Annotated in this window: 101 protein-coding genes (2 of these 101 only partly in view); 45 read left to right on the top strand and 56 right to left on the bottom strand. The window is 62.1% G+C overall.

Going from position 1 to position 115,343, the window contains the following annotated elements; genetic code table 11:
• From uvrC to ACNAOT_RS11035, 6 genes are all read right to left on the bottom strand, one after another.
• Nucleotides 1-1,374, bottom strand: partial view of an excinuclease ABC subunit UvrC gene (uvrC, locus tag ACNAOT_RS11060; RefSeq protein ID WP_420181076.1) — the 5' portion only. It extends 657 nt beyond the left edge of the window; 1,374 of the gene's 2,031 nt are visible here — the first part of the coding sequence; the start codon lies at nt 1,372-1,374; the stop codon falls past the left edge of the window.
• A gap of 60 nt (nt 1,375-1,434) precedes the next feature.
• Nucleotides 1,435-2,103, bottom strand: a complete 669-nt coding sequence (locus ACNAOT_RS11055; RefSeq protein ID WP_091467339.1) for a lysophospholipid acyltransferase family protein — start codon at nt 2,101-2,103, stop codon at nt 1,435-1,437.
• Nucleotides 2,090-2,806, bottom strand: coding sequence for an HAD hydrolase-like protein (locus tag ACNAOT_RS11050; protein ID WP_091467337.1), 717 nt, complete (start codon nt 2,804-2,806; stop codon nt 2,090-2,092). The genes ACNAOT_RS11055 and ACNAOT_RS11050 overlap by 14 nt, the downstream gene beginning before the upstream one ends.
• A 112-nt stretch (nt 2,807-2,918) precedes the next feature.
• On the bottom strand, nt 2,919-5,846 hold the full coding sequence (uvrA, locus tag ACNAOT_RS11045; RefSeq protein ID WP_364305057.1) for an excinuclease ABC subunit UvrA: 2,928 nt from the start codon (nt 5,844-5,846) through the stop codon (nt 2,919-2,921).
• A 65-nt stretch (nt 5,847-5,911) separates the two neighbouring features.
• Nucleotides 5,912-6,292 carry a GntR family transcriptional regulator gene (locus ACNAOT_RS11040; RefSeq protein WP_420181075.1) on the bottom strand — a complete coding sequence of 127 codons (381 nt, stop codon included), beginning with the start codon at nt 6,290-6,292 and terminating at the stop codon, nt 5,912-5,914.
• A gap of 154 nt (nt 6,293-6,446) precedes the next feature.
• Nucleotides 6,447-7,241 carry a trans-aconitate 2-methyltransferase gene (locus tag ACNAOT_RS11035; RefSeq protein WP_420181074.1) on the bottom strand — a complete coding sequence of 265 codons (795 nt, stop codon included), beginning with the start codon at nt 7,239-7,241 and terminating at the stop codon, nt 6,447-6,449.
• A gap of 70 nt (nt 7,242-7,311) precedes the next feature.
• On the opposite strand from ACNAOT_RS11035, the gene ACNAOT_RS11030 reads away from it, so the two are divergent.
• Genes ACNAOT_RS11030 through ACNAOT_RS11015 form a run of 4 tightly spaced genes read left to right on the top strand, consistent with a single transcriptional unit; the run spans nt 7,312 to nt 13,127 of the window.
• Nucleotides 7,312-9,846, top strand: coding sequence for a DEAD/DEAH box helicase (locus tag ACNAOT_RS11030; protein WP_091467332.1), 2,535 nt, complete (start codon nt 7,312-7,314; stop codon nt 9,844-9,846).
• 11 nt (nt 9,847-9,857) lie between these two features.
• A complete protein-coding gene (locus tag ACNAOT_RS11025; RefSeq protein WP_420181073.1) occupies nt 9,858-11,246 on the top strand; it encodes a CoA transferase in 1,389 nt (462 codons plus the stop codon).
• A 32-nt stretch (nt 11,247-11,278) separates the two neighbouring features.
• Nucleotides 11,279-11,791, top strand: coding sequence for a GNAT family N-acetyltransferase (locus ACNAOT_RS11020; RefSeq protein ID WP_420181072.1), 513 nt, complete (start codon nt 11,279-11,281; stop codon nt 11,789-11,791).
• On the top strand, nt 11,784-13,127 hold the full coding sequence (locus ACNAOT_RS11015; RefSeq protein ID WP_420181071.1) for an alpha/beta fold hydrolase: 1,344 nt from the start codon (nt 11,784-11,786) through the stop codon (nt 13,125-13,127). Before ACNAOT_RS11020 ends, ACNAOT_RS11015 begins: the two co-directional genes overlap by 8 nt.
• Here ACNAOT_RS11015 and ACNAOT_RS11010 read toward each other — a convergent pair.
• From ACNAOT_RS11010 to coaE, 4 genes are all read right to left on the bottom strand, one after another.
• A complete protein-coding gene (locus ACNAOT_RS11010; protein WP_420181070.1) occupies nt 13,124-14,473 on the bottom strand; it encodes an MFS transporter in 1,350 nt (449 codons plus the stop codon). The genes ACNAOT_RS11015 and ACNAOT_RS11010 overlap by 4 nt on opposite strands.
• Before the next feature lie 29 nt (nt 14,474-14,502).
• Nucleotides 14,503-15,531 carry a TerC family protein gene (locus ACNAOT_RS11005; protein ID WP_420181069.1) on the bottom strand — a complete coding sequence of 343 codons (1,029 nt, stop codon included), beginning with the start codon at nt 15,529-15,531 and terminating at the stop codon, nt 14,503-14,505.
• 168 nt (nt 15,532-15,699) lie between these two features.
• Nucleotides 15,700-17,796, bottom strand: coding sequence for an excinuclease ABC subunit UvrB (gene uvrB, locus ACNAOT_RS11000; RefSeq protein ID WP_420181068.1), 2,097 nt, complete (start codon nt 17,794-17,796; stop codon nt 15,700-15,702).
• A gap of 29 nt (nt 17,797-17,825) precedes the next feature.
• The gene (gene coaE, locus ACNAOT_RS10995; protein ID WP_420181067.1) at nt 17,826-19,064 is read right to left on the bottom strand and encodes a dephospho-CoA kinase; all 1,239 of its coding nucleotides are present in this window, start codon (nt 19,062-19,064) and stop codon (nt 17,826-17,828) included.
• 22 nt (nt 19,065-19,086) lie between these two features.
• On the opposite strand from coaE, the gene ACNAOT_RS10990 reads away from it, so the two are divergent.
• Nucleotides 19,087-19,776, top strand: coding sequence for an IMPACT family protein (locus ACNAOT_RS10990; RefSeq protein WP_420181066.1), 690 nt, complete (start codon nt 19,087-19,089; stop codon nt 19,774-19,776).
• A gap of 94 nt (nt 19,777-19,870) precedes the next feature.
• Here the strand turns inward: ACNAOT_RS10990 and rpsA are convergent, their stop codons facing one another.
• The 4 genes from rpsA to polA all read right to left on the bottom strand — a co-directional run bounded on the left by rpsA (nt 19,871) and on the right by polA (nt 26,586).
• On the bottom strand, nt 19,871-21,346 hold the full coding sequence (rpsA, locus tag ACNAOT_RS10985; protein WP_011774756.1) for a 30S ribosomal protein S1: 1,476 nt from the start codon (nt 21,344-21,346) through the stop codon (nt 19,871-19,873).
• Between the two features lie 183 nt (nt 21,347-21,529).
• Nucleotides 21,530-22,132 carry a polysaccharide deacetylase family protein gene (locus ACNAOT_RS10980; RefSeq protein WP_420181065.1) on the bottom strand — a complete coding sequence of 201 codons (603 nt, stop codon included), beginning with the start codon at nt 22,130-22,132 and terminating at the stop codon, nt 21,530-21,532.
• A gap of 414 nt (nt 22,133-22,546) precedes the next feature.
• A complete protein-coding gene (locus ACNAOT_RS10975) occupies nt 22,547-23,860 on the bottom strand; it encodes a GNAT family N-acetyltransferase (protein WP_420181064.1) in 1,314 nt (437 codons plus the stop codon).
• Between the two features lie 83 nt (nt 23,861-23,943).
• Nucleotides 23,944-26,586: a DNA polymerase I gene (polA, locus tag ACNAOT_RS10970; protein ID WP_420181159.1), complete on the bottom strand. Its 2,643-nt coding sequence runs from the start codon at nt 26,584-26,586 to the stop codon at nt 23,944-23,946.
• 160 nt (nt 26,587-26,746) lie between these two features.
• On the opposite strand from polA, the gene ACNAOT_RS10965 reads away from it, so the two are divergent.
• Nucleotides 26,747-27,211: a hotdog fold thioesterase gene (locus ACNAOT_RS10965; RefSeq protein WP_243836761.1), complete on the top strand. Its 465-nt coding sequence runs from the start codon at nt 26,747-26,749 to the stop codon at nt 27,209-27,211.
• Between the two features lie 26 nt (nt 27,212-27,237).
• Here ACNAOT_RS10965 and ACNAOT_RS10960 read toward each other — a convergent pair whose 3' ends face one another.
• The 5 genes from ACNAOT_RS10960 to ACNAOT_RS10940 form a co-directional block, all read right to left on the bottom strand.
• Entirely contained in the window at nt 27,238-27,777 is a 540-nt protein-coding gene (locus tag ACNAOT_RS10960; protein WP_420181063.1) for a dihydrofolate reductase family protein, read from the bottom strand.
• Between the two features lie 27 nt (nt 27,778-27,804).
• Nucleotides 27,805-28,554, bottom strand: coding sequence for a hypothetical protein (locus ACNAOT_RS10955; RefSeq protein ID WP_420181062.1), 750 nt, complete (start codon nt 28,552-28,554; stop codon nt 27,805-27,807).
• Nucleotides 28,555-29,028: 474 nt separating this feature from the next.
• A complete protein-coding gene (locus tag ACNAOT_RS10950; RefSeq protein ID WP_091467309.1) occupies nt 29,029-29,250 on the bottom strand; it encodes a hypothetical protein in 222 nt (73 codons plus the stop codon).
• Nucleotides 29,247-30,452 (bottom strand): inorganic phosphate transporter, encoded by a 1,206-nt coding sequence (locus tag ACNAOT_RS10945; protein ID WP_091467307.1) that lies wholly within the window; start codon nt 30,450-30,452, stop codon nt 29,247-29,249. The genes ACNAOT_RS10950 and ACNAOT_RS10945 overlap by 4 nt, the downstream gene beginning before the upstream one ends.
• Nucleotides 30,453-30,633: 181 nt before the next feature.
• Nucleotides 30,634-31,152, bottom strand: a complete 519-nt coding sequence (locus ACNAOT_RS10940; protein WP_420181061.1) for an HAD domain-containing protein — start codon at nt 31,150-31,152, stop codon at nt 30,634-30,636.
• A 143-nt stretch (nt 31,153-31,295) separates the two neighbouring features.
• Here ACNAOT_RS10940 and kynA point away from each other — a divergent pair, with 143 nt between their 5' ends.
• The 3 genes from kynA to ACNAOT_RS10925 are packed head-to-tail and all read left to right on the top strand — an operon-like array spanning nt 31,296 to nt 34,366.
• Nucleotides 31,296-32,165 carry a tryptophan 2,3-dioxygenase gene (kynA, locus tag ACNAOT_RS10935; protein ID WP_420181060.1) on the top strand — a complete coding sequence of 290 codons (870 nt, stop codon included), beginning with the start codon at nt 31,296-31,298 and terminating at the stop codon, nt 32,163-32,165.
• Between the two features lie 46 nt (nt 32,166-32,211).
• The gene (gene kynU, locus ACNAOT_RS10930; protein ID WP_420181059.1) at nt 32,212-33,450 is read left to right on the top strand and encodes a kynureninase; all 1,239 of its coding nucleotides are present in this window, start codon (nt 32,212-32,214) and stop codon (nt 33,448-33,450) included.
• A gap of 7 nt (nt 33,451-33,457) precedes the next feature.
• Nucleotides 33,458-34,366: a PaaX family transcriptional regulator C-terminal domain-containing protein gene (locus ACNAOT_RS10925; protein WP_420181158.1), complete on the top strand. Its 909-nt coding sequence runs from the start codon at nt 33,458-33,460 to the stop codon at nt 34,364-34,366.
• An 8-nt stretch (nt 34,367-34,374) separates the two neighbouring features.
• Here ACNAOT_RS10925 and ACNAOT_RS10920 read toward each other — a convergent pair whose 3' ends face one another.
• Complete coding sequence (locus tag ACNAOT_RS10920; RefSeq protein ID WP_420181058.1) at nt 34,375-35,097, bottom strand: GntR family transcriptional regulator; 723 nt, start codon at nt 35,095-35,097, stop codon at nt 34,375-34,377.
• Between the two features lie 150 nt (nt 35,098-35,247).
• On the opposite strand from ACNAOT_RS10920, the gene ACNAOT_RS10915 reads away from it, so the two are divergent.
• The 5 genes from ACNAOT_RS10915 (at nt 35,248) to ACNAOT_RS10895 (ending at nt 39,913) form a co-directional block, all read left to right on the top strand.
• Nucleotides 35,248-36,186 (top strand): N-acetylglucosamine kinase, encoded by a 939-nt coding sequence (locus ACNAOT_RS10915; RefSeq protein ID WP_420181057.1) that lies wholly within the window; start codon nt 35,248-35,250, stop codon nt 36,184-36,186.
• A gap of 92 nt (nt 36,187-36,278) precedes the next feature.
• Complete coding sequence (locus ACNAOT_RS10910; RefSeq protein WP_420181157.1) at nt 36,279-37,403, top strand: LolA family protein; 1,125 nt, start codon at nt 36,279-36,281, stop codon at nt 37,401-37,403.
• A complete protein-coding gene (locus ACNAOT_RS10905) occupies nt 37,400-38,416 on the top strand; it encodes an ABC transporter ATP-binding protein (protein WP_420181056.1) in 1,017 nt (338 codons plus the stop codon). The genes ACNAOT_RS10910 and ACNAOT_RS10905 overlap by 4 nt, the downstream gene beginning before the upstream one ends.
• Complete coding sequence (locus tag ACNAOT_RS10900) at nt 38,406-39,272, top strand: ABC transporter permease (protein WP_420181055.1); 867 nt, start codon at nt 38,406-38,408, stop codon at nt 39,270-39,272. The genes ACNAOT_RS10905 and ACNAOT_RS10900 overlap by 11 nt, the downstream gene beginning before the upstream one ends.
• A 20-nt stretch (nt 39,273-39,292) precedes the next feature.
• Nucleotides 39,293-39,913: an L-threonylcarbamoyladenylate synthase gene (locus ACNAOT_RS10895; protein WP_091467290.1), complete on the top strand. Its 621-nt coding sequence runs from the start codon at nt 39,293-39,295 to the stop codon at nt 39,911-39,913.
• Between the two features lie 21 nt (nt 39,914-39,934).
• Here the strand turns inward: ACNAOT_RS10895 and ACNAOT_RS10890 are convergent, their stop codons facing one another.
• Both ACNAOT_RS10890 and ligD (ACNAOT_RS10885) read right to left on the bottom strand, forming a co-directional pair.
• Entirely contained in the window at nt 39,935-41,122 is a 1,188-nt protein-coding gene (locus ACNAOT_RS10890) for a serine hydrolase domain-containing protein (protein WP_420181054.1), read from the bottom strand.
• 27 nt (nt 41,123-41,149) lie between these two features.
• Nucleotides 41,150-42,175 (bottom strand): non-homologous end-joining DNA ligase, encoded by a 1,026-nt coding sequence (ligD, locus tag ACNAOT_RS10885; RefSeq protein ID WP_420181053.1) that lies wholly within the window; start codon nt 42,173-42,175, stop codon nt 41,150-41,152.
• 75 nt (nt 42,176-42,250) lie between these two features.
• Here ligD (ACNAOT_RS10885) and ACNAOT_RS10880 point away from each other — a divergent pair, with 75 nt between their 5' ends.
• Nucleotides 42,251-42,916, top strand: coding sequence for an alpha/beta family hydrolase (locus tag ACNAOT_RS10880; protein ID WP_420181052.1), 666 nt, complete (start codon nt 42,251-42,253; stop codon nt 42,914-42,916).
• Here the strand turns inward: ACNAOT_RS10880 and ACNAOT_RS10875 are convergent.
• The 3 genes from ACNAOT_RS10875 to ACNAOT_RS10865 form a co-directional block, all read right to left on the bottom strand.
• Complete coding sequence (locus ACNAOT_RS10875) at nt 42,913-45,042, bottom strand: elongation factor G-like protein EF-G2 (RefSeq protein WP_420181051.1); 2,130 nt, start codon at nt 45,040-45,042, stop codon at nt 42,913-42,915. The genes ACNAOT_RS10880 and ACNAOT_RS10875 overlap by 4 nt on opposite strands.
• Nucleotides 45,043-45,202: 160 nt before the next feature.
• Nucleotides 45,203-45,937: a M50 family metallopeptidase gene (locus ACNAOT_RS10870; RefSeq protein WP_420181050.1), complete on the bottom strand. Its 735-nt coding sequence runs from the start codon at nt 45,935-45,937 to the stop codon at nt 45,203-45,205.
• The gene (locus ACNAOT_RS10865; RefSeq protein ID WP_364305015.1) at nt 45,934-46,551 is read right to left on the bottom strand and encodes a TetR/AcrR family transcriptional regulator C-terminal domain-containing protein; all 618 of its coding nucleotides are present in this window, start codon (nt 46,549-46,551) and stop codon (nt 45,934-45,936) included. Before ACNAOT_RS10865 ends, ACNAOT_RS10870 begins: the two co-directional genes overlap by 4 nt.
• A gap of 160 nt (nt 46,552-46,711) precedes the next feature.
• Between ACNAOT_RS10865 and ACNAOT_RS10860 the strand changes: the two genes are divergently transcribed.
• Both ACNAOT_RS10860 and ACNAOT_RS10855 read left to right on the top strand, forming a co-directional pair.
• Nucleotides 46,712-48,169, top strand: coding sequence for an APC family permease (locus ACNAOT_RS10860; protein WP_420181049.1), 1,458 nt, complete (start codon nt 46,712-46,714; stop codon nt 48,167-48,169).
• Complete coding sequence (locus tag ACNAOT_RS10855; RefSeq protein ID WP_420181048.1) at nt 48,159-49,793, top strand: amidohydrolase; 1,635 nt, start codon at nt 48,159-48,161, stop codon at nt 49,791-49,793. Before ACNAOT_RS10860 ends, ACNAOT_RS10855 begins: the two co-directional genes overlap by 11 nt.
• A gap of 23 nt (nt 49,794-49,816) precedes the next feature.
• On the opposite strand, the gene hrpB is transcribed toward ACNAOT_RS10855, so the two are convergent.
• On the bottom strand, nt 49,817-52,459 hold the full coding sequence (gene hrpB / locus ACNAOT_RS10850) for an ATP-dependent helicase HrpB (RefSeq protein ID WP_420181047.1): 2,643 nt from the start codon (nt 52,457-52,459) through the stop codon (nt 49,817-49,819).
• Nucleotides 52,460-52,555: 96 nt separating this feature from the next.
• Nucleotides 52,556-53,599: an NAD(P)-dependent alcohol dehydrogenase gene (locus tag ACNAOT_RS10845; RefSeq protein WP_091467277.1), complete on the bottom strand. Its 1,044-nt coding sequence runs from the start codon at nt 53,597-53,599 to the stop codon at nt 52,556-52,558.
• A 129-nt stretch (nt 53,600-53,728) separates the two neighbouring features.
• On the opposite strand from ACNAOT_RS10845, the gene ACNAOT_RS10840 reads away from it, so the two are divergent.
• Complete coding sequence (locus ACNAOT_RS10840) at nt 53,729-54,625, top strand: helix-turn-helix transcriptional regulator (protein WP_091467276.1); 897 nt, start codon at nt 53,729-53,731, stop codon at nt 54,623-54,625.
• Nucleotides 54,626-54,640: 15 nt separating this feature from the next.
• On the opposite strand, the gene ACNAOT_RS10835 is transcribed toward ACNAOT_RS10840, so the two are convergent.
• Nucleotides 54,641-54,772, bottom strand: a complete 132-nt coding sequence (locus tag ACNAOT_RS10835) for a hypothetical protein (protein WP_420181046.1) — start codon at nt 54,770-54,772, stop codon at nt 54,641-54,643.
• Nucleotides 54,773-54,996: 224 nt separating this feature from the next.
• On the opposite strand from ACNAOT_RS10835, the gene ACNAOT_RS10830 reads away from it, so the two are divergent.
• Nucleotides 54,997-56,919, top strand: coding sequence for a DUF222 domain-containing protein (locus tag ACNAOT_RS10830; protein ID WP_420181045.1), 1,923 nt, complete (start codon nt 54,997-54,999; stop codon nt 56,917-56,919).
• Nucleotides 56,920-56,934: 15 nt separating this feature from the next.
• On the opposite strand, the gene ACNAOT_RS10825 is transcribed toward ACNAOT_RS10830, so the two are convergent.
• Nucleotides 56,935-58,194, bottom strand: coding sequence for an RNA polymerase sigma factor (locus ACNAOT_RS10825; protein ID WP_420181044.1), 1,260 nt, complete (start codon nt 58,192-58,194; stop codon nt 56,935-56,937).
• A gap of 36 nt (nt 58,195-58,230) precedes the next feature.
• Nucleotides 58,231-58,650 carry a YciI family protein gene (locus ACNAOT_RS10820; protein WP_091467271.1) on the bottom strand — a complete coding sequence of 140 codons (420 nt, stop codon included), beginning with the start codon at nt 58,648-58,650 and terminating at the stop codon, nt 58,231-58,233.
• Nucleotides 58,651-58,837: 187 nt separating this feature from the next.
• Between ACNAOT_RS10820 and ACNAOT_RS10815 the strand changes: the two genes are divergently transcribed.
• Nucleotides 58,838-59,923, top strand: coding sequence for a fatty acid desaturase family protein (locus ACNAOT_RS10815; RefSeq protein WP_420181043.1), 1,086 nt, complete (start codon nt 58,838-58,840; stop codon nt 59,921-59,923).
• Between the two features lie 80 nt (nt 59,924-60,003).
• Here ACNAOT_RS10815 and ACNAOT_RS10810 read toward each other — a convergent pair whose 3' ends face one another.
• Entirely contained in the window at nt 60,004-60,573 is a 570-nt protein-coding gene (locus ACNAOT_RS10810) for a Clp protease N-terminal domain-containing protein (protein WP_420181042.1), read from the bottom strand.
• A 170-nt stretch (nt 60,574-60,743) separates the two neighbouring features.
• On the bottom strand, nt 60,744-61,694 hold the full coding sequence (locus ACNAOT_RS10805; RefSeq protein ID WP_420181156.1) for a 5'-3' exonuclease: 951 nt from the start codon (nt 61,692-61,694) through the stop codon (nt 60,744-60,746).
• Between the two features lie 167 nt (nt 61,695-61,861).
• Between ACNAOT_RS10805 and ACNAOT_RS10800 the strand changes: the two genes are divergently transcribed.
• The 9 genes from ACNAOT_RS10800 (at nt 61,862) to ACNAOT_RS10760 (ending at nt 74,429) form a co-directional block, all read left to right on the top strand.
• On the top strand, nt 61,862-63,796 hold the full coding sequence (locus ACNAOT_RS10800; RefSeq protein ID WP_420181041.1) for an FAD-binding monooxygenase: 1,935 nt from the start codon (nt 61,862-61,864) through the stop codon (nt 63,794-63,796).
• Nucleotides 63,797-63,846: 50 nt separating this feature from the next.
• A complete protein-coding gene (locus tag ACNAOT_RS10795; protein ID WP_420181040.1) occupies nt 63,847-65,016 on the top strand; it encodes a serine hydrolase domain-containing protein in 1,170 nt (389 codons plus the stop codon).
• An 87-nt stretch (nt 65,017-65,103) separates the two neighbouring features.
• Nucleotides 65,104-66,402 carry an SWIM zinc finger family protein gene (locus ACNAOT_RS10790; RefSeq protein ID WP_420181039.1) on the top strand — a complete coding sequence of 433 codons (1,299 nt, stop codon included), beginning with the start codon at nt 65,104-65,106 and terminating at the stop codon, nt 66,400-66,402.
• Nucleotides 66,399-67,841, top strand: coding sequence for a DUF5691 domain-containing protein (locus tag ACNAOT_RS10785; protein WP_420181038.1), 1,443 nt, complete (start codon nt 66,399-66,401; stop codon nt 67,839-67,841). Before ACNAOT_RS10790 ends, ACNAOT_RS10785 begins: the two co-directional genes overlap by 4 nt.
• Nucleotides 67,838-68,944, top strand: a complete 1,107-nt coding sequence (locus ACNAOT_RS10780; RefSeq protein WP_420181037.1) for an ATP-binding protein — start codon at nt 67,838-67,840, stop codon at nt 68,942-68,944. The genes ACNAOT_RS10785 and ACNAOT_RS10780 overlap by 4 nt, the downstream gene beginning before the upstream one ends.
• 3 nt (nt 68,945-68,947) lie before the next feature.
• Nucleotides 68,948-71,269, top strand: coding sequence for a DUF5682 family protein (locus tag ACNAOT_RS10775; protein ID WP_420181036.1), 2,322 nt, complete (start codon nt 68,948-68,950; stop codon nt 71,267-71,269).
• Nucleotides 71,266-72,504: a VWA domain-containing protein gene (locus ACNAOT_RS10770; protein WP_420181035.1), complete on the top strand. Its 1,239-nt coding sequence runs from the start codon at nt 71,266-71,268 to the stop codon at nt 72,502-72,504. Before ACNAOT_RS10775 ends, ACNAOT_RS10770 begins: the two co-directional genes overlap by 4 nt.
• Before the next feature lie 54 nt (nt 72,505-72,558).
• Nucleotides 72,559-73,866 carry an MFS transporter gene (locus ACNAOT_RS10765; protein WP_420181034.1) on the top strand — a complete coding sequence of 436 codons (1,308 nt, stop codon included), beginning with the start codon at nt 72,559-72,561 and terminating at the stop codon, nt 73,864-73,866.
• Between the two features lie 17 nt (nt 73,867-73,883).
• Nucleotides 73,884-74,429, top strand: a complete 546-nt coding sequence (locus ACNAOT_RS10760; RefSeq protein ID WP_420181033.1) for a dihydrofolate reductase family protein — start codon at nt 73,884-73,886, stop codon at nt 74,427-74,429.
• On the opposite strand, the gene ACNAOT_RS10755 is transcribed toward ACNAOT_RS10760, so the two are convergent.
• The 4 genes from ACNAOT_RS10755 to ACNAOT_RS10740 all read right to left on the bottom strand — a co-directional run bounded on the left by ACNAOT_RS10755 (nt 74,412) and on the right by ACNAOT_RS10740 (nt 78,106).
• Nucleotides 74,412-75,173, bottom strand: a complete 762-nt coding sequence (locus tag ACNAOT_RS10755) for an SDR family NAD(P)-dependent oxidoreductase (protein WP_420181155.1) — start codon at nt 75,171-75,173, stop codon at nt 74,412-74,414. The genes ACNAOT_RS10760 and ACNAOT_RS10755 overlap by 18 nt on opposite strands.
• A 39-nt stretch (nt 75,174-75,212) precedes the next feature.
• On the bottom strand, nt 75,213-75,824 hold the full coding sequence (locus tag ACNAOT_RS10750) for an SDR family NAD(P)-dependent oxidoreductase (protein ID WP_420181032.1): 612 nt from the start codon (nt 75,822-75,824) through the stop codon (nt 75,213-75,215).
• Between the two features lie 81 nt (nt 75,825-75,905).
• Nucleotides 75,906-76,862 (bottom strand): LysR family transcriptional regulator, encoded by a 957-nt coding sequence (locus ACNAOT_RS10745; RefSeq protein WP_420181031.1) that lies wholly within the window; start codon nt 76,860-76,862, stop codon nt 75,906-75,908.
• Between the two features lie 29 nt (nt 76,863-76,891).
• Nucleotides 76,892-78,106, bottom strand: a complete 1,215-nt coding sequence (locus tag ACNAOT_RS10740; protein ID WP_420181030.1) for an MFS transporter — start codon at nt 78,104-78,106, stop codon at nt 76,892-76,894.
• Between the two features lie 276 nt (nt 78,107-78,382).
• On the opposite strand from ACNAOT_RS10740, the gene ACNAOT_RS10735 reads away from it, so the two are divergent.
• Genes ACNAOT_RS10735 through ACNAOT_RS10705 form a run of 7 tightly spaced genes read left to right on the top strand, consistent with a single transcriptional unit; the run spans nt 78,383 to nt 84,902 of the window.
• The gene (locus ACNAOT_RS10735) at nt 78,383-79,402 is read left to right on the top strand and encodes a VOC family protein (protein ID WP_420181029.1); all 1,020 of its coding nucleotides are present in this window, start codon (nt 78,383-78,385) and stop codon (nt 79,400-79,402) included.
• A 4-nt stretch (nt 79,403-79,406) separates the two neighbouring features.
• Entirely contained in the window at nt 79,407-80,348 is a 942-nt protein-coding gene (locus ACNAOT_RS10730; RefSeq protein WP_420181028.1) for a fumarylacetoacetate hydrolase family protein, read from the top strand.
• Between the two features lie 44 nt (nt 80,349-80,392).
• The gene (locus ACNAOT_RS10725) at nt 80,393-81,352 is read left to right on the top strand and encodes a cyclase family protein (RefSeq protein ID WP_420181154.1); all 960 of its coding nucleotides are present in this window, start codon (nt 80,393-80,395) and stop codon (nt 81,350-81,352) included.
• Nucleotides 81,353-81,411: 59 nt separating this feature from the next.
• The gene (locus tag ACNAOT_RS10720) at nt 81,412-82,536 is read left to right on the top strand and encodes an FAD-dependent monooxygenase (RefSeq protein WP_420181027.1); all 1,125 of its coding nucleotides are present in this window, start codon (nt 81,412-81,414) and stop codon (nt 82,534-82,536) included.
• Nucleotides 82,533-83,609 (top strand): amidohydrolase family protein, encoded by a 1,077-nt coding sequence (locus tag ACNAOT_RS10715; RefSeq protein ID WP_420181026.1) that lies wholly within the window; start codon nt 82,533-82,535, stop codon nt 83,607-83,609. Before ACNAOT_RS10720 ends, ACNAOT_RS10715 begins: the two co-directional genes overlap by 4 nt.
• Nucleotides 83,610-83,618: 9 nt before the next feature.
• Nucleotides 83,619-84,614 (top strand): fumarylacetoacetate hydrolase family protein, encoded by a 996-nt coding sequence (locus ACNAOT_RS10710; RefSeq protein ID WP_420181025.1) that lies wholly within the window; start codon nt 83,619-83,621, stop codon nt 84,612-84,614.
• Nucleotides 84,615-84,641: 27 nt separating this feature from the next.
• The gene (locus ACNAOT_RS10705) at nt 84,642-84,902 is read left to right on the top strand and encodes a hypothetical protein (RefSeq protein ID WP_420181024.1); all 261 of its coding nucleotides are present in this window, start codon (nt 84,642-84,644) and stop codon (nt 84,900-84,902) included.
• Nucleotide 84,903: 1 nt separating this feature from the next.
• Here the strand turns inward: ACNAOT_RS10705 and ACNAOT_RS10700 are convergent, their stop codons facing one another.
• Both ACNAOT_RS10700 and ACNAOT_RS10695 read right to left on the bottom strand, forming a co-directional pair.
• A complete protein-coding gene (locus ACNAOT_RS10700; protein ID WP_420181023.1) occupies nt 84,904-85,257 on the bottom strand; it encodes a TraR/DksA family transcriptional regulator in 354 nt (117 codons plus the stop codon).
• Between the two features lie 6 nt (nt 85,258-85,263).
• Nucleotides 85,264-85,746: a pyridoxamine 5'-phosphate oxidase family protein gene (locus ACNAOT_RS10695; RefSeq protein ID WP_420181022.1), complete on the bottom strand. Its 483-nt coding sequence runs from the start codon at nt 85,744-85,746 to the stop codon at nt 85,264-85,266.
• A 228-nt stretch (nt 85,747-85,974) separates the two neighbouring features.
• Here ACNAOT_RS10695 and ACNAOT_RS10690 point away from each other — a divergent pair, with 228 nt between their 5' ends.
• Nucleotides 85,975-86,415, top strand: a complete 441-nt coding sequence (locus tag ACNAOT_RS10690) for a hypothetical protein (protein WP_420181021.1) — start codon at nt 85,975-85,977, stop codon at nt 86,413-86,415.
• Here ACNAOT_RS10690 and ACNAOT_RS10685 read toward each other — a convergent pair.
• The 7 genes from ACNAOT_RS10685 to ACNAOT_RS10655 all read right to left on the bottom strand — a co-directional run bounded on the left by ACNAOT_RS10685 (nt 86,408) and on the right by ACNAOT_RS10655 (nt 92,855).
• Nucleotides 86,408-86,587 carry an MBL fold metallo-hydrolase gene (locus ACNAOT_RS10685; protein ID WP_420181153.1) on the bottom strand — a complete coding sequence of 60 codons (180 nt, stop codon included), beginning with the start codon at nt 86,585-86,587 and terminating at the stop codon, nt 86,408-86,410. The genes ACNAOT_RS10690 and ACNAOT_RS10685 overlap by 8 nt on opposite strands.
• Before the next feature lie 171 nt (nt 86,588-86,758).
• Nucleotides 86,759-87,379: a dihydrofolate reductase family protein gene (locus tag ACNAOT_RS10680; RefSeq protein ID WP_420181020.1), complete on the bottom strand. Its 621-nt coding sequence runs from the start codon at nt 87,377-87,379 to the stop codon at nt 86,759-86,761.
• 83 nt (nt 87,380-87,462) lie between these two features.
• Complete coding sequence (locus ACNAOT_RS10675; RefSeq protein WP_420181019.1) at nt 87,463-87,858, bottom strand: hypothetical protein; 396 nt, start codon at nt 87,856-87,858, stop codon at nt 87,463-87,465.
• Nucleotides 87,859-87,875: 17 nt separating this feature from the next.
• Nucleotides 87,876-88,751: an NAD(P)H-binding protein gene (locus ACNAOT_RS10670; RefSeq protein WP_420181018.1), complete on the bottom strand. Its 876-nt coding sequence runs from the start codon at nt 88,749-88,751 to the stop codon at nt 87,876-87,878.
• Nucleotides 88,752-88,854: 103 nt separating this feature from the next.
• Nucleotides 88,855-90,993: an iron ABC transporter permease gene (locus ACNAOT_RS10665; RefSeq protein ID WP_420181017.1), complete on the bottom strand. Its 2,139-nt coding sequence runs from the start codon at nt 90,991-90,993 to the stop codon at nt 88,855-88,857.
• A gap of 10 nt (nt 90,994-91,003) precedes the next feature.
• Nucleotides 91,004-91,984 carry an iron-siderophore ABC transporter substrate-binding protein gene (locus ACNAOT_RS10660; protein ID WP_420181016.1) on the bottom strand — a complete coding sequence of 327 codons (981 nt, stop codon included), beginning with the start codon at nt 91,982-91,984 and terminating at the stop codon, nt 91,004-91,006.
• A 46-nt stretch (nt 91,985-92,030) separates the two neighbouring features.
• A complete protein-coding gene (locus ACNAOT_RS10655) occupies nt 92,031-92,855 on the bottom strand; it encodes an ABC transporter ATP-binding protein (RefSeq protein ID WP_420181015.1) in 825 nt (274 codons plus the stop codon).
• Nucleotides 92,856-92,960: 105 nt separating this feature from the next.
• Between ACNAOT_RS10655 and arfB the strand changes: the two genes are divergently transcribed.
• Nucleotides 92,961-93,380 (top strand): alternative ribosome rescue aminoacyl-tRNA hydrolase ArfB, encoded by a 420-nt coding sequence (gene arfB, locus ACNAOT_RS10650; RefSeq protein ID WP_420181014.1) that lies wholly within the window; start codon nt 92,961-92,963, stop codon nt 93,378-93,380.
• A gap of 28 nt (nt 93,381-93,408) precedes the next feature.
• On the opposite strand, the gene ACNAOT_RS10645 is transcribed toward arfB, so the two are convergent.
• The 4 genes from ACNAOT_RS10645 to ACNAOT_RS10630 all read right to left on the bottom strand — a co-directional run bounded on the left by ACNAOT_RS10645 (nt 93,409) and on the right by ACNAOT_RS10630 (nt 97,934).
• A complete protein-coding gene (locus tag ACNAOT_RS10645) occupies nt 93,409-93,825 on the bottom strand; it encodes a nuclear transport factor 2 family protein (RefSeq protein WP_420181013.1) in 417 nt (138 codons plus the stop codon).
• A 68-nt stretch (nt 93,826-93,893) separates the two neighbouring features.
• Nucleotides 93,894-95,174 (bottom strand): ArgE/DapE family deacylase, encoded by a 1,281-nt coding sequence (locus ACNAOT_RS10640; protein ID WP_420181012.1) that lies wholly within the window; start codon nt 95,172-95,174, stop codon nt 93,894-93,896.
• Between the two features lie 41 nt (nt 95,175-95,215).
• Nucleotides 95,216-96,547, bottom strand: a complete 1,332-nt coding sequence (locus ACNAOT_RS10635; RefSeq protein ID WP_091467228.1) for an MFS transporter — start codon at nt 96,545-96,547, stop codon at nt 95,216-95,218.
• Between the two features lie 154 nt (nt 96,548-96,701).
• The gene (locus ACNAOT_RS10630; protein ID WP_420181011.1) at nt 96,702-97,934 is read right to left on the bottom strand and encodes a helix-turn-helix domain-containing protein; all 1,233 of its coding nucleotides are present in this window, start codon (nt 97,932-97,934) and stop codon (nt 96,702-96,704) included.
• Nucleotides 97,935-98,071: 137 nt separating this feature from the next.
• On the opposite strand from ACNAOT_RS10630, the gene ACNAOT_RS10625 reads away from it, so the two are divergent.
• The gene (locus ACNAOT_RS10625) at nt 98,072-99,775 is read left to right on the top strand and encodes an amidohydrolase (RefSeq protein WP_420181010.1); all 1,704 of its coding nucleotides are present in this window, start codon (nt 98,072-98,074) and stop codon (nt 99,773-99,775) included.
• A gap of 9 nt (nt 99,776-99,784) precedes the next feature.
• Entirely contained in the window at nt 99,785-101,032 is a 1,248-nt protein-coding gene (locus ACNAOT_RS10620; RefSeq protein WP_420181009.1) for a M20 family metallo-hydrolase, read from the top strand.
• Here the strand turns inward: ACNAOT_RS10620 and ACNAOT_RS10615 are convergent.
• Nucleotides 101,029-102,567 (bottom strand): hypothetical protein, encoded by a 1,539-nt coding sequence (locus ACNAOT_RS10615; RefSeq protein WP_420181008.1) that lies wholly within the window; start codon nt 102,565-102,567, stop codon nt 101,029-101,031. The genes ACNAOT_RS10620 and ACNAOT_RS10615 overlap by 4 nt on opposite strands.
• A gap of 159 nt (nt 102,568-102,726) precedes the next feature.
• On the opposite strand from ACNAOT_RS10615, the gene uvrA (ACNAOT_RS10610) reads away from it, so the two are divergent.
• Nucleotides 102,727-105,264, top strand: coding sequence for an excinuclease ABC subunit UvrA (gene uvrA, locus ACNAOT_RS10610; RefSeq protein WP_420181007.1), 2,538 nt, complete (start codon nt 102,727-102,729; stop codon nt 105,262-105,264).
• Here the strand turns inward: uvrA (ACNAOT_RS10610) and ACNAOT_RS10605 are convergent, their stop codons facing one another.
• Nucleotides 105,265-107,013, bottom strand: coding sequence for a pyruvate dehydrogenase (locus ACNAOT_RS10605; protein WP_364304938.1), 1,749 nt, complete (start codon nt 107,011-107,013; stop codon nt 105,265-105,267).
• Between the two features lie 87 nt (nt 107,014-107,100).
• Nucleotides 107,101-107,451 carry a DUF3846 domain-containing protein gene (locus tag ACNAOT_RS10600; RefSeq protein WP_420181006.1) on the bottom strand — a complete coding sequence of 117 codons (351 nt, stop codon included), beginning with the start codon at nt 107,449-107,451 and terminating at the stop codon, nt 107,101-107,103.
• Between the two features lie 325 nt (nt 107,452-107,776).
• Here ACNAOT_RS10600 and ligD (ACNAOT_RS10595) point away from each other — a divergent pair, with 325 nt between their 5' ends.
• Nucleotides 107,777-109,021 (top strand): non-homologous end-joining DNA ligase, encoded by a 1,245-nt coding sequence (ligD, locus tag ACNAOT_RS10595; RefSeq protein WP_364304934.1) that lies wholly within the window; start codon nt 107,777-107,779, stop codon nt 109,019-109,021.
• Nucleotides 109,022-109,048: 27 nt separating this feature from the next.
• Here ligD (ACNAOT_RS10595) and ACNAOT_RS10590 read toward each other — a convergent pair whose 3' ends face one another.
• Complete coding sequence (locus ACNAOT_RS10590; protein WP_178993865.1) at nt 109,049-109,657, bottom strand: dihydrofolate reductase family protein; 609 nt, start codon at nt 109,655-109,657, stop codon at nt 109,049-109,051.
• A gap of 210 nt (nt 109,658-109,867) precedes the next feature.
• Here ACNAOT_RS10590 and ACNAOT_RS10585 point away from each other — a divergent pair, with 210 nt between their 5' ends.
• Together ACNAOT_RS10585 and ACNAOT_RS10580 are read left to right on the top strand one after the other, a co-directional pair.
• A complete protein-coding gene (locus ACNAOT_RS10585) occupies nt 109,868-111,070 on the top strand; it encodes a cation:proton antiporter (RefSeq protein ID WP_420181005.1) in 1,203 nt (400 codons plus the stop codon).
• Between the two features lie 211 nt (nt 111,071-111,281).
• Nucleotides 111,282-111,485: a cold-shock protein gene (locus ACNAOT_RS10580; protein WP_014921815.1), complete on the top strand. Its 204-nt coding sequence runs from the start codon at nt 111,282-111,284 to the stop codon at nt 111,483-111,485.
• 67 nt (nt 111,486-111,552) lie between these two features.
• On the opposite strand, the gene ACNAOT_RS10575 is transcribed toward ACNAOT_RS10580, so the two are convergent.
• Both ACNAOT_RS10575 and ACNAOT_RS10570 read right to left on the bottom strand, forming a co-directional pair.
• Entirely contained in the window at nt 111,553-112,749 is a 1,197-nt protein-coding gene (locus ACNAOT_RS10575; RefSeq protein WP_420181004.1) for an NAD(P)/FAD-dependent oxidoreductase, read from the bottom strand.
• Nucleotides 112,750-112,753: 4 nt separating this feature from the next.
• Complete coding sequence (locus tag ACNAOT_RS10570; protein ID WP_420181003.1) at nt 112,754-112,960, bottom strand: DUF2945 domain-containing protein; 207 nt, start codon at nt 112,958-112,960, stop codon at nt 112,754-112,756.
• Nucleotides 112,961-113,080: 120 nt separating this feature from the next.
• Between ACNAOT_RS10570 and ACNAOT_RS10565 the strand changes: the two genes are divergently transcribed.
• Nucleotides 113,081-113,893: an MBL fold metallo-hydrolase gene (locus ACNAOT_RS10565; RefSeq protein ID WP_420181002.1), complete on the top strand. Its 813-nt coding sequence runs from the start codon at nt 113,081-113,083 to the stop codon at nt 113,891-113,893.
• Nucleotides 113,894-113,900: 7 nt separating this feature from the next.
• Here ACNAOT_RS10565 and ACNAOT_RS10560 read toward each other — a convergent pair whose 3' ends face one another.
• Nucleotides 113,901-115,343: the 3' portion of an APC family permease gene (locus ACNAOT_RS10560; RefSeq protein WP_420181001.1), read on the bottom strand. 30 nt of this gene lie beyond the right edge of the window; 1,443 of the gene's 1,473 nt are visible here — the last part of the coding sequence; its start codon lies beyond the right edge, outside the window — the gene reads right to left on this strand; it ends in the stop codon at nt 113,901-113,903.

Genomic DNA, 115,343 nt, shown 5'->3' with positions numbered 1-115,343 from the left:
ACGGGTCAGGACGTCGTGCATGGCCGCAGTATCGTCGGCGGCTGCAGCGCCCGTAATGGAGAATTTCCGGTAGTCGGACTTCTTGGGCAGCCCATCTTCCACCACCACCATGGAAGCCACCACGTTTGTTCCTTGAACGTGGGAAATATCGAAACACTCGATCCGCAGCAGGGGAACCGGAATCTCCAAGGCCTCCTGCAGTTCCTGGAGGGCAACGGAGCGGACAGTAATGTCTCCTGCACGGCGTGTCTTATGCAGTTTCAAAGCTTGCTCTGCATTCTCGCGCACGGTGGACATCAGGGCGGCCTTGTCACCGCGCTGTGGTACGCGGATGTCTACCTTGGCACCTCGCAAGCCTCCCAGCCATTCCATGAGTTCAGCATGGTTACTGGGGTTCTCCGGAACCAGGACTTCACGTGGAATTCGACCCTGCACTTCACTGTCCTCACCGTAGACCTGCTGCAGCAGGTGCTCGATGAGTTCCGGCGTCGTAGCATCCTCGACTTTTTCTACGACCCAACCGCGCTGTCCGCGGACACGTCCGCCGCGAACGTGGAACACCTGCACGGAAGCTTCGAGTTCGTCCTCGTGAAGCGCGAAAACGTCCGCGTCGGTATCCTCCGCGAGGACCACTGCGTTGCGTTCAAAGACCTTGCGGAGCGCGATGATGTCGTCCCTGAGCCCGGCCGCGCGCTCGTAGTCCAATTCGGCTACGGCGGCAGACATGTCTTTCTCCAGCCGGTTGATGAAGCGCTTGGCTTCGCCGCCCATGAAGGAACAGAAGTCTTCTGCCAGACCACGGTGTTCGTCGGGGGTGACCCGGCCGACACAGGGAGCGGAACATTTGTCGATATAACCCAGGAGGCAGGGGCGTCCGCTGGACTCGGCCCGTTTAAAGACGCCTGCGCTGCAGCTCCGCACAGGGAAGACCCGTAGGAGTGTGTCCATGGTTTCCCGGATGGCACCGGCTGTGTAGGGACCGAAGTACCTGGTGCCCTTCCTTCTTTCACCGCGCATGACCTGCACCCTGGGGTACTTCTCCCCCATGGTGACGGCGAGGTAGGGATACGTCTTGTCATCCCGGAATACGACGTTAAACCGAGGCTTGAATTCCTTGATCCAGGTGTATTCCAATTGCAGCGATTCCAGCTCGCTGCCCACCACGGTCCATTCAACACTGCTGGCCGCGTGGACCATTGCATGGGTCTTTGGGAGGAGTCCTGCAGGATTCGCGAAGTACGAATTCAGCCGGGAACGAAGGTTTTTTGCCTTGCCCACATAGATGACCCGGCCATGGGGGTCACGGAAACGGTAGACGCCCGGAGTGGTGGGGATTTCACCTGTTTGGGGCCGGTAACTTGCTGGATCTGCCACGTTTCCAGTCTAGTGAACCGGAACGACACTCATTGCCACGGTGGCGCGGCCACCAAGGCGTCAGTCGACCGCCTTGCTTTGGTTGTAGCTGGTGGACCGCTCCTGGCCGCTAAGCAGTGCAATGGCATCCATGATTTTGTCAGTGACTTCGCGGCGGGCGGGCAGGGAGTGGTCCGGGCCTGTCTTGTCGAAGTAGAGGGGCTCGCCAACCTTCATGGTGAAGTGCTGCGGCCGAACGGCGTTCTTGTCCGCAGGCTGCAGCTGCTCCGTGCCGATCAGCCCCACCGGGATCACGGGAGCGCCCGTGGTCAAGGCAAGCCATCCCACGCCCGTCCTGCCGCGGTAAAGAATACCGTCGCGGGATCGTGTGCCTTCCGGGTAGATGCCGATGCCCTTCCCGGATTCCAGGATGTCCAGCAGGGTCTTGAGCGCCTGGACACTGGCCGCTTGTTCACCGCGCTCGACGGGAATGGAACCTACTGCCTCGAAGAATGACTTCATCACGGCGCCTTTGACGCCTTTGGTGGTGAAGTATTCCGCTTTGGCGAAGAAGGCAACAGGGCGGGGCATCAATGCCTGAACGATGACGCTGTCCAGGAAGGAGAGGTGGTTGGGGGCTACGATAAATGGCCCATCCTTGGGAACGTTCTCGAGCCCAATGACCGTAGGACGGCAAGTGGAGGAAATCAGGCCTCGGGTTGTCCAGCGGATCGCATCAAAGACTGCCATCGTTTTGTACCTCGCTCAGGGCTGCCGCGCGGACAGCGTCAAGTTCTTCAATTTTGGTGCGCAGTTCGAGGGCAGTGTTTACCACCGCGACTGCTCCGGCTTGCTCAAGTTCACCGTCCGGTGCAAATCCCCAACTGACTCCGATGCAGTCCAATCCATTGGCCAGAGCGCCTGCGACGTCTTGATGCCTGTCCCCCACCATGACGGCCGGCTGGGAGTGGAGATCATTTAACGCCGCGGCGACGATTTCCACCTTGCCGGACGCTGTATTGGCCTTCAGGGATTCGTCATCCGCAGCCCCGCGGATGGAAACGAAGAAGTCAGCAATTCCATGGTGCTCCAGCACGAGGCGCGCAATTGACTGCGGCTTCTGGGTGGCCACCGCGACGGGCCGGCCAGTCTCAGCGAAGAATTCGAGGAGATCGAAGATTCCCGGGTACAACTTGCTTTGGCCAATGCCGGTTTCTTTGTAGTGGCCCCGGTACCGCTCAATGGTTTCATCCACCAATTCGCTGGGGACGTTCGCCAAGTGGAGGAGGGAATCGCTGAGTTTGGGACCCACCATGGAATTCAGCACGGCTTGTTCGGGAACAGGGAGGTCCATTTCCCGGAGGGCAGCAGAAATGCCTCCCGTGATACCGCCGGCAGGATCGACAAGGGTGCCGTCCAGATCGAATATTACGGGCACCGTTGTTTGAGTCACCGGGTTAGTTTCTCACGAGTAGCGGCATGCCTGAAACTCGCATGCCGCTACTGGAATACTTCCAAGGTCCCGAGGATTTTCCTTTGGTGGCCTCAAAGCCGTCCGTGAGTAACTAACCGAGAATCTCGGCCAGGAACGTCGCTGTGTGGCTATCCGTGGATTTTGCCACCTGCTCCGGCGTTCCTGTGGCCACGATCTTTCCTCCGCCCGAACCCCCATTCGGACCAAGGTCCACAATCCAGTCCGCAGACTTGATCACGTCCAAGTTGTGCTCAATGGTGATCACGGTATTGCCTTTGTCCACCAAGCCCTGAAGAACCATGAGCAGCTTGCGGATGTCCTCAAAGTGCAGGCCAGTGGTGGGCTCATCGAGGACGTAGATGCTGCGACCGTTGGAACGCTTCTGGAGCTCGGCAGCCAGCTTTACGCGCTGGGCCTCCCCACCTGACAAAGTGGTTGCCGGCTGGCCAAGCCTGACGTAACCAAGGCCCACGTCCACCAAGGTGTTCAAATGCCGTGCGATCGGAGTGAAGGCCGCGAAAAATTCTGCACCTTCCTCTATTGGCATGTTGAGGACGTCGGCAATGGTCTTGCCCTTGTAGTGAACTTCAAGGGTTTCCCGGTTGTACCTGGCGCCGTGGCACACTTCGCAAGGGACGTAGACGTCCGGCAGGAAGTTCATCTCGATCTTCAACGTACCGTCGCCGGAACACGCCTCGCAGCGCCCACCCTTGACGTTGAACGAGAACCGTCCCGGCTGGTAACCACGTACCTTGGCTTCAGTGGTCTCAGCGAAGAGTTTCCGGATGTTGTCAAAGACGCCGGTGTAGGTAGCCGGGTTGGACCGGGGTGTCCGGCCGATGGGGCTTTGGTCGACGTGGACCACCTTGTCCAGGTGCTCCAGCCCGGCAATCGTGCGGTGCCGTCCCGCAACCTGCTTGGCGCCGTTGAGCTTGTTGGCGAGGACCTTATACAGGATCTCGTTCACCAAGGTGGATTTGCCGGAACCACTGACGCCCGTCACCGCGGTGAAAAGTCCCAAGGGGAACGTGGCGTCTACGTTGTTGAGATTGTTCTCCCTGGCGCCCACTACCTTGAGCTCACGCTTTTTGTCGTACTTTCGGCGTTTGGCCGGGATATCAATCTTGCGGCGTCCGGACAAGTAGGCGCCCGTCAGCGAGTCAGGGTTCTCCAGGAGTTCCTTGTAGGTTCCGGAGTGCACCACTTGGCCGCCGTGTTCACCGGCACCGGGTCCGATGTCAACAACCCAGTCTGCTTCGTGGATGGTGTCTTCGTCATGTTCCACCACGATCAGGGTGTTACCGAGATCCCGGAGTCGGGTGAGCGTCTCGATCAGTCGCCGGTTGTCACGCTGGTGCAACCCAATGGATGGTTCGTCCAAAACGTAGAGGACACCCACCAGGCCGGAGCCGATTTGGGTGGCCAGCCGGATGCGTTGGGCCTCGCCACCGGACAAGGTACCCGAGGGTCGCTCCAGGTTGAGGTATTCCAAGCCGACGTCCAGGAGGAAGGTCAGGCGGGCCTGGATTTCCTTCAGCACCTGGTTGGCGATCTGGGCTTCCCTGTTGGTCAGGGTAAGGCTTCCCAGGAACTCCGCGCACTCGCGCATCGGCAGGGCAGCGACCTCGGCGATCGACTTTCCGTTGATGAGCACGGACAGCGACGCCGGGTTGAGGCGCGCACCGTTGCACTCAGGGCAGGGAATTTGCCGCATGTACTCTTCGTACCGGTCGCGTGCCCAGTCGGAATCCGTTTCTCCGTGCTTGCGGTGGACGTACTGAATGGCACCTTCAAACCCAGTGCTGTACTTGCGCTCACGACCAAAGCGGTTCTTGTACTGGACAACAACCTTGTGATCCTTGCCGTGAAGGACGGTGTTGCGGACCTCCTTGGGCAGCTTCTCCCACGATGTCTTCATGGAGAAGCCCAGTTCGTGTGCCAGGCCCTCGAGGAGCCGGTTCCAATACTCCGTTGTCGCTGTGCCCAGGGCCCAAGGAGCAATGGCGCCCTCACCCAGGGAGAGCTCCGGATTGGGAACGATGAGCTCTTCATCCACTTCCAGCCGCGTTCCGATGCCACTGCAGGCAGAGCAGGCACCGAAGGGGTTGTTGAAGGAGAATGAGCGCGGTTCAATTTCGTCAATGGCCAACGGGTGCTCGTTGGGACACGCCAGGTTCTCCGAGAAGGCGCGGATACGCTCGGGATCCTCGGCATCGAGGTCCACGAACTCCACCAGCACGCGGCCTTCTGCAAGGCCCAGGGCTGTCTCGACGGAGTCAGTAAGACGTTGGCTGATCTCTTCCTTGACCACCAGGCGATCCACCACAACCTCGATGGTGTGCTTGAACTGTTTGCCGAGCTTGGGAGGATCGCTCAGCTGGACAAGTTCGCCGTCCACACGGGCACGGGAATAGCCCTTTGCGGTCAGCTCCTTGAAGAGATCGACAAACTCACCCTTGCGGCCGCGTACAACCGGGGCAAGTACCTGGAACCGTGTGCCAGGATCCAGTTCCAGGAGCTGGTCCACGATCTGTTGCGGCGTCTGCCGGGCGATGGGCTCGCCACAAACAGGGCAGTGTGGCCGGCCTACGCGCGCCCAGAGCAACCGCATGTAGTCGTAGATCTCGGTGATGGTGCCCACCGTGGAACGCGGATTCTTGCTGGTGGACTTCTGGTCGATGGATACAGCAGGAGACAAACCCTCGATGAAATCGACATCAGGCTTATCCACCTGCCCAAGGAATTGACGCGCGTACGCGGACAACGACTCCACGTAGCGACGCTGGCCCTCTGCGAAGATCGTGTCAAAAGCCAGGGACGACTTCCCGGAACCGGAGAGTCCCGTGAACACGATCATGGCGTCACGGGGGAGATCGAGGTCCACGTTTCGCAAATTGTGTTCCCGGGCACCCTTGACCACCAAACGGGAAAGATCCGGCTTGGCGGGTTTGGTATCGGGAAGGACGGAGACGCCGTTCACGGCATCCATGGCGGTATCTTCAGCTAAGGCTTTGGGCACCTACCAATGCTAATCGAAAACTTCTTCGAATTTCCATGTCGTGCCTCACATGCTACTGATCGGTATCAGTCGGCATCATATGCAGCAGCAAGAAGCTGGACTGCCTCAGCGAACGAAGCTCCTTGGGCCTTGGCGGCGCCGGCATATTCTGCGGCAACACCGGCTAGTGCTCCCCAACGATCATCCCGCGGGCAGACCACAGTGCCATTGCGCCCACGTGTTGCCACTACCCCGGCTGCTTCCAGTTCCTTATATGCACGGGCCACGGTGTGCGGAGCGACATCCAGCACCCCGGCCAGATTGCGAACAGGAGGAAGCTTGGCACCAACGGCAAGGATTCCGGCATCCACCAGTTCAATGATGCGCAGTCTCAATTGTTCAAAGAGCGCTACGGCGCTGCCGGTGTTGGGGCGCCAGCTTCCCGGAAAATCCCCGGTGGGAGTCACGATGAGATCCGGCCTGGCGCCGGCTCCACGCGGGGCATCTCTTGTACGAAGCGTCCTTGGTCCATGCCGAGAATTAGACCAGCGACGCCGGTCAGGAACAAGCTGTCACGGCGGAGGAAACTGAATGCTACGTGCGTCGAAGCGTGCTGCAGGGTCATGCGGCCTTTTGGGCTACGGCGAAAACGCGACGGAAAGGGTAGACCGTTCCGTGGATCGTCGAAGGGTAGGCCTCACGCAGCAGGGCCGAGTATTCCGCTTCGAATTCAGATGCCTCCACGGGAGTCAAGGCTGCCAATATTGGACGAAGTCCAGTGCCCCGGACCCACTCCAATACCGGGTCTTCACCTTGCAGAACCTGCTGGTAGGTGGTCTCCCAAGCGTCTGCTGCACATCCGGCGTCGAGCATGATGCCCAGGTAGTCCGCAGGACTGCCCACAGCGCCATCGTGCCGAAGCACGCCACCCAGCCGGGTAGACCACCTTGGCGATTCGGCCAGTTGCCGCATCAGGGTGTGGGACGGCGACGTGAAGTTTCCCGGTACCTGCATGGCAAACCATGCCCCCGGTTTGAGGACACGAAGCCAACCGGCCAACATCTCCTGATGTCCGGGAATCCATTGGAGAACGGCATTCGTGACCACGACGTCAGTATCCGCATCGGGGACCCACTGCGTGATATCGCCCAGCTGGAAGGTCAGCCGGCCGGACTGCTCCTGGGGGGACTGCTCCCGGAGGGACTGTGCTTTGAGGAGCATTTCCTCCGAGGAGTCCAGACCCACAACGCGCGCCTCCGGCCAGCGATCAACCAGCGTAGCGGTCAGGTTCCCGGGACCGCAGCCGAGGTCAATGACTGTCCTTGGTTCGTCAGCCCGGACCCTCGCGACGAGGTCATGGAATGGCCGGTCGCGATGGTTGCCGAATTCCACATACTTGGATGGATCCCACTTCACAAAAGCCTCCTCGCGTCTGCCATGCCTGCTGGGCCGAGCCTAAACCGTCCGGGCACTAAGCTGGAAACCAATGAAACTTCTTGAGCAGCTCCCCGGTTCCACGGCCACCGGTCCTTTGGACCCGGACGAAATCTACACCCGGTTCGTGGCGTGGACTGAGAGCCGTGGATTGCAGCTATACCCGGCGCAGGACGAAGCGATCATGGAGCTTGCCTCCGGCGCGAACGTTATCCTGGCCACGCCCACGGGCTCCGGTAAATCCCTGGTAGCAATTGCGGCGCACTTTGAGGCAATGGCACGCGGCCAGCGGAGCTATTACACAGCCCCGATCAAAGCACTGGTTTCCGAGAAGTTCTTCGCACTCTGCGAGATCTTCGGTGCCGAAAATGTTGGCATGATCACCGGTGATTCCGGCGTGAACCAGGATGCCCCCATCATCTGCTGCACGGCGGAAATCCTGGCCAATATCGCCCTGCGCGAAGGCTCTGCGGCCGAGCTGGGCTCCGTGATCATGGACGAGTTCCACTTTTACTCCGACCCGCAGCGCGGTTGGGCGTGGCAGGTACCGCTCCTGGAACTCCCCCAGGCCCAGTTCCTCCTGATGTCCGCCACCCTGGGCGACGTCTCCCGATTCGAAACCGGTTTGTCTGAGCTGACGGGCCGGACCACCACGACTGTCAGCTCTGCGGAACGTCCCATTCCGCTGCATTACTACTACCACCTGACCCCGGTTCACGAGACGCTGGAAGAACTGCTCTCCACCAAGCAGGTTCCCGTCTATGTGGTGCATTTCAGCCAGGCGGAAGCTATCGAGCGGGCCCAAAACCTCATGAGCATCAACATGTGCAGCCGTGCTGAAAAGGACCGCATTGCAGAGTTGATTGCGGGATTCAGGTTTGCCGCCGGCTTCGGAAAAACGCTCAACAGGCTGGTCCGGCACGGGATCGGGGTACATCACGCCGGTATGTTGCCCAAGTACCGCCGCTTGGTGGAACAGCTCGCCCAAGCAGGCCTCCTCAAGGTGATCTGCGGAACCGATACTTTGGGTGTGGGCATCAACGTGCCGATCCGGACGGTGCTGTTGACGGCTCTTAGCAAGTACGACGGCGTACGCACCAGATCGCTTAACTCACGTGAGTTCCACCAGATTGCCGGCCGCGCAGGCCGCGCCGGCTATGACACCGCCGGGACGGTGGTGGTTCAGGCTCCGGACCACGTGGTGGAGAACACCAAGGCCATGGCCAAAGCCACCGCCAAGTTTGGCGATGACCAGAAGAAACTGCGCCAAGTGGTCAAGAAAAAACCTCCGGAAGGGTTCGTTTCCTGGGGGGAGCCGACGTTCAAGCGTCTCGTGGAGTCTGTGCCCGAGCCTTTGACTTCCAGCTTTACGGTGACCCACGCGATGCTGTTGAACCTTATGGAACGGCCGGGCGATCCCTTCCAGGCAACCCGGCGCCTGCTCAGTGAGAACCATGAGAGCCGCCCGGCGCAGCTCAAGTTGATGAAGAAGGCCTTGGGAATCTACAGGGAATTGCTGGCCGCGGGTGTGGTGGAACGCATCCCGGAGGAGGAACAGGAGGCTGAAGGGCGCTCAGTCCGGCTGACTGTTCACCTGCAGGCAAACTTTGCCCTTAACCAGCCGCTCTCCCCCTTTGCGCTTGCCGCGTTGGAGCTCCTTGATCCTGAGTCTCCCTCCTACGCCTTGGATGTTGTCTCCGTCATTGAGTCCACGCTGGAGAAGCCGCGCCAGATTCTCTCTGCCCAGCAGAAGAAGGCTCGAGGCGAGGCTGTTGCCGCCATGAAGGCTGACGGCATTGAGTATGACCAGCGCATGGCCATGCTGGACGAAGTTACCTATCCCATGCCCTTGGCGGAGATTCTCGGCGAGGCCTTCGAGGTCTACCGGAAGGCGGCCCCCTGGGTGGGCGACTTCGAGCTCGCTCCGAAATCGATTATCCGGGACATGTATGAGCGTGCCATGAACTTTGGCGAGTTCGTGCAGTTCTATGGCCTTGCCCGGTCGGAGGGCATCGTCCTGCGTTACCTGGCGGACGGCTTCCGCGCGCTCAGGCAGACGGTTCCCCAGGATTCGCTCCGCGAGGACCTTGAAGACCTCATCGCGTGGCTGGGTGAGCTGGTGCGCCAAGTGGATTCCAGCCTCCTGGACGAGTGGGAAGAGCTCACGTCCGGGCTTGCCCCCACACCCCATGACGCTCCCCCGCCCCCGCCGCCGCTGCTGACCACCAACATCCGGGCTTTCCGGGTCATGGTGCGGAATGAGATGTTCCGCAGGGTTGAACTTTTTGCGGACGAGGACTCCGCAGCCTTGGGCGAACTCGACGCCGATGCCGGCTGGGACGCCGAGCGGTGGGAAGAAGTCCTGGACGACTACTTCGACGAACATGACGACATCGGCACCGGTCCTGATGCGCGGGGTCCCGGGTTGCTCATCATCACCGAAGAACCAGGGACGTGGAAGGTCCGGCAGATCTTCGACGACCCTGCGGGCAACCACGATTGGGGAATTTCGGCCGAGGTGGACTTGGCAGCATCCGATGAGACTGGAACCGCCGTGGTCCGGGTGACAGACGTCAACAGGCTCTAGGTCCACGTGCGATGAAACCCGGCGCCGTTGAATCCGTCCCGGATCTGACCGCGGGCTTGCGGGAGATGGAAGCCTTACGCGGGGAGCAGCGGGCGGCCTGCACTGGTTCGCGTCGATGGTGGGGTGGCGGCCTGGACGTGGAGGGTTTGGCGCTGGGTTCGGTTCAAGCCGCCGCTACAGCGCTCAACGCGCTGACTGGCCACCCAGGCAGATACTCGATTGACTCAGGCCTGACTGCAGCGTCTTTCGATTCACTGGGGCACCTTCGGGTTGAGGGGCGGAAACCCCAAGGCTTCGCTCCCACGTCGGGATTCCGGCGCACGGCCGACGGCTGGATCCGCCTCCACGCCAACTACCCTCATCACGCAGCACGGCTGATGGAAGCGTTGTCGGCCAAAGTGCCGCAGGACGTTGACCGGGCGCTGTTGGCTATGACGTCCTTGGATGCCGAGAATGTGATCGCGGCTCACAAGGGGGTGGCTGCCGCTGTCCGGAGCCGCGAGGAATGGGTGGCCTCGCCGATGCATGGCGCGGCAACCTCGGGTCCGTGGATCAGCCTCTCGCGTTCTGATATTCGGTCCGTGGGTTCGGATTCCACGCCATGGATGCCGGCGGAGAACCCGTTTCAGCCGTTGGATGGGTTGAGAGTGCTCGACCTGACACGCGTCATCGCCGGCCCTACTGCCACGCGCCTGCTGGGTGCCCTGGGCGCAGACGTCCTGCGCATCGACCCACCCGTCCTTCCGGAGCTGATCGATGCTTTTATCGACGCCGGGTTCGACAAGCGCAGCGCCGAAGCTGATTTCAGGAAGAATGAAGACATTGCAACTGTGCATGCTCTCGTCGCCTCAGCAGATGTGGTGGTCACCGGATACCGGGGCGGGGGCTTGGACAAATTCGGATTGAGCCAGGACGCGCTGCTCGCTACCAAGCCCGGGCTGGTGGTTGTCGCACTTACCGCATGGGGCAGCAGCGGGCCGTGGAAGGGGCGGCGGGGCTTTGACAGCCTCGTCCAGGCAGCCTGCGGAATCGCTGAGCGGTATGGACGGCATCACGACGACGGATGGACACCTGGTGCGCTTCCGGTTCAGGCACTGGACCACGCCACAGGATACGGACTCGCGGCGGCAGTGCTGGCCCTGCTGGCCGAGCGACTCATGACCGGAACCGGTGGAGCAGCGAAACTCTCCCTGGCGCGGACGGCCGAGGAGCTCTTCGCCCTGCCTTCCGGCCACCAAGGCAGCCCGGTGAGCCAACTCCATGAACCGGAGTACCTTGAAGCGGACAGCCCCTACGGCGAGCTCAGGTTCGTAGGGCCGCCCCTTGTGGTGGCGGGCACACCGCTCACGTACCGGGAACCGCCCGTACGTTATGGAACGTCAACGCTCGCCTGGCGGTAGGAGTCCGGCAAGCCCCTAGTAAGCTCGAATGCATGAGTGTAATCCGCCCCGCCACCGTTGACGACGTTCCCGCCATCCTGCGTATGATCCACGACCTCGCGATCTACGAGAAGGAACCGGACGCAGTTAAGAACACCCCGGCCATGCTCACCGAAGTACTCTTTGGCGAGAACCCCCGGGTATACGCCACCATTGCCGAAAACAGCTCCGGCACAGTTCAAGGTTTCGCGCTCTGGTTCCTGAACTACTCCACATGGGAAGGCGTCCACGGCATCTACCTTGAGGACCTCTACGTAGCGCCGGATGCCCGTGGCGAGGGCCACGGAAAGGCGCTCCTGCAATATCTGGCCGCCACCGCCGTCGAACGCGGTTACGCCCGGGTGGAATGGAGCGTCCTGAACTGGAACGAACCCTCCATCAACTTCTACAAGAACCTTGGTGCTTTCCCCATGGAGGAATGGTCGACGTTCAGGCTGACAGGCGACGCACTCCAGGCCTTCGGAGCGAACGTCAGTGAGGCGAAAGAGGCGCTGACCCGTGGCTGAACCGTACGTAGCTGACGAGCGGTCCGCCACCGGCAGGCACATCATCCAAGCCCGCCACGAATTCCGTGGACTACGGACGGCGGAGCACTACTTCACTGTTCCCTTGACGCATCAGGCAGACGTACCCGACGAGACGATCACGGTCTTCGCCCGGGAATACTCGTCCACTGACCATTCGGCGGACGAAGCCGCCAAGCTGCCGTGGCTCTTGTTCCTCCAAGGGGGGCCCGGCGGCAGGGGCAACCGTGTAACGTCGCTGTCCGGCTGGATGAAGGCGGCAGCGAAGGACTTCCGCATCCTCATGCTTGACCAACGCGGCACCGGACTGTCCACCCCGATTGAGCGTCAGTCATTGGAGCTCCGGGGTGACGCCGCGTCGCAGGCAGAATACCTGACCCACTTCCGTGCCGATTCCATTGTGGCCGACGCCGAGTACATCAGAGGTGTCCTGGGCTCCGGACCCTGGTCAGTGCTGGGACAGAGCTTTGGCGGGTTCTGTGCACTGACGTACCTGTCCTACGCGCCGGAAGGACTGCGCGAAGTGCTCATAACGGGCGGCCTGGCACCGCTCCACGGTTCAGCGGAGCGCGTGTATCAAGCAACGTTCCGTCGGGTTGCCGCCAGGAACGCCGAGTATTTCTCGTGGTACCCGGAGGACCGGAAAAAGGTCACGCGGATTGCCCGTCATTTGGAGCAGCACCCTGAATTCCTCGCCAGTGGCGAACGGCTAACGCCGGAGCGTTTCCAAATGGTGGGATCGTTCCTGGGCGGCAACACCCGGGTTGATGCGCTTCACTATCTTTTGGAAGACGCGTTCATCGACACACCCTCCGGCGAGCGGTTGTCCGAATCATTCCTTGAACAAGTACGGGGACTGGTGAGTCGGGCGGCCAATCCGCTCTACGCCGTCCTGCACGAATCAATCTACGCTCAGGGAGAGGCAACCAACTGGGCCGCCTGGCGCGTTCTGGAGGACTACCCGGAGTTCAAACCGGAAGCCGGGGATCCGCTGCTCACAGGCGAAATGGTGTATCCGTGGTATTTCGAACAGGATCCCGCGCTGGTTCCCCTACGCGAAGTGGCCGAACAACTGGCCGCCCGCCAGGACTGGAAACCGTTATATGACCCCACCCGGTTGGCCTCCAACACGGTCCCCGTCGCAGCCGCCGTGTACAAGGACGACATCTACGTGGATCACGATCTATCGCTTGAGACCGCGGCCGCGGTGCGCGGACTTCAAACCTGGGTTACGTCGGACTTCCATCATGACGGCATCGGCGAAGACGGTGGGGGCATCTTCGGGAGACTCTTCGGTATGGTGCGCGCCAACCGTTAGGTGGAGGTGCCATCGGTGCGGCCATCTATCGAGGTGGCCGCCCGCTGCCGGGTTGCCGTGACGGCTGTCAGGGCCAGCACGGCTGCGGCGAGAAGGCTGGAAGCGATATTGAGCCCTTGATAGCCGATCCACGCAAGAAGCAGGCCTGAGGTTGCGCCTCCGAGCGCCCCCGCGGCACCCATCAGGGTGTCGGAGACACCCTGCACAGTAACCCGTTGGTCAGGTACGACGCTCTCGGCCAACAGCGTTGATCCAGCAATGGTTGCCGCCGACCAGCCCAGTCCCAGGAGAATCAACCCCGCTGTCACCAACACAGGCTCCTGCTGGCCGAACCCGGCGATGAACACCGCCACCAGAAGAAGTCCGTGGCCCATGGCAATGGTCTGAAATCGGCCGGCCTTGTCCGTTAGCCAACCCCAGAGCGGAGACAGGGCGAACATTCCAGCAATGTGGAGGGAAATCGTAAGCCCGATAACCACCAGGGCATCCGTGCTGTCGGTGGTTCCGTGGTGTCCCTCATGGGATCCGCCCACCAGCTGTTGAAGATGCAGTGGGGTCATGGACATGACCGCCACCATGACGCCGTGCGCAGCCACGACGGCTGCCAGGGCCAGTATCGCCTGCGGTGATGACCGGACGGCTCGAAGACCGGACCGGATGGTTCCCCGGACAGGCTGAGGTCCCGGCTCGCCGCTAACGTCAGCCTGACGGGCCAAGCGGCGGGACAGCAGCAGAGGATCTGGCCGTAGTCCCGCGTACAGTAGCCCGGCCGCCAGGAACAATCCCACGGCCGAGAACACAAAGGGGCCTGCGATGGGCGGCAGGCCCAGTGCCGCACCTACGGCGGCTCCTGGCTGTATCAGGTTGGGCCCTGCCACAGCCCCGATGGTGATGGCCCAGACCACCGTGGACAATGATCGTCCGCGGTGCTCCGGTTCGGCGAGGTCGACGGCGGCGAAACGAGCCTGCAGGTTCGCGGCTGTGCCAAGGCCGAGAAAAGCTGCGCCAAGCAGAAGCAGGACGAACGACTTGCTCATCACTGCGGCGATGATGAGCAAGGCACCCACCATCGCAGCTGCCAGGCCGGTGACGAGTCCTACGCGCCGGCCCCGTGCCTCAGCCAACCTTGCCAGCGGCAGTGCTGCGATTGCTGCAGCCAGTGTCAGGACGGTGGTGATGGAGCCGGCCCAGGCTTCGGAACCTGATAAGTCCACGGCCAGCAGGGACCCGATGGAAAGAGTCGCCCCATTGCCAACGCCGCTGAGCAGCTGTGCGGAGCTGAGCAGGAAAACAGTACGGCGCTGAACCCGTTGTGGGTCCAGCGCCGTAGTTGAAGTGGTAGTCACTTCACGAGACTACAACCTTTGGAGGTCAGTTACTCGGCCTCGCTCATGCTCTTCTTGGCATCTGCCTCGAGTCGGGCATCCAGCTTGGCTTGCCGTGCCTGCGGGCTCATCAAGCTGGCTACGACAGCAACGATGATGGTACCGACGATGACAGCCAACGACACATAGGTGGGGATCTCAGGAGCCCACTCGATGTGGTGTCCGCCGTTGATGAACGGAAGCTCGTTCACGTGCATTGCATGGAGGACAAGCTTGACCCCGATGAAGGCCAGGATGACGGACAGGGCGTGCTTCAAGTACACCAGGCGTGTCATGAGTCCGCCGAGGAGGAAGTACAGCTGGCGCAAGCCCATCAAGGCGAAGATGTTGGCAGTGAAGACGATGAACGCGCTTTGGGTCAGGCCGAAGATCGCGGGGATGGAGTCCACGGCGAACAGGAGGTCCGTGAGGCCGATGGTGATGAAGACGATCAGCATGGGCGTGAAGACCTTCTTGCCGTCCACCACGGTGCGGATCTTGTTGCCGTCGAACTTCTCGGACATCGGCAAGACCTTGCGCAGGCGGGCGATCAGAGGGTTTTCGGCGCCTTCTTCTTCGTCTTCGCCGGAGTCCTTGGCCTGCTTCCAGGCCGTCCAGAGAAGGAACGCGCCGAAGATGTAGAAGACCCAGCTGAACTGCTCGATGACCACTGCGCCCAAAGCGATGAAGATACCGCGAAGGATCAGCGCGATGATGATGCCCACCATCAGCACTTCCTGCTGGTACTTACGGGGCACCGAGAAGCGGGCCATGATGATGATGAACACAAAGAGGTTGTCGATGCTCAGGCTGTACTCAGTGACCCAGCCTGCGACGAATTGGCCGCCATATTCGGGGCCTGCAAAGACGAACATTGCAACTGCAAAGAGCAGGGCAAGCGCGACGTAGAAGCCGACCCACAGGCCGGCTTCCTTCATGGAAGGTTCATGGGGACGCTTGACGACCAACAGGAGGTCGATCAGCAGGATGATTCCGAGAACGACAAAGGAGCCGATCTCAAACCAGACGGGAAGCTGCATTAAAGGTGCCTTTCGCAGGGTACGGGAAAGCGGTGTAAGTCTCTCCGGCCTGCCAGGGTGCGGTGAATGCAAATTTTGGCGGCCCGCTAGATCCGGCGAGGCATCTGTGCCTTGCGTGCTGACGGATGTAGCGCTTGGGATACTCCCCTACGTGACCTCAACCTTACCTTAGGCGTGCCCGGCGGACTGCATCTGGCGTAATTCGCGCTTCAATTCCTTGACTTCATCGCGGATGCGGGCAGCGACCTCGAACTGCAGCTCAGCAGCCGCCCCGTGCATCTGTTCGGTCAGTTGCTCAATGAGGCCTACAAGGTCTTCAGCGGGAGCTGCGGCAAGGCCATCCTGCCGAACTGTGGCCGCACCCTTGGCGGCCGCCTTGCGGTTGCCGCCCTTGGCCAGCCTGTTGTTGTTGAGCAGTTCCTGGGTGTCCGCGTCTTCCTTGGCCAGCTGATCGGTGATGTCCGCAATCTTCTTGCGCAACGGCTGCGGGTCTATGCCGTGATCCGTGTTGTACTGCACCTGGATAGCTCGGCGCCGGTTGGTCTCCTCAATGGCATGGGCCATGGAGTCGGTAATCCGGTCCGCATACATATGTACCTGACCCGAAACGTTACGGGCGGCACGGCCGATGGTCTGGATCAGGGAGGTGGAGGAACGCAGGAAACCTTCCTTGTCGGCATCCAGAATGCTGACGAGGGAAACCTCGGGAAGGTCCAAACCTTCGCGGAGCAGGTTGATGCCCACCAGGACGTCGAAGACGCCCATTCGAAGTTCGCGGAGCAGTTCCACTCGACGCAGGGTATCGACGTCGGAGTGAAGATACTCCACCTTGACGCCGTGACCCACGAGGTAGTCCGTAAGGTCTTCTGCCATGCGCTTGGTCAAGGTGGTAACCAGGACGCGTTCATTCTTTTCCGTGCGGGTCCTGATTTCACCCAGCAGGTCGTCAATCTGTCCCTTGGTGGGCTTGACCACTACCTCTGGGTCGATAAGGCCGGTGGGGCGAATGATTTGCTGCACATAGCCGTCGGCTTTACCGAGCTCGTACTTACCCGGGGTTGCGGACAGATACACGGTCTGGCCGATGCGTTGCAGGAATTCATCCCATTTGAGGGGCCGGTTGTCCATCGCCGACGGCAGGCGGAAGCCGAAGTCCACGAGGTTGCGCTTACGGGACATATCGCCCTCGTACATGGCACCGATCTGCGGAATGGTGACGTGGGATTCATCAACCACCAGCAGGAAGTCATCCGGGAAGTAGTCGATCAGGCAGTGTGGTGCTGTTCCGGGCTCGCGGCCATCGATGTGCACGGAGTAGTTCTCAATGCCGTTGCAGAACCCCATCTGCTGCATCATTTCGAGGTCGTACGTAGTGCGCATCCGGAGTCTCTGGGCTTCCACAAGCTTGTTCTGGCCTTCGAGGACCTTTAAGCGATCAGCAAGTTCGTCCTCGATCCGCTTGATGGCGCGGGCCATGCGCTCAGGGCCCGCCACATAGTGCGAGGCCGGGAACACGTACATCTCTTCCTCGTCCCGGAGAACCTCACCGGTGAGGGGATGGAGTGTCTGGATGTTCTCGATTTCATCACCGAAGAACTCGATCCGAATGGCGAGTTCCTCGTACATGGGGATGATCTCAACGGTATCGCCACGGACCCGGAAGGTGCCCCGATGGAAGTCCATGTCATTGCGTGCGTACTGCATGGAGACGAACTTCCGGAGGAGATGGTCGCGGTTCATTTCTGCGCCCTTGCGCAGCGTCACCATGCCGGCGATGTACTCTTCAGGCGTACCCAGGCCGTAGATGCAGGACACCGTGGCCACCACGATGACGTCGCGGCGGGTCAGGAGGGCGTTAGTGGCAGAGTGCCGAAGCCGTTCCACTTCCTCATTGATGGAGGAGTCTTTTTCGATGAAGGTGTCCGTCTGCGCTACGTAGGCCTCTGGCTGGTAATAGTCGTAGTAGGAGACGAAGTATTCCACCGCATTATTAGGCAGCAGCTCCCGGAATTCATTGGCCAGCTGGGCTGCAAGGGTCTTGTTCTGGACCATCACCAGGGTGGGCCGCTGGACCTGTTCGATGAGCCATGCCGTGGTGGCGCTCTTGCCCGTACCAGTGGCGCCGAGCAGGACAACGTCCTTTTCACCGTTGTTGATTCGTTCGGTCAGTTCTGCGATGGCAGTCGGCTGATCACCCGCGGGTTTAAACTCACTGATCACTTCGAAAGGCGCGACGACACGGTTGATTTCCTGGGCAAGGCTCATGAAACCAATCTACCCCCGCCCTAGGACAGCTACTGTCCGCGTTTGCCTTCAGCTGAAGACATATACGACGGCGGCATCCAGCCTGTGCGCTCGGCCCAGGCATTCATGAGCGGCCAGGCAACCTCGGTGAACCACGGCTCCTTTGCGTCAGCGTAGTCCCCCGTGCCGTGATCCGCCGCGTGCGCGGCCGCCAATTCCTGCTTGTGCGCCTGGTAATGGGTCAGGGCAGACTGGTCTGCCCGCAACCAGTCGCGGAAAAGCAGCGCATAGCGCCATCCGGGCGAGCCGGCCACCCGGACATGAAGGTTCACCGGCCGACCTGGATCTGCGTTGGCATGGAGTCTCTTCTGCCACTCTGCGGGATCGGGTTGGGAGGGCTTTGGGGTGTCTTGGTTAGCCTCCGGCACGGCGGGGAAGCCGGCAGCGGCAAGGAGCGGCGCGATCCTGTCCGCCGTCGCAAGATCGGCCACAGCGAGTTGGAGGTCAATCACGTCCTTTGCCGCCAGGCCCGGTACCGACGTGGAGCCGATATGGTCCACTGCAAGGATGTCGTGGGGAGCGGCAACGAGAACCCGCTCCGCGAGCCGCTCGGCCTGGACCCCCCACTCCCCCTTCGACCGGCTCATGACGGGGCCATCTTTACGGGAGGCCCTGGTGCCCCGGCTGAGGTTCTCCGCGAAGGGGATCAGGCGCCGCTCCCACAAAGCCTCGACGGCGGCGAGCAACTCTTCCCGGCTTCCGGAGTTGGTCAGGACAACGTCGGCAGCAGCATTGCGCTCCGCACGCGTGGCCTGTGAAGCCATACGGGCCAAGGCGTCATCCCTGGACATCCGGCGGAACTCCACCATGCGCTGAATGCGCACTTCATCGGGAGCATCCACCACCAGTACCAAATGGAAGCTACTGCCCTGCCCGGTCTCGACGAGGAGCGGAATGTCCTGGACCACGATGTCACCAGGGCCGGCACCTGACACAATCGCCGCAGCAGCCTCGCGGACCAGCGGATGGATGATGCCGTTGAGTACTTCGCGTTGAGCAGGGTCCTGAAACACGATGGAACCAAGTTTGGGCCGGTCGAGCCTTCCCGTTTCGTCAAGGATTCCAGGACCGAATGCGTCCACGACGCCAGCCAGTCCTGGAGTTCCAGGCTCCACTACTTCCCGCGCAATGAGGTCCGCGTCCACAAGGATGGCACCCAATTCCTGCAGTTTGGATGCCACCAGTGATTTCCCTGAGGCGATGCCGCCCGTCAGCCCGATCTTCAGCACCCTCCAACACTAGACTGAAGCGGTGGAAAATGAGGATGACAGCCGCGCGACAACGTATACGACACTCGCTGTGGGTTCGGATTTCCGCCACGAACTGGAGATCCGGCGGTCCCGTTTCATTACCGTTCTTCGGCGCTCACCAGACGAGGAAACCGCCCGCTCACTGGTTAGCGACCTGCGGCGTGAATTCGACGACGCCCGTCACTATTGCTCGGCCTTCGTCATAGGTCCTGATCGGATGATTCAACGGTCCAGCGACGACGGCGAACCCTCGGGCACGGCAGGCAGTCCCATGCTGGAGGCCCTGATCAAACGCGAGACCGCGCCGGGGGTGACGGACCTCAGCGACGTAAGTGCCGTCGTCGTGCGCTATTTCGGTGGAATCCTCCTGGGTGCGGGCGGCCTGGTCCGTGCGTACTCCGAATCGGTGTCGGCAGCCCTGGAGCGGGCACCGTTGGTTCATCGGCGAAGGCTGCGCCTGTGCGTCATTGACGTCCCCCATGCCGAGGCCGGCCGTTTGGAGAACGAACTTCGCAGCGCCGGGTACGTCATGGCGGAGACCGGATACGAACCCCGGCACACCGTACTGCGAGTGGCTTTGCCGGATGATGCGGCAGCAATTTCGGCGGCCCGCTCAAGGCTGGCTTCGCTGACAGCCGGCAACTTGGAGCTCAGGCCACAGGGAACCGATTGGGTTGACGTCCCCCGCTAAACATGGCCGGCTACGCGGAATACGCAAAAGGACCCCTGCCCGGAGGCAGGGGTCCTTTTTTGGCTATTCAGCACATCCCGTGAGGGAGGCGGAATTAGTTGCCGGTCAGCTTCTCACGCAGTGCGGCGAGTGCTTCGTCAGACGCCAGGGTACCAGCGTTGGACTCGGCAGCAGCCGGCTCCGAGGAGTAGCTGGTGGTGCCGGAATCGCTCTCACCGGACGTTGCAGCAGCAGCGTCGTCAGCAGCGTGCTGGGCAACCTGCTTCTTGTGGGCTTCCCAGCGGGTCTGGGCGTCAGCGTACTGCTGCTCCCAAGCGGCGCGCTGGGTCTCGTAGCCTTCGAGCCATTCGTTCGACTCGGGGTCGAAGCCCTCAGGGTACTTGTAGTTGCCCTCTTCGTCGTACTCAGCGGCCATGCCGTACAGAGCGGGATCGAACTCGGTGCTGTCAGCGTCAACGCCCTCGTTAGCCTGCTTGAGGGAGAGGGAGATACGGCGACGCTCGAGGTCGATGTCGATGACCTTGACGAACAGTTCGTCGCCAACGGAGACAACCTGCTCTGCAAGCTCCACGTGGCGGACAGCCAGCTCGGAGATGTGCACGAGGCCTTCGATGCCGTCTTCGACGCGAACGAACGCACCGAACGGAACCAGCTTGGTGACCTTACCCGGAACAACCTGGCCGAGGGCGTGGGTGCGGGCAAAGGTCTGCCACGGATCTTCCTGCGTAGCCTTGAGCGACAGGGAGACACGCTCGCGGTCCAGATCCACTTCGAGGACCTCGACGGTGACTTCCTGGCCAACCTCGACAACCTCGGACGGGTGGTCGATGTGCTTCCAGGACAGCTCGGAAACGTGAACGAGACCGTCTACGCCGCCCAGGTCCACGAATGCACCGAAGTTGACGATGGAGGAAACGACGCCCGGACGAACCTGGCCCTTTTCCAGCTTGTTGAGGAACGTGGAGCGAACCTCGGACTGAGTCTGCTCGAGCCATGCACGGCGGGACAGCACAACGTTGTTGCGGTTCTTGTCCAGCTCGATGATCTTGGCTTCGATCTGCTGACCGATGTACGGAGCGAGGTCGCGGACACGACGCATCTCCACGAGCGATGCGGGCAGGAAGCCGCGCAGGCCGATGTCCAGGATGAGGCCACCCTTGACAACCTCGATGACGGTACCGGTAACGACACCGTCTTCTTCCTTGACCTTCTCGATGTCGCCCCAGGCACGCTCGTACTGAGCACGCTTCTTGGAGAGGATCAGACGGCCTTCTTTGTCTTCCTTGGTGAGAACCAAAGCTTCGACCTGATCGCCAACGGCGACGACGTCACCGGGATCAACATCGTGCTTGATGGAAAGCTCGCGGGAAGGGATGACACCTTCGGTCTTGTAACCGATGTCGAGCAGAACTTCGTCGCGGTCGACCTTGACGACGGTACCTTCGACGAGGTCTCCGTCGTTGAAGTACTTGATGGTGGCGTCGACAGCTGCGAGGAAGTCCTCAGCGGTACCGATGTCGTTAATGGCGACTACGGGGGTACCGGGCTTCTCGGTGGAGGTGATGGTCATGTAGTAGGGGCTCCGTTGTGGATAGTTGGTCGGTCAGGCAAACCGCTGCCGCCCGGGTCCGGACGGCAGAACACGGCAAAATACCGGGTCATCCTGATTTGTGGATTAGTACAAATGGATGCATGCACGTAGTACACGCCCGTTTATTCTAGTCGCATTGGCAAAGCAGGGTCAAAAGGAGTGTCACGGCGACAGGACGTCTCCCAGTCGCGTAAATGTGACTCCGCGGTCCAGTAGCTGGGGCAGGGCGCGCGAATAGCCGCTGGCAGTGCCTGCGGCCGGTCTGTTGAAGTGCGAAATGACGATGTCTCCGGGCACTACCCGTCCCACTTCGGCGGCAACGGTGGCCGCCGAAAACGTTGCTCCGCCGTCGCCGTTGACCGTGAAGTTGACCGGCAGCATGCCGAGCCTCCGAGTCACCTCAACTGCGACGTCGTCGTAGAACGCAGTACCGGGACGGAAAAACTGTGGGACCTTGCCGCTGATTTCCTGCAGTATCGCTTGGTTACCCATGAGTTCGTCGTAGGCAGCGGCAACGGTGGCGGTTCCATGGATGCCATACGCTGCCCTGCCGTTCACCGACAGCGGGAGGTGGGCGGTGCCGTGATTGGCGAGTTCGAACAGCGGGTCGAGCGCCAGTTCAGCCGAAAGCGAGGGGTTGGCGTGGAGCCATCGGCTGTTGACGAACAGGGTTGCAGGGACCTTGTGCCGGCGAAGAGTGTTCAGCAGTGCGTGGTCGCACCCTGTGCCGCCGGGCCCGCCGCAAGCGTCGAATGTCAACGCCACGTGACGCGACCGCGAATTGTTCACGACCCCCGTCACATGCAGTCCCCATTCCTTGGGCTGCCTCCCCGCGAACTCCGCCACGATTTGTTGCTTGTCAGGTATCGACTTGGGAGGAACGGCCGGTGCGAGGGCAGCGGCCGCCTGTTCACTGGACCTGGTGGCTATGGAGGGTGGCGGTACGGCCGGTCCCGTTCGCTGAGACATCGGAGCGGGCGGGCTTGTGCTTGACGTGGAAGGCTGCGTCGTACCGCCCCTGTCCGCACACGCCGTCAGGGCGGCGGAAGCAAGGCCCGCCATTCCAAGCAGCACTGATCGCCGGCCGGCCAATGGCCGCCGCTTGGAATCCCCCATGGATGTCCCTATCTGGTTTGTAGCTATGTGGTTGTAAAGACGTGCTTGCGAAAGACGAGGTTGCTAGAAGTGCGTCAGACAGTGAGCGGAACGTTCGACGGCAAACAACTGCTGGGCCAAGAATGCAGCTCCCGCTGTTTTCTCGCTGATACGACCTGCAGCGGCCAACGTTACCGGCGACACGGCACCAAGGTAGATGGATGCGAGATCTGTGACGTCCAGGATGATGTCCGGCGCCTCGCCGGACGCTTCATTCACGACGGCGGCAGCACCGCCGTCGGACTCCAGAACCCAGGTGCCACCCGCCAGACCCAAAGAATCCGACACCTCCAGCACCAGCCTGCCGGCAACCTGGAAGCTGCGGGCGCGCAGGGCAGCAGGAGTATCGAGGATCCTAAGCCACAGCATGTCGCGGATCTCAGAGGCCTCAATGCACCTTGGATCTTCCAAGGCCCATGCGAGGGGGTCGTCCACAGGCGCTTCTGCCCAGGTCACTTGGTCAATGAGGTCGATGCTGCCCAGGAATCGCCACAGGTCCAGGTAGGCCGCGTTGCTTGCCGCGACGAGGTCCACGATTTCCATGGTGTAAGGCTTGTGGTCCCACCCTTTGAAGCGGTACGAAACGTAACCATCCAATGATCCGGAAGGGTCATAGTGAAGGGCGCAGCGGACGGAGGTGTCGGGCTTGCCGTCATGGCCGATGGAACCGGAGGCGAGCAGCCGGTAGTACTCTTGCCTGTCGATGGAACCCGGCGAGAGTCGCTGGACGCGTTCAAAAACCTGCGGCGCGATGTCCAGCAAAACAGAGGGATCGGCGACTTCCACGGTGCCCAGCGGCTGGCCCCTGAGGCGGAATCTTGGCCCGGTATCAACCTTGATGCTTCGCTCAAAAGTGGCAACACCGAAGCCGAAGCGGCCATAAATGGACGCCTCTGACGCGGTGAGGGCGGCCATGGCCAGGCCGTCATCCTTGGCAGCTTCCAAGTCGGCGGTGATCATGCCGCGAAGAATCCCGTTCCGCCGGTGGGTGCCGCGGACTGTCACGGCGGTGACGAGGTTGGATTCAAGCTGGCGGCCAAAACCTATGTTCAGGGCCTTGCGCATAGTCGCGTACGTTGCCACTGGAACGTCGGAGCCAAGCGAATGCACAGGCACGGTGCCATTGGCATAGACGCCTGTCAGTTCGCGCTTGTCCGTTTGGTAGGCCGCCAGGGTTTTGGCCAGGTATTCATCATCGCGCCGCTGTTGATGGAATCCGTGGGAGACGGCCTGCACCCAGGTGGTGCAGCGGCCATAGCCGGCGTCTTCAGGATCGGCTACGGCTGGGAAACGTTGGACGGTGTATTTTCCGGACATCTTTTCATTGGGATCGGCCACGCCTTCGAGCCTAGCCAGACGCCGGAGGGCGCGCCACCATCAAGGCGGCGCGCCCTCCGGCGTTCCTCTGAAAGCTTCCAGGACTAGTGTCCGGCCTCGTACCAGCTGGAACCGACGCCAATCTGGACATCAAGCGGGACGGACAACTCAGCGGCCGAACCCATCTGGTCGATGACCAACTTCTCCACGGCTTCGCGTTCGCCCGGGGCCACCTCCAGGACAAGTTCGTCGTGGACCTGCAGCAGCAGGCGCGATTTAAGGCCCTGGCTGGCGAGCTCCGCCGAGACACCCAGCATGGCGCGCTTGATGAGGTCCGCAGCCGAGCCCTGGATGGGCGAGTTCAGGGCGATGCGTTCTGCTGCTTCCCTTGCCTGCCGGTTCGTGCTGGTCAGGTCCGGCAGGTAGCGGCGACGACCCTCAATGGTGGCTGTATAACCGTCCGTCCTGGCCTGATCCACTACACCGCGCAGGTAGTCACGCACCCCGCCGAAGCGGTCGAAGTAGTCCTTCATGAGCGTGCGTGCCTCATCCACGGAGATTTCCAGCTGCTTGGACAAGCCGAAGGACGTCAGGCCGTACGCCAGGCCATAGGACATCGCTTTCACCTTGGAGCGCATGGCACTGGTAACTTCGGCCGGTGCCACGTTGAAGATCCGCGATCCTACGAAGCGGTGCAGGTCCTCGCCGTCACGGTATGCCTGGATCAGCGCTTCGTCGCCTGAAAGGTGAGCCATGATGCGCATTTCGATCTGTGAGTAGTCGGCCGACAACAGGCACTCGTAGCCTTCGCTGACGACGAAGATGCCGCGGACGCGACGTCCTTCCTCGCTGCGGACCGGGATGTTCTGCAGGTTGGGGTTGTTGGACGAGATGCGGCCGGTGGCTGCAATGTTTTGCGCATACGTTGTGTGGATGCGTGCATCATCAGCAACGGACTTTTTGAGGGTCTCCACCATCTGAGCCAGCTTGGAAGACTCACGGTGCGCCATGAGCTGGACCAGGAATTCGTGGCCGGTCTTCTCCAGCAGCCCCTTCAGGGAGGCGGCGTCCGTGGTGTACCCGGACTTGATCTTCTTGGTCTTGGGCAGGCCGAGTTCCTCGAAAAGGACCGTCTGCAACTGCTTGGGCGATCCGAGGTTCACCTCGTGGCCGATCGCCGCGAATGCCTGTTCCTGGGCATTCTCGATCACCTTGGTGAGGTCCGCGAGTTGCTCGTCCATACGGTCCGTGGACACAAAGATGCCGGTCAGTTCCATCTGTGCCAGCACACGTGCCACAGGAAGCTCCAGCGTGGTCAGCAGGGCGTCAGCCTTGATGTCGGCAAGTTCCGTTTCGAAGTGCTTGCTGAGGGCATGCACGACGGCGGCATGCTGGACGAGCGCTGCTGCTGCAGCCTGGTCTGTTCCACCCGAGAGGTCGAGTTCCAGCTGCCCGGACTGTGTGGCGGCCGTGGCAAGGGAGATCTTCAAGTGGACTTGGGCGAGCTCGGCGAGGTCGTAACTACGGCGGTCCGGCTGGATCAGGTAGCCGGAGATGGAGGTGTCATCCACTACGCCTTCCAAGCCGAGGCCACGGTTGTGAAGAGCCTTGAGGGCCGACTTGAACTCGTGAAGCACCTTGGCTTCCTCGGGGTCCTTGAGCCACCGGGCCAGGACGGTCTCAGCTGCAGCGTCCAGGCCCGTCAATTCGATGTACGCAGCTCCGTTGCTCCTGACAACAGCCAAGGCACTCGCGTCATCGCCGATGCGTCCAGGGACCAGCTGCACTGCCAATGCTGAACGCACACCGGATCCGGCTGCGAAGAAGGCCTCAAGTCCCGCGGCGTCCGTGAGTACCGAGTATTCAGGGGCATCGATGGTGTCGGGGGCCGCTCCGGCAGTGTCATCACCGTAGAGATCGAACAACCGCGTACGGAGCGTCCGGAATTCGAGTTCCTCGAAAAGATCCTCTATGGCCTGGCGATCCGGACGTGGCTCATGCAAGTCAGCCAAGGTGAGGGGAAGGTCGAGGTCGGTCAGCAGCCGGTTGAGCCTGCGGTTGCGCTTGACGTTTTCAATGTTCTCCTTCAGGGCCCCTCCCACCTTGCCGCCGATGGAGTCAAGGTTGTCAAGGATGCCTTCCAGGCCACCGTAGAGATTAATCCACTTGGCCGCGGTCTTGGGGCCAACGCCCGGAACGCCGGGAAGGTTGTCCGCAGTTTCGCCCACGAGCGCGGCGAGGTCTGAGTACAAGCCGGGCTTGACGAAGTACTTCTCCTCGATGGCCGCAGCGTCCATCCTGGGGATGTTGCTGACACCCTGCTTGGGGTACAGCACAAAGACGTTGTCGTTGATCAGCTGGAACGCGTCCCTGTCGCCTGAGACAAGAAGGACTTCGAAGCCTGCAGCGTCACCTTGTGCTGCCAGCGTGGCCAGGACATCATCGGCTTCGTAGCCGGGCATGGCAATGGTCCTGATGCCCCAGGCTTCCATGACCTTGGCAATGAGGCCGATCTGGCCGGCAAACTCCGCAGGAGTGGCGTTCCTGCCACCTTTGTATTCGCTGTACTCCGCTTTGCGGAACGTCGTGTCGTCCGAGACGTCGAAAGCGACGGCAACGTGGGTGGGCTTCTGGTCCTTGATCAGGTTGATCAGCATGGACGTAAACCCGTGCACTGCGTTGGTGTACTGACCCCTGGCCGTGGAGAAATTCTCTGCGGGAAGGGCGTAGAAAGCCCGGAAAGCCATGGAGTGGCCGTCCAGGACCAGCAGCCTGGGCCGGCCCTCCCCCATGGAGCTGGTGGAAGCTGTGGCAGAGGGGGTGGGTGCTGTAGCGATGGCAGCAGCTTGGGCCGTTGGAACCTGGTCCGGTTTGGTTGTTTCACTCACAGGTGCCAGCCTAGTTGGCATGATGGACAATTTCACGCCGAACCGGTTTGTCGACGAACTCAATGAGGCAGGTGTTCCCGAAGAGTTCCACGATTGGCTTTCAGCGCATGGCGTTGGCGCCCTTGTGGTGAAACTGGGCATCCGGTTCACGGAAATGAGCGCCGAGCGCACGGTGGCCACGATGCCGGTGGAAGGAAACACCCAGGTGGCCGGCATCCTCCACGGCGGCGCGCATGTTGTCCTGGCGGAGACTTTGGGTTCGTTCGCCGCATCCCTCCACGCCGGCAGGGGTCGCCATGCGGTGGGTATCGAGGTGGGCGCAACCCATCACCGTTCCGTTGCCAGCGGCATAGTGACAGGCACGTGCACGGCCATCCACCTTGGCGGGACCTTGGCCACCCACGAGATCGTCATCACGGATGACAAAGGGCGCAGGCTCTCAACTGCCCGGATCACCAACATGATCCGGGACAACCGTCACTGAACCGGACCGTCACTGAGCCTGAAGCGTCACGGCAACCGGTAGTGCAGCTCGGCCGCGGCCCCACCCAGGATCTTCGACGAAACCAACTCAAATGGCGCCGTCGGGCCGTTGAGGGGCAGTAGTCGCTTCCCTGCGCCCAGCACCACGGGAATGATGGTGACGATCATCTCGTGAAGCAGGCCGGCATTGGCGAATTGGGCCACAAGGTCGCCTCCGCCCACCAGCCAGACGTTCTTGTCGCCGGCATCCTTCAGCAGGTCCGGGGCGAACTCCCGGACGTCTCCCCGGACAAAGGTGATATCCGAACCGGCCGGAGCGGAGTATTCGTGATGGGTGAACACCCAGCAGGGCGTGTCCGGATACGGCCATTTGCCGGGTTCGTGTTCCATGAGCCAGCGATAGGTATCGCCGCCCATGGCGATACAGCCGACGCCGGCCATGAAGGACCCGATGCTCTCGCTAACGCCCTCAACTTGGTCGAACTGCAGGAGCCAGCCAAGGTCGTCGTCCGGCGAAGCGATGAAGCCGTCAATGGTTGAAGCCACGTAGTACTGGAAAATCGACATGGCCCCAGACTAAGACATGACCCCGGACTAGTCAGTGGCAGACTTATTGCTCCCCTTAACGGCGGGTGCTTCACCGGGTCGTTTGGAATCCGGTGGCGTTGCAGCGTCATCCGGCGGACTTGGGGTGTTGCCGGAATCGTCGTAGAAGAAGGTCACCGTTCCGGCGACATCCGCCGTGTCCGTGATGGAGATCCGGATGGCGTCCCTGCCGTCGGCCGGGGGCATCCGCAAGTACAACGCCTGGTAGTCCCCTCCCCCGGACACGACGTCCGGGGCTGTGGGGACACCGTCGAACAGGACCTCGCCTACCCGCACGTAGTAGCCGTCCAAGCGGACAATCGTGCCACCGGTCCTGGGACCTGAGGCGCGGGTCGACCCGGTGACGGGCCGCAAGTCCCCGTCCACCACGGTCAGCCCGAGCAATTGCCGGGGGCATGCTTCTCCCGGCGACGGCTCCGCTTTGAAGATGCCGCCGGGATTGCTGCGGTACTGCGCCACCACAGATGCTGACGTGGCGGCAACCCTGAACTCAAGGCACTGCCGTTGCGGAATCCGTGGGGTGATGGCGACGGCGGCGGTCGCCCGCTGCCAGTCCTCTTGGCTTCCGGTCTGAAGGGCTCGGCAGACGGCGGCACCCGCCAGCCAGACGGCCGCGTCTGCTGCCCCTGCCACGCTTTGGGCCAAGGCATCGCACTGGAATTGCTGGAGCAGGAGATACCGCTGGCCCGGGGCTGGATCATTCGGACCGATGGGTCCCGTGGGCACCCAACTCACCACGGTGGGACTCTGGGAAGGGACCTGGGGGCCTGGGGTCTCCTGCTGTTGAGTAGTGGTGCTGGAGCCGTGTGTAGGGTCGACGGCGGTGGGTTCGGGCGTTGCGGTCGTGGCGTCGGCAGAGTTGTCGCCTGACGGGGAGGCTTCTGCGGAGGCGTCCGATGACGGGGTGCCCTCTGCCTGGGTCGCTTGGGTCGTACCCGATTGTGACGTGCCGGCCTGAGCCGTGCTGGCCTGCGATGGAGTGGTCGCCGGTGGCGAGGCGGAGGTCGAGACAGGCGGTAGACCGTCGTTTTCAAGAGGAAGGCACGCCGAAAGTCCAAGCATCAAGACCGGAACCAGCGCCAGTCTGATGCGATGCTCCCGGGATCGGCACGTCATCACAGCCCCACATCTGCCGGATCAAAACAACGCAGCTATGTGCATATCTACACTGCTGATTATTCTCCCGAACGGACCTGACCGCTAGAAAGGTGCTTACTTCCCGAAGTAGGGCACGATCAAGTAGATGCCGAAAAGAACGGCCAGCGCACAGAAGCCAAAGCAAACGAATGCCAGGGAGCGCACCAGCGCGGGAGACTTCTGCCGGGCGTCACCGGCGATGGCCGTCAGGCGAACGCCCAATGAGTAGAGCACGACCAAAGTCACTGCGGCCACGAGGGTTACGCCGCCCACCTGCAGCAATTCCAACCATTTCATCGCTGCACATCCTCGCTGGGGGTGGTCTTTCGGGACTTCTTCTTCTTACGGAACCGCACGGCGTGGCCGGCTTCTTCAACCTCGACGGCGTTGTGGTGGCCAACGTGCGACCTGCGGGAAACGACGAACATGAACAGGACCGCGGCAGTTCCCACCACTGCGGCGATGACGACGCCTACGACGCCGATGCTCACCAGGAGAGCTGTGAGGGCGCCGACGATGGCCGAGGCCGGGAGGGTGAACAACCATCCCAGGGCGATCTTTCCAGCGGTGCCCCAGCGGACGGATGTGCCCTTGCGGCCGAGGCCTGAGCCGATGACCGAGCCTGAGGCAACCTGTGTAGTGGAGAGGGCAAAGCCCAAGTGGGAAGAGGCCAGGATGGCCGAGGCGGTGCTGGTTTCAGCGGAAAAACCCTGAGCCGGCTTTACTTCGGTGAGGCCCGAGCCCATGGTGCGGATGATGCGCCAGCCACCAGCGTAGGTTCCGATGGCGATGGCGAACGCGCAGGCGGCGATGACCCAGAACTGCGGACCGCTTCCCGGTGCCTGTGTGCCTCCGGCGATGAGGACCAAGGTGATGATGCCCATGGTCTTCTGGGCGTCATTGGTACCGTGCGCGAGGGCCACCAGGCTAGAGGTGAAGATCTGCCCGGTGCGGAAGCCGCCACGTTTCTGCGTGAGCTTGTCACCGGTTTCGGGATCATGCCGCGAAGTCAGGGCATATGCGAGGCGGGTACAGATGTACGCCACAAGGCCTGCGATGAGCGGCGCGAAGATAGCGGGCAGGATCACCTTCTGAAGCACGGTCTCGAAGTTGATGGAATGCAGGCCGATGCCCACCACTGCTGCGCCGATGAGACCGCCGAAAAGAGCGTGCGAGGAACTCGACGGCAGGCCCTTGAGCCAGGTAATCATGTTCCAGAGGACGGCCCCCATGAGGCCGGCAAAGATAATGTCCGGCGTGATGTGGATTCCGTCCGAGCCTTCCCGGATCAGTCCGCCGGAAATGGTCTTGGCCACTTCCGTGGAGAGGAACGCGCCTACGAGGTTGAGCACAGCGGCCAGGGCGACTGCCGTCTTGGGCTTGATCGCCCCTGTAGCGATAGGCGTAGCCATCGCATTGGCGGTGTCGTGGAACCCGTTGGTGAAATCAAAGAATAGGGCCAACGCTATTACCAGCGCGACCATGAAGGTGATATCCACCTGTTGCCCAATCTGCAGAGTCGTCGACGTTCAGCAGTTTCACTTCCCCATACCTGCCATCCACAGCATAGTTCAGCAATTGTTCAACTGACTTGGCTTGCGGGATTCACTCTGGCGGGCTTGAAACCTTAAGAATCCTACGTGGCATCCGGTGAGCGGACAAACGTGCAGATGCTCCGCCTCAGCCCAGGTAAGCCCGTACGGACGCGAGGTCGCGACGGGACAGGCCCTTGCGGGGATCCGGTGAGATGCAAAGCACACGGTCCTGCTGGTATTCGGCCCAAGACCGGGCATCGGACTCCTGGCTGAGTTGGTCGTCAAGCCAAATGATCCGCTCGCTGCCGATGGCGGCCAGATCCTTTTGGAGGGCCGTCAGCTTCCACCACTCCGGGCCCTCATCCCAACCCTGACTGGACAGCACGGGCCAGTCATGGCCATTCAAGCCAATGGCAGGGCACAAAAACTCCGGGGCCAGGCGTTCCCACGTAGTAAGCCAGACAAAGCGCGCAGCTGGATGGTCCGCCAAATCATTGAGTTCGGCAACAACTTCCGGCGCATAGGCGACATCAAGAACCCCTGCGTCAGCGATGCTCCATTCGCCACCCCAATCAGTGGTTCCGACCGGACTGAAGGGGTTCACCACGCCGTCGACGTCCAGATACACGGACACTGACGCAGCGGCACCTTGGCTGGCATCCATGGCCACTCCCCCTTCCCCAACGGTTGTGAATCAGACTACGGGAGAGCGGGGCAGGAGAAGCGGATCGCCGGAAACGGATGAGCGACGTGAGACTGGATAAATCATTCTCTTGACGTGCGTCATGGAAGTGATAATCTCGAAATATGGAAAAGCCCACAGTCCATTCCGCCCAAAGCGTCCGGGATATCGAGGACACAGTCCGTACGGATTTCCGGCATGCAATGTCGTACGGCGGATATCTGGACCTTGACCGCCTGCTCAGCTCCCAGCACCCCCTCAGCGAACCCGAACACCACGATGAGTTGCTGTTCATCATCCAGCACCAGACCAGTGAGCTCTGGCTGAAGCTGGTCCTGCACGAGTTGCTGGAAGCCCGGCGGCTTTTCGATGCCGACAACCTTGGCAAGGCACTCAAGTGCATCGCCCGGGTAAAGGCAATCCAACGCACCATGACCGAGCAATGGTCGGTGCTTGGGACGCTCACACCCCGTGAGTACGCTCAGTTCCGCGGTTTCCTGGGGAGCTCGTCCGGCTTCCAGTCGTACCAATACCGCGGCGTTGAATTCCTGCTCGGCAACAAGAACCGTGGCATGCTGCGCGTCTTCCAAAGTGAACCCGAGGCTCACGCATTGCTCGGAAAGCTCCTTGAGGAGCCCACGCTGTATGACGCCTTCCTCAGGGTCCTTGCGCGCGCCGGCTACGACATTCCGGCCGACATTCTTGACCGGGACACCAGCGAGCCGTGGACGTTCCGCAAAGACCTCGTCCCCATCTTCCAGAAGATCTACGAATCGGACGACACCCCGTGGGGCCTCTATGAAGCCTGCGAGGACCTGGTGGATATTGAGGACAACTTCCAGGCTTGGCGCTTCCGCCACCTTCGGACGGTCCAACGCACCATCGGTTTCAAGGTAGGTACCGGCGGATCGTCAGGCGTGGACTTCCTTAAGCGGGCCTTGGACCTGACGTTCTTCCCCGAGCTCTACGCCGTCCGAACAGAAATCGGCAACTAGCAACTCCGCCCGGCCAGGGCCGCCCAATACTTCCGCAGGAGGAACCATGACCACAGCGCAGCAGACCCAAAAGCCGACGTCGGCCGAGCTGGACGCCGCTGATCCCCTCGCCGCCCAGCGTGAGGCTTTTTACACGCCCGACGCCGATCAGCTCGTCTCATATCTGGACGGCAACTCACTCGGACGCCCGCTGAAGGTCACCTCCGCGAATCTGGCTACCTTCGTTCACGACGCCTGGGGCAGCCGCCTCATCCGCGGCTGGGACGAACAATGGATGGACGAGCCCACCGTCGTGGGTGACCGCATCGGCGAAGTGGCCTTGGGCGCTGCTCCGGGACAGACCACGGTGGGTGACTCAACCTCGGTGATGCTGTACAAGATGATCCGCGCGGCAGTCGACGCGCAGCCGGGCCGCAACGAAATCATCATCGACCGCGACAACTTCCCAACGGACCGGTTCATCATCGAGGGCATCGCCAAGGAGCGCGGGGCGAGCATCAAATGGATCGCCGCGAACCCTGCCAGTGGTGTGCGGGCGGAAGACCTGGACGGGTTGCTGGGCGAGCGGACCGCCGTGGTTGTCCTCAGCCATGTGGCCTACCGCTCCGGATTCCTGGCCGATGCCAAGGGAATCACCGCCAAGGTGCACCAAGCCGGCGCCTTGATGCTGTGGGACCTGTGCCACTCCGTTGGCTCCGTGCCTCTGAACCTGGACGAATGGGGTGTTGACCTTGCCGTCGGATGCACCTACAAGTACCTCAACGGCGGACCGGGCTCACCGGCCTTTGCCTACGTCAATGCGTCACAGCAGGATCGTTTGCAGCAGCCCATCTGGGGTTGGATGGGTGCGGACAACCCGTTCGGGATGACGGAGTCGTACAAGCCCGCGCAGGGCATGCGCAGGTTCATCACGGGAACGCCTCCGGTGTTGGCCATGCAGCCCCTCAAGGACATGGTGGAATTGGTCGCCACCGTGGGAATGGATGCCGTCCGTGAGAAGTCGATCAAACTGACCGAGTACGCGATCGCGCTTTCCGAGGAACTCCTGGTCCCGCTTGGTGCGGAAATCGTGAGTCCCCGCAATCCCGCCGAACGTGGCTCGCACATCACAGTGGACCACCCGCTCTTCGCCGATGTCACCGCCAAGCTGTGGGAAAAGGGTGTCATCCCCGACTTCCGTCCCCCTCACGGCCTGCGCATCGGCCTGTCACCGTTGAGTACAAGCTACGCCGAGGTTGAGCTGGGAATCGCAGCCATCCGCGATGTCCTCTCGGACCTTCTGTGAGCCGGAAATGAGTGCCGTCCTGGACGACATGGACTCCCGCCCCGGGAGTACGACGTCGCTTCTGCGCACCGTCATAGGCCTGTATCTGCGAGATGCCGGCGGGTGGATGTCAGCCAAGGACATGGTGACCCTCATGGAAGCCCTGGGCACCTCCGGAACAGTGACCCGGACGGCCCTGGGACGGCTCCGAAAGAAGGACGTGGTGGTGCAGGAGAACCGCGATGGTGTCCCCGGGTTCACCCTCACCGAGGGCGCTGCAACCATGCTTGCCCGCGGGGATCGCCGGATCTACAACCCGCGCAGCATGTCAGTGTCGGATCCCTGGTGCCTGATCTCCTTCTCCATCCCCGAGACGGAGCGCGAGAAGCGGCATCAGCTACGGCGCAGGCTCCACTGGATCGGCTGCGGTACGGTGGCCGCCGGACTGTGGATTTGCCCTGATTCGCTTCGGGTGGAAGTGGAAGAAATTCTTGCCGACCTTGATCTCCGGAGCATGGCCACGATCTTTGTGGCGGCAACTCCACTGGTGGGTGGCAGCCTTCAGGATGCTGCGTCCAAATGGTGGGACCTGGAAGCGGTAGCTGAGCTACATAGGGACTTCATTCGTCAGCACACTGACAGCAACAGCAACAGCAACAGCAACAGCAACAGCACCGGCAACAGCGAGCTTCCGCGGCATGCCGGTCAAGCCATGGAGCCCTCCCCCGAGGCGTTTGCTACCTATGTCCAGTGCATCGACCGATGGCGGATCATCCCCTACCTTGACCCGGGCCTGCCGTCGGCCTTCCTGCCTGCGGACTGGCCCGGAGCAGAGGGCACTGCCTTGTTCGGCCGGCTCGTCGCCGCCTATGCGGAACCGAGCGCGGAGTTTGTGCGCAACACCTTGCGGGAAACTGCCGGGGCTGCCATTTCCTGATGGCGCACTTAGCCCCCTGACTTCACGCGGGACACGAACCGGAACCTGTCGCCGCGAAATGCACTGCGGGTCCACTCCACCGGCGCGCCGGCCGCATCACGGGCCAGGCGGTGGACCACCAGCAATGGTGTTCCCATTTCGATTCCCAGCAGCCTGACGTCGGCCGGACCGGCGAGGGATGTCTCCACCGTGTCCTCAACGTCGGCCACCTTCACCCCGTAGACGTCCGCCAGAGCGGAATACAGCGAGCCCGTTCTGGCCAGGTTGGACTTGAACCGCGGCAGTTTCCCGGGAAGCCAGGCGATCTCATGTGCCAACGGCTCCCCCTCAATTAATCGGATGCGCTCCAGCCGGGTCACCGGGTCACCTTGGTCTACTCCCAGATGGGCGGCTACCTCCGCATCAGATCGAAGGACGTCGAGGGCAACCAACGTGGAATCCGGCCGCAGGCCCTGGCTCCGGGCGTCTTCCGAAAAAGAGGTCAGCTGGCGGACGTGCGTCACCTTTGGGGGCGCCACGAAGGTGCCGTGTCCTTGGATGCGCCCCAGCTTCCCTTCCGCCACAAGCTCGCTGATGGCCTGCCTGACAGTGGTCCGGGAGGTGGTGTACTTTTCGGCAAGGGCGCGCTCGGTGGGAATCAGCGTGCCCGGTTGGAGTCCGGCTATCAGCCCGAGTACCTCGGTTTTCAACAGGTAGTATTTGGGCGTTGCGTGCTCGACTTCGCTGGACATATTGGCATCCTACTTATGGACAACACCATTGGTCTATGCCAATGTAGATCGAGTTGATCTGTACCCGCTCCGGAACCGCTTCCGAAGACCGTCACTTATCCGAAAGTTCGCACCCGAAACGAAGGGACGTCAGTTGGAGGAAATACAGCAGTGGAACACCACCAAGTCGGCGGAGATCCTGTGACTCCCGCTGTTCTTGGCCTCCACATAGGCGGCTCCAAGACGCACGCTGTCAGGTCCGATACTGCACACGGCGACGTGGACTCCCAAGGTGGCTCCGGCGTCGAAATCACCGAAGCCAGCGCCAATCTGTCCTCTGTCGGGCACCAAGGCGCTGATGCCGTGCTGCGCCGGATCGCCGCAAGTGTGGGTGGCGGTATCGAGGCTGTATGTGCCGGAGCAGCCGGAGCGGACACCCCGGCAAGTCGTGCAGTTCTCTCCGCCTTGCTCACGGAACACTTCCCCGGCGCCAGGATCGACGTGGTGCATGACACCCGCATTGTGCTGGCGGCAGCAGGCCTCGACGCCGGAGCCGTGGTTGTCGCGGGCACCGGATCGGTGGCGTGGGGCCGGAATCGCGAGGGCCGGGAAGCCCGCAGCGGTGGTTACGGGTACTTGCTGGGCGATGAAGGCGGAGGCTACTCGGTGGTGCGCGACGCAGTCCGCGAGGCACTTCGCGAGTACTATGCGGGGCTGGAACCGGGCACCCTGGTCAGATCACTTATGGCGGCTACTGCCAATGTGGATGCTTTGCAGCTCATGGACTCCTTCTACGCCAAGCCCGAACCTGACCATTGGGCCGGTTTGGCCCCGCTGGTCCTGGACCTGGCAGCGGAGGGCGATCCTGCGGCGTTGCGTATCCAGGCAGAGGCCGCGCACTCGCTGGCTACGCTTGCCCGACAAGTCATGGGTGAGCTCGGATTGGACCTGCCGTTGGTCATGGCCGGCGCCCTGTTAGTGAATCAGAGCCAGCTCGCCGCGGCCGTGGCGCGCAAGATGTCCTTGGAAGATCCGTCCTTGATCCGGATCCTGGCTCAGCCCCCGGTCCATGGTGCAGTGGAATTGGCCCGGCAGCTGGTCCTGGAGTAAGTCCACTGAACCGGGAGTAATCGGGCAGGTGATCGGCGCCGCCAACCGGAGTAGTCTGGATTCATGCCTCTCACGATCGGTGGTTGGTAGCATTGGCGCGGACCAGGCAGCGGTGGCTGCCGGCTCTGTTGATTCCCTTTGCCTTGGCCATTGCAGTGCTGCTTGGCTCGGTCCAAGCCGGCGCCACCGTTTCCCTTCCGCCGAAGACCGCTGAAGAAATCCTGGCCATGATCGCGCGCACCGAGGTGCGGGCGTTTTCCGGCACTGTGGAGCAAACCGCCGAGCTGGGGTTGCCGGAAGTTCCCACATCAGGTCCGGGCATCGCCCCGGGCGCCGTCTCTGCCTTGGAGTTCCTGACCGGGTCCCATACGGCCAGGGTCTATGTGGATGGACCTTTGCGGGCACGGTTGCAAGTTCTGGACCAGATGGCAGAACGTGACGTGGTCATCAATGGCGGAGATGCCTGGTTCTACAACTCGAGGGACAACAGCGCTACCCATCTGACCGCACCCGCCAAACCGACCGCGCCGGAGAAGTACGAGCCACGCATGCTCCCGCCGGACATGCCTGCGCCGGAAATGCCGACGCCGGAGGCAATGGCCAGCCGTTTCCTGGCAGCGGTCGATGCCAGTACGGAGGTGACCGTTTCTGAGTCTTCAACAGTGGCGGGACGCAGCGCCTACTCTCTGGTCCTTAATCCACGCAGTACCGAAACCCTGGTTGATTCGGTGACCATCGACGTGGATTCCGAGACCGGTTTGCCTCTGGGTGTCGAGGTGCGGGCCAACGGACAGGCCGAACCAGCCTATTCACTCGCGTACACCCAGTTGGACCTTTCCACGCCGGATGCTGAGTTGTTCAATTTCACCCCGCCGCCGGGTGCCACCGTCACTGAGAAGGTATTGCCTGTGAAGCCAGTGCCTTCCATGGCCATGCCGTCCACGCCGGTACCCGATCCTGCTGTGGTGGAACCAGAGGTGCGCGGTCCCGGAGCGTCCGTCACCGGCAAAGGTTGGGATTCCGTGATCTCCCTGCCCCCGGGTTCTGCTCCTGCTGAACTCACCTCCAATCCCCAGCTATCCCAAGCCCTGCAGCCTGTTGGCGGCGGCCGGGCCCTGACGACGTCGCTGCTGAGCGTGTTGATTCTCGACGACGGTCGCGTCTATGCGGGCATGGTGCCTTTGGAACGGCTCCAGTCAGCCGCTGCCGCCCAGTGAACAAACCCCCGACACCCGCCTCTGTTGGTGCAACCGGGCGCGCGACTCCCGTCCGCTCGTCGGATCCCGCCATAGAAACGCACGGACTCGTAAAGCGGTTCGGTCACCGGTCGGCTGTGGATGGCATTGACCTTGAGGTACCCCGCGGCTCGGTGTTCGGCTTCCTGGGACCGAATGGATCGGGGAAGACCACCACCATCCGGGTGCTGCTGGGCCTGGCCTCGGCAAGCAGTGGTGACATCCGTGTCCTTGGCAAGGAGATGCCTCAAGCTTTGGCTACCGTCCTGCCGGACGTCGGCGCTTTGGTGGAAGGTCCCGGCTTCTACCCTTTCCTTTCGGGGACGGGAAACTTGATGCGCTTGGATGCGGCCGACCGTCATGGGTCGTGGTCAACCAGACGGCAACGTGTGCACGATGCGCTTGAAAGGGTAGGGCTGGGCCACGCCGCCGGCAAGAAGGTCCGCGCTTACTCTTTGGGCATGAAGCAGCGCCTCGGCTTGGCGAACGCAATGCTCAGGCCACGGGAGCTCCTGGTTCTGGATGAACCAACCAATGGCCTGGACCCCCAAGGCACCCGTGAAGTCCGTAACCTGGTTCGCTCCCTCGCTGCGGGCGGGGCCACGGTGTTCGTGTCCAGCCACTTGCTTGCCGAGGTGGAACAGATGTGTACCCATGTGGGCGTGATGAGCGCCGGGCGCTTGGTGGCACAGGGGCCCCTGGAGGAGCTGCGAGCGGCCGGGCAGGCACATGTGGTGGTGCAAACGCCCGACGTCGAATTGGCGTCCCGAGTGCTGACGCGCCTCGGCCTGGTTCCCGGTGAAGCGCCGGGAACCGGGAGTCCGTGGGGAACCACCGCAGTGTTGGGCACCGGGATCAATGGGCGCGAACCGGAGACGATCGTGGCTGCTTTGGTGGCTGAGGGTGTCCGGGTCCGTGGCTTCACAGTGGAGAACGCGAGCCTGGAAGAGCGTTTTGTTTCCCTCACCGGGGAGGGGTTCGACGTTGTCGGCTGAAACTGCTGGTCCTCCCCAAGAGACTGCCGTGCGCCCCGGCATCGGAGGGGCGCTCCTGGGCTCTGAATTGTCCGTGCTGTTCAGGCGGCTCCGGACGTGGGCCATGCTGATCGCCCTCGCCGCCGTACCTGTTTTGATCGCAGTTGCCGTCAAGTTGTCGTCCCGGCCCACAGCTCCTGGCCGCGGGCCACTGTTCCTTGACCGCATCACCCAGAACGGCCTGTTCGTCGCAGTCACTGCCCTGGTGGTGTGCGTTCCTTTGTTCCTTCCCCTCACCGTCGGCGTGGTGGCCGGGGATACCATCGCCGGGGAGGCGAACCTGGGCACCTTGCGATACCTGCTCCTTGCCCCGGCAGGGCGGATTCGCCTGCTGCTGGTGAAGTATGCAGGGGCCGTCGCTTTCTGTTTCGCCGCTACGGCCACCGTGGCAGCGTCCGGCGCCTTGGCCGGCGTCGTACTTTTTCCTGTGGGTCCGGTGACTTTGCTGTCAGGTGACACCATCAGCGTGGGCGAGTCGGCGTTAAGATCGTTGCTGATCGCTGCCTACATCACGGTGTCCCTCCTGGGACTCTCCGCAATCGGTCTCCTGATCTCCACCTTCACGGACGTGCCGGTGGGCGCCATGGCTGCCACCATCGTGCTCTCTGTGGTGTCCCAGGTGCTCGACAACCTGCCCCAGCTTGAATGGCTGCACCCGTGGCTGTTCAGCCATCACTGGCTGGGGTTCGCGGATCTGCTGCGGCAGCCCATTTCGTGGACGTCGTTCGGTGAAAACGCCCTCCTCCAATCCGGGTACATCGCCGTTTGCGGCGCGCTGGCGTACGCAAAATTCTCCAAGAAGGACGTCTTGTCATAGCTTTGTCGTAGGCTCTTTCCATGGCCAGATTCTTTGATGTGCACCCGGAAGATCCCCAACCACGCGCCATCGGCCAAGTGGTGAACATGCTCCAAGGAGGCGGCTTGATCGCCTACCCTACCGACTCCTGTTACGCGCTTGGCGCACAGATCGGCAACAGGGAAGCGTTGGACCGCATCAGGACCATCAGGCAGTTGGACGACAAACACCACTTCACCCTGGTGTGCAAGGACTTCGCCCAGATGGGGCAGTTCGTGATGTTGGACAACGATATCTTCAGGAGTATCAAGGCCGTCACGCCCGGCAGCTACACGTTCATCCTCCCGGCAACCCGTGAGGTTCCCAAGCGGCTCCTGCATCCCAAGAAGAAAACCGTGGGTGTGCGCATTCCGGATCATCGAGTTGTCCAGGCGCTCTTGGCCGAGCTGGGCGAGCCCTTGCTCTCCAGCACGCTCCTGCTGCCGGATGAGGAAGAACCGTTGACCCAGGGATGGGAAATCAAGGAGCGCTTGGACAACCAGGTGGATGGCGTCATCGATGCTGGCGACACCGGCTCAGAACCAACCACCGTGATCGACTTTTCCAGCGGCGTGGCCGAGGTTGTGCGGTACGGAACCGGCGACCCCTCGCGCTTCGAATAGGCGCCTTACCGTCATTGGCAGTCACCTGAATTGAAAGCGGCACCCGGAATTCAGTGCGACTTGTGCAACGCCAGTCATTTCCAGTGCCAGGGCTGACGGCTGGGGCGACACAGGCTGTGGAGGGTAGGCCATGAAAATGGACAGTTGGCGGTTGCCATCGGCGCTGCTGATGGCAATGCTTCCGTACCCTGGAATGTCGCCTGCATGGCCGTAGTAGAAGCCGTTGGTGCAGCGGTCATCCCAGTGGTCCAGGCCGAGGCCATAGTCGGCAAACACCGTGCCCTTCATGGCAATGAGGCTCGCCGGGGACAACAACTGTCCCCTTAGCAGCGCAGCTTGGAAGACCAGGATGTCCTCCACTGTGGATACCAGGCCTCCGTTGGTGATCCCGTCCGGGAGCCCGGTGCCGGTAACGTCCACGGTTTCTCCCTCCAACTGGACATATCCGTGGATGACGTCATCGGGGACAGAGGAGTCGGCATTCAGGAACTCCGTGGATTTGAGATTCAAGGGCGTCAGGACGTCCGTTCGCAACACAGCCCCCAGCGGCGCACCTCGAAGCTGCTCCACTACCCGGCCCAGCAGGGCATCAGCATTGAGTGCCGCGGCGGGCAGGTCAGCGGCAGGTACGGCAGCGGCGTCGCCAAGAAGCTGGCGGATCGTCACGGGACTATTTGCCGTGAGGGCTCCGGGAAGGTACGCGGTGACGGGGTCGTCCAAACCCAGCCGGCCCTCTTCCACGAGCTTCATCACGGAGACAGCCAAGAAGGTCCGGAACTGTTCACCCACAGGGAAACGGTCACCCGACTGTACAACGGCCTGTCGCTCCCGGCTCAAGACTCCTTCCGCGAGCGTCCATTCCTGCTGGCCTACCTTGGCTTTGATGAGAACGGCAGACGCCCCTTCTTCGAGCTTCTCCCGCGAGAAGAGCTCCAGAGTGGCGCGGAGCTCCTGGAACGCAGGGGTGGTTGCAACGCTTTCCGTGGGCGCCGGAGAAGTGGTGAGCGTGGGTGCGGCAGGAGGGGCCGGCGTCGAAGCTTGAGCAGTTGTTGCCGGCGGGGGCGCCATGGCGGTGGTGGGCTGAACCGGCTGCGGTTCGGGGGTTTCGGTGCACGCGCTGAGGAAGAAACCGCTGAGCACCAATGCGCTGGCAGGCCAGCCGCATGTGAGGGCGGCAGTCAGTAACCCTCTCGCTGGACGTCGCGGCATACGTACTCCCGCTACTGTTTCTGCGGCCTACTCCTCCGGTGTGCGTGCCCGGCTCGGCTGCACGCGCATGGGTTCGCCCGGCATCTTGGGAAATTCCGGTGGGAAGGGCATTTCGCCCTGACCGTTCTTGACGTCGCGCTCCCACCACTTGAGCAGAACGTCGATGTCACCGGGGTGATGGTGCATGGATTCCCAAGGGTCGCCTACTTTAGCCAATCGATCCGGAACTGTCTTGATGGTGTATTTCGCAGGATCGGCGCTCTCCAGTTCGTCCCACGTCAACGGGCAGGACACCTGGGCCGTAGGTACGGCACGTGGACTGTATGCCCCGGCAATGGTCCGATCCCTGTTGGCTTGATTGAAGTCCACGAAAATCCTGGTCCCGCGTTCTTCTTTCCACCAGGCCGTAGTGACCTTCTCCGGCATTCGCCGCTCCAACTCGCGTCCAGCGGCGATCACGGCGTGGCGTACGTCGAGGAATTCATGCTTGGGATGGATAGGTGCATACACGTGGAGTCCCCGGTTGCCGGAGGTTTTGATGAACGCCGTGAGTCCGGCTTCTTCCAGCACGGAGCGCAGTTCCAGCGCAGCCGGGATGGCGTCGTCGAAGTCTGTGCCGGGTTGGGGATCCAAGTCGATCCGGAGCTGGTCGGGATTGTCGGGATCGTTGGCCCGGGACGCCCAGGGGTGGAACACCACAGTGTTCATTTGCGCGGCCCACACGGCAACGGCCGGCTCGTCGATCACCAGCTGGGGGTGTGAACGTGCGCTGGGGTAGGTCACGGGCACTGAACGGACGTACTCCGGGGCGCCTTTGGGCGGATTCTTGGAGAAGAACATCTCGCCCTCGATGTTCCCCGAGTAGCGCTGGAGGCTGATCGGCCGGTTCCCGTTTGCCGTCACGAAAGCCTCGCCGACGTCGATGAGGTAGTTGGCAAGGTCCAGCTTGGTCAGTCCGGCTTCAGGCCACATCACCCGGCTTGGACTCGAAATCCTGACCTCGCGGGGGCCGTCAGGACCAGGGACAGTCACGGTGGTTGCTTCGCTCGCCATGGCCACAAGCTACCGCGTTTAAGCCTTGCGCGTCAGCACCCGATGCGTTTTGGTGTCGTGGGCAATGATGGATGCATGCCAAACATTGAAACATCCGTGACCATCGCCGTCGGTGAAACCGAAGTGTCAGCCCTTCACATTCGGCCCCCGATGCCCTTCGCTACCCTTGTTGTGGCACACGGGGCGGGAGCCGGAATGGAACACCCGTTCCTGGAGGGTTTCGCTGGGGCAATGGCCGACGAAGGCGTGTCCACGTTGCGGTTTAACTTTCCTTACCGGGAGGCTGGCCGGCGTTTTCCGGACCGCCCGCCGCTGGCCATCGCTACATGGCGGGCAGTGATGGACAAAGCAGCTGAGCTAGGCCAAGGCGAACCCCTTTGGGCAGCGGGTAAATCCTTTGGTGGACGTATGGCTTCCATGGCAGTGGCCGAGGGCATGCCCGCAGGGGGTTTGGTGTACCTCGGTTATCCGCTCCACGCACCCGGCAAGCCGGAGAAACTGCGGGATGAACACCTCTACGGCGTCACTGTGCCCATGCTCTTCCTCCAAGGAACACGCGATACGTTCGCTACGCCGGAACTGCTGGAGGCAGTGGTGGCGAAGATAGGCCCGACGGCGACACTCCAGTGGAGTAAGGGCGGTGACCATTCGTTCGCGGTCAAGGGCCTGAAACGTGAGGCGGCCGAGGTTGGGGCGTCGCTTGCACCGGCGGTTGCTGCTTTCCTGCGGGCAAACGCCTAGGCCTGCTTCGGCAGAGGTTCGTGGCGAAGGAAGGACCGGCGAAAACGGCCCGTGCCTGCAGTGAGGGCACGGAGTTCTATCGCGTACCGCAGGAGCTCCTGGTCCGGCACTTCGGCGCTGATTTCCGTTCCTTCACCCTCAGCGGCGGTAGTGCCGGTCACACGACCCCGCCGTCCGGACATATCACTCATCACCGCGCCCACGAATTCGTCGGGAACGCTGATGACAACGGATGAAACGGGTTCCAGCAGCTGGATCCTGGCGCTGGCCGCAGCTTCCCTCAGGGCCAACGCCCCGGCCGACTGGAAGGCTGCGTCGGAGGAGTCCACGCTATGGGTTTTTCCACCTACCAGCGTCACCTTGATGTCCACCACCGGGAATCCGGCTGAGACACCCTTCAGCATTTGTGAGCGGACCCCCTTCTCGACGGAGGTGACAAACGTCCCGGGGATTGCCCCGCCCACGATCTTGTCGGTGAATTCGAAACCCTCACCGCGGGCCAGTGGCTCAACCTCAATGTCACAGATGGCGAATTGTCCGTGGCCGCCGGATTGCTTGACGTGGCGCCCATGTCCGGTTGCCTTGGTGGCAAAGGTTTCCCTGAGGGGCGTGATGACGTCCACGGTCTGGAGTTTGACGCCCTGGCTCCGCAGCCTGTCCAGGACAACCTCGGCGTGGGCCTCCCCCATGCACCACAGGATGAGCTGGTGCGTGTCCTGGTTGCGTTCCAAACGAAGCGTCGGATCGGCAGCTGCCACCTTTCCGATGCTCTTGGCCAGGGCGTCCTCATCACTGCGCGATGCCCCTTCAATCGCTACAGGCATCAAAGGCTCGGGCATGTTCCAGGTTTCGATGAGCAGCGGCGCCTCACGGTCCGAGACCGTGTCGCCCGTCTCCGCGCTTGCCAGCTTGCTGATGGCGCAGATGTCACCGGCAATGCACTCCGGAATGGCTTTAAGGCTCGAACCCACAGGCGTGTAGAGATGGGTGATGCGCTCATCGGCATCGTGGTCCTCGTGCCCCCGGTCCGCCAAGCCCCTGCCACCGATATGGATCGAAGAGTCTTCCCGCAGTGTCCCGGAAAAGACGCGCACCAAGCAGACACGGCCGAGGAATGGATCCACGGTGGTTCGCACTACTTCTGCGGCGAGCCGTCCGGCCGGGTCACACGGCAAGGGCTTCAGTGAGGAGCCGTCCAGTTTCATGACCGCAGGGGTGCTGCGTTCCAGCGGCGATGGCAAAGCATCCGTCAACAGTGCCATCAGTTCCGGAAGTCCCAGGCCTGTTTCGGACGACGTCGGCATCACCGGGAAGAAGCTGCCCCGTGCCACTGCAGTTTCAAGATCGTCGATGAGGTCCGCGAGGGGCAGTTCCTCACCGCCAAGGTACCGGTCCATGAGCGTTTCGTCTTCGCTCTCAGCGATGATTCCCTCGATCAGGGGTCCCCTTGCTGCTTCGACATCCGAAGCCGGGTCCAGGTTCCCCATCTCAGTGCTGTGGAGATTATCTGTGCCGTGGAGTACGCCGATGAGTCCGGCGTTGCCCACGGCCGGTAGATACAGCGGGAGAACAGATTCACCGAACGCTTCCTGGCAACGCACGACGGCGGCACTGAAGTCAGCGCGCGGATGGTCCAGTTTGCTGACTACCACCGCACGCGGCATTCGGATCTTCTCGCACTCGCCCCACAACGCAACAGTGGCACCGTCAATGCCATCAACAGCCGACACAACGAAAAGGGCCGCGTCCGCGGCCCTCAACCCAGCGCGCAGTTCGCCGGTGAAGTCGGTGTAGCCGGGGGTGTCGATCAGGTTGACCTTGATGTCCCCCACAAGAATCGGCGCTACGGACAACGTGACTGAGCGTTGCTGATGGATCGCGGAGGGGTCCGAATCACTGACAGTGGTGCCTTCGCTGATGGAGCCCATGCGGGTGATGGCACCTGTTGCGGCCAATAAGGCCTCCACCAGCATCGATTTGCCCGCACCCGAATGTCCCACGAGTGCCACGTTCCGGATTTTTGCTGGATCGCTCACCGCCAAGGCAGCTCCATTGTCACCGCGCCTGGTGTCGGTTGCGCCAGGTCCGGTTCCCTTTGCTGTTTCTCGCGTGCCCTTCGCGGACATGGGTACCTCCTGGTGTTTGTATCCCGGCACCGTGTCCGAACGCATCCAGTTCGAACGTTAAAGAGGATTGGACACCCTGAGGCGACCACAGGGCAAGGCCTCGCGGCGACGAAAGCCGGACAATCGCCGTCGGGCCCTGGAGCGACGGTCAACCACCGCGTTAAACGGTCAGCATCCCCCACAGCAACCACACCGACGCTACGGCGCATCCGGTGATCACCGCCGTGAATCCGGTCAGCCAGACGAACGCCGGGACGCCCGTGGTGCGGCCAAGAATGAAGGCATCAGAGGCAGCCAAGCGGTCGCGGCGCCGGGTGTGCACGCCGGCAAGCTTGAGTAGATCCCGAACACCGCCCACGGACAGGGCGACGCCGAGCGCCAGGACTACATAGTTGACTACTGCGGGCGTCGCAAACAGAACCAGGAGCTGCGCGATGGCAGCGCTCAACACAGCCACCAGGATTCCGGTGAGGTTTCTGAGGAAGATGAGCGAAACCAGCAGGATCAAAGCACCGATGGACATGGCTGCGCCCGACCGGCCACAGGCGAAGGCTGCGATCAGGCACAACCCGACGACCGCCGGTGCGGGATAGCCCCAAAACCCGGACCACGCTGCCCCGAACGCGCTCCGGCCACTGCTGACAAGGCGCCCCGAATGGTCGAGGCCGATCCGGAGCCCATGGACGAAGCGCCCAGTCATGAGTGCGGCGTAGGCATGCCCCAGCTCATGGACGAAAGTGACGTAGAGGCCGAACCACCTCCAGGTTGCGCGAGGGATGCTCAGGACGACGGCGCATGCGAGGATGCCCAGCAGGGCCGGTAGGGGCACGGCGGTGGTGTGCGTGTCGGTGAAGCCGCGGACCACCGCTTCCCACCAGTTTTGCGCGAAATTCACAGCACTGACGGCTGAAGACGGGAATGCAGGCCGGCGATGAGTATCTCGAGTCCGAAGTCGAAAGCTGCCTCGCCTCGCTCACTGGTGGGTCCTGCGTGAGCCAAGGCGCTGGTGAGGGCGGGGTACCCCTGCGCCGGTGGCGCCCAGACGACGTCGGGAGCTGCCAGGTCCAGCGCGAAGCCCAGGGCGAAGCTGTCTATGGTGGAAATTGCCGACATCACGTCCCGCCCGCGGAATCCCGCGGCTTCGAGGGCCACTGCCAGGTTCTCGTAGAGGGCCATGACCTGTGCGTCCTGAACGGTTTGGAGGACCAGCAGGGGCGCGAGTTTTGGATGGCGGGCAAAGGCGTCTCGATAACTCCGGACAATCGCGCGAAGTGACGCCTCCCAATCTTGCTCGTCCTCCAGGACGTAGGGGCTCTCGGAGATGATCCGGCCACGCATGAGCTCGAGGATCTCCTCCCGCCCGCTGACGTGGTTGTAGATGGAGGACTGGCTCACGCCGATCCGCTTGGCAAGTTTTGGCAGGCTGAAGTCCCCTGCCTCGTCCACCAGTTCAAGGGCAGCGGTGACGAGTGCATCAATCGATATCAGCGGGACCAGCGGGCGTGCCATACGGGTGTCTCCATTCAAGGTTGTTGTTACGACTCTAGCCAGAAGTTTGCGTCGAGGTATTGTGCGCGGGGTCACAAGGACATACGATAAACGAAAGCCTTTCGCTTAATGTTCGGCTTCTCCTGAAAACTCCCCTCCCCAAACACCCCAGAGGATCCCCATGTCTGACCTCGAAACCCGACCTCCGGCAGCAGACGCCGGGAATGGGCTCAAGCGCAACGCCATAGGCACCGGCGGCATCGCCTTCCTGGTGATCTCCGCGGCAGCCCCTCTCACCGTTATGGCCGGCGTGGCACCTGTAGCCATCGGCGTTGGGGGCATAGGCGCCCCCATGGGCTACGCCATTGCCGGAGCGGTCCTGCTGGTCTTCGCCGTCTCCTTCATGGCCATGACCAAACACGTCAAAGCCGCTGGCGGCTTCTACACCTACATCACCTTGGCCATGGGCAAAACCGTGGGCCTGGCCTCAGCCATCCTGGCGATCGTTTCCTATAACTGCCTGCAAATCGGCGTCTACGGACTGTTCGCCGTCCAGACCCAAGCCATGCTCCTCGCACTCTTCGGCTGGGACGTGCCCTGGCCTGCCGTCGCTTTGGTAGCAATCGCGGCCGTTTGGTTCCTGGGATACCGGGGCATCGATGTTGGCGCGAAAGTCCTCGGCGTCCTGCTTATCGCCGAGACTGCGATCCTGGCCATCATGGGATTCGGAATTCTTGCACGTGGCGGCGCTGAAGGCATCAGTTTCGCCTCGTTCTCCCCCGAGCATGCCTTCACTCCGGGTGTCCTGGCCATCCTGGCTGTCTGCTTTGCTGCCTTCATGGGCTTCGAGTCCACCGTGCTGTACCGCCGCGAAGCGCGTAATCCGGACAAGTCCGTTCCCCGGGCAACCTACATCGCAGTGGGTTTCATGTCCGTGTTCTACGCCTTCATTGTGTGGACCGTCATCCAGGCCTACGGCGATGGAAACGTGGTTGTTGCCGCCGGGGAGCTGGCCGATGGAATGTTCTTTGCCACCATCAACCAGTACGTGGGCCCATGGGCGGAAGTCGTCATGTACGTGCTGATCGTGACCAGCGTTTACGCCTCCCAACTGGCTTTCCACAACGCCATCAACCGCTACGTGTACATGCTCGCCAAAGACGGCGTGCTCCCCGCGTTCCTCGGCAGGACGCACCCCAAGTACAAATCACCGCACCGTGCAGGGCAGATCCAGACCATTCTCGCCGCCGTCGTCATCAGCATTTGTGCCATCGCCGGTGCGGATCCCTACAAGCAGCTGCTCATCTGGGTCAACACGCCGGGCATCTTCGGGATCGTGGCCCTGCAGGGACTGGTGTCGGTAGCTGCATTCATCTACTTGCGGCGTAACCCTGCCGCGGCCACGCACCGTTTCCTCATCCCCCTGAGCGTGACCTCGGCCATCCTGCTGTTCGGCGTGGTGGCACTGATCGCCATCAACATCGAACTCCTCACCTTTGCCGATGCGCTGACCAACACCATCTTGCTCCTGGTCGCGCCCGTTGTTTTCCTTGCCGGCCTACTGGTTGCCCGCAGGCTTCGCACCACCCGCCCCGACGTCTTTGCCCGGATTGGAAGCTTTGAAACCCATGACTCCTGACCTCATTGTCCTTGCCGACACCATTCACACGATGGATGAGCGACACCAGGACCAGTCGGTCCAGGCCGTCGCCGTCAGCGGCGGGTTGATCACCGCCGTCGGCAGCCGCCAAGACGCCAGGGACTGGCAACAGGCGGACACACGGGTGGTGGACCTCGGTAACGCGACGCTCACGCCCGGGTTGGTGGACTGCCATATGCACCCGGTGTTCGGCTTGGACCTGACAATCGGCGTCGACCTTGCCGGCGCTACGTCGCTGGATGAAGTCCTCACATTCCTGCGCGGAGAAGCAGCAGACGACGGCGGCTGGTTGCGCGGATGGGGACTAAACCCGAACGCTTTCGGAACTGTACCGTTGCACCGCAGTGTGCTGGACACCGTCACCGGGGACCAGCCCGCGCTTATTCGCTTGTTCGATGGTCATTCGGCATTGGCAAACAGCCGCGCCCTGGAACTGGCCGGAGTCCATGGCCGATTCGAATTCGACCAAGCCTCTGAGGTGGTCTGCGACGCGGACGGCGTTCCCACGGGGCTCCTGCTCGAAGCTGCGGCCATGGAATTGGTGCAGCGACACATCCCGCAAGAGTCCTTCGCCCAACGTAAAACGCGACTCGCCGAGCTCCTGGGGGACTTCGCCCGCTCGGGCCTGACGGGCGGCCACATCATGGACCACAGCGAGGAATCCACCGCACTCTTCCAGGCATTGGAGGCGGACGGCGAACTCCCGCTGCGGCTTCGGACCGCGCCGTGGTGCATGCCGGGCAGTGGTGAGGCCGAATGGAAAGAGCTGGCCCGCAGCATCGGCACCGGGGGCCGGCGCTGGTCCATTGAGGCCATTAAGCTCTTCGTCGATGGCACCGTGGACAACGGAACAGCCTGGCTCTACGAAGCTGATATTCACGGCCAATCCACCGCACCGTTCTGGCCGCGGCCCGAGGAATACTCCGCCGCCGTCCGGTACTTTGCCTCCCGCGGAATTCCCACAGCCACACACGCTATCGGCGATGCCGGGGTGGACCATGTATTGGAGGCCTTGGAATCGCTGCGAAACAACGTTCCTGCCGACATCCTGCACCGAACCGTCCACAGGATCGAGCACATTGAAACAGTGCCCGATGAGCTGGTGGCACGCTTCAAGGGCGCAGGCGTGGTGGCCAGCATGCAGCCGACCCATTGCACCCACTACTCACTTGCCGATCACAGCGACAACTGGTCTACGCGCCTTGGCTCGGAGCGGGCGGACCGGGCATGGCGCTGCCGTGATCTTCGCGACGCCGGAGTGACTCTGGGTATCGGCTCTGACTGGCCGATCGCGCCCTACGAGCCGCTTCCAATCATCGCGGACGCCCAGTTGCGCCGTCGTTCGGGGAATCCGGAGCAGGAGCCCATCGCACCGTCCCAGGCCCTCACAGCGCTCCAAGCTCTGGAGGGATACACCTGCCACGCAGCGAAAGCTGCAGGCCAGTGGGACGTTTCGGGCTCCATCACCGTGGGCAAGCGCGCCGATTTCACGGCGTTCGAGCTCGATCCCCTGACCACTGCCCCGGACGAATTCGCAGCAGGCAGCGTGCTGGGGACGTTTGTGGACGGGGAAATCCAATTCATGTTGGAGCGGCAGGCTTAGCCGGCCTTTCCGGGGACGAGCGGCTACATCCTGTTCTTCGTCTTGGCCGTGGCCGGTGCGGTCCACGGGTCTTCGGGCCAGGGATGCCTGGGGTAACGCCCATGCATCTCGGCCCGAACCTGGGAGTAGGGACCGGACCAAAAAGAGGCGAGATCGTCCGTGACGGCCAGCGGCCTTCCTGCCGGGGATAGCAAGTGAAACAGCACGGGGACCCTACCCTCCACGAGACGCGGCGTGCGGTCCCAACCGAAGCATTCCTGAAGCTTGACCGCCACAACGGGGCGGCCGTCGTCGTGACCACCGCCGCTGCTGTCCGAAACCTCGGGGTATTCGATCCGGACACGCGAACCACTCGGCACCGCCAAGCGCTCCGGCACGAGGTCTTCGAGCCGGGCAGCCTCCGGCCATGGGAGCAGGCGCCTCAAAGGGTCGACGAGGTTGATGGAACTTACCGAGGCGCCGGCGGCAATCGCTTCCAGCTCCGGGCCCAGCCAGTCCTCCAGCGTGGACAGCAGCGCGGCTTCGCGGACGTCGGGCCAGGGACTTCCGAGCTCACGGTGCAGCAACGCAAGGCGGCGGCGCAGGGCATCAGCTGCGGTCGACCAGCCGATCATGGACAAACCTGCCTTCGCCAACGCCTCGGAAACGGCATGACGCCCGGACTCGGCGCTGGGACGGATGGGCGTCGAGGACAAGACGATGGCTCCCATGCGGCGCTCCAGCCTGGCCATTACCCGGCCTTGGTCAAACTTCGCCCGCACCGTCTCCGTGAGGAGATCCGGCGCGGCAGCTTCCGCCATTTCAAGCGACAAGGGCGCGGCGGAACGGATGACCGCACCGGTGCCGGCGGCATCACGTCCCTGGGCGCGCGACACCTCGGCAACCGCGAGCCAATCGTGCCCGGACAGTGAACTGCCAGTGGGGAGCCCGGCCCGCGTCCCTGACGAGAGCAAGTACGTGGATGATCCATCGCCGGGTACACGCCTGGCCACGCGGTCAGGGAAAGCCAACGCCACCACAAAACCGGGCGCTTCCTTCGCCGTGACACCGGCAGGCGGTGTGGGATGCACGACGGCGGCAACCTCCTGCCGTACCCGCGTCTCCTTCTGTATCAACGACTCCATCCGCCTGACGTCTTCCGCGAAACGTCGGGCGCCCGGATCTGATCCGGAACGCAGCGCCGTAAGCAGCTTCGTGAGGTCAGCGCCGGGTGCCCTTTGATCGCCGGCAACGAGTGCTACTGTTTCAGCCGCTGCGCGTTGGCCCACAACAGCCGATCCATCCAACAAGGCACGGGCGAGCCGGGGGTCGGCTGGGATGCGCGCCAGGGTCTTACCCGCGGCAGTGACTGTTCCGTCGCGTGTAACAGCACCCAGTTCGCGGAGGACCTCCACGGCATCCTTTATGGCCGCGGCTGGTGGTGCGTCCGGCAGCTGCAATCCTGAACCGCCGGGCGCGCCCCAGCAGGCAAGGACCAAGGCAGCGCTGGTGAGGTCTGCAACGGAGATTTCGGGGGTCTGATGTGCCGGAGCTGCAGCATAGGCTTGCTGGTCATAGCAGCGAACCACCGTGCCCGGTCCTTGTCTCGCTGCGCGACCGGCGCGTTGATCTGCCGAAGCACGCGAACAGGAGACGGTCACGAGGCCGGACATTCCGCGCCCGGCGTCCCGTCGTGGTTCCCTTGACAGACCGGAATCGATGACCAACCGTACGCCGGGAACGGTCAGGGACGATTCAGCCAACGACGTGGACACAATGATCCGGGGCGGCCCGCCGGGTTCACGGCCGGATACTGCCCGGTCCTGGGCTTCCGGACCTATCTGTCCGTGCAGCTCGAGCACCTCCACACCTTGTGGCAGCTGACCGCGAAGACGAGTGGCGACGTCGGAAACTTCCCGGGCTCCCGGGAGGAAAACCAGTGCGTCTACCTCGGGATTCCGGCTCAGGGCCGCTGCGTAGGATGTCGCGGCCGTGTGGGCCACATGATCAAGGAAACCTCGGGAGACGCCGCGGGTATCCAGTCGATGCTCCCGGGCCGGAGCCCACAGAACCTCCAGCGGGTACAGCGCGGAAGGGCAGTCGACGACGGGAGCCGGCCCACCGCCGTCGAGCCCTGTCCCAAGCAGCTCTGCGAAACGCGGGGCGTCGAGGGTTGCCGACATGGCCACCAGCGTGAGGTCACCGCGCAACTCACGAACCTCCGCGAGCATGCCGACCAGGAGATCCGTTTCGAGTCCACGTTCGTGGACCTCATCCAGGACCACGGCGTGGACGTCTTCAAGGCCGGGGTCAGTCAGAAGACGTCGAAGGAGAATGCCTGGCGTGACGAATTCGACCACGGTGTCCTGGCTGACTTTGCTTTCACCTCGGACGGTATAGCCCACCCTGCCACCCAGGCGGCTTCCGTCCAACGTGGCCAGGCGGCGTGCGGCTGAGCGGGCGGCCACACGCCGTGGTTGAGTAACGACGACGCGTGGTTGGCCAGGGTTCTGTTCGGACACGAGATTGGCGAGCAGCGGCGGAACCAGTGTGGTTTTTCCTGTGCCGGGCGGCGCCTGGACTACTGCCGTTCCGCCGTCGCCTTGGTCTTGCAAGGCGTTAGCAAGCTTGGCGAGGGATTCCGCAAAGACCAGTCCCGTACCGATGGCGTCCAGTCTGAAAGTCACCAGACCATTGTCCCTGCTGCGTGGTGCAGAAAAGGCCACGCCCCATAGACGGGGGCGTGGCCTTTCTCATGATGCTGCTCTAGGAGTGCTGTGCATCTAGCCGATAGTGGAGGCGTCGATGACAAAGCGGTAGCGGACATCGGAGGCAAGAACGCGTTCGTAGGCGTCGTTGATCTTGCTGGCCGGAATGACCTCGATCTCGGCGCCAAGGCCGTGCTCCGCGCAGAAGTTCAGCATTTCCTGGGTTTCGCGGATACCGCCGATCGCGGAACCGGCGAAGCGGCGGCGACCCATAATCAGCGAGAACACGTTGACCGGCAGCGGCTCGGCGGGCGCGCCAACGTTGACCAGCGTGCCGTCGAGCGTGAGCAGCTGCAAGTAGGCGCTGATGTCGATGGAAGCGCTGACAGTGTTGATGATGAGGTCGAAGGTGCCGGCGAGCTGTTCGAACGTGGCGGGGTCGCTTGTGGCGTAATAGTGGTCCGCGCCCAACTTGAGACCGTCCTCCATCTTCTTCAGCGACTGCGAGAGCACTGTTACCTCGGCACCCATGGCGTCGGCGATCTTGACGGCCATGTGGCCGAGCCCGCCAAGGCCGACGACGGCAACCTTCTTACCGGGACCGGCGCCCCAGTGGTGCAAAGGCGAGTAGGTGGTGATGCCGGCGCACAGCAACGGTGCGGCGACGTCGAGGTCCAAACCTTCCGGGATGGTGACGACGAAGTCCTCATTCACCACGACGCTGCTGGAGTACCCGCCCTGCGTGATGGTGCCGTCACGGTCAACGGCGCCATAGGTACCCACGTTTCCCTGAAGGCAGTACTGTTCCTCACCGGCAAGGCAGTTCTTGCACTCCTTGCAGGAGTTCACCATGCAGCCGACGCCGACACGGTCGCCCACCTTGTGCTTGGTGACATCCGAGCCAACCTCGGTGACGATGCCGGCGATTTCGTGGCCCGGGGCCAAGGGGTACTGTTGCGGGCCCCAGTCACCGCGAACAGTGTGGATGTCCGAATGGCAGATGCCGGCGAACTTGATATCGATGTGGACGTCGTTCGGACCGACCTCGCGACGTTCGATGGTGGTCAGGGTCAGGTCGCCCGTGGCCGAGGGGGCAGCGTAAGCGTTAGCGGTAGGCATGTTTCTCCTGCGTGGTGAACGTTGTTGGATGTTTCCATCTAACCTCCTTTCCCTGAGTGAAAGGAGTTACTGCTGTTAGGGGTAATGACAGGGACTCCCTTAGCGGGCCAAAGGTCATACCGTTGAAGCATGGACAACCGGACAGAGACGCGCGATTTCCTCTCCACGCGACGGGCGAAGATCACGCCTGAGCAAGCGGGACTGGCCGCCTATGGCGGCAACCGCCGCGTACCGGGCCTCCGCCGCGGCGAAGTTGCCATACTGGCCGGAGTCAGCGTGGAGTACTACACGCGCCTGGAGCGGGGAAATCTCGCAGGCGTCTCGGAAAGCGTCTTGGAATCCCTGGCGAACGCCCTGCAGCTCGACGACGCCGAACGCGCCCACTTGTACGACCTTGCCCGCGCTGCAAGTGAAGGTGGCAGGTCACGACGCCGGCCGGTACGGAAACAGGTCATCCGGCCTGGCGTGCAACTCACCCTCGATGCGATCAGCGGTTCCCCTGCCTTTATCCGCAACGGTCGCCTGGATCTGCTGGCAACAAACGCCCTGGGGCGTGCTTTGTACTCAGATATTTACGACAGTCCGGCCGGGCCGCCCAATCATGCCCGTTTCCTCTTTCTCGATCCTCGCAGCCGGGATTTCTATACGGATTGGGAACGGGCGGCTAACGACACGGTGGCCATTATGCGGACCGAGGCGGGCCGCGATCCCTACGACCGGGGCCTCAGCGACCTTGTGGGTGAGCTGTCCACGCGCAGCGAGGAATTCCGGGTTCGTTGGGCATCCCATAACGTTCGCCAGCATTACACCGGTAAGAAGCACTTCCGGCATCGGATAGTTGGCGATCTGCATTTGTTGTACGAAGCCCTTGAGCTGTCCGCCGATGCCGGTTTGACCCTAACGGTCTACAACGCGGAACCCGGCACGGGTACGGCGGATGCCCTGCAGCTGCTCGCAAGCTGGGCCGCGACGACCCTCGCCATTCCTGAGGATGCCGGGGACCTCCGAAACATTCACAACAAGTAATCCAGCCATCAACTTCTACTCATTCGTCAACTTCACGCCGGAGGGCAAACGCTTCACGTCACCGACGGGGTCTGCTTGGTGCAGGCGCGCGGTGGTGAGGTCCAAGTGGTCCAGCATGGCGTCGTCTCGGAGCCGTCTGTGAGGCACGCGGTTTCCCACATGGCCAGGTGACTCATGAAGTGGTCCGGAGCCGCGCCGTGCCAATCCCATTCGCCGGGCGGCGTGTAGACGGTTTGGCGATGCCCACGCTGTAGGCATCCGACGCCAGCATTTTCCGTTGGTTACCGCCGAATGCCCCCTTCTTTGCCGTCATACAGAAGGGTCATTGCAGAGGAGCTAATAATGTCAGAGCTCCATGACAGGGTTGGTTTATGGGAGCAATCGGGCAGGTCGTGGCACGGCGGGCGGGTTCGCCGCGCGCCGATGCGCTGCTGCGTCAGCGATCCCTGGGCGTCCCTGTCCGGACGGCCACATTGAGGGGTTCGACGGCGGCCGACACTTTCGCGGGTAGCCCTCGAGGCGCTGGGCTGCTTCCCGGATTGGAGTCTTTGAGCGGCTTACCGGATTTCAGCACCGGTGACGGCGTGAACTCCTTGGACGCTGCGCCTGGTTTGCCTTTAGTCTTGGCGGCCGACATCAAGCGCAGAGCAAGTCTGATCGAAGCCAGCCGGCCTTCACCCTGTGCTGTGGGCCAGCCGCTTGAGCAGGCGAGCGAAGCCCTGGGGTTGCTTCGTGAATCCGTAGTCGATGAGGCGGGGTTGTTTGGTTTTGTTGAGGCTGCCGATTTCGCGGGTAGGGTCGAGGAGATCTCCCGGTCGTTGGAGTACTTGCAGGTCGTCGCGGCGCAGGCGGTGGAACGGACTCGGAAAGAAGCACAGCAAGCGTCGCCGGGGGCGTCCGGGTTCGGGGCCGGGCCGGGATGGCGGACGGGGTGGACTGAACCGGAGCCAGCATCCGAGGTGGCGCCAGGAAACGATGTGGGGCCAGGACCCGAGGTGGCGCGGGTTTCCGTTGGTGAAGCACGCTCCATAAGCGCAGGAGCTTCCGTGGCTGGGGCCAGTTCCGGAGTCGGGGCGGGTTCCGGAGGGCGGGCCGCCGTTTCAACAGTGAGTCCTTTGGATGACGGGTACCGGAATGCCGCTGAGTTCCTTCGGGCCCGGTTGCGGATCAGCATCGGGGAAGCCCGGCGCAGGCTCGCCCTCGCGGCCGATGTCCTGCCCCAGACGGGAATCGCAGGGCAACAGATCCCGGCCCGCCGCGAAGTGTTGGCCGACGCCCTGGCCTCAGCCCTGGTACCGTCCCGTTCGGCGACGATCATCAGCGCCGCCCTGGACACCGTCCGGCAACTCACCGATGAGGACACCATCACCCGGATGGAACACGCCCTCACCACCACCGCGATGGAATCCGACCCGGACTTCGTCACCAAAATGACCAAACGCTGGACCGACAGGATCGACCAGGACGGTACCGAACCATCCGAAGAAGTCCTCCGCCAACTCCAAGGCGCGTTCCTCCGCCGCCGACGCCGCCACGGACTCCACCACCTCGAAATCTTCGCCACCGCCGAACAATACGAAACCCTCACCACCGCCATGAACACCGCCACCAACCCACGACTCACCACCGGCAACCATCCCACCGGCAACCATCCCACCGGCACCAATCCCATCGGCAGCAAGCCCAGCGGCCCGGACCTGGACCGCCGCAGCCGGGCCCGGAAACTCCTCGACGGCCTCGTCGGTGCCTGCGCCCTGGCGATGACCACCGGGAAACTGCCCTCCAACGGCGGACTCCGACCCCAACTCACCGTCACCATCGACGAACGCGACCTCTTCGAACAAGTCAACGACCACCAACGACTCAGCACCGGCACAGCAACCTTCACCGGCCCGATCCACCCGAACACCATCCGCAAAATCGCCTGCGACGCCGACATCATCCCCGTCCTCCTCGGAACCGACTCCCGCGTCCTGGACATCGGCCGCACCACCCGGATCTTCCCACCCCACATCCGCAAAGCCATCACCGCCCGCGACGGCGGCTGCGCCTTCCCCGACTGCACCATCCCAGCACCCTGGTGCGAAGCCCACCACACCACCTACTGGTCCCACGGCGGCACCACTTCAACCAACAACGGCACCCTGCTCTGCAGCCACCACCACCACCTCATCCACAAAGAACAATGGCGCATCGACATCACCACCGGAGTCCCCTGGTTCATCCCCCCACCCCACCTCGACCCCCAACAAACACCACGACGCAACCACCACCACACACCCCAGAGAACATAGAAATGTCGTGATTTGTCAGCTCTGCTGGTCTGCCAATTCTGCGATCTTCCGCTCCAGCGCGCTCCGTTCGGCGGCGTTCGAACACAGGCTGAGTGCTTCGACGAGGGCTGCCTTGGCCTCCACGAGACGGCCCAGCCGGGCAAGGAGTTCGCCTCGCACTGTCTGCACGAGGTGTGAGCCATGCAGCCCACCCCTCTCTGCAAGGGCTTCCACGAGGTGAAGCCCTACGGCCGGACCCGCAGCCATGGCAACCGCGACTGCATGATTCAGTTCAATGACGGGCGATGGAACCAAACGTCCCAGTGCCTCGTACAGGATGACAATTCGTTGCCAATCCGTGTCCTCTGCTGCCCGCGCCACCGCGTGGCATTCCGCAATGGAAGCCTGCAATCCGTAGGCGCCAAGACCGCGGCCGGCCGCCACCGCCGTCGAAAGTGCCGCCCGGCCCCGGCGTATCGCAGACTGGTCCCACCGGCGCCGATCCTGGTCTTCGAGAAGGACAGGTTGACCGGCTGCGTCGAGCCTGGCCGGGAAACGTGCGGACGTCAGTTCCATCAGGGCCAAGAGGCCAAAGACTTCGGGCTCAGGGGCCAGCCGAACCAAAACCCGTCCCAGACGACGTGCTTCGCTGGCCAGTTCCGTGCGCATCCAGGAGTCGCCGCCGGACGCAAAGGCACCTTCCGAGAAAATCAGGTAGAGCACCTGCAGCACTGATCCCAGCCGCTCCGGTATATCAGTTTTCTCGGGCACCACGAACGGCACGTGCGCCGCTGTCAGGGTCTTCTTGGCTCGTGTAATGCGGGCTTGGACGGTGGGAACGGGGACCAGGAACGACTTGGCAATCTCCTCCGTGCCCATACCGCCCACGACTCGAAGAGTCAGCGCAATTCGCGACTCTTTGGACAACACGGGATGGCAGGAGACGAACATCAATGCGAGGACGTCGTCATCGATGGCATCCGGATTGAACAAAACGTCCATGCCCGGTTCCTCCTCTGACAGGTCACGGGCCAACAATGCGTACTTTTCGTCGCGAACAGCACGACGCCGGAACGAATCGATCGCCCGGCGCCGGCCGGCCGTAAGGAGCCAACCCGCCGGCTCTGCGGGGATGCCATTGACGGACCAGGACACGAGAGCTTCTGCCAGCGCTTCCTGTGCCAGGTCCTCTGCCAAAGTAAAGTCGCCGGTATAGCGGGCAAGGGCGCCGACGATGCGGGCGGATTCGCTCCGCCACACCGCTTCGACGGCGGCCCTTGCCTCATTGCTGCTCACGACGGTCGTTGATGACCGGGGTTCCGGCGGCGAATCTCAGAGCTGGCCGGTCTGCTCGCGCCATGCGCGTTCCTTTTGAATCCATTCGTTGTCCTGAGGGAACTCGTCAATGCTGGTGACGCGACGGATTTCGGTCTTGGTACCTGCAGTCATTGGCGCACGCTTCGCCCATTCGATCGCTTCTTGCTTGGAAGCTACGTCCAGGATGTAATAGCCGCCGAAGAGTTCTTTCGTTTCACCGTAGGGGCCGTCACTGACCACCGGGGTTTCACCGGTGAAGTCCACCACCACTCCGTCCTTGGCATCGTCCAGGCCTTCGGCGGCCAAGAGGACTCCGGCGCGGATCAGCTCGTCATTGAATTTGCCCATTGCCTCGAGGATCTCGTTGAAATCGATGTTCTCGAACTTGGCGTAGGAAGCGTCGTCTGCCCGCATGATCAACATGTATTTCGCCATTTGACTCAATCTCCTGTGTCGTGGAAAGCCGCCCTTCGACCTTCTCATCCATAGGTCGAACCGCGCGAGCAGAAATCGACAACTGGTTGAAACAAATTCCTGGTTCTTTGTTGGCGTCACCGGCGTACCCTGAAGGGACGGTGGGAAACGATTCTGTTGAGTCCACCGGTAAGTGGTTCGAGGCATCATGGCACCGGAACGTTCGTCCGATGGAATTCAGCCGGACCGGGGTGCCGCCCGGACGGTCCTTTCGTACTCCGCACTCCTGAAGTCTGTACGTAGTGCCGGATTGCTGAAGCGCCGCAGAGGGTTTTACATCACGGTCTTTGTGATCCTGATGGTGGCTTGGGCGGGAACCTGGAGTGGGTTGATTTTGCTGCGGGACACTTGGTTCCAGCTTCTTATTGCGGCCGGAATGGGCGTGGTCCTCACCCAGTTCGCGTTCCTGGCCCATGAAGCCGCGCATCGGCAGGTGTTCAAGTCCAAGGGCTTGAATGAGTGGTCCGCGCGGCTTGTTGGTACAGGCCTGGTGGGTATCAGCTATTCAATGTGGGCGCAGAAACACACCCGTCACCACAACTTTCCCAATGTGATCGACAAGGACCCGGATATCCATACCGGCGCAATCGCGTTTCATCCCGAAGCGGCAAGCTCGCGCCGGGGGGTGATGGTTCATGTCACCCGCAAGCAAGGCTGGTTGTTGTTTCCCTTGCTGTTCTTCCTGGGCGTCAGCCTGCACATTGATTCCCTGAAGTATCTGCTGCACCAGAGACAAGTCGATCACCGCTGGGTGGAGATCCCTGTCATCATGCTTCGACTCCTCGTGGTTCCGTTCCTGGTTTTCGCGTTGCTGCCGTTAGGTATGGCGTTCGCTTTCCTCGGAGTTCAGTTGGGTGTCTTCGGTTTTTATATGGGTGCGTCTTTCGCCCCAAACCACAAAGGCATGCCAATACTGCCCGGTTCAACCAGGGCAGACTTCCTCAACCGTCAGGTGCTCACTGCCCGGAACATCTCCGGTGGCCGATTCATGGACACGCTGATGGGCGGACTGAACCGGCAGATTGAACACCACCTCTTCCCGGACATGCCTCGCCCCTACCTGCACCGCGCGTCCGGCATCGTGAAGGAGTGCTGCGGCGAACTGGGCATTCCTTATACCGAAACCAGTTTGTTGGCGTCTTACACGGCGGTAGTGAAGTACTTGGATGACGTCGGACTCTTCGCGGGTGAACCTTTCGAGTGCCCGGTCATGGACCAGTTCCGGCCGCGATAAGGGCATCCCGGGGCGCCGCAACAAGGATCCCCCGGATACGTCCGGGGGATCCTTATGCGGACGGGTTTCGCGCAGTGGTCTTAGCGCCCGCCTCCTCCGATGACACCGGCTTCAACGGCTTTGGTCACGGCATCAGCTTCGGCTTGTGTGAGCTTGCCGTCCGTGACCGCCTTGTCCAGCTTGGTCTTCAGGGCCGCGGAACGTTCAACTTGGCCCGCGGCTCGAATTTCTTCCAGTGCAGCGGTGACCTTGGCTTCGTCTACGCCCAATGCTTCAGCGAGCGACTTCGCCAGGGCGGCATCCTGTGCCGTACGGTCCGGCTTGGTTCCTTCCGCTCCTTCGGCGGGCGGCGTGGTGGGTTTGTTTGCCTCACGGAACGCCTTCAAGGCTTCGGTGACCTTGGCCTCGTCCACACCGAGCTTGGTGGCCAATTCAGCTGCTATTTGTCCCCGATCGCGTCCGTGCCCGCCAGGCTTTCCGCCACGATCTGAGGGGGTGGTTGCATCCCCGGACGACGTGGTGCCAGGGGTCGACGTAGTGCTCGGCGACGGCGTGGTGGCCGCCGTCGCGATGCTGGTTGCACCAAGTCCTGCGCCTAGTGCCAGAGCTCCGGCTGCCATGCCCAGGCTGATTCTCTTGATTTTCAACATATGCCTCTCCTCAATGAGCCGCTAGTACGGCTGGTGTCTGAGGGACGGTCAATGGTTCCGTCCTCTTAACACCATGAGAGACCCACCACAGCCCCGGCTGTTTCGAACCTGTCATTGGGCTGTGAAAATGAACCGGTTTCTGTGAGGGCTGTCCTCAGCGGACGGCGGGCTCAGCGGCCGCGGTCCAGCGCGTCCAGCAACCTCTTAACCGATCCGCCCAGATTCCAGTCCTTGGCCAGTTGCTCAAGTTCAGTGCGAGCCTCTCCTGTGACGGGGCGCAGTTCAGCGCCTGCTTCTTCCAGCGTCGGCACCTTCAAGTCGCGCACGACATTCACGACGGCGGGCGCCACCTTAAGATAGTCAGCCGCCGCGGACAGCTTGGCCCGGACGGAAGCCGACAACCCGCCGTCGGGGACTTCCGCCGCCTCAAGAAGTCCCTGCAATGAACCGTGCGTGCCAAGCAACGACGCCGCCGTCTTTTCGCCGATGCCGGCGACTCCGGGCAGCCCGTCGGAGGCATCGCCCCGGAGTGTTGCGTAGTCGGCGTATTGCTGGGGCAGGACACGGTACTTGCCCACCACGACGACGTCCGTGAGGACTTCCAGGTTCTTCATGCCGCGCGCCGTGTAAATGATGCGGATCCCACGGTCGTCATCCACGAGCTGGAAAAGGTCGCGGTCACCGGTAACCACGTCCGTCGGGAAGGTCGCCAGGCTCGCATAGGTCCCAATAACGTCATCAGCCTCATGCTCGTCAACTCCCACCACAGCGATCCCGGCAAGGTCCAGTACTCGGCGGATCATGGGAATCTGCGCCTCAAGCGGGTCAGGGACAACCTCTACATCCGGACCATTCGCAACGATCTCCGCGACCCTGTGCGATTTATAGCTGGGAATCAGGTCAACGCGCCATTGCGGGCGCCAATCGTTGTCCCAGCAGGCGACCAAGTGCGTGGCTTCGTAGTCGGTGGTGAGGCGGGCGATCATGTCCATCAGTCCCCGCACAGCGTTCACGGGCGTTCCGTCGGAACGGCGGATTGAGTCGGGTACACCGTAGAAGGCGCGGAAATACAAGGAGGCAGTGTCCAAGAGCATCAGTCGCGGCATACCTGATCCTGACATGCCCATGGTTCAATCCGCCGGAAGCTACACAAGGTTCCGTCATAAGACTCTTCAAGGACTTGAACACGGGTGTGAGCCGCATTACGATTATCTGAGCGATAATAGAATACGTTGTTCTATTATCGAACATCGTAACGAGATAGCCCACAAAGAAGTGAGGAAAGCCTGTGCAGTTCCACCACCACGGTTACGTATCCGGTGACCCTCGAGTCGAGCCGGCCGACGGCGTCGGAATTAACCGCCCAGCCGAGCTTCCCGACGAAGTTGACGTCCTTATCGTGGGCACGGGCCCGGCCGGCATGCTGACCGCGGCACAGCTTTCCCAGTTCCCTGACGTCACCACACGAATCATTGAGCGCCGCCCCGGGCGGTTGGCCATCGGCCAAGCCGACGGCATCCAAGCCCGCAGTGTCGAGACTTTCCAAGCCTTCGGTTTTGCAGAGCGGATCACTGCCGAGGCGTACCGCATCACGGAAATGGCGTTCTGGAAGCCGGACCCGGCCGACCACTCCCGGATCGTCCGGGCCGCTCGGGCAGTGGATGATCCCGCCGGGATCAGCGAGTTCCCTCACCTGATCGTCAACCAGGCCCGGGTCCTGGACTACTTCGCAGAATTCATGGCCAACTCCCCCACACGCATGACACCGGACTACGGCTACGAGTTCCACAGCCTCAACGTCACCGGCGAGGGCGACTACCCGGTGGAGGTGACCCTTGGCCACACATCCGGGTCCAACGAGGGCCAGGAACGGGTCATTCGCGCCAAGTATGTGGTGGGCGCAGACGGAGCGCGCAGCAAGGTCCGCGAGTCCATCGGATGCCACCTGGCCGGCGACCAAGCCAACCACGCATGGGGTGTCATGGACGTCCTTGCCGTCACCGACTTCCCTGACATCCGCACCAAGTGCGCCATTCAGTCCGGCGCTGGCGGCAGCATCCTGCTGATCCCCCGCGAAGGCGGCCACCTGTTCCGCATGTACGTCGACTTGGGCGAAGTCAACCCAAATGACAAAGGCGCCGTGCGCAAAACCACTATCGAACAGATCATCCAGAAAGCCAACGACATCCTTCACCCGTACACCCTGGACGTGCGCAACGTGGCCTGGCACAGCGTTTACGAGGTAGGCCACCGGCTCACGGACAGGTTCGACGACGTTCTGCCGGAGGAGCGCGGTACGCGCACCCCGCGGGTGTTCATCACCGGCGATGCGTGCCACACCCACAGCGCCAAAGCCGGACAGGGCATGAACGTGTCCATGCAGGACGGCTTCAACATCGGCTGGAAACTCGGCCACGTCCTCGAGGGCCGCAGCCCCGAAAGCCTGCTGGACACCTACTCGGCTGAACGCCAGGTAGTGGCGAAGAACCTCATCGACTTCGACAAGCAGTGGTCCACACTGATGGCCAAGAAGCCCGAAGAATTCGAAGACCCCGCAGAACTGGAGACTTTCTACACCAGTACCGCCGAGTTCCCGGCAGGTTTTATGACCCAGTACGCGCCCTCAATGCTGGTAGCGGAGGCACGGCATCAGGAGCTCGCCACGGGCTTCCCTGTGGGTAAACGCTTCAAATCGGCCCCCGTCCTGCGGGTCTGCGATACCAACCCCATGCACCTTGGGCACCACGCCAAAGCGGACGGCCGCTGGCGCATCTATGTCTTCGCTGACGCGGCGCAGGCTGGATCCCAAGGACCTGTGGCGGACTTCGCCGAGTGGATCGCGAACTCGCCGGACTCACCGCTGGCCGCGACGCCGTCGGACGCTGACCGTGACGCTTGGTTCGACGTGAAGGTTATCTACCAGCAGGACCACACCAACATTGATATCAACGCTGTACCTGCAGCGTTCAAACCCACCGTAGGGCCGTTCAAGCTCACCTACCTTGAGAAGGTCTTCGGCACAGACCCCAACAACGACATCTTTGAGCTCCGCGGCCTCAGCCGCGATGGCGTGGTTGTAGTCGTTCGGCCGGACCAGTACGTCGCCCACGTGCTTCCGTTGACAGCGACAGCTGAACTCGGCAACTTCTTTGCCCCGTTGCTGTCAGCAGGGCGTACTGAGGTCACGGCGAAGAAGCCGGGCCTGGTGAGCAATCAGGCATAGCCCGCCGGACGTTTATGGTTTTTGTCCCCGCTTAGGCGTACAACGGGCGTATGGGCAGAAGTCGCGTCGGGGCCCTGATGGTCCTGATGCTCATTGCGTTGTTCCTCAATGGTTGCACCGGTGGTAACGCCGGTCCGTCGCCGTCTCCAACTGCGTCCAGCGCTGCGATTGTTTCGTTGGAGGGCACCATCAAGCGCTTCATGGATGACGGGGTCACGTCTGTAGTCGTGCAGGTCCGCTGGCCGGGCGGAGAATGGTCGAAGGCCTATGGCGTCCGGGACGGCGGGACGAACGAACCAGCACGCCCCGAAGACAGGTTTTCCATAGGTAGTGTCACGAAATCGATGACCGCTGCCGCCGTGATGAAGCTCGTGGACGAAGGCCTCATAGGGCTTGACGACCCGGTGAACGGGATCCTGGAGAGTTTCAACACCCCGTTGAAGCCTCCGGGACCCATCACCGTGCGCCAACTCCTGAGCCACACATCAGGGATGCCTGAATTTCTGTCCGTGTATGAGCAATCCGGGACGCCTAAAGAACTGATAACAAGTGGATTCAGTATGCAGCGCGGACTGGAGATGACTGCAACGTTGCCTTGGGACCCCGGGAACGTTGGGCAGTTCGCGTATTCGAACAGTAACTACCTTGCCCTCGGACAGCTGCTGGAGAAGCTCCGGGCAAAAGCAATTGGGGATGTGCTCAGGGACGACATCTTCCGGCCGCTCGGCCTTGACCGCTCGACCCTTAGTGCACAGGACCGGGAAGCGCAGGACAACCTTCGTACCTATATAGAGGTGGATGGAGAACGCGTGGAGGTCACGCAGGCCGAGCAGTTGATCGGCTTCCCGGGAGGCGGCGTGGTCTCCACCGCTGAGGATGTCAATGACTTTTTCCGCGGCCTTTTCACAGGGGGCTTGATATCTGCCCCAGCCCTCAAGGAAATGAAGACAGTGGAATCCACCAACTACGCCCTCGGACTCATGCGGTGGCGTGACACGTGCTCCTCTTCCGGCTATCGCTACGGTCACCGCGGGAGCGTCACCGGTTACCTCACCACCGCCATGGTGAGTGACGACGGCGACTCTCAGATCGTCGTCGCGATGGCACTGCCCACACTGCCTATGAAAGTCGGCGATCCAGTCACCGCACGCAAGGTGGATCATTACGATTCACAGATGGAATTGGCCGCCAACAAGGCACTGGACCAGTTGTGTGCTTGACTCCAAACGCCCTGGGGTAACGCTGGTCCAACGCCACACCGTGACTGCTGTTCTATAGTGTCGGAGCCGTCAGGCAGAATGTGATTCATGGGGCGTTGGAGCGAAGAGACAGTAATGAAGGCCGCCCCGGACTCGTCCTCGCTTGCAGCAGCACGGAAACTTGCGCATCCCGGCCCGTGGTCCGACTCAGGCAGCAACGATGTCCTTGTATGGGGAAAGTGCCAAGGCAGCGGGAAAACGCCATATCAAGTGAGCGTGGACATCATCGCACCCGCCTACCGGTGCTCGTGTCCCAGCCGGAAGTTTCCCTGCAAGCACGCATTGGCACTGCTGCTTCTTTGGTCCCGGGGCGAGGCAGCCGGGGCCGGAGCCGACACCGCTGATTTCGCAAAGGAATGGGCCGATCAACGGGCCGATCGTGCCACGGCAAAAGAACGGCGACAGGCCGAACAACCCGTTGATCCGGAAGCACAGGCAAAGCGGCTCGCCGCCAGGCTCGCCCTTATGGATGCCGGGATCGATGATTTCTCGCGCTGGCTAACGGACCTCGTACGGACCGGACTTGCCGCTGCCCGCAATCAGCCATATTCCTGGTGGGATGGCGTGGCAGCCCGCTTGGTGGACTCCCAGGTTCCCGGTTTGGCCGAACAAGTGCGGGAAATGGCATCCCAAATCCACGGCAGGACGGACTGGGCAGACCATCTTCTCCTTCACGCGGGCCGGTGGTGGGCCCTGACAAAGGCATGGGCAGCAAGAGACGCACTCACACCGGACGAATTCGCTGACGTAAAGGCTGCCCTCGGCTGGGCCACGGCGTCTGCTGACGTACAGGACACCGAGTCGTTGGTGGGCCCGTGGCTGGTGCTCGGAGCCCACCGCAGTGACGACGGACGCCTCCAGCAACAACGGACCTGGCTTCGCGCACCCGACGGCACAACGGTCGTCATCCTGGACTTCGCCGGACAAGGCCAGGGGCTGGCTGCGCCGCAACTCGCGGGAGCGCAGCTTGATGTCACAGTTGCCCGTTACCCCGGCTCAGCGCCACGGCGTGCATTGTTCACCGGACCCATCACCCCGCAGGGCGTGGCCACAAGCCTCGGCACCGGCTACAGCATCCGGCAAGCGCTCGAACAGGAGTCTGCAGCAGTCGCGCGCTCGCCGTGGAGGACCAGCCATCCGGTGATGCTGGAAGGTGTCACCGTCAACCCGCAGGGCATGGGGTGGGTGCACGATCCGAGTGGCGACGCACTTCCCTTGGTGGATGCTCCCCTCGACTCCCTGCTGGCACTGACAGGTGGCCATGCTGCGGATGTATTCGGAGAACTGGAAGATGGCCGCCTGCGTCCGCTGACCGTCGTCGTCGATGGAACGGTGGTGACCCCATGATCTGGTTGGCAGAACTCCGAACAGCGGCCTTGGTGGGAACCGCTCGGCACGACGCCCCCGAGCCGCCCGTCGCGCTGGGTTTTCGTGCGCCGGATAACCTGACCCGCGAGGAATCCCTGCTGGATCAAGCAGCACTGGCCGACGCCGTTACCCGTGCGTCCCGGACAGCATCCTCAGCCCCAGCCCCCGGCCTGGCTTCGCCTGCCCCCGCTGACACGGAGCCCCAAGCCAGCGGTGAGGCCGCCCGGCTCTTGGAGCTATTGCTGACCCAGCCGCCCGTGGGGCTTGAGCTGAGAATCCAGCTGGTAGTGGACTGGCTGAGGTTTGCCGAAGAATCACGACGGCGGGTCCCTCACCGGCTGCTGCCGGCGTTGCTCAATTTGGCGGAGACCAGATCCGCTGTTTTCAGGAGTCTTGAACCGGCAATCGGAACCCGCGGCCGCTGGTTGCAAGAACTTCAGAGCCCGTCCTCACGCGAACCGGCAGAAGAATGGTCTGAACTCGGGAGCGCCGCCGCTGCAGTCGAGCTGGACCGGCTAAGAGGCCGTGACCCGGCAGCTGCGCGCGAGCAGCTCCGTGGGCACTGGACGTCGCTCAGCGCCAGGGAACGCGCGGGCAACCTGGCGCTGTTTGCCGGCAACCTCAATGACGACGACGAAGGTTTGCTGGAACAAGCCTTGGACGACAAAGCGAAGAGCGTACGGGACGTTGCGCTCCGGCTCCTCGACCAACTCCCCGGGAGTGCGCGTGCAGCCCGCATGGCCACCCGGCTCCTACCCCTGCTGCACGCCAAAGGGCTCCTGAACAAGCGCCTGGACATCGATCTCCCTCCGGCCCCTGACCAAGAGGCACTGCGCGACGGAATCCCCGCCGATCCCCGCAGAGGTGAACCTGATCGGCTTGCAAGGTTGGATGTGATCATCCGTGGCGCACCGCTTGAGGTTTGGACATCGGTATCCGGCCGGAACCGGGCGGGCACCGCGGCACTGCTGCAGGGCGAACCGCGCATCATGGAAGCGTTGATCGCCAGCACTGCCGCCCGCGAAGATGCTGAGTGGGCACGCGCGCTGCTGACTGTCAGGACGGACAGAAGGCTGCTGGGTTGCCTCCCTCCCGACGAGCGGGAACATTGGCTGGTGAGGCACGTCCGGGAAAGCGGCGACGAACCGCTGACGCTGGCTCCCCTACTGCAGGACGTACCGCAGCCTTGGTCCGCGCCGTTGGCGGAAGCGGTACTGACACTGATTTCCGGCAAGGACGGCGGCCGCTTGGCAGCGACGCTGGCCGCGGTCCTTCCTACCGCCCTTCCGCCGGCTGCCACCGAACAATGCCGGCAACTTTTGGCACGAACAGACGACGACGCCGTCCGGCGCCGGGTGCTGCGCGATGCCGTCCAATACCAATCATTCAGACAATCCCTGACGGAGGCTTTCCGATGACCGATGCCCAGAATGCAACGGAAGTTCTTCGCGCCCACGCCGAGAATGCGTATGCCGATGAGCTCAGCGCCCTGGCCGCTGTTGATGACCGGCCCCGTCCGCCCAGTTGGCGTCTCTCCCCTTGGGCTGTCACCACCTACATCCTCGGTGGGACGTTGGCCAATGGGGCCGTGATCACTCCAAAGTATCTGGGCTCCGAACGCTTGGTGGAAATCGCCGTGGCGTCACTGGCCACGGACCGCGCCCTGCTGCTGCTGGGCGTTCCGGGAACCGCGAAAACATGGCTTGGAGAGCATCTGGCCGCAGCGATCTCAGGCTCGTCCACTCTGGTGGTTCAGGGCACTGCGGGTACACCGGAAGAAGCCTTGCGTTATGGGTGGAACTATGCGCGTCTGCTCGCGGATGGCCCCTCCCGTGCCGCCATGGTCCCCGGTCCCGTCATGCGGGCCATGGAGACGGGAAGCCTGGTGCGCGTGGAGGAACTTACCCGTATCCCCTCCGATGTGCAGGATTCCCTCATCACCATCCTTAGCGAAAAGACCCTGCCCATTCCCGAGCTCAACGAGGAAGTCCAAGCACGGAAGGGCTTCAACGTGATCGCCACCGCGAACAACCGCGACAAAGGCGTCAACGACCTCTCGTCCGCCCTTCGCCGCCGTTTCAACACTGTGGTCCTGCCGCTCCCGGACAGCATCGACCAAGAGGTGGAGATTGTGACTACCCGTGTTCGCAGTCTCGGTGAGTCCTTGGAACTGCCGGCGGACTTGGCTGCACTTTCCGAGATCCGGAGGGTGGTCACTGTCATGCGCGAACTGCGGTCCGGAGTATCCCAGGACCAGCGCACCAGCATCAAATCGCCATCGGCTACGTTATCCACGGCGGAAGCTATTTCCGTGATGACCAACGGCCTCTCCCTGGCGGCGCACTTTGGAGATGGCACCGTCCGGGCGGACGATGTAGCGGCGAGCCTGGTAGGCGCAGTAATCAAGGATCCTGTCCAGGACCGCGTGATCTGGCAGGAGTACTTGGAGACCGTCGTCCGGAATCGGCCTGAATGGAAAGACCTCTACCGGGCCTGCCGCGACCTCGAATCGCCCAACTAAGACATGACAGACGTTCACATTCTGGGGATCCGTCACCACGGTCCGGGTTCGGCCCATTCCGTTGCTGAAGCCTTGGCAGCCCTTCGACCTGATCTGGTGTTGGTCGAAGGGCCGCCCGAACTTGACCAGGTCATCCCGCTGGTTACGGATCCGGACATGGTTCCTCCGGTCGCCGGCCTGATTTACGCTGTGGACGAGCCCCGTTTGGCCTCCTTCTACCCGATGGCCGGTTTCTCGCCTGAATGGGTAGCAATCCGCTGGGCCCTGACCACCGGTAAGTCCGTGCGTGCCATCGACCTGCCTGCTGCACACACCTTTGCGCTCCGGGTAGCGGAGGAACGTGCTTTATCGGCTTCGGTGGAGGATGATCCCACCGCCACCACTGAGGACGACGGCGGCACCGCCGACACTGTCGAGGAACCTCCAGCTGTCCCGCAGCTGGCTTTCCGGCCCGACGCTATCGGGATGCTGGCCGAGGCTGCGGGGTACAGCGATGCTGAGCGCTGGTGGGAGGACGCGGTGGAACACAGGAACTCGGACCCTGTTGAGCGGTTTGATGCCCTCCTCGATGCGATCTCGGAAATCCGCGGCATGGATCAGCGTCCCGCTGACCATCCTGACGTGGTGGAGAACAATCGCCGGGAAGCTGCCATGCGGCGCATCCTGCGGGCTGCCATGCGGGAAGGGCATGAACGCATCGTTGTAGTGTGCGGTGCCTATCACGCACCGGCATTGGTACCCGCCGGTTTTCCTTCAGCTTCGGCCGACAACAAGGTACTCGCCGGTTTGCCGAAAGCGAAGGTGGCCGTCACCTGGGTTCCCTGGACCTCGAACCGGCTCAGCTTGGGCAGCGGATACGGCGCAGGGGTCACTGCGCCGGGCTGGTATCAACACCTGTTCGCACATTGGATGGGGAACGATCCCACGAGGGATGTGGCAACCACTTGGCTGGTTCGGGTAGCCCATGCGCTTCGTAAAGAGAACCTGGATGCGTCCACTGCGTCGGTGGTAGAGGCCAGCAGGATGGCTACCGCGTTGGCCGCCGTTCGCGGAAGGCCCAGCCCTGGCTTACCTGAATTGGACGATGCCGCGCAGACTGTTCTTTGCGACGGTTCTCCCCTGCCGCTGGCCCTGGTTCACCGCGAACTTACTGTTGGCCGCGAGCTGGGAAACGTTCCGGACTCTGTGCCAACCCTCCCGTTGGCCGCCGACCTCGCCGCTACCCAGCGCAAGCTGCGCATGAAAGCCAGCGCCATGGAAGAAGTCATGGTCCTGGACCTGCGTAAGCCGAACCAGTTGGCACGTTCGGTGTTACTTCACCGCCTTGCGCTGCTGGGGGTGGACTGGGGTCAGCCAACGGACACCGGCCGGACCACCGGCACATTCAAGGAAGCGTGGACCCTCCTGTGGAAGCCTGAATTGGCTGTTTCGGTGGTGGAAGCCAGCCGCTACGGCACCACCGTTGCCTCAGCCGCAAGCACTTTCGTCTCTGAACAGGCGCAGGCAGCCGAAGGCCTGCCGGTCCTTGGCAAACTGTTGGAAGGCTGTCTCCTGGCCGAACTGCCCGACGGCATTGCCGGCGTCGTGTCCGTCCTGGCGGAACGCACCGCACTTCAGCAGGACGCTGCTCCCCTTTTGGAAACCATCGCCCCCTTGGCCCGCACTTGCAGGTACGGCAACGTTCGAGCGGTGGACGTGAGTGATGTTCGGAAGATCCTCGAAGCTACGGTGGTGCGCGCCTGTGTGGGACTGCCCACGGCCTGCGCCGGCTTGGATGACGATGCTGCTGGCGCGATGCGTCGGGCCATTGATTCGGCGCAGGATGGTTTGGCCCTGCTGGCTGAGCTGCCGTTGGATGACTGGCATGCAGCGCTTGCCGCAGTGGCCCGGTCAGACACCATTCATGGTGCGGTGGCTGGCCGTGCCACCCGGCTTCTGATGGACGCGGGGTTGGTGGAAGGAGACGACGTGGCGGCACGTCTTAGTCGACGCCTCTCCATCGCCACGCCCGCGCCGGAAGCCGCTGCGTGGCTGGACGGTCTGCTGTCCGGGGACGCCACATTGCTCATCCACGATCCGCGCCTCCTGCAGATCGTCGATGACTGGGTGGAGGGTGTGGACGACGAAGTGTTCGAGGACGTCTTGCCATTGGTCAGGAGGACGTTCTCGGCTTTCAGCAGGCCTGAGCGGCGGGAAATCGGCGAGCAGCTAAGCCGGGTCGGGTCTGGCGGCACCAGCGCGGAAGCCATCAGCATGGACCTGGCTGGAGCTGGCCCGGCAATACAAACGATTGCAGGAATTTTGGGATGGGAGGCGATCGCATGACGGGTACTTCCGACCAGACGGATGGCTCAGGCACGGCCGATGTTTCCGGCAATGCTTCCGCCGGTGCGGGCCGGGACCGGCTGAGCCGGTGGCGTCTGGTACTGGGCGGGCAGGACGCGGACGGCATTTCAACAGAGGACGGTGTCCCCGTCCAACTATCTGATGATGATGTTAGACGGGACCAAGCGCTGGAAGAGCTCTACGGTGGCGGGTCCGGGCAGCGTGGAGGGCTGGGGTCGTCGAGTCCACGCGTGGCCCGCTGGCTCGGGGATATCCGCGGGTACTTTCCCTCCTCAGTGGTCCAAGTTATGCAGTCTGATGCTATGGATCGGCTCGGCCTGAGGCAGTTGCTGTTGGAGCCGGAGATGCTGCGCACTGTACAGCCGGACATTGGCTTGGTGAGCACCTTGGTGGGACTGGGGCGGGTGATCCCCGAAGAGTCCCGGGAAACCGCCAGGTCAGTCGTTCGCCAGGTCACCACGGAACTTGAGGAACGGCTGCGCGCCAAGACGATCCAAGCAGTCTCAGGTGCCCTCAATCGTTCCGCCAGGACGCGCCGCCCAAGGCACAGGGACATCGACTGGAACAGGACCATCGCCGCCAACCTCAAGCATTACCAGCCCGAGTACCGCACGGTGGTGCCTGAGCGGCTGCATGGCCATGCGAGGCGCAGCACCGAGATTCAGCGCGAGATTATCCTGTGCATTGACCAATCAGGATCAATGGCTGAATCCGTGGTGTACTCCAGTGTCTTCGGAGCAGTTCTCAGCTCTCTGCGGTCCGTGAGCACCAGGTTAGTGGTTTTTGACACCGAAGTTGTAGATCTCACGGACGACCTGGATGACCCCGTGGATGTGCTGTTCGGCGTACAGCTGGGCGGCGGGACCGACATCAACCGAGCCCTTGCCTACTGCCAGGATCAGATAACAAAGCCCGCCGAGACCATCCTTGTCCTGATCAGCGACCTTTATGAAGGCGGCATAGCTGAAGAGATGCTGCGTCGAGCCGCGTCAATTGTGGGTGGCGGGACCACCATGATTGCTTTGCTGGCGTTGAGCGACAGCGGCCATCCGTCCTTCGATTCACGTCATGCAGCGGCTCTGGCCGGCATCGGCGTGCCGGCTTTCGCGTGCACACCGGATCTCTTTCCGGACATGATGGCTGCGGCCGTTGAGCGCCGGGATGTCAGCGAATGGGCGGCCTCCCAAGACATCCCCACAAGTCACGAAACGTAGTTCTCCATCCACGGAGCTCTGGCGGAGGACGGGCAACGGCGCGAGAATTAGCTGGTGGTCCCTCCTCGCACCGGCGAGGGCGGCGACACCCTGAATGACGCCGCCCGAAAGATCCAGCGCGTCTATCTGACATTGACGCTGGGCAATACCGTTGCGGCCTCCTTCATCTGGGGAATCAACACCCTGTTCCTGCTGGATGCCGGTTTAAGTAACCTGGAGGCGTTTGCCGCCAACGCCTTCTTCACCGTAGGCATGGTTCTGTTTGAGGTCCCTACCGGAGTGATCGCCGACGGGTGGGGCCGGCGGGCGTCATTCCTGCTGGGAACGGTGACGCTGGCCGTGTCCACTTATCTGTACTTCGTGATGTGGCAGATCTCCGCGCCGTTCTGGATGTGGGCTGTGGTCTCGGTTCTCCTGGGTCTCGGCTTTACGTTCTTCTCCGGTGCTGTTGAAGCATGGCTCGTGGATGCCCTGCGCTTCTCGGGATACGAAGGCGGGCTGGAATCTGTGCTTGGCCGAGGCCAGATGGTGCAGGGTGGCGCGATGCTCGTGGGCTCAGTAGCAGGAGGGGTGATTGCCCAGGCCACCAATCTTGGCGTGCCCTTCCTCCTTCGTGTGCTGGTTCTGCTCGCCATGTTTGCGGTGGCCTTTGGACTCATGCACGACGTCGGCTTCACGCCTGAGCGTTCGACGCATCCCCTCCGCGCGACACGGGCGGTACTGTCTGCGTCGATCGAGAACGGCTTGAAAAACCCGCCCGTGCGTTACGTGATGCTGGCCGCCCCCTTTAGTGCCGGCGTCGGAATTTACGTCTTCTATGCACTGCAGCCCTACCTCCTTGACCTGTTCGGTGATCCCAGGGCTTATTCCATCGCGGGCTTGGCCGCCGCGATTGTTGCGGGATCGCAGATCCTGGGGGGCTGGCTCGCCCCGCACGCCCGGCGGCTTTTCCACAGGCGCACCTCCGTGCTCATCCTTGGAGCGATGGTGGGTGGCGTCATCCTTCTGGTCCTAGGTTTCACGCGTATCTTCTGGGTGGCTCTGATATTGCTCGCGCTCTGGGCCGTCGTCGGTTCTGCCGCCACGCCCGTCCGGCAGGCCTATGTCAACGACATGATCCCTTCGAAGCAGCGGGCCACGGTCCTGAGCTTCGATTCGCTGATGGGCTCCAGCGGCGGCGTAGTTATCCAGCCGGTCCTGGGCCGGGGAGCTGACCTTTACGGCTATCCGGCATCATTGGCCATGGCAGGATTCATTGAGCTCATCGCGTTGCCGTTCCTGCTGGCCAGCCGGAAGCAGGGCGCAGCAGCCGACCGGGCCAGCACACCTGAAACCTCCCCGGACACGGAATCCTTGCCGTGAGTAGGGTGGTCGGGGGCATGGCTGCCAGCTTGGACGGATACATCGCGTCAGAGAACGGCGACCTTTCATGGCTGAACGACGCCATGGCCAAGGACGAGGACTACGGTTTTGAAGCCACCGAGCGCAGAACCGGGGCTTACATCATGGGGGCCAACACCTACCGCGAGGTAGCAACCATGGGCGGCGGCGGGTCCAAAGTCCCAACGTATGTGGTCACCCACGATCCAACACTCGCTACCAAGGGCAACACGGAACTCTTCTCCGGCGATCCGCGGGAACTGGTTGCCCGTATCAAGGAAACCATTGCCGTGGAGAAGGACATCTGCCTGTTCGGCGGTGGTCAGTTGGTCACGGAATTCGTCGAACTGGGGTTGATCGATGAGCTGGGTATCTCCGTGATCCCCGTGATCCTGGGCGGCGGCGTTCCGTTCTTCGGCAGGGTCAGCCAGTGGACGAAGTTGGAACTTATGGAGTGCCGTCATTACCCGTCCGGAATCGTCCTGCTGAATTACCGGTTGAAGGGCCCGGGGACTGAGGGAAATCGGTCAGCGCAGGGCATCTGAGATTGACTTCGCTCCTCCGTGGCAGCTCTGTCCACCGTCAACCGGCAGGTCCACTCCCGTGACGAAAGCGGCCATGGGGCTCAGGAGGAAAAGCACGACGGCGGCCACCTCCTCCGGCGTCCCGGTCCGGCCCAGCGGGGTTTCGGCAATGGTGGCTTCCTTGAACACGGGGTTTGCATCGGCGGTCATGGGGGTCTCAATGAATCCTGGATGTACCGAATTGACCCGGATTCCCTGTGGCCCGAGCTCCGTGGCGGCAGCGATGGTTAGCCCACGCAGAGCCCATTTGCTGGCAGTGTAGGCGACCGGATAGTGCCGGTTGAGCGCTGCCACTGATCCAACGTTGACGATGGAACCCCCGGACTTCATCAGCGGGACGCAGGCCTGCATTCCCAACAGTGCTCCCGTAACGTTCACATCCGAGACCGCAGCGAGATCGGCCGGGGTTACCTCAAGCAGGCGGCTGCGTCGGGTGATGCCGGCGTTGTTGACCAAGCCGTCCAGCCGGACGCTCGCACTTTGCAGGAACCCAGCCAATGCCGTCCAATCATCCGCCCGGGTGACATCGAGCTGGTGGTAAGTAATGCGGTCCGGGTATTCAGCGGCTGCGGCCTTCATGGCAGTCGAGGGCTCCGCGGCCAGGTCTGCCGCGACTACGGCGGCTCCTGCCGCGGCCAACATCAGGGTTTCGGCAAGACCCTGCCCGCCATTGGCCCCGGTAATCACAACATTTCGATCAGTCATGTTAATCACGGCAAAGACATCCTTTGTTTCTGAAACGGGTCATCCGGGCAGAACAGCTGACCAGCCGCCGTCGACCATGAGGTTGGCGCCGGTGACATAGGAGGCCTCGTCGGAGGCAAGGAACAGCGCGCAGTTGGCTACCTCCATGGCATCACCCACCCGCCCCAGCGGTATGTGTGCCGCAATATCGCGCATGGGATGCTCTTCCGCGAGGAGATCGGACTCGGTGGCGGGAGTGCGGATCATGCCGGGACTCACACAGTTCACGCGAATCCCGCGGGGAGCGCCTTCTGCCGCCAGTTGTTTTGTCATTGCCACCACCGAGCCTTTGGTTGCGGTGTGTGCCAGTCGCCCGTTGGTCACCGAGCCGGACACTCCTGCCGTGGAACCAACAAGAACGACGGCGGACTGCCTGGCTTTACCGAGCAACGGCCAGAAGTGCCGGACGGGAAGAAACACGACGTCCACCTCGTGCCGGAAATCCCAGGTCCAGTCTTCGTAGCTGATCGCCTCCAACGCCACAAAGCGGGTGGCCGCCGCGTTGGCGTAGAGTACGTCAACCCGGCCATGGAGCCTGTCCACGACGCCTGCCCATGTTCGCACGGAAGCCTCATTGCTCAGGTCCACCTCTTGGGCGGAGTCTACTGTCATCCCACCATCCTGTGGCCACGTCAGCTATCGGGGAATACCGCATTCAGGATAGGAGCTATCCATGCCGTGGATGGGCGCTGGCTAGCTGCTTTGACCTGCCGACACGACGACAGGATGCGCCGTCACGGGAAAAATCTCATGGAGCTGTGAACAGGCGCGCTGGACTACGGAACGGAGCCAGACGTTTGCGGGATCCTCGGTCTGGGAGGGATGCCAGTACATGGCCTCCACCAACGCAGCTTCGAGCTCTTCGGTGAACTCAAGGACTTCGATGTTCGCCCCTCGCTGCGCCCTTGAGGCCAGCATGCGCGGAACCAGCGCCACAAGATCCGTGCCCTCTACCAGGAGCGGCAATGACAGGAAGCCGGCCACCACGGCCGCTACGCGTCGTCGAACGCCGCGGGATTCAAAAAGCTTGTCGGCCGGTGTGCTGATGCCCTCGCCGAAGTATCCAACAGCGTGCGGCACCGCAACGAGGTCCTCCAACGTCAATCGGGGCAACTGGAGAAGCGGGTTTCCTGCATCGGCCACCGCCACGAAGCTGTCCCGGAAAAGCTGTTTGCTCTCACCCTGCATCCTGTAGCCGGTGGGCCCCACCAACAGGTCCATCCTGGAATATTCGGCCATGGTTCCCTGGAGCCCGGACGTGGGGACGAAATCCACCACCACCTGTGGCGCCTCCCGCTGAAGGATCCCGCGCAAAGGACCCACGATGAGTGCCGCCGCGTAATCAGATGCGGCGATCACAAACTCCCGCTCGCTTGTAGTGGCATCGAACCCGGACCGGACGCGCGTGGCCCGCTGGATGTGGAGCATGGCTTCATCAACCAACGGGACCAAAGATTGCGCGAAGGGAGTGAGCTCATAGGTGCGCCCGTTGCGGACCAGAAGTTCGTCGTCGAAATGCCTCCTGAGCCTTGCCATCGCAGCACTCGTGGCCGGCTGGCTAAGCTGCAGCCGCTCGGCCGCCCGGGAAACATTCCGCAGCTCCAACAGAACCTGGAGTTGAGGCAGCAGGTTCAGGTCCAGGTTCTTCATGCCCCTAGGTTATCCAGCGGTGGAGGACATTAGTGCGTTGCGCTCACAAGCCGCGGTCCTCGAACCAGGACGGCCAGAAGCGCGAGGGCACAAGCTCCGCCCAATGCCCCGAGTGCGAGGGCGAGGTTCCCCAGGGCGGCAGCCGTTGCGCCGAGGACGATGGGCGTCAGGAATTGCCCGATGAACAAGGTTGCTGTCCAGATACCCGTGCCGCGGCCGCGCTGGGAAAACTCCAGTCCGTTGACGGCCCACGTCAGGAGTGTCGGCAACAGCACACCGGTTCCGGCGCTGGCCACAACGGCACCCAGTATTGCCAAAGGAACGCTGCCCGCTGCCGACACCACGCAGAGCCCGACGGCGGCAAGGCCGAAGGCGCCCACCAGCAGTTTGCGGGTACCCAGCTTGGCAAGGTAGCGGAAGGAGATGGCACCCGCTGCAGTGGCCAACGAAGCGACCGCAGCCGCTCCACCGATGAGCCCGGTGTCCGTAACGCCCAGCCCGGTGATGACGTAGGGCAGATGGACGATCAAAGCGTAAAACACAATGCCACCGAACAGTGTCACAGCGGCCGGCGCACCAATTTGTCGCCATGGCACCGGCTGTTTCGCCGTCGTAGCGACGTGGGCTTGGCTCTTTGCCGGTTCCCACAGTTTGAAAATCATGGGGACCACCAACACCGCGCTGACAGCGTACAGCCAGAAGGGAGTCCTCCAGCTGATGCTGCCCAGGACGCCACCCAGTGCGAAGAAGGCAGTGGCTGCCAGCGCGCTGACCATGGTCTGGAGACCCAAGTATTTGTTCCGCTGCTGGCCCGCGTAGTAGTCGGTGATCAGGGTGGTGCAGCACGTCATGATCGCAGCCTCGGCGATACCTACGCCGACTCGCGACAACGCTATGGCCCCGAGGGAGTCCAGCCATAGAGGCGCCGTTCCGAAGAGGGCGTACGCCAGCATCGCAACTATAAGAAGTTGCTTGCGTCCCACACGATCCGCCACGTACCCGGCCAGCGGCGAGAACAACGCCACAAACAGGGCCGGCACGGTAAGGACCAAGGGAACCAGGATGGCGACTCCGGCGGTATCGGCGAAGACCTGGTTCAGGGTGGGGAGTACGGGTGCCAGCAGAACTGCACCCAGTACGGGCATGCAGCTGCCGGCGACCAGTAGCGCAGCGTGTGTCTTTCCGGCCGCTCGGCCGGCAAGTGGCGGGCGGGTTTCAGTTGCCGTTGGGTCCATGGTGCTCATTAGGTGTTCCTTCGCCTTTGAAGATGGTCCCCGGGGTGGCAGAAACGCCGGGAGGGACTGCATTCACTGTGGCAAGGGGTCTGTAGGCGGAGAATAGCGGTTTTGGTATAGCAGGTATTCGTACGATCGATACCCAGTTGCCCGCCACAACTATTTGTTCAACGGATAGTTGCTATCAGATAGTTGCCCTTCTCCGAATACGTGATGTGGCTCATGGTTGATCCAGGACCTGCAGATAACTGTCCGAGCAACCAGAGCACTTAGAAGGAATTCATCGTGGAAACTCCCCTCGCCCATCTTGCCCACCTCGAGATCACCACGCCGGACATCGAAGCCTCGGCACGGTTCTACGAGGAAAAATTCGGCATGCGCATCATCGACCGCGTAGATGGCAACGTTTATCTGCGATGCTGGGGCGATTACTACCGTTACAGCCTGGTGATTACCGAAGGCCCGGAGGCCTCCTTGGGTCGGATGGCATGGCGCACCAACTCGCAGGCCGCGCTCGAAGCTGCAGCAGCCCGCGTTGAAGCAACCGGGGTGCAGGGCACCTGGACTGCGGGCGGCCACGGCTTCGGCAAAGCCTACGAGTTCACGGGTCCTTACGGCCACCACATGCGCCTCTTCTACGACGTAGAGAAATTCGTTGCAGAACCCGGTTTCGAATCCATCTATCCGGACCGTCCCGAGCGCCGCAGCAGCCACGCAGCTGCTCCCCGCTTCCTGGACCACGTCACGGTCGCTTCCTCTGACGTCCGAGGCTTCGCCAAGTGGTACAACGAGGCTCTCGGCTTCCGCGTCATGGCCTTCGTCGACCTCGATGAAGCACCCATCACGGTCTTCTCCGTACTGACCACCAACGAAAAGTCCCACGACCTCGGCGTCGTGCTCGATACCTCCAAGCGCGCCGGCCGAGTCAACCACATCGCCTTCTGGGTGGACGCTACCGAGGACCTGCTCCGCACCGCCGACGTGATGATGGAAAACGGCACGCCCATGGAATATGGTCCGTCCATTCACGGCGTGGGCGAGCAGAACTTCCTGTACTTCCGCGACCCGTCAGGCCTGCGGGTGGAGCTGAACTCCGGCGGCTACCGCAACTACGTTCCGGACTGGGACGCCAACACGTGGAAGCCCTCGGAAGGATCCAACAACTTCTACAAGAACGGTGCGATGCCACACTCCATGACAGAATCCTTCCCGCCGGCCGAAGGGTTCACCGCGACGGAGGAAGGCGCTTCCGCAGAAATGAAAGAAGCCCTCCTGAACCCCTACGCAAAGCAGGGTCGGGGCTAAATCCATGGCGAACGCAACATACTCCCTGATCCGGTTCCAGGAACCCGGCGACAGTAAAGCCAAAACGGGCCTGCTGGTAGGCGAACGTGTCCTGCCACTTGATACGGACATCAACTCACTGATCCAGCACTGGGAAACCACTGAAAGCGAACTTGACCAGCTTGCCGCATCAGCCGATGAGCAGGCAGGCCTGGCACTCGCCGGCGTCGAGGTCCTGGCTCCGGTGGAACCCGCCCAAGTGCTGCAAACCGGAGCCAACTACCGCAAGCACGTGGTTGACCTTGCCGTGGCACACCGGGACTCCGGCCAGGACGCAGAAGAGGTGCGGGCCAAGACGGCGGCCATGATGGACAAACGTGCAGGCCAGGGGACGCCGTACTTCTTTATCGGGCTTCCCACCGCCATTGCTCCGGCTACGGATGACCTGACGCTGCCGGGCTACAGCAAGTCCCACGACTGGGAGCTGGAACTGGCCGCCGTGATTGGGAAGGAAGCCTTCCGCGTCACTCCCGAAGAGGCCCTCGAGCATGTCTTCGGTTACACCATGGTCAACGACATCACCACCCGGGAGTACGTCTTCCGCAAGGACATGCCCGCTATCGGTTCGGACTGGTACAGGGCCAAGAATGCCCCCGGCTTCCTGCCCACCGGTCCCCTGCTGGTGCCGGCGAAGTTCTTTGGCGACCCACAGGACGTCCAGGTCACACTGAAGCTCAACGGCAAGGCCATGCAGGACGAGTCCACTCAAGACATGATCTTCGGCGTCGCCAAGCTTGTCAGCGAAGCGTCGCAGATCATGCCGCTCCGGCCAGGCGATCTGGTGCTGACCGGCAGCCCCGCCGGCAACGGACAGCACTGGGGCAGGCTCCTCCAGGACGGCGACGTCATGGAAGGCACTATCACCGGGCTGGGTACTCAACTCATCCACTGCAAGGACGAACAGTGACTACCGACGCCGTGGAAGCGCACACGATTCAGCGGGCTGATCCGATGGCCAGCATCACCGCAGCCGCCAAGCTGTACAACAACTGGGGTCGCTGGGGTGAAGACGACGTCCTCGGTACCCTCAATTTCATCGACAATGGCAAGCGTGTGGAGGCGGCCTCACTGGTGAGGTCGGGCGAGGCGTTCTCCTTGTCCCAGCCGTTCGACACCAATGGACCCCAGAAGGGGTGGCGTCGCCGAACCAACCCGGTCCACACCATGACCGACACCGGCGTAGACGCTGAGCGCGGCAACCAGGGATTTCCCCACGGGTTCGGCGGGGCTGACGATGTGATTGCCATGCCGCTGCAGTGCTCCACCCAGTGGGACGGGCTGGGCCATATCTTTGATCGCGGCAAAGCTTGGAACGGCCGGGCAGCTGGCGACGTCGTGACCTCAGAAGGCGACCTGGTGACGGGGATCGAAACTGCCGCCGCTAAAATTGTCACCCGTGGCGTTTTGCTGGATGTGGGCCGCGCACTGGGTCCGGAGCTGGGGCGCGCCGACGGGGAATTACCCGACGGCTTCGCCATCAATCCGGAGCACCTGGAGCGAACCATTGAACGCCAGGGCCCCACCTCCGCCGTTCGCCGAGGGGACATCGTGGTGATCCGCACGGGGCAGTACACGCGGGCCCGCCGCGACGGCTGGGGTGAGTACGCAGGCGGCTCGGCGCCGGGTCTGTCCTTCACCACCGCATCGTGGCTGCACGCCTCGGAAATCGCCGGGGTAGCAACGGACACTTGGGGATTCGAGGTCCGGCCCAATGAGTTTGAGGGTGCTTTCCAGCCGCTTCACCAGATCGCCATTCCAAACCTCGGATTGTTCCTGGGTGAAATGTGGGATCCGGATACTCTGGCGGAGGCGTGTGCGGCAGACGGCAGGTACGAGTTCATGCTCACCGCCGCTCCACTCCCCATCACGGGCGCTGTCGGTTCACCTGTCAACCCCATCGCCGTCCGCTAGCAAATCTGTTACAACGCAGCACAATAGGCAGTAACGCCGTCACCACAAAGGAGTCAAAGATGGCAGCAGTACAGAGGGCCGGAATCGTCGGAGCGGGAGCTGCGGGACTGGCCGCCGCCATCCTTCTGGCCGAAGCCGGCGTCGAGGTGGAGGTTCTGGAGAAGGCCAGCGAACCGCAAACCCTGGGCTCCGGCATCACCTTGCAAGGCAACGCCTTGCGCATTCTGCGCACCCTGGGTGTTTGGGAACAGGTGGAAGCAAAAGGCTACGGGTTCAGCACCCTTGGCCTGCGGGCGCCCAACCCCGACGGCACCGTCCTGGCGGTCCTCGAGGACATCAAAACCGGTGGTGACGACCTCCCGGCCACGTTGGGAATGTACCGCCCGGACTTGACCGCGATCCTTCGGGACCGTGCCGAAGACGCCGGTGCGACGATCAGCTACGGCAAGGCCGTCACAGCTATGACCGACGACGGCGGCAGCGTCACCATCCGCACTGCCGACGGCGGCAGCTCGCGCTATGACCTGCTCATCGGCGCTGACGGACTCCACTCGGCCGTACGTAAGGCGATCGGCATCAAAGAGGAGCCACAGTCCACCGGCATGGGTATCTGGCGGGCCTTCGTCGAGCGGCCGGAGGAAGTCGTCAGAACTGATCTGACCTACGGTGGGCCGTGTTTCATCGCCGGATACTGCCCCACCGGACCTAACACCATCTACGCCTACCTTGTGGAGAAAGCCCAGGAACGCCGGCACGAGGACGGACCCAAGGTGATGACGGAACTCGCCGCCGCGTACGGCGGCCCATGGAACGAGATCCGATCCAGCCTGGACCATGGCGCACGCATCAACTACACCTGGTTCACCTCGCACCTCGTGGAAGGCCCCTGGAACCGTGGACGCATCGTCATCATCGGCGATGCAGCACACAGTTGCCCGCCCACTGTTGCCCAAGGTGCTGCCATGGCGTTGGAAGATGCTGCGGTCCTCGCGGAACTGTTGATTGCCGCAGACCACGTCACCGAGACTCTCTGGAAGGAGTTCGCAGACCGCCGTATGGAGAGGGCAACTGCCGTGGTGAGAGCGTCGGTCCAGTTGGGCCAGTGGATGCTGGACGGCGTCCGGGACGCAGACGTTCCCGGCCTCATGAACTCGCTCTCCACCATGCTTAAGGAACCCGCATGAACCACATCGACACCGCCCAACACCCCATTGTGGATGTCCACGCGCATGTCCTCATTCCGGCACTCCAGCAGTTGGTGGCAGAGGGAGACCCTCAAGGATTCGCTGAGCTGCAGGCCCTGGAAGTGAGGCGAAACGGTCCCGAGTCCATGGCCAACTCCGGCCTGATGATTAAGGAGCGCTGGCCACAGCTCACTGACCTCGAACGTCGCTTGGCTGACATGGACGCCCAAGGCGTGGACGTGCAGCTGGTTTCGCCCTCGCCGTCGCACTTCTACTATTTCGCCGGTGAAGGACTCGCGCTCAAGCTCGCTAAACAGTCCAACGAGGCAGTGCGCGACGTTGTGCAGCAAGCGCCCGAACGGTTGAACGGACTGGGTTTGGTTCCGTTGCAGCACCCGCAGCTCATGGTCGAAGCCTTGGAACATGCCGTTCTTGGCTGTGGCCTCATGGGCGTGGAGATCGGGTCCTTTGCGGCCACTCCCGGAGACCCTGAACGGAGCACCGTTGAACTCTCCGATCCACGACTGGAACCCTTCTGGAGCCGGGCCTCGGAGCTGGGCGCCATTGTGTTCCTGCACCCGTTCGGCTGCTCATTGGACGAGCGACTGGATCGCTTTTACCTGGCCAACACGGTCTCCCAGCCTGCAGAGAACGCCGTAGCGCTGTCCCACCTGATTTTCAGCGGGGTACTGGACAGGCACCCCGGTCTCAAGATCCTCGCCGCCCATGGGGGTGGCTACCTTCCCACCACCATCGGCCGATCGGACCACGCCTGGAAGGTTCGCCCTGAGGCGCAGCGGTGCGCCGAACCGCCGTCGTCCTACCTTCAGCGGATCTTCTTCGACTCCCTGACGCACGGGCCCCGCGAGCTGCGCGCCCTCGTCGAGGTCGCGGGCCCCGGGCAGGTGATGCTCGGCTCGGACTACCCGTTCGACATGGGCTCCGACAATCCCGTTGGTGAGGTCCATGCGGCCGGTCTCCCCGCGACAAATGCCGCCAAGGTTCTCGCTGGCAACGCTGCTGCCATGGGCATCACCGCTGCGGCAGCCCTCACCGTCCGCTCCAGAGCGTAAGGAAAAGACATGGTCAAGATCGCCCGCTGGAATAACGACGGCGGTACTCGCGCCGGGTTCGTAACTGACGGCAGCTGCTTCCCGTTGCCCGAGGGACAAACCGTGAACCACCTGCTAAGTGCAGGCTTGGCCAAAACGCTGGAAATCGCTGCGGAAACTGTTCGAACGGCATCTTCCGTTCCCCTGTCCGAGGTACAGTTGCTGGCGCCCTTGGTACCCGCCACCATCCGCGACTTTGTCGCGTTTGAGGAACATGTGGAAGGCGTGCGGAAGAGCATCGACGGCGTGGCCGGCGTGGTGCCCGAGTGGTATGAGGCACCCACGTTCTACTTCACGAATCCGCATACTGTGACCGGTACGGAAGAAGTGATCGGAATCCCCGCCGGTTGCAACGAGCTGGATTTCGAGACCGAAGTAGCGGCCGTCGTCGGTCATGTACCGGGAAGTGAAGGCAGAAACCTGTCGGCGGCCGACGCGCACCAGCACATCTTCGGCTACACAGTCCTCAACGACTGGTCGGCGCGCGACCTGCAAAGGCGTGAGATGAAAGTCAGTCTGGGTCCTTGCAAAGGCAAGGACTTCGCCAACACCTTGGGCCCGTGGATCGTAACTGCTGATGAATTTGAGCACCTGCACGACGCCGAAGGCTTCCTGCCGATCTCCATGGCCGTTGAGGTCAATGGCGAACATATTGGACAGGATTTGCTGTCCAATATGGGCTGGCCCTTCGCCGAACTCGTAGCGTATGCCTCGCAGGACTCAGTGGTGCGCCCCGGTGACGTTTTGGGCTCCGGGACATGCGGTAGAGGATGCCTCGCTGAACTTTGGGGACGGAACGGTGCCAAGACTCCCCCACCCTTGAAGACCGGAGACGTGGTCCGGATGACCGTTGAGGGAATCGGAAGCATTGAGAATACCGTGGGCGAGCGGCGGGCGGCCATCACCAGGGTTCCTGCGCTGAGCCGGCCGCGTCACCGTGTTGCGGCCACTGCTGAGAGACTGTAGGTAACAATCGTCGAAAGGGCGGAATTTTTGATTTCCCTGCAGCAGGACGCGCAAGGCTTTATCCGAATGAACAGGCACTTCCCGGGAAGCGTGTCAGTGAGCGTGGTTTTCGCCGACGGAACCACGGAAGTCTTCACCGGGCGGCGGCTCAACGAGATTTATGACCAAGCGCTGGCAGCCTACCGTGCCGGCAACCACCTGGACGTCAAAGGGTTCAACCGGGGCCCCAGGAAGAAGGTCCAGCAGGGCATTGAGTTCGTGCCGGTTTCGCCGGGAATGTCCAGCTGACTCAGCTTCTTCCTGAGGCATGGTTGACGCAGAACGGCGTCCACGGCCTCGCCTCCAACCTGCCCTCGGGTATGGCCACGCCGCACACCGCGCACAGTCCGTAGGTTCCTGCCGCTATCCTCGCCAGTGCGTCATCGATCTGCTCCAAGCCAACCTGGCTTTGGCTCATGAGGGCGGACGCTTGGGAGAGCTCGAAGGCTATGGTGCTGCCCTCGGGATCGTGTTCGTCGTCCACATTGGAGTCTTGCCGGGCGAGGCTCACCGAACTGATGTCGCTTCGCAGCGCCTTGAGCAGTTCGAGTTTGTGACTCCTTTCCTCCTCCAAAAGGACCCGAAACCGCTCGACGTCAACCATGGCGGGTCATAGTTCCACTGTGCCGCTTTCGCCCACGCTGAAGCGGGAGTGGGTGACCTTGGACTTGACCCATTGAAGTACCGTTGCTGCCGTTCCGCCCGGGCTCGTCCAGTACTCTGCCGAATCCGAATCCACGTGAATCAGGCAAACTTCCGGGGTGTCCGGACCGTCAGGGAACCATGCCTCCACAACCTGGTTCCACATCTCGTGGATCTTCTGTCGGTCCGTGACCACGTGGGCAGTCCCGGCCACAGACACCCACTCGGTGTTATTGCCGAAGGAGACATTGACTCGCGGATCCTGTCTCACGTGGGCAACCTGTGAGGTCCCCAGTCCCGTAAAGAACCACATGTCGCCGTCGTCCTGCACTTCCTGGACAGCCAGCGGCCGGCTGACCAGCGCACCTTCTTCATTGACGGTGGTCAGCATTCCGATCTTGGAATCGTTGATGATGTCCGTGACTTTGCTGATGGGTTGCTCTTCAGTCATGCGGGCCTCACTTCTCTTCGCATCCGGGGGCCATCCCCACAACCACCCTATTAGTAAGGCTACTGATTTGCTAGGCGGCCAAGGAATGACGCGGCTAGAAAGGCAAAAACACCGTTTTTGAGGGAATCATGCTGCTGCTTCATCCGTTCTGTTTGATAGTGACATGCCGACGGCGGTCCGGCCTGCCCATTCGGGTCAGGCAAAGCGACGGGAAGTTTGGGGACTACCATGACGTTGAATGAAACTATCGCCCGCCTTCGGGCCGCGCACCTCATGGTCCGCGATGCCCACGAATGGGATGCTCTTTCCGCCGCCCTCTCGGACGCCTACAACAGCGACGACGATGACCTGATTGAGCAACTGCAGCAGCCCTTTGTCCAGTCCTGGCGCACGGTCACGCACTACGTCCTGCGGGATACCTTCGATGCTGCCGGCATCTCCGTGACCGACCCAAGCCACCCTTGGGGAATTGCCACCTTGACCGCCAACGGCTTCAGCCGCGAACCTGTTCTCTGCCACGTGGACCTGGCAGACCCGCAGGGCTCGGCAGTTGCCGCCGCCGGCGGACCAAAGTTGCTCACTTTCGCGGAGGCCATGACCTATTACTCTAATTGCCTCGCTCCACTGTTCGAACACGTTAGTGAAGGTCAGTCACTGAACGTTAGCTGAGGTACGCGCTCATCATTGGCGGGTCATGACCGGGAAGCAGGCTGATCGAGGCGGGCGCGGGAGGGCGAACCATGACCCCGTTCATGGTGCCCACCGCATCACCGACGAACAACAAGCCGTCACTTTCATGCAGCAAACTGACGTGCCCTTGCGTATGCCCGGGAGTGTGGATGACGCGCAGCCCGCGGATTGAAGCTCCGTCGGCTGCGGCCCGGGCGTCTGTGGGGCCCGCAACCCGTGCAGGCAGCTACACCTGCTGGACAATGACTTCGGGCAAGGACCCGGCTTCCGGTTGGGATTCAGCTAAATTCGGAACTGATTCGCTGCCTGCACCCATGTGCACTCAACCCTGCCTTGCTGGTGGCGGGCCCTCGATGACAGTGGGTATGTACTCCAGTAGCTGCGAGCGGCCGTCGAACGTCCGGCTGTCCACCAATTCCAAGGCGACATCCGGGTAGCCGTCATAGATTCGCTCACTGCCGGTCCTCCCGGTGATCACGGGAAAGATCACCAAGCGAAACCTGTCCACCAGACCGGCCGTCAGCAGGGAACGGCAAAGGCTCAAGCTGCCCAGAGTGCTCAACGTGCCGGTTCGGGTCCGCTTTAGTTCCCGGACGGCTTCCACAGCGTCACCCGAAATGAGTTCTGAGTTGGGCCATGCCAAGGGCTCCTTCAGGGTGGAGGAAAAGATGATCTTGGGCATGGCAGCCAACCCGCTCAGGCTGGCGCCTTCCTCCGCTGAAAACCCCGAACTGTCTTCAGAGGCTTCCTCCGACATACTCGACATCACCCGGTACGTGTTCGCGCCCATAAGTGTGGTGAAGTCCTTCTTTCCCTCTTCATCCAACCAGGCCAGGTACTCCGGACCTTCCAATCCCCACCAACCAGGCCAGCCTTCGGCAGAAGCGTAGCCGTCCAGGGAAATGATCAGGTCCACCATCAGGCTTGCGGTCGTCTCACTCATAGCAGTCTCCTAGGTTTACGGTGCGCGTTGACCGTGCGCGCAAATGCTAGCCCCGGAGCAATTGGACGTTCAAGGGGTTCGCGCTAGAGAAGGATAAGGACGAACCCCCCGAGGGTGCTCAGTATCCCAACACCAGTGAGGATCCAGCCGAGAATCAGAACAGTGTTGTCGTGGCGCGGCGGATGCAGCGAGCATCGGGAGGGGTGGCAGGGGTCGTAGTGGACCAGCACAGCGCCTGATTCAACGCTCCCGTCGCGGGCAGGGATATCCAGCAGGACCTTTTGTTCCTCGTTCGCCCGATCTACCCAATGCAGTCCCAGAAATCCGCCTGCGGCGAACTGTTCTCCCTCAGCGGTGGTCCAAACGCATCGGCGCCGGGCAATGACCCATGCACATAAAAGCAGCGGCACGCCGGGGACAAACCCCACCCACGTCATCATTTCCAGGATGGGGCCAAGAACATCCACTGAACCGGCCATGAGTCGATCCTAAACGCCTAAGCGCGTGGATCGAGACTCTGTTCCAGACCAAAGACAGGGATGTCAGGAAAAGCCTTTCGCTGCATCGTGGGATCAAAAGCCGCTTGGCCCGACTCCATCCAGAGGGCCGCCGCTGCCATCCTGGCCATGAAGGGCGAGAACGGCCGTGCAGCAACGGACATCATGCGCAAGGCGGGCACTGGTATTCGCTTGATTGAGCCTCCGCCGGCGTTGGCCAGGATTGCACCGGCAAGTGCATTGAAGGAATGGATACCGGATCCCCACTCGATGGTTCGCCCCCGCAGCGCCGGGTCCGCAACGGCGCGGACAACCAGTGCCGCAGCATCGGCCGTTGATGTGAATGTCACCGGCGCTCGTCCCGAGCCGAAGACCAACACCTTGCCTTTCTCCTTGAGGGGCTGGCTCATGGAGGCCACAAACTGTTCAAGGTTGGCACCCATTCGAATAATGGTCCAAGCCATTCCCGAGGACCTGAGTGCCTCTTCTGCCGCAAACTTCATGCGGAGAAACTCCAGCGGCGCATCCGCCGCAGCGCCGTGCATGGACATCATCACCAGATGTTCCACCCCGCCGCGTTTTGCCGCTTCCAGGATACGGAGTGCACCATCGCGGTCAACACTGCGCGGGGTGCCGCCCCTTCTCAACCCGAATCCTGACGCCGCAAACACCACCTGCCGGCAACCCTCAACCGCAAGCATGCAGTCCGACCTTGAGGACAGGTCGCCGCGAAACACCTCCACGCCGCTAGGCTTCGTATCGGGTAACGGTTGCGAGTTGCCGCGAGCCATGATGCGGAGAGTTTGCCCGGCACCCGCCAAGTCGCTCACCACACGGACACCCAGGCGACCTGTGCCGCCCACGATAAGGATCACGGTCTCGGCGCCACAAGAAGGTATAAGCCGACGATGCAACTGACCACGGCAGACCCTCCTTCGTGTACGTTGCCCCAACTCTAGCGGCGAACCTCCCCGGAGGTTAGACCGTGCGGTCCACCCGTGAACGCCAGAGCAGATACACAAAGTAGGGGGCGCCCACCAACGCCGTCATGATTCCGGCAGGTATCTGGGCCGGGGCTATGACCGTGCGGCCAATGACATCGGCCAGCACCACCGTGCAGGATCCGATCAACGCTGCCACGGGCAGGACCCTTGAGTGCCGTGCGCCTACAAGTGTGCGGGCGGCGTGGGGTGCCACAAGTCCCACGAAAGCGATCACGCCCACCGAAGAGACGGCACCAGCGGTCAAAAGCACAGCCACCGTAAGCAGGAGCACCCGGGATCCGGATAGCCCTACGCCCAGCACGCGCGGAGAATCGTCATCCACGGCAATCAGATCGAGATCCCGCCTCATGCCCGCCAGCACAGGCAGCGCAAGCACCAGGGCCAGCAGCGGTGGCAGGACAGAGGCAAAGTTGCGGCCATAGGTAGAGCCTGACAACCAAGTGAGGGCCTTTGTCTGGTTGAACGGATCTGTCGTCACCAGGAGGACGGTGATAGCGGCCGCCAGCCCCGCCGAGATGCCGATGCCGATCAACACCAGCTTGTTCTGTTGAAGCCCGCCGCGGAAAGCCAATCCGAAGGCCAGCAGGGCAGAAAGTGCCGCACCCCCAAGCGCGGAGCCAGTGATCACCCACGAGCCCGCCGTCGGGACTGTGGTGATGACGATGATTGCTGCGAGTCCGCCACCGCCGGAGACGCCAAGAATGCCAGGCTCGGCCAGGGAATTGCGGGACACCGCTTGGATAAGTGCACCGGCGAGAGCCAAGGCCGCGCCGGCGAGGACCGCCGCCAGGACACGCGGCATTCGTGTACCCAGGACGGCGCTGACACGATTTCCCGACTGCCCGGTGAGCCAGTTGACGAGATCCCCGAGCAGGAGCTTCGCATCGCCCAGTAGGGCACCCGCTACCAGCAAGCCAGTGAGCAGGACAAGGAGCCCGATCAATACGGTGAGGAAGAACCTGCGGGTGCGAAGTCTTGCCAGGGCATCACCGGCAACACTCAACCCGGCGTCGGACATCCGCATGGCCAGGATCACCAGGAATACGGCCCCGAAGACCGTAGTGACTGCGCCGGTGGGGACTTCAACGCCTGCTTGGGCACCGAAAAGACCACGAACAAGGACGTCCGCTCCGATGACCACCACTGCACCGGCCAAGCCGGAGATGGGCAGCAACGCCCTATGCCGGCCAAGGCCGCGAAGACGGGAGGCCAGAAGACGCATGATTGCAGGGGCACAGAGTCCAACAAATCCGATCGGGCCGGCGATCGTCACCGCCGCTGCCGACAGTACGACGGCAAGCACGACGGCGCCCACCCGGGCCAGGCGCGGATCCGCACCCGCCAGCCTGGAGGCGTCGTCACCCAAGCCGAGCAGGTCCATCCGACGTGCGAGGAGAAAGAGTGCGGCGATACCCATGAGGACTATGGGCGTGAACTGGATCAACTCGTCGGTGCGGGACTGGGCAAGACTTCCCTGCCCCCACGCATACAGACCCGTGGTTTCCTGACTGAACAAAAGAAGGAGTGCGCTGGTGGCCGAATGCAGGCCCAACGCCAGCGCTGTGCCGGCAAGCACCAGGCGGATGGGGCCTCCATTGCCATTGGCACCACCGCCCGACAGCGCAAGCACCAGCACAGCCGCGGCGAGGCCGCCGATGAAGGCGATGCCACCGGACAGGAGTGCCGGAAGCGTCAGGCCGAATGCAGCCACTGCCACTATCGCGAAATGCGCGCCGGCATTCACAGCCAACGTGTCAGGGGAAGCAAGGACGTTGCGGGTGGCCGACTGCAAAGCCGCGCCAGCCACCCCCAATGCCACGCCGACCAACAAACCGGCGAAAAGTCGCGGTACCCGCGAGGCAACCAACACTGCGGTTTCCTGGTCCGTGCCGCCTCCGGTGAGCAGCCCCAACAGCTGGAAAGGGCCGACGTCGGCCGTTCCTTGGGTGAGGTGGATCAGCGAAAACAGAGCCAGGATAACTACTCCGGCGCCTGCCACCAGGACCGGTCCGGAGCGCCGGCGGACATTTCGTCCAGTCGACGCGGCAGGTACGGGAGCACCCGCCACGGCCGTGGGAACGGTCATGGCGGGCCTCTTCACAGTGTCGGTCATGCGGGTGGGACTACTTGGTGAGGGACGCGACGATTGCGTCGACGTACTGGGTCATCGACGCTGGGCCACCGAACATCCAGATGCCGTCAGAGAGGCGGTGCACCTTGCCGGCTGACACGAACGGAAGCGACTTCCAGACTGCATTGTCGGTCAACTGCTCGGTGAAGTCAGCATCCGCGCTGTTGGTGATGTAGACGAAATGGTCGGCGTTGACGGCGGTCAGGCCCTCGACGTCGGTGGAGCCCAGCCCGTAGGCTGGGTCGCCTTCAACCGTCCACGGGTTCACGAGACCCAACTCGGTGTTGATATCAGCCAGCAGGGATCCCTTGGTGAACGGGCGGATGGAAACCTTGCCATCAGCAACCCAACCATCTGCGAACGCTACGCGGGACCCGCCCAGGCCGGCTTTTTCGAGATCGGCCTTGCCCTTGGTAACGGCGGCGTCGAACGCTGCGATGGCCTCATCAGCTTTCTTCTCGGTGCCGGTTGCCTTGGCGACAAGCTTCAAATTGTCCTCGGCTTGCGCGATCTGGCGGCTGCCATCGGCGGACTTCACCACAACAACGGGAGCCAGCTCTTCGAGCTGCTTGATCACAGGCTCGGTGAGGTCGGTGGTGGCAACGATCAAGTCAGGATCGAGGGAGGCGATGGTGTCAAAGCTGGGCTCGTTGCGTGTTCCGATGTCGGTGGGAGTGCTGTCCAGCTTGCCGGCGGTGACCCATGCGCTGTAACCCTTGACGTCCGCAACGCCTACCGGCATGACGCCGAGGGTGGTCAAGTTCTCCACCACGTTCCATTCGGTGCCGACCACGCGCTTGGCGGGGCTATCGAGCTTGACCTCGGTGCCGCGGGCGTCGGTCAGGGTGATGGCTTCTCCTGCACCGGCGCTGTTCGAAGCGGAGCTCGCGGGTCCTTCAGTGGTTCCGCAACCGGTGAGCAGGACCGCCAAGGCAGCGGTGGCGGCCAGGGCTTTATGGATCTTCATGGACACAGGGGTCCCTTTCGTGTTTGGGGGGCTTACGTTTATGAGGGGGTGTTCAGCTGTCGCTGTGCCGGCCTACAGCGCGGGTGCGCAGCCTGCCGGTGAGCGGATCAGTGTGGGTAACAATGGGAATTGAGTAGACGTCACTGAGGAGCTCCGCATCGAGTGCCTCGTGCGCCGGTCCGGCGGCCGCGATCCGCCCTTCCGACAGAACCACCACGTGATCGGCAAGTGCGGCTGCCTCGTCGAGGTCGTGCAGAACCACGCCAATTGCCACACCATGGATGCGGGCGAGGTCGTAGACGAGATCGAAGATCTCCACTTTGTAGCGGAGGTCCAAGTGGTTGGTTGGTTCATCGAGCAGCAGCACCGAGGTGTCCTGCGCAAGGCAGCTTGCCAGCCACACCCGTTGCAGTTGCCCGCCCGAAAGTTCGTGGACGCCCCGGCTGGCGAGCTCCGTCACACCTGTCAGCTCCATGGCGCGGTCGACGGCGGCCGGCCCCTCAGGATCGGCAGCGCGCCACCGTCCGCGGTAGGGATGGCGCCCGAACTCGACGACGTCACGGACGCTGAGGCCGTGCGGCACCGGCCGGCTTTGCGAAAGCAACGTCACGTGCCTGGCGAAATCACTGCGCTTCATCATCAACGCATCTGACACTTCGCCGTCGGCAGGTTTGACCGTTACGGTGCCGGAAGAAGCCTCGTGCAACCGGGCCAGCGCACGAAGCAGGGTGGACTTGCCACTGCCGTTCGGGCCTACCAGGGCAACTATGCGCCCCGGCTCCAAGCGGAGCCCTGCGCCATGGACCACGTCCTTGTCCCCATAACGGAGGACCAGATCAGTGGCCTCGAGCCCCGAGAGTTCAGTCAGTTCAATCACAAAATGAAAGATTAGCTTAGGCTTACCTAATTTCCGAAAAAGGTGTCAGAGAAAGTCAGCGCATGCCTGTCTGGATTGGATTCAGCGACGTGCAAGGCTTGTTCCATGGACCTGGAAATCTCCCCTTCGCTGACGATCCCCGCCGCGGAACTCCATTGGCGATTCTCCCGCTCCTCCGGACCGGGCGGTCAACACGTCAACACCACGGACAGCCGGGCCGACTTGATGTGGAACGTTACCGGTTCTGCCACCCTGACAGATGAGCAGCGGTCGTTGCTGCTCAAACGCCTGGGGCGAAAACTCGTCGGCGGTACCATCACTGTGACCGCATCGGAGGAACGATCCCAGCTGCGTAATCGCGAGATCGCCATGGCCAAGCTCGCTGATCTGATAAGAGCAGGCCTCGTCCCCGAGTCCGTCCGCCGTGCCTCAAAACCCACCCGCGGTTCCGCCAGGCGCCACCGGGTGGCAAAAGAACTCAGGTCTGCCACCAAACAACAACGACGTCGACCTGCCGCCGAGTAGCCCCGGGCGTTCCTTTGGGCGAAAGTGATTAAGTACTACTGATTTCGACCCACTGCGAACGCCACTCCGGGGCTTGGAATGCCTCACTCCAGTAGGCAGTCTCCTTGGCTATCCTTCCTTCGCGAAATTCGAAGATGAAGACTGTTTCATAGACGGGTCCGCCGTAGTCCAGCAGCGCCTCAGCCACCACCAGGTTCCCACCGCTGAGCAGGCGCCGGGGTGTGATGGTGGGCAGCTGCGGAAAAGCGTTGTAGATTCCCCTGCGATTCCCGGCGCCGCGTACCACTTCCCCGGATTGGGGCCAATGCATCACGGCGTCGTCGTGGAAAAGCTCATCCATGACTTCGATGTGGCGATCGTTGATGCAGCCGATCAGCCGCTTGACTATTTTTTCGTTGGCGTCCTGTTCATTGACGCCTTGTTCATTCACCATTTGTCCAGCCATGATCGGCATTGTCCTCTTGGGGACCGGATTGCGCCATGGCTTACTGCCGCCGGTTCAGGTTTTCTTGATCAGGCGACGGTACTCTCGTCGATGCCACACCACTCCGCGATGAACAAGGCGATGCTCTTGGTGATACGCCGGATCGATTCCACGGAGACCCGCTCGTCAAACCCGTGGATCGATTCTGAGACGGGGCCATACACCAGCGTGGGAGTGTCCGCGTAGAGGGTGAACACCCGTCCGTCGAGGTAGCCGGGGGTGGTAAAGCTGTCCAGTTCAGCACCGAACACGTGTGCATGGGTAAGCTCCAGCACGGCTTCGGCCTCGCTGCCCGGTTCCAATACGTAACCTTCGGCGAAGAAGCCTGTTCTGGTCGGAACTGCATTAATAGGCTTCTCCCCACTACCAAGGTTGGCCAGGCATTCCTGAAGTTCAGTCCAGGCTCGATCGGCGCTGATACCCGGGTAGACCGCCGCGCGAACGTCGAACTCACACCAAGCCGGGACGCTGGAGGGCCAGTCGCCCCCGACTATGCCACCGAAGTTGAAGTTGATGGGGTGGTCCAGATCCTCAAAGTAGCGGTGGTTCGTCCGCTCAGTATTCCATTTTTCTTCCACTTCCCGCAGGGCGGCCATGGCTGTGTAGGCGGCGTCGATGGCGTTGAAACCCGACCCCATTTCACGCGGATGCGTCGGCTTTCCGGATACCCGGACCTTGAACCACAGGACGCCCACGTTGGCCCGCACCAACATGTCCTCCTCAGGTTCGGGAATGACGACGGCGTCTGCCCGGTAGCCGCGCATCAGGGCCGACAGTGAGCCATTGCCGGTGCATTCTTCTTCCACCACCGACTGGAGGTGGATCCGCCCCGCGGGGTCGAAGCCGGCAGCACGAACGGCGTCGAAAGCGAACAGGTTCGCCGCGAGCCCTGCCTTCATGTCACCTGCGCCGCGGCCGTACATCCAGCCATCAATAATCGGGGCGTCCCAAGGGGAACGTGACCACATTTCGGCCGGACCTTCCGGAACGACGTCAACGTGGCCGTTCAGGATGAGGGACCGCCCCGTCTCAGTGACAGGCTGATACGTGCCCACAACGTTGGTGACGTTCTCATAGGAAACGGTCACTGCTCCGTGCCCCGAATGGGTGGAAAGCTCCCCCGCGTCCAGTTCCCATTGGTCCATCGCCAAGCCCCGGGCGGCCATGGCTGCATGGAGCAGTTCCTGCGCGCTGCCCTCCTTGGTGCGGAGCGAGGGGTGCTTGACGAGTTCCTGGGTGAAGGAAAGTTGGGCGTCAAAGGCGGCATCGACGGCGTCGAGGATTCGCTGGGATTGTTCGTCGGTGATCATATTCGGTTCCCTTGGCTGTGGTGTCAGGCTGTCCGGAGTCCCTAGTTATCCCGGACCAGGCGCTTGTCCTCCACGCGCAGGCGCTCCCCCAGGAAGCCGCCCACCGCAGTAAGCAGCGAGATGATGACCAGGATCAGGGCGGCGCCCCATGACTGATTGCCGGACACTCCGAGCATGGCCGTGGCGAGCAAGGGCATGAAACCGCTGGTAGCACCGGCGATGTTATAGCCCAAGGCGACTCCGGAGTACCGCAGCTTCGGCGGGAACAGCTCGGTGAGCAGGGCACCGTTGACGGCGTACGCGATGGCAATCAGCATGATCCCAACGGTGATCGCAAGGGTAATCAGCAGCGGCGACTTGGTATCGATCATGGCGAACAAGGGGAAAGCCATGATTGCACTGGCGATGCCGCCCCACATGGTGACCTTGCCGGGGCCGATCTTTTCGGCCAATCGTCCCATGAAGAAGGTAACCACGATCTGTGCCACAGCGGCTATCAGGGTGGCGTTGACCATGACATTGCGGTCCATGCCGAGGGTGTTCGATCCGTAGCTCACCACGAAGGTGGTGATCATGTAGAAGCCACCAACACCAAGCAACGCGGCGAGAACTGCTACTACCAAGCGGCCGCTGGCATGCCGGAAGACTTCGAACGCCGGAACCTTGGACGTCTCGCCCATGGACAGCAAGTCCTTGAAGATCGGCGATTCTTCAACCTTGAGGCGGATCCAGAGGGCAACACCCAACATGGGGAAAGCCAACAGGAACGGAATACGCCAGCCCCAGGCATCGAAGGCCTCAGATGGGAAGAGCAGGACCAGGGAGAAGGCGCCGGACGCGAGCAGGGTGGCAACGGGAGAACCCACCTGCACGAGTGCTGCATAGCGGCCGCGCTTTTCGGCGGGGGCATGCTCGACGGCCATGGTTACCGCGCCACCCCACTCACCGCCGACAGCCAATCCTTGGACAAGCCGCAGCACCGCCAAGAGAATGGGCGCCGCCAAGCCGATGCTGCCGAAGTCGGGCAGCAGGCCGATGAGTGCGGTAGCAACACCAATCATCACGATGGTAATGAGCAGTGCCGGACGGCGTCCGAACCGGTCACCGATGTAACCGAAGATCATGGCCCCCAGTGGCCTGGCAGCGAAGCCGACGCCAAACGTGGCAAAGGAGGCCAGCAAAGCAGCGGTGGGGTCCATGTTGGTGAAGAACAGCCGGTTGAAAACCAGTGCTGCAGCGGTGCCGAAGAGGTAGTAGTCGTACCATTCCAACGCGGTGCCAACAAAGGCGGCCCGGGCAATTTTTCCGGCGTCCTTGCCGGAGATAACCGGAGGGGCGCCCTCGGAGGTAGGAACGGGATGTGAGGTGGTCACGATGTGAGCCTTTCGAACGGGTGGAGTGTAGTTCGCATACAACCGCCGGGATGCCTCCGGCTGCAGTTGGGGAGTTATCTACGACACTAAGGCAGTGAGAACGCACTCATCAATGACAATATCCACCCGCTTTGCTTCAGCTACTTGTGCAAAATCACAATGTTTCAGATTTTTCGTTATAGCCACTCAGGGCTACCAGCGCCAGCGCCGCCTCCGCAGGGATGGTGAGATCCAAGCCGATCACTTGCTGCAGGCTGTGCAGCCTGTTAACGGTGGTATTTCTGTGGCAGTAGAGCTCCTCCGAGGTTCCCTTGATGGACCCGGTTCGTCCATATATGCGGGCGACCTGGAGCAGTCGCTGCCGTTCGTGGGGTGTGCACTGGTTCAGGGCCTCGGCAACGTGAGTAGAAAACCCCGGGAGTGTTTGCTCCAGGAGCGCGGAGGCAATGGCCATCCAGGTATTCTCCACGGTTGCCAATTCGACGCCTGAACCCCTCTGGTTTGCCAGTACCAATGCGGCCGTGGCGGCCGAGGGCACTCCAGCCAGCCCCCTGACATCCGGCACGTACCCGGCCGGAAAATCCGGTCCGGCCTCCCGCCAGGTCCTGCCCTTACGCTGCTTACGGAAGATGTAAAGGGCTCCGGCGTGCTCGTACAGGAACGCTCGGGAGTCTGACTCGAATTGGCGCTGGACTTGAGCGATGTTGCCGGCGGCTACACCCAACACTTCAAAAGTGTCGGTGGCTTGCACGCCCAAGGCAGCAGCCATGTCTTGAACCTCGGCTGCGGCGGCTGCATCGCTATTGATGCCAGCATCGCTGGTGGAGCCCATACCGTTGAATAAGCGCGACAAGATCCTCTGCCGGTAGAGCTGCTTATTGCGGGTCAGCCGGGCCTCCTCCTCGGCATACGCCTGCTGGATACTGCTGACGTATCCTTCCACGGTATCCAGGACCCGAGTCATATTGGCCACCAGGAGGGCGATTCCAGAGTCTCCCGCGACTCGCTCCAGCCCCTTCCAGAGCACACGGAAGTCATTTCGTATGGCCTCCAGGAAAGCATCAAGCGGGACGCCCTGGCTGGCCCGGCGTCTCGCAACATCACGGGGAAGGTTCTGCAGGTCCGGCGGCAGTTTCATGCCGGCCATCTGGAACAAGAAGAGATCCATGGTGTCCTCTGCCGTGCGGTATACGTCCTCCTTCGGTACCAGTGCTTGGCCATAGGAGATATCGGCGAAGCGTTCCAGGAAGTCAGCGACCAGCAGACCCCGCTCCTTCCACAGGCGTTCGATCAGGCCGGTCCATTCCGGTTCGGTTGACGGTGGCGGGTTGAAGACCCGGGAGCGGGCGGAAAGGGAACCAGCGCTTGCGGGAGAATGAGGGACCATACGTCGATTTTAGGCAAATGCCCAAGTTCTGTCTGCAAGACGACGGCTTTTGTCCATTGAAGTCGCCATTTTTCCAGCGTTGAATGGGAGTCGGCCCCAAACGTTCGGAAATCCCGGGCCCCTATCAAAGAGGATTCATGCTCGTAGATCTCCTGATCCGGAACGCCAACATCCTGACGCAGGATCCCACCAGCCCCATAGCGGAGAGCCTGCTCATTCATGACGGCAAAGTACTCGATGTCGATCCCGATGCCGGCATGGCTGCCCGTGCCGCCCGGGTCATTGACGCCGCGGGCGCTACGATCGTCCCGGGCTTCAACGACGTTCATGCACATAGTGTGTGGTTCGGACTGGGCCTGATGGAAGCAGGGCTCGGGACGGTGGAAAACCTGGAGGACGTCTACGACGTCATCGCGGAAACCGCAGCCACGCTGGGACCCGATGAATGGGTGGTCGCCTCAGGCTTCAGCCCGCTCCTCCTCGACGGCCAGCAACCTGACCGCGACCGGCTGGACGCCGCGGCTGGCGGGCGTCCCGTGTGGATCAAGCACTCGTCCGGCCACGCCTGCACGCTCAATGGGGTGGCATTGGCACTGATTGAGGCCGACGGTGCAGACTTTGGAGCCGGGATCGACGGCGGTGCGGTGGTCATAGGCCCGGATGGCCGCCCCACAGGACTCCTGGAAGAAAATGCCATGCGGCTCGTCCAGGACCTCCTGCTGCCCTATCCATTGGAAACCATCGAACGCGCCTTGGACTTGGCCACATCTCATTACTTGACGGAGGGAATCACGAGCGTCACTGATGCTGGAATTGCGGGCGGTTGGATTGGGCATTCGCCCCAAGAGTTCGCGGCCTATCAGAACGCGAAGGACAAGGGTCTCCTCAGCGTCAGGATGCAGCCCATGATCGTACTCGATGCCCTGCACCCGTTGCAGGGTCATGCAGCGGATTCAGTGACCAGCGGACTGGACACCGGTATACGTACCGGCCTCGGTGATGATTGGCTTCGGTTGGGCCCCGTCAAGATCTTCAGCGACGGTTCGCTGCTCGGCAGCACCGCCTATGTCACCGAAGAATATGTCGGCTGCACCCACAACCATGGCTACCTTCAGATGGACGCGGCGAAGCTACGCGAAACGGCGCTCAAGGCTTACAGTTCCGGCTGGGCGGTGGCCATGCACGCGATTGGCGACCACGCAATCGACCATGCTATCGACATCCTGACAGAAGCCCAGGACACCTTCGGCCGTCACGCCCTGCCCAACCGTATCGAGCACGGAGGCGTTGTCCGACCCGAGCAGTTGGACCGGATCGCAGCAGCCGGGATTGTTCTGGTGCCCCAACCGCACTTCATCACTGAGTTCGGAGACGGGATGGCCCGCTTGCTCGGACCGAAACGCACACCGTGGTCCTACCCGGGCAAGAGCCTGCTGACACGCGGCGTGGTTCTGCCTGGCAGCTCAGACCGGCCCGTCTCCAACGGCCGCCCCTTGGATGTCATGCAGTCCTTCGTGGAGAGGCTGACACCATCCGGGGCTGTCTACGGTCCTGCCGAAAGGATCACCGCCGCGGAGGCACTGGCCGCCTATACAACAGGATCGGCGGCAGCTACTGGCGCCGAGGGTGTGAAAGGCCGCTTGTCCCGTGGGTACTTGGCTGACCTCGCGTTCCTCGACCAAGACCCCACCAAAGTGGACCCCTCCGCCATCGGAGCCACCCAGGTCCTGGCAACCATGGTGGGCGGGGAAATCCGTTTCGGTGCGGATGAGTTTCCTCTACGTGTCCGAACTGAAGAACTTGAACCAGCGCTGAGCACTTCTTCCAGCACTCACAGCTAAGGAAACACCATGAGCAGAACTTACTCCGACTTCCTGGATGACTTCGCGGCAATGTCCTCCTTTGGCTCCACCGACGGTGGAGGCGTGGACCGGCAGGCAGGCACTGCCGAGGACCACGGCACCCGCCGGTGGTTCGGGCAGTGGCTGACCCAGCATGGGTACACCGAGACGGTGGATGAAGCCGGAAACCAATTCGGTACCATCGAGCTGGTTCCGGGAGCTCCTTATGTGTTGCTTGGCTCCCACCTCGATTCCCAGCCTTTGGCTGGCAGGTATGACGGGGCGTACGGGGTGCTCGCAGCAGCCACCGCCGGCAGCATCGTGGGGGCGGAAGCCCGGGCGGGAAAGGTGAACCCCGTCTACAACATTGCTGTGGTTAATTGGTTCAACGAGGAAGGCAGCCGTTTCGCGCCAAGCATGATGGGAAGCTCGGTCTTCACAGGGAAGCTTGCGCTCGAGGACGCCTTGGCCACTACTGATCACAGCGGAACCACCGTGGCGAAGGCATTGGCCGGTGGCCATCTCCTCCCGGACGGTTCTGCCCTAACCCTCACCAACGTTGCCCGCTACGCTGAGATTCACATTGAACAGGGCAGGAACCTCGAAGAGAGCGGCACACAGGTGGGGGTGGTGGACCGTACCTGGGCTGCCAGCAAGTTCCGGGTAACGGTCGATGGTGCCCAATCACACACCGGTGCCACACGAATGGAGGATCGCCGGGACGCCCTCTACGGTGCGGCTCTACTCATCGCCGCCGCCCGGGAACTGGCAGCGGAGTTTGAGCCCGGCCTATTGCACACCTCGGTGTCCGAACTGTACGTCCTTCCCAATTCCCCCGTCACCATTGCACGGCAAGTCACCATGAACCTCGACCTTCGGTCCCCGGATGAAGACGTACTTGCCCGGGCGGTGGATCTTCTGGGGAAATGGGCAGGTGAAGCCAGTGACAGATCCCGCACGGACGTCCGCATGGAGTTGACACATCAGTGGGGCTTAGTGCCCTACCAGCCGGAAGGTGTTGCCCTTGGCATTGCAAGCGCTGAACGCCTGGGCTTCACGCACACGAACATCATGACGGTAGCCGGGCACGATTCGACCAACATGAAAGATGTGGTCCCAACCGTCATGCTGTTCGTTCCCAGCGTGGAGGGAATCTCGCACAATGAGGCCGAGTACACTCGGGACGAGGATGCGCTGCGTGGTGTCGAGCTGCTGACAGAGGTGACGCGTCGACTTCTCCAGGGCGACATGGGTTAGCTGGATCTGAAGCTGACCTTGCCACTGGAACCGAACCAGCTGATGCTACCTCCCTGGTAGTCCTGCATGACGGTGCCGGCTGAAACGTACTCATCGGAGATCGGGTAACCGAGCTTGCCCTTCTCGAACCCGTGCTGGGCCCAGAGGCTGCGAATCGCACCCATGCTGAGGTGTGCGCCGCTGGCAGGCGAATAGTAGATGGACCCGTTTTCGTACGCCTGTCCGACGCCACCGTTCACCATGCCTCGGATTTCGTCCGTGACCGGGTACCCCAAAATCCCCGCCTCGTAGCCGAGGGAGGCCCATTTGCGGCGGATCAAGCCAGTACTGACGTGCGCTCCGGTTGCCGGCGTGGAGTAGATTGAGCCACCTTCGTATGCTTGACCGATGCCGCCTTTGGCCATGCCGGATATCTCATCCGTGGTTGGATAGCCGAGATAGCCTCTTTCGTACCCGGCGGCACCCCACGCAGCACGGATGGCACCCATACTGATGTGCACCCCTGTGCTGCCGCCCCAGTAGATGGATCCGTTCTGATAGGCCTGGCCCAAGGCTCCCCGGGTCATCCGTATCTCATCGGACGCCGGGTACCCGAGGAATCCGTTTTCATAGCCTGTTGAACCCCACTTGCCGCGTATCACTCCTGTGCTGAAGTAGGTGCCGGACAGCGGCGAGTGATAGATGGAGCCATATTGGAAAGCTTGGCCGGCTCCACCATTTTTGAGGCCATACATCTCGTTGCTGATGGGATCACCGGCGTAGGCGGGCCCACCGATTGCGGCGTACTTGTTGGTGATTGCCCCGAACAGTGAGCTGCTGTAGGGAGTAAAGACGTCGTCCACGGCGCCCATGATGATGCGGTCACCGGGCCGGTTCGTCTTCAGGAGTTGGGTTACGGTCCCCAAGTGCGTTGAAATGCAGCCAGCGCTCGGGACGTTGCCGGCGTGGAAGAAGATGGCATAGGACGCCCCCTGGACAGTAGGCATGTCCGGGTACCGGTTCCAGTTAATCACCGCGGCTTGCTCGTAGAACCCTTGATTCATGTATGTCCAAAGGTTCTCGTCGGATTCGCCGCCCAGCCCCTCGAAATACTGGTTATAGGTGGGTCCATGTTCACCTCCCCAGCGGGAATTGGGATTCACTGTGTAGTACTTCAACGCGGTCCCCGGATTGGACCGGCCCAAGGCCTCCGTGAAACTGAAGCTTCCGGTGGGAGACTTCCAAGTGTCTTCCCACGCCAGGTTCTGCGCCGAGAACCCCTTGGAACCGGCGAACCCGGTGGTTTGCCACTCCTGTGCGTACCCGCTCCCCGCCCGTACACAACCCGTGATGACAACAGCCGACTGTGAGCGGTCTGTCGCAGTGGCGAACGTGACACGATTGGCCGCGTATGACGGGAACTTCACCTGCCCGGCACTGAGCCGCTGACAGGGGTTGTACACCTGCGGGCCTGCCTCTGCTGGAACCGCAAACACCAGCGACGACGCCGCCAGAGTTGCCGCGAGGAACCAGGCGGACACTATTTTTCTGATCACGAGTCTTCCCCCAACGAGACAATCAAGCGAAAGATTCACAATGAAACTTTCAAGGCAGCGCGAAGCCCCCCGGACAAAAGGTTATGGGACCGCCTGGCAAGTTCCCCACATGGCCACAGCGAATCGCGTTGGTTACTGGCGCCAGATAGAGTCGTTCCAATGGACAGCAAACTGACAATTGCCCGGCACCAAGCTTCCACCCAAGGGTCAGCACAGTCTGCCGACACTGAGGATGGGTTCGTCAGGGTCCGAGGAGCCCGCGAGAACAACCTCCGTAACGTGGACGTGGACGTGCCCCGTGATGCAATTGTCGCCTTCACGGGGGTTTCAGGATCCGGGAAATCGTCCCTGGCGTTCGGCACGATCTTTGCCGAAGCCCAGCGCCGCTACTTCGAGTCCGTGGCCCCGTACGCGCGGCGCCTCATCCAACAGGGCCACAATCCCAGGGTGGAAGCGATCACAGGGCTGCCACCCGCCGTCGCCCTCCAACAGCGCCGGGGAACGGCCACCGCCCGTTCCAGCGTTGGCACTCTGACTACGCTGTCCAATTCCCTGCGAATGCTCTTCTCACGAGCCGGGAGCTATCCGGAAGGGGCGCGGCCATTGGATTCCGACGCCTTCTCCCCCAACACTTCCGCCGGTGCTTGCCCCGAGTGCCACGGACTGGGCGTCGCCCACAGGGTCACGGAAGAGTCCTTGGTTCCCGACCCGTCCCTCAGCATCCGTGAGGGTGCCATCGCCGCGTGGCCCGGGGCTTGGCAAGGCAAGAATCTCCGCGACATCCTCACGCATCTTGGTTACGACGTCGACACGCCATGGAGGAAGCTCCCCAGGAAGGACCGCGACTGGATCCTCTTCACCGAAGAACAGCCCGTAGTGGAAGTAACGCCGCAACGGGACCGCGTCGCCAAGCCCTACAAGGGCCGGTTCTGGAGCGCCAAAAGCTATGTGCTCCACACCCTTGCAGACTCGAAAAGCACCACGATGCGTGACAGGGTGCTGCGCTTCATGGAAAGCGGGCGCTGCCCGCAGTGCGGCGGCAGCGGGCTCCGGCCGGAAGCACTGGCTGTGACCTTCGCCGGCAAGACCATCGCTGAGCTCAACGCGCTGCCGATGACCGACCTGGCCAACATCATCCGCCCCACCACGGAATTGACGGCCGCCGGCACAGCCTCACGGACCGGGACCTCCGGTGAAACCAACGAGGTAGCTGTCGCCATCACCCGCGACCTACTAAACCGGGTCACGGTACTTTTGGATCTGGGCCTGGGTTACCTCGCGCTGGGTCGTCCAACACCAACGCTCTCTCCCGGCGAGATGCAACGCCTCAGGATCGCCACACAGCTGCGTTCCGGGCTTTTCGGCGTCATATACGTGCTTGATGAACCATCTGCAGGACTGCACCCGGCCGATGCCGAGCCGCTCCTCGCTGTGCTGGACCAGCTCAAGAGCTCAGGCAACTCTGTGTTCGTGGTGGAGCACAACATGGACTTCGTTAAGGCAGCCGATTGGCTTGTCGATGTCGGACCCCGCGCCGGTGATGGCGGAGGGCAGGTCCTTTACAGCGGTCCCGTGGCTGGACTTGCTGACGTACAGGATTCCATCACGCGGCCGTTCCTGTTCCCTGACAGCCACAACCCAAATCCACCCAAGGAGACCCGTCCATCAAAAGAACCCCGCCAGCCGAAGGAGTGGCTCAAGCTTCAGAACATTAACCGTCACAACCTTCGGGACTTGGAGGCTGAGTTCCCGTTAGGCGTGCTCACGGCGGTGACTGGCGTGTCCGGCTCGGGTAAGTCTTCCTTGGTCAGCCACGTTCTCGCCGAGGTTGTCGGGGCCGAGCTGCACCCCGAAGGAGACGCTGCGCACGAGGCGAACACTGTGGGCCTGGTGTCCGGGCTCCACCAGCTCGACCGGCTCGTCAAGGTGGACCAGAAGCCCATCGGGCGGACCCCTCGCTCCAACCTGGCCACCTACACCGGGCTCTTTGACGGAGTCCGGAAGGAGTTCGCAGCCACTGAGGAAGCCCGTGCCCGTGGCTTCGGGGCCGGCCGGTTCTCCTTCAATGTGGCCGGCGGCCGTTGCGAGACCTGCCAGGGAGAAGGATTCGTGGCAGTGGAACTACTGTTCCTCCCCGGGAGTTACGGGCCCTGCCCCGAATGCCACGGGTCGCGGTTCAATCCCGAAACCCTGGAAGTCACCTACCGTGGACACAATATTGCCGACGTCCTGGGCATGACAGTGAACGCGGCTTCCGAATTCCTGGCTGATCTTCCCGGCGTTGCCCGCAGTCTCCAAACCCTTCGCGAGGTGGGCTTGGGATACCTCCGCCTGGGCCAGCCGGCCACCGAGCTTTCCGGCGGCGAGGCCCAGCGCATCAAACTCGCCACCGAGCTGCAGCGCATCCAGCGTGGCCACACCCTTTATCTGCTGGATGAGCCCACTACTGGATTACACCCGGCCGACGTCCAACTCCTGATGGCCCAGTTGCACAAGCTGGTGGACGCCGGAAACACGGTCATCGTGGTGGAACACGAGATGGACGTCGTAGCAGGCGCCGACTGGGTGATCGATTTGGGTCCCGGCGGTGGCGACGCCGGCGGCGAGATCATGGTCGCAGGCCCGCCAGCCGTCGTCGCGCGTTCCCGAACAAGCCGGACAGCGCCCTACCTCGCTGCTGTTACCCGGCGGAGGTAACTACCGCCGAGGAATGTTCCGCAGGTTGCTTCGCGCCATGCTGACAGCCTCCCCGGCGCCGCGGTTAAGAACCACCTTGGACATGGCTGTAGCGAATCCAATAACCTGCGACCCCGAAATTTTCGGCGGGATGGACAGGGCATTGGGGTCGGTGATGAGCTCCACCAAGGACGGGCCGGGGTGCGCAAACGCTGCCCGGTACGCTGCCTCGATGTCCGCCGGATCCGTGACGCGCACGGCATGGAACCCCAGTGCTTTGGCCACCTCTGCGTAGTTGGCGTCCGGAACGTCCACTCCGAAGTCGGGCAGCCCGTCTACCAACATTTCGAGCTTGACCATGCCGAGCGTGGAGTTGTTGAACACCACCACATTCACGGGTAGCTTGTGTGCGGCGACTGTAATGAGTTCGCCCATCAACATGGATAAGCCACCGTCGCCCGACACGGAAACCACCTGTCGCCCGGGATAGGCCACCTGCGCACCAATGGCGTGCGGAAGGGCGTTCGCCATGGATCCGTGGAGGAACGAGCCGATCAGCCGACGGGTGCCCAGCGGGTTGATGTAACGCGCAGTCCAGACGTTGCACATGCCGGTGTCGGCCGTGAAGATGGCGTCTTCCGCTGCAACCTGGTCCAGGAGCGAGGCCGCGTATTCGGGGTGGATCGGCTGCTTTTTCTCTACTTTGCGCGTGTAGGCGCCCACGGCTTTGTTCATCAGGCGGTCATGCTTCTTCAGCATCTGGTCAAGGAAACGTCGGCTCTTCTTCGGCGTCACCAAAGGCAGCAAAGCCGTCAAGGTGGGGCGTACGTCGCCATGGACTGCTATGTCGACGTCGGTCCGCCTCCCCAGCCGCTGTGCGGCCCTGTCAACCTGGGCCGTGCGGGTGTCCGGCAGGAACTGGTCGTAGGGAAAGTCAGTGCCGAGCAGGATCAGCAGATCCGCGTCTTCGATACCCTCGGCCGCAGCTCCATAACCGAGCAGCCCGGTCATTCCGATGTCAAAAGGGTTGTCGTACTGGACGAAGTCCTTGCCCCTCAGGGAGTGGCCTATTGGTGCGTTTATCAATTCCGCCAGGGCGATCAGTTCGTCATGCGAGCCTTCGACGCCGGCACCGGCGAAAATAGCCACCTTACCGGCGTCGTTAATGGCGTCAGCGAGTTCCCTGACGCTGGCTGGATCAGGCACCAGGGCCGCCGGACGAAATGCGGCCGGCATAGGGGTCGGTGCCGTAGCTTCAAGGCCGGCGATGTCGCCGGGAAGGGTGACAACTGCGACTCCCCCGAGGCCAACAGCGTTCTGGATGGCGCTGTGCATGACCCGCGGTGCTTGCTCGGCCGTACTAATCATCTCCGAATACACGGAGCACTCGTTGAAGAGCCGGTCCGGATGAGTTTCCTGGAAGAACCCGCTGCCAATCTGCTTGCTGGGGATGTGCGAAGCGATGGCAAGCACCGGGGCTCCGGTGCGGTTGGCGTCGTACAGCCCATTGATCAGGTGCAGATTTCCGGGTCCGCATGAGCCCGCGCAGACCGCCAATTTTCCCGTCAACTGAGCCTCTGCAGCGGCAGCAAATGCGGCCGCCTCCTCATGGCGCACATGGATCCAGTCGATGCCGCCCTTCTTGGAGCCTCCAGTTTGCCGGACGGCGTCCACAATTGGATTAAGGCTGTCGCCAACGATTCCGTAGATCCGCTGCACGCCGGCAGCCTGGAGTTGTTCGATGAGTTGGGTGGCAAGTTCCTTGGCCATAGTGTGCAGGCTCCCTCAATGGTGGTGTTGGGCTGACAGGGCCAATATAGTCGGCCCGTCCCGTCCCCACCTGTGAAGGCCCTCTGGTTAAGCTGCCAGGCGGGTCTCGAACAGGCGCTCCGCCAGACTCAACAGATGGCTCGGCACGTCTGCGGCGGTCCCGCTGCTGCCGTGACCGAGGAAAACGGCAGTGCCACTAACGGTGTGGTCCATTGGAGTGCCCGCTTCCCGTATCAAGACCTCGGCACGCGGGTTCAGAGGCAAAGGAATGTGAATTGCCTGGTCGTTCAGGAGAACGTGCCAGCCACGGCCGGATATTGCTTCAACATTTCCCTCCACGAGTGACTGTTGTATTGCCATGGCGGCCTCAATGCGTTCCACTCGCACTTGCTCATTAAGGCGCGCAGGAATAATGAGCGCAGAGACTAATTTCCGCATGTTTTGAATTTCCGTTTCTGCTGCTGGCGGCCGCCCTACCGCTGGGTTTTCCTCGGTTTGGACAAGAGGTTTTCGCTGCCCTCAGCTTTTGCCCTTTTTTCGGCCCGCTTTTCCAGAATAGTCTTCCCCGACTTCTTCGACTTGGCGCCGTTGGGTGATTTACCGGACATTTTGCACTCCTCTTTATTTTCGTTATGACAACACCATACCTACTTATATTTTTAAAGCCAGTTGCAGAATTTTTGCCTCCAGGTTGGAGTCCTTTTATGCCTTTTCGTTGAACGTGGCTCTGGCTGGGAGGGCTATTGGTTGCTAGCGTGGCCGCATGAACCCGTCGAAGTCCCCGGCCGAGATCCTCGACATTGCCGGCAGCGAGGTCCGCATCTCCAATCCGGACAAGGTGGTGTTTCCCGAGCCCGGGCTGACGAAGCTCGATCTGGTGAACTACTACCTCGCAGTGGCAGAGGGGGCCCTACGCGGTGCCGGCGGCCGTCCGATGGTGCTAAAGCGCTTTCCCAAGGGCATCGACGCAGAACCGTTCTTCCAGAAGCGCGTCCCTGAAAACCATCCTGGCTTCATTGACACAGCAACTCTCCACTACTCGTCCGGCACCTCCGCCGAGGAGACGGTCATCCGCGATGCCGCAGGCTTGGCGTGGGTGGTGAATCTCGGATGCTTGGACCTCAACCCGCACCCTGTGCGTGCGGAGGATCTTGACCACCCGGACGAACTGCGGGTGGATTTGGACCCTATGCCCGGCGTCGACTGGTCCCGGATTGTGGACACCGCCTACGTTGCACAGGATGTCCTGGATGATGTCGGGCTGGTGGGGTGGCCAAAGACAAGCGGCTCCCGGGGGCTCCATATCCTGGTCCGAATAGCACCGCAGTGGTCTTATCGCGATGTGCGGCTCGCCGCCGAGACCCTTGCCCGTGAAGTGGAAAACCGTGCTCCCGGGCTGGCAACCGCCAAATGGTGGAAGGAAGAGCGTGGGGAGAGCGTATTCGTTGACTTCAACCAGAACGCCAAGGACCGCACCGTAGCTTCGGCTTACTCTGTCCGTTCCCGTCCCGACGCCCGCGTCTCTACCCCGCTCACGTGGAATGAGGTGCGCTCCGCCCGCCCGGAACAGTTCACAGTCCACTCAGTACCCGAGCGTTTCTCGGATCTTGGCGACCCCCACGCGGGAATCGACGACGCGGCCGGCTCGCTGGATGGGCTTCTTTCGCTGGCTGCCGAGCTGGGCCCGGCCGAGAAGGCGCCCAGGAGCGGCGACGGCTCGGGTCGCCGGATGTCAACGATGCCGCTGATCGAGGTGGCCCGCACCAAGACCAAGCCCGAGGCCGAGGCAGCACTCGATGAGTGGAAGGCCCGGTACGCTGACGTTGTTTCCCTGCTGCACCCTGCCGACGTCCTTGTCGACGGGATGCGGGGATCGAGTTCCCTTTGGTATCGGGTGCGGGTAAACCTTCAGCACATCCCTGAAGACAGGCGCCCGCCCCAAGAGAAACTCATCGCAGATTATGACCCATGGGCGGGCAAGGAATGGCCCGGCCGGCCAGCTTCCTGACGCTGCCCAAAACCTGAAGACGCGCGGCTAGTCCTGACCGATGGTGATGCCCGTAATCGGCGCACCGGCACGCTCGTAGGAGAGCAGTACCGCTCCTTTCGGGAACGCCCGCGGTGGTTGCGCAAAACGGAATGCCGCCGGGACTCCCGAGCCGTCGGCAAACAACCGCTTTCCCGAGCCAAAGGTGAGCGGGTAAAGGAAAAGGTTGAGTCGGTCGAGAAGGTCAGCCTCCAGGAGCGAGCGAATAAGGTGTCCGCTGCCGAACATGTGGATATCCAGGAACCGCTCCTTCACTTCCGACAGCTCCGAGACTTCCGCAAGTGCAGTGGTGCCTTCCCATTCCGGGCGGGTCAGTGTTTGTGAGACGACAAACTTGGGCAAGGCGTTGAACGTCTCACCGATGTGGTCTTCCTGATGCGGCCAGAACCCCGCAAAGATGTCGTAGGTTTTTCGTCCAAGCAACAAGGCGTCCATGCGGTCAATCCCCGCCCCGATGGCTTCGCCTGTCTCGTCGTCAAAATATGCTGCCTGCCAGCCTCCGAATTCGAAGCCACCGCCCCTGTCTTCTTCAGGGCCTCCGGGTGCCTGGTAGACGCCGTCAAGCGTAACGAACAGGTTAGCGGTGAGGATTCCCACGGTGCACTCCTTCTTCTGGCCCCGGCCGGATGCCGCGGTGCTGTGGCGTCTTCCTCGAATCAGTATGCTGCTTCACCGTTCCCTGCGGAACCCGGATCGGGTGGTTCAGGGCCAGGACTTTCGGCGAAGGACTTCTGGCGCACGGGGAGAGCTGGCGGTAGCTTTGGAGTACTTTTCCTTGAAGCAGCCGAGGTACCGGAGGCACTGCCGATGCAAGGCTTGTCCACGTCACTGGTCCTCATCGCCGTCCTGGCTGTGGTAGCACCGATTGCCACCCGGCTCCTTGACCGTTGGGTCAAAGTGCCGATCGTTGTCTTTGAAATTGTTCTTGGCATCCTGTTCGGTCCCAGCCTCCTGGGATGGGTGCAATCCACCGCCTTCACAGATACTCTGGCTGACTTCGGGCTGGCCATGTTGTTTTTCGTAGCGGGCAACGAGATCGATTTCACGGCAATCCGCGGCCGTCCCATTTACCGCGCTTCCGCAGGCTGGGTCATTTCCCTGGCCGCAGGCATTGGGGCCGGTTTCGTCCTGGTCCCCTCACCGGAGGCCGCCGTGATTATCGGGGTTGCCTTGTGCTCCACGGCTTTAGGCACTTTGCTGCCTATCCTCCGGGACGCCGGCGTTTCCAAGTCGCCGATCGGTGTGGCCGTAACCGCCTTGGGTGCAGCCGGCGAGTTTGGACCGTTGATTGCTATCTCGCTGTTCTTCAGTGGCAAACAACTGGGCGCGGCATCAGGTGTCCTGCTCGGCTTCGTTCTCCTGACTGGTGTGGCAATCTATCTTGCTTCCCAGGCGCGGCACACGTTGTTCCATGCCCAAGTCACAGCCACACTGCATACCAGCAGCCAATTCGCCATGCGTTCCATCCTGTTGATTCTTAGCGGGCTGGTAGTGCTCAGCATGGTCCTGGGACTCGATATGCTGCTCGGTGCCTTCGCCGCCGGGGTCCTCTGGAAAGTCACCATCGCGCGCGCTCCTGAAGTAGACCGGAAGGTCATTGAGACGAAGATCGACGCCGTCGCCTTTGGCTTCCTGGTGCCCATCTTCTTCATCGATACCGGCATTGATTTCGATCTGGGCGCCTTGACCTCCAGTCCCGTGACCCTGGCCATGGTCCCGCTGTTCCTTGCCCTGTTGCTGATCATCCGAGGCCTCCCGTCACTGCTCGCCGCGCCTCCCGGCTCCACCCGAGCGGACAAACGGGCCCTCATGCTGTTCGGGGCCACAGCTTTGCCAATCATCGTTGCCGTGACAACCATTGGCCGGGAGCATGGGTTCATCAGCAGTGGAATTTCCTCGGCACTCGTAGGCGCAGGGATGCTCTCGGTACTCCTGTTTCCGCTGCTGGCACTTCGCGCACTAGGCCGCACAGAAACGGCAGACCGTACGCTGCTCCCACCGAAAGCGTGACCCAACCCGGCTGCCCTGAAGCAGCCCCGGCAAAGGCAACAAGCAGACGACGGCGCCCTCCCGCCGTCGGACGTTCTTCCCACCGATGCCTAAGCGTCTCCGCAAATGTGTTGCCCCAAGCAGAACCGGCCCATAGGCTCGTATCGTGAGTGGCAGGGACGGCAAACCGACCAGCGGGACCGACCAGCGACCGGGTGAAGGAAATAAAGGCATGGCAACAGGAACAGTTAAATGGTTTAACGCTGAAAAGGGTTTCGGATTCATCGCCCCGGACGATGGAGGCCCCGACGTGTTTGCTCACTACTCAGCGATTACGTCGAGCGGATACCGCTCGCTGGAGGAGAACCAGAAGGTCCAATTCGATATCACGCAGGGTCCCAAAGGTCCACAGGCGGAGAACATCCAGCCCGCCTAGGTTCACAACACCAGATTCACTAACAGAGACCGGTCCGGCCAATAGGCCGGACCGGTCTCTTGGTGTCCTACGCGCGGCCTTTGAGGATCAGGTGCCAGTAAACCTGCGGGAACATATCACGGTCCACCCACCAGGAGAGCCTGCTTTCCTTCCAGGTGGGAACCTTTGGGATGGTTGGCATGGGCCGGTATTGGGGGTCGAACTCGGCGAATACCACGGTGCTCCGCGAAACGGTGAACGGACATACGGAGTATCCGTTGTACTTCTGGCTGAGCGGTTTGCCTTTGCGGGCCGAGAGCAGATTTTTTGCCAGAACCTTGGTCTGCTTGCGTAGCGCACCGCCGGCTTTGGAGTTGGTGGTTCCTGCAGCGTCGCCCAGCGACCAGACATTGGGGTACCTGGGGTGGCGCAGCGTCTGCGTGTCCACCTCCACAAAACCGTACTGGTCCCCTACTGCTGGCAAGTCCGTGGTTTTGAGCCAATCCGGTGCAGACTGGGGAGGGACGGCGTTGAGGACATCGTATGGCAAGTCCTCCGACGTGTGGTCCGCATTGTTTCGAATAGTGGCCGTGCGTCCGGCGGGATTCACCGCCACCAATTCGCTGTTTGTCCTCAGTTCGATTCCGTACTCGGCAATCTTACGGTCAAGCTCCCGGTCTACCTCGGGAATTCCGAAAACTGTGGGATGAGGCTGGACCATGACAACCCGGATGTTCTCCAGCACGCCTTGTTCCATCCAGTAGTCACAGGCCAAGTACATCGGTTTCTGGCTGGCCCCGCCGCATTTCACAGGTCCCGAAGGCATGGTGAAGATGACGGTGCCCGACTTCATAGTGCTCAAGAGGGTCCAGAGTTTCGGCGCAAGCTCGAACTCGTAATGAGAGGAACCGTACGGCGATTGCACCGCTTCAGACAGCCCCGGTATGGCATCCCAGTCGTACTGCAGCCCCGGGCACACAACAAGATGTCCGTAGGTCACTGTGGAACCGGAGGCCAGCGTCACTGAGTTGGCATCAGCATCCACGTTGACGGCCCTGTCCTTGATCCACGCGACGCCCTTGGGCGTCACGGACTCCTGGCTTCGGACTGCTTCTTTGACCTGGGCCCGGCCACCGGCGATATGCGAGAACAAGGGCTGGTACAGATGATGCTCCTTGGGCTCGATGAGGGCGATGTCCTTGACGCCATATCGCTTCAAGCGGGCAGCCAGTGACACACCTGCATTACCGCCGCCGATGATGACTACCTCGTGTTGCGGTGCCATGCCACTAGCTCTTTTCAGTCAATGCGGAGCCCTTGTGCGCTGCCCTGGCACCGGTCTTCTCTGACTCCACTACGTACTGCGGCTCGTCCTCGCTGGCCACATGTTTGTTGCCATCCAGTACAAAGTCACTGGTTTTCTTTTCCACGATCTTTCCGTGCGTCTTGCCCTGCGGGGTGTTCCACTCCACGTGTGTTCCCTTGCTCAGTGCCATGTCCGCTCCTAGTGTGGTGGCCCTCTCCGACTTCGACTGCCCCACAATAGTAAGCATGATGATCATTTGGCGATACCCGCCGGGGCGGCCGGATACAAAGTGCCGAGGAAAGGATTCCTGATGCTGATCTGCGCAACCTGCGCCGTGGAACGCGACGAGCCTACGCCGGACGTTTGTACCATCTGCGCCGACGAACGGCAATACGTGCCCGAGGACGGACAGCAGTGGCTCACTCTGGACGAACTGGCTGGTGCCGGGCGGAAGATCGTGCTGGAGCAAAATGAACCCGGCCTCATAGCAGTCAGCACCGAGCCCAAAACCGGTATCGGGCAGACTGCCCAGCTCGTGGTGACGCCCAAGGGCTCGCTGCTGTGGGATCCCGTGGGTTACGTCGATGACAATGCTGTGGCAGCGGTCCTCGAACACGGCCCCGTTGCAGCTATCGCCGCCAGCCACCCGCACATGTTCGGCGTTCAGGTGGAATGGTCGCGCCGTCTTGGCAACGTCCCGGTCCTGGTCGCGGAGGCCGACCGCGAATGGCTCGGCCGCAGCGACCCAAGTGTTAACTACTGGTCTGGCAGCACAACAATCGCCGATGGATTGGTCCTGCATCAGACGGGTGGGCATTTCCCAGGCAGTGCGGTGGCGCACTGGGCAGCAGGAGCCGGCGGCAAAGGGGTCCTGCTGACCGGCGACACCGTGTTTCCCAATCCCGATCGTCGCACGGTCGCCTTCATGCGCAGTTATCCCAATCGCTTACCTCTCTCCGGCGCAGTGGCATTACGTATTGCAGCTCAACTGGAAATGCTGACGTTCGACCGGATCTACGGCAACTTCAACAACGTCATCGACTCCGGAGCGAAAGGCGTACTGCACGACTCAGCCCAACGGCACGCAGCATGGACGCGGGGAGACTTCGACCACCTGACCTGATTCCGGGTTATTCCTCCGGTGGCTGGTCCGCCTGCGCTCGGGCTGGTTCTCCCCCTCTGGTGTTGGTCTTCCTGGTGATCAGCCAGGTGATGAACCACAGCACCACGCCGATGGCCATGAGGCCGCCAGCCACTTGGTACTGGACGGGGTTCCTGCCCACCCATGGACCAGCGAGGAAGGCACACAGTACGGCTGCTACCAACGGCAGTTGTCCCGGGGAAGTGAAGAACACCTTCCGGTGGGGGTCCCGCTTTCGACGGAGAACGACGCAGGCGACGTTTACCAGCGTGAACACGCACAGCAGGAGGAACGCCGTGGTCCCGGAAAGATTGGCCACGATGTTGCTTGAGGGGTCGATGCTGACGTACCAAATCAGCCCCATGGCAAGGACGGTAGAGAACGCGATGCCAGCCCATGGCGAACGACGACCCGGCAATACTCTTCCCAAGGAGCGGGGCAAAACGTGCTGGCGTGCCATGCCATAAATCAGCCGGCTGGCCATCAACATGTTGATCAACGCAGTGTTGGCCACTGCGAACACTGCGAGGAAGGGAAAGATCTTGTCGATGGGGAAATCCGGTGATCCCTTGTGCACCACTTCCAGGAGCGCCGCACCTTCAGCTTCCCTGATCTCCCCCAGCTCTGCCGGGGTCAGCACACTCACCACGGACACAGCCACCAGCATGTAGAGGATCACTGCGATGCCGAGGCCAGTCAACATGGTGCGGGGGAAAATCCGCTCGGGATTCCTGGTTTCCTCAACCATGTTCACGGAGTCCTCGAAGCCCACCATGGCAAAAAATGCAATGGACGTAGCTGCCGTGACCGCAAGGAACAGCCCCTTGTCCTGATAGTCGGTAAAAACGAAGATCTCCTGGACATTGCCGGTTCCCTGGGCCATCACGAAGAAGCCAACCCCGATCACCACGCACAGTGCAAGCACCTCAACGGCGGTGAGTATGACGTTGAACTTAACGCTTTCCCCCACGCCGCGCAGGTTGATCACCGCAAGCAGGAGCATGAAGCCCAATGCCACGGCCGTGATCACACCACGGTCCGGCACATCCATCCAGCCGTTGACCTCCAAGCCGCCAAAAAAGTTCTGGGCAAGGACATTGGCGGATGTCGACGCGCTGGTGATGCCGGAGCAAACAACAGCGAACGCCACGAGGAACGTGACGAAATGGATCCCGAAGGCCTTATGCGTATAAAGCGCGGCGCCTGCTGCCTGAGGGTATTGCGTCACAAGCTCAAGGTAGGAAAACGCGGTGAGGGTGGCGACGACAAAGGCGAGCAGGAAGGGCAACCAGACGATGCCACCAACGGTCCCTGCCATGGTCCCGGTAACCGCATAGACCCCGGCCCCAAGAATGTCGCCGACAATAAAGAGCAGGAGAAGTTTGGGGCCCAGCACGCGTTTTAGCTCTGGTTCCTCACCTGCAGGCGTTGC

The organism is Paenarthrobacter sp. TA1.8, assembly GCF_048595705.1.
GTDB lineage: Bacteria > Actinomycetota > Actinomycetes > Actinomycetales > Micrococcaceae > Arthrobacter > Arthrobacter nitroguajacolicus.
The sequence above is the reverse complement of the archived record's forward strand: the minus strand, read 5'-3'. Positions and strand labels throughout refer to the sequence as shown.

Bases quoted from the DNA above. Each gene is read 5' to 3' on its own strand.
- ACNAOT_RS10925 (WP_420181158.1), top strand. From the start codon at position 33,458: ATGAGTGCCGTCCTGGACGACATGGACTCCCGCCCCGGGAGTACGACG.
- ACNAOT_RS10750 (WP_420181032.1), bottom strand. From the start codon at position 75,824: ATGACAGTAGACTCCGCCCAAGAGGTGGACCTGAGCAATGAGGCTTCC.
- ACNAOT_RS10830 (WP_420181045.1), top strand. From the start codon at position 54,997: ATGGGAGCAATCGGGCAGGTCGTGGCACGGCGGGCGGGTTCGCCGCGC.
- ACNAOT_RS11020 (WP_420181072.1), top strand. From the start codon at position 11,279: ATGAGTGTAATCCGCCCCGCCACCGTTGACGACGTTCCCGCCATCCTG.
- ACNAOT_RS10965 (WP_243836761.1), top strand. From the start codon at position 26,747: ATGATGGACAATTTCACGCCGAACCGGTTTGTCGACGAACTCAATGAG.
- uvrA (WP_420181007.1), top strand. From the start codon at position 102,727: ATGGACAGCAAACTGACAATTGCCCGGCACCAAGCTTCCACCCAAGGG.
- ACNAOT_RS10810 (WP_420181042.1), bottom strand. From the start codon at position 60,573: ATGTTGAAAATCAAGAGAATCAGCCTGGGCATGGCAGCCGGAGCTCTG.
- ACNAOT_RS10725 (WP_420181154.1), top strand. From the start codon at position 80,393: ATGGCCAGCATCACCGCAGCCGCCAAGCTGTACAACAACTGGGGTCGC.
- ACNAOT_RS11005 (WP_420181069.1), bottom strand. From the start codon at position 15,531: ATGCAGCTTCCCGTCTGGTTTGAGATCGGCTCCTTTGTCGTTCTCGGA.
- ACNAOT_RS10675 (WP_420181019.1), bottom strand. From the start codon at position 87,858: ATGGCCGGTTCAGTGGATGTTCTTGGCCCCATCCTGGAAATGATGACG.
- ACNAOT_RS10840 (WP_091467276.1), top strand. From the start codon at position 53,729: ATGGACAACCGGACAGAGACGCGCGATTTCCTCTCCACGCGACGGGCG.
- ACNAOT_RS10795 (WP_420181040.1), top strand. From the start codon at position 63,847: ATGGGCAGAAGTCGCGTCGGGGCCCTGATGGTCCTGATGCTCATTGCG.
- ACNAOT_RS10710 (WP_420181025.1), top strand. From the start codon at position 83,619: ATGGTCAAGATCGCCCGCTGGAATAACGACGGCGGTACTCGCGCCGGG.
- ACNAOT_RS10855 (WP_420181048.1), top strand. From the start codon at position 48,159: ATGACTCCTGACCTCATTGTCCTTGCCGACACCATTCACACGATGGAT.
- ACNAOT_RS10890 (WP_420181054.1), bottom strand. From the start codon at position 41,122: ATGCCGCGACGTCCAGCGAGAGGGTTACTGACTGCCGCCCTCACATGC.
- rpsA (WP_011774756.1), bottom strand. From the start codon at position 21,346: ATGACCATCACCTCCACCGAGAAGCCCGGTACCCCCGTAGTCGCCATT.
- ACNAOT_RS10625 (WP_420181010.1), top strand. From the start codon at position 98,072: ATGCTCGTAGATCTCCTGATCCGGAACGCCAACATCCTGACGCAGGAT.
- ligD (WP_364304934.1), top strand. From the start codon at position 107,777: ATGAACCCGTCGAAGTCCCCGGCCGAGATCCTCGACATTGCCGGCAGC.
- ACNAOT_RS10940 (WP_420181061.1), bottom strand. From the start codon at position 31,152: ATGGATGCCAGCCAAGGTGCCGCTGCGTCAGTGTCCGTGTATCTGGAC.
- ACNAOT_RS10880 (WP_420181052.1), top strand. From the start codon at position 42,251: ATGCCAAACATTGAAACATCCGTGACCATCGCCGTCGGTGAAACCGAA.
- kynU (WP_420181059.1), top strand. From the start codon at position 32,212: ATGACCACAGCGCAGCAGACCCAAAAGCCGACGTCGGCCGAGCTGGAC.
- ACNAOT_RS10580 (WP_014921815.1), top strand. From the start codon at position 111,282: ATGGCAACAGGAACAGTTAAATGGTTTAACGCTGAAAAGGGTTTCGGA.
- ACNAOT_RS11030 (WP_091467332.1), top strand. From the start codon at position 7,312: ATGAAACTTCTTGAGCAGCTCCCCGGTTCCACGGCCACCGGTCCTTTG.
- ACNAOT_RS10645 (WP_420181013.1), bottom strand. From the start codon at position 93,825: ATGGCTGGACAAATGGTGAATGAACAAGGCGTCAATGAACAGGACGCC.
- ACNAOT_RS10620 (WP_420181009.1), top strand. From the start codon at position 99,785: ATGAGCAGAACTTACTCCGACTTCCTGGATGACTTCGCGGCAATGTCC.
- ACNAOT_RS10600 (WP_420181006.1), bottom strand. From the start codon at position 107,451: ATGCGGAAATTAGTCTCTGCGCTCATTATTCCTGCGCGCCTTAATGAG.
- ACNAOT_RS10960 (WP_420181063.1), bottom strand. From the start codon at position 27,777: ATGTCGATTTTCCAGTACTACGTGGCTTCAACCATTGACGGCTTCATC.
- ACNAOT_RS10755 (WP_420181155.1), bottom strand. From the start codon at position 75,173: ATGACTGATCGAAATGTTGTGATTACCGGGGCCAATGGCGGGCAGGGT.
- ACNAOT_RS10640 (WP_420181012.1), bottom strand. From the start codon at position 95,174: ATGATCACCGACGAACAATCCCAGCGAATCCTCGACGCCGTCGATGCC.
- ACNAOT_RS10690 (WP_420181021.1), top strand. From the start codon at position 85,975: ATGACGTTGAATGAAACTATCGCCCGCCTTCGGGCCGCGCACCTCATG.
- ACNAOT_RS10775 (WP_420181036.1), top strand. From the start codon at position 68,948: ATGACAGACGTTCACATTCTGGGGATCCGTCACCACGGTCCGGGTTCG.
- ACNAOT_RS10920 (WP_420181058.1), bottom strand. From the start codon at position 35,097: ATGTCCAGCGAAGTCGAGCACGCAACGCCCAAATACTACCTGTTGAAA.
- ACNAOT_RS10780 (WP_420181037.1), top strand. From the start codon at position 67,838: ATGACCGATGCCCAGAATGCAACGGAAGTTCTTCGCGCCCACGCCGAG.
- ACNAOT_RS10740 (WP_420181030.1), bottom strand. From the start codon at position 78,106: ATGAGCACCATGGACCCAACGGCAACTGAAACCCGCCCGCCACTTGCC.
- polA (WP_420181159.1), bottom strand. From the start codon at position 26,586: ATGGCTTTCCGGGCTTTCTACGCCCTTCCCGCAGAGAATTTCTCCACG.
- ligD (WP_420181053.1), bottom strand. From the start codon at position 42,175: ATGGCGAGCGAAGCAACCACCGTGACTGTCCCTGGTCCTGACGGCCCC.
- ACNAOT_RS10630 (WP_420181011.1), bottom strand. From the start codon at position 97,934: ATGGTCCCTCATTCTCCCGCAAGCGCTGGTTCCCTTTCCGCCCGCTCC.
- ACNAOT_RS10845 (WP_091467277.1), bottom strand. From the start codon at position 53,599: ATGCCTACCGCTAACGCTTACGCTGCCCCCTCGGCCACGGGCGACCTG.
- ACNAOT_RS10665 (WP_420181017.1), bottom strand. From the start codon at position 90,993: ATGACCGACACTGTGAAGAGGCCCGCCATGACCGTTCCCACGGCCGTG.
- ACNAOT_RS10785 (WP_420181038.1), top strand. From the start codon at position 66,399: ATGATCTGGTTGGCAGAACTCCGAACAGCGGCCTTGGTGGGAACCGCT.
- ACNAOT_RS10575 (WP_420181004.1), bottom strand. From the start codon at position 112,749: ATGGCACCGCAACACGAGGTAGTCATCATCGGCGGCGGTAATGCAGGT.
- ACNAOT_RS10860 (WP_420181049.1), top strand. From the start codon at position 46,712: ATGTCTGACCTCGAAACCCGACCTCCGGCAGCAGACGCCGGGAATGGG.
- ACNAOT_RS10760 (WP_420181033.1), top strand. From the start codon at position 73,884: ATGGCTGCCAGCTTGGACGGATACATCGCGTCAGAGAACGGCGACCTT.
- ACNAOT_RS10875 (WP_420181051.1), bottom strand. From the start codon at position 45,042: ATGTCCGCGAAGGGCACGCGAGAAACAGCAAAGGGAACCGGACCTGGC.
- ACNAOT_RS10565 (WP_420181002.1), top strand. From the start codon at position 113,081: ATGCTGATCTGCGCAACCTGCGCCGTGGAACGCGACGAGCCTACGCCG.
- kynA (WP_420181060.1), top strand. From the start codon at position 31,296: ATGGAAAAGCCCACAGTCCATTCCGCCCAAAGCGTCCGGGATATCGAG.
- ACNAOT_RS10680 (WP_420181020.1), bottom strand. From the start codon at position 87,379: ATGAGTGAGACGACCGCAAGCCTGATGGTGGACCTGATCATTTCCCTG.
- uvrB (WP_420181068.1), bottom strand. From the start codon at position 17,796: ATGAGCCTTGCCCAGGAAATCAACCGTGTCGTCGCGCCTTTCGAAGTG.
- ACNAOT_RS10790 (WP_420181039.1), top strand. From the start codon at position 65,104: ATGGGGCGTTGGAGCGAAGAGACAGTAATGAAGGCCGCCCCGGACTCG.
- ACNAOT_RS10695 (WP_420181022.1), bottom strand. From the start codon at position 85,746: ATGACTGAAGAGCAACCCATCAGCAAAGTCACGGACATCATCAACGAT.
- ACNAOT_RS10805 (WP_420181156.1), bottom strand. From the start codon at position 61,694: ATGTCAGGATCAGGTATGCCGCGACTGATGCTCTTGGACACTGCCTCC.
- ACNAOT_RS10815 (WP_420181043.1), top strand. From the start codon at position 58,838: ATGGCACCGGAACGTTCGTCCGATGGAATTCAGCCGGACCGGGGTGCC.
- ACNAOT_RS10720 (WP_420181027.1), top strand. From the start codon at position 81,412: ATGGCAGCAGTACAGAGGGCCGGAATCGTCGGAGCGGGAGCTGCGGGA.
- ACNAOT_RS10895 (WP_091467290.1), top strand. From the start codon at position 39,293: ATGGCCAGATTCTTTGATGTGCACCCGGAAGATCCCCAACCACGCGCC.
- arfB (WP_420181014.1), top strand. From the start codon at position 92,961: ATGGACCTGGAAATCTCCCCTTCGCTGACGATCCCCGCCGCGGAACTC.
- ACNAOT_RS10570 (WP_420181003.1), bottom strand. From the start codon at position 112,960: ATGGCACTGAGCAAGGGAACACACGTGGAGTGGAACACCCCGCAGGGC.
- ACNAOT_RS11055 (WP_091467339.1), bottom strand. From the start codon at position 2,103: ATGGCAGTCTTTGATGCGATCCGCTGGACAACCCGAGGCCTGATTTCC.
- ACNAOT_RS10865 (WP_364305015.1), bottom strand. From the start codon at position 46,551: ATGGCACGCCCGCTGGTCCCGCTGATATCGATTGATGCACTCGTCACC.
- ACNAOT_RS10605 (WP_364304938.1), bottom strand. From the start codon at position 107,013: ATGGCCAAGGAACTTGCCACCCAACTCATCGAACAACTCCAGGCTGCC.
- ACNAOT_RS10820 (WP_091467271.1), bottom strand. From the start codon at position 58,650: ATGGCGAAATACATGTTGATCATGCGGGCAGACGACGCTTCCTACGCC.
- ACNAOT_RS10950 (WP_091467309.1), bottom strand. From the start codon at position 29,250: ATGAAATGGTTGGAATTGCTGCAGGTGGGCGGCGTAACCCTCGTGGCC.
- ACNAOT_RS11025 (WP_420181073.1), top strand. From the start codon at position 9,858: ATGAAACCCGGCGCCGTTGAATCCGTCCCGGATCTGACCGCGGGCTTG.
- ACNAOT_RS10585 (WP_420181005.1), top strand. From the start codon at position 109,868: ATGCAAGGCTTGTCCACGTCACTGGTCCTCATCGCCGTCCTGGCTGTG.
- ACNAOT_RS10715 (WP_420181026.1), top strand. From the start codon at position 82,533: ATGAACCACATCGACACCGCCCAACACCCCATTGTGGATGTCCACGCG.
- ACNAOT_RS10700 (WP_420181023.1), bottom strand. From the start codon at position 85,257: ATGGTTGACGTCGAGCGGTTTCGGGTCCTTTTGGAGGAGGAAAGGAGT.
- ACNAOT_RS10730 (WP_420181028.1), top strand. From the start codon at position 79,407: ATGGCGAACGCAACATACTCCCTGATCCGGTTCCAGGAACCCGGCGAC.
- ACNAOT_RS10770 (WP_420181035.1), top strand. From the start codon at position 71,266: ATGACGGGTACTTCCGACCAGACGGATGGCTCAGGCACGGCCGATGTT.
- ACNAOT_RS10745 (WP_420181031.1), bottom strand. From the start codon at position 76,862: ATGAAGAACCTGGACCTGAACCTGCTGCCTCAACTCCAGGTTCTGTTG.